112 protein-coding genes and 2 pseudogenes (2 of these 114 running past the window's edge) are annotated in these 111,867 nt (G+C 62.5%); 60 read left to right on the top strand and 54 right to left on the bottom strand.

Annotated features, from left to right (window positions below; translation table 11 throughout):
* Positions 1-228: the 5' portion of a LysR substrate-binding domain-containing protein gene (locus tag AC6I6U_RS16380; protein ID WP_497882942.1), read on the bottom strand. Its footprint begins 723 nt before the window's first position; the window shows 228 of its 951 coding nt (coding positions 1-228); it begins with the start codon at positions 226-228; its stop codon lies off the left edge, out of view.
* A gap of 190 nt (positions 229-418) precedes the next feature.
* Here AC6I6U_RS16380 and AC6I6U_RS16375 point away from each other — a divergent pair, with 190 nt between their 5' ends.
* The 7 genes from AC6I6U_RS16375 (at position 419) to AC6I6U_RS16345 (ending at position 8,708) form a co-directional block, all read left to right on the top strand.
* Positions 419-1,303, top strand: a complete 885-nt coding sequence (locus tag AC6I6U_RS16375; RefSeq protein ID WP_497882941.1) for a TauD/TfdA family dioxygenase — start codon at positions 419-421, stop codon at positions 1,301-1,303.
* A 167-nt stretch (positions 1,304-1,470) separates the two neighbouring features.
* Entirely contained in the window at positions 1,471-2,286 is an 816-nt protein-coding gene (locus tag AC6I6U_RS16370) for a helix-turn-helix transcriptional regulator (RefSeq protein ID WP_497882940.1), read from the top strand.
* Between the two features lie 577 nt (positions 2,287-2,863).
* The gene (locus AC6I6U_RS16365; protein WP_497882939.1) at positions 2,864-4,204 is read left to right on the top strand and encodes a diaminobutyrate--2-oxoglutarate transaminase family protein; all 1,341 of its coding nucleotides are present in this window, start codon (positions 2,864-2,866) and stop codon (positions 4,202-4,204) included.
* 603 nt (positions 4,205-4,807) lie between these two features.
* Positions 4,808-5,638, top strand: a complete 831-nt coding sequence (locus tag AC6I6U_RS16360; protein ID WP_497882938.1) for a helix-turn-helix transcriptional regulator — start codon at positions 4,808-4,810, stop codon at positions 5,636-5,638.
* Positions 5,639-5,729: 91 nt separating this feature from the next.
* Entirely contained in the window at positions 5,730-5,957 is a 228-nt protein-coding gene (locus tag AC6I6U_RS16355) for a YodC family protein (protein ID WP_497882937.1), read from the top strand.
* A gap of 379 nt (positions 5,958-6,336) precedes the next feature.
* A complete protein-coding gene (gene nspC, locus AC6I6U_RS16350; protein ID WP_497882936.1) occupies positions 6,337-7,434 on the top strand; it encodes a carboxynorspermidine decarboxylase in 1,098 nt (365 codons plus the stop codon).
* Positions 7,435-7,463: 29 nt separating this feature from the next.
* A complete protein-coding gene (locus tag AC6I6U_RS16345) occupies positions 7,464-8,708 on the top strand; it encodes a saccharopine dehydrogenase family protein (RefSeq protein ID WP_010453123.1) in 1,245 nt (414 codons plus the stop codon).
* Positions 8,709-8,819: 111 nt separating this feature from the next.
* On the opposite strand, the gene AC6I6U_RS16340 is transcribed toward AC6I6U_RS16345, so the two are convergent.
* From AC6I6U_RS16340 to pdxR, 4 genes are all read right to left on the bottom strand, one after another.
* Positions 8,820-10,358 carry an ATP-binding protein gene (locus tag AC6I6U_RS16340; RefSeq protein WP_497882935.1) on the bottom strand — a complete coding sequence of 513 codons (1,539 nt, stop codon included), beginning with the start codon at positions 10,356-10,358 and terminating at the stop codon, positions 8,820-8,822.
* A gap of 111 nt (positions 10,359-10,469) precedes the next feature.
* Positions 10,470-11,108: a glycoside hydrolase family 25 protein gene (locus tag AC6I6U_RS16335; RefSeq protein WP_497882934.1), complete on the bottom strand. Its 639-nt coding sequence runs from the start codon at positions 11,106-11,108 to the stop codon at positions 10,470-10,472.
* Between the two features lie 194 nt (positions 11,109-11,302).
* Positions 11,303-12,229 carry a 2-hydroxyacid dehydrogenase gene (locus tag AC6I6U_RS16330; RefSeq protein ID WP_497882933.1) on the bottom strand — a complete coding sequence of 309 codons (927 nt, stop codon included), beginning with the start codon at positions 12,227-12,229 and terminating at the stop codon, positions 11,303-11,305.
* A 66-nt stretch (positions 12,230-12,295) separates the two neighbouring features.
* Positions 12,296-13,729 (bottom strand): MocR-like pyridoxine biosynthesis transcription factor PdxR, encoded by a 1,434-nt coding sequence (pdxR, locus tag AC6I6U_RS16325; RefSeq protein ID WP_497882932.1) that lies wholly within the window; start codon positions 13,727-13,729, stop codon positions 12,296-12,298.
* A gap of 192 nt (positions 13,730-13,921) precedes the next feature.
* On the opposite strand from pdxR, the gene AC6I6U_RS16320 reads away from it, so the two are divergent.
* From AC6I6U_RS16320 to AC6I6U_RS16295, 6 genes and pseudogenes are all read left to right on the top strand, one after another.
* A complete protein-coding gene (locus tag AC6I6U_RS16320) occupies positions 13,922-14,986 on the top strand; it encodes a phosphotransferase (protein ID WP_497882931.1) in 1,065 nt (354 codons plus the stop codon).
* The gene (locus tag AC6I6U_RS16315) at positions 14,987-16,303 is read left to right on the top strand and encodes an aspartate aminotransferase family protein (protein WP_497882930.1); all 1,317 of its coding nucleotides are present in this window, start codon (positions 14,987-14,989) and stop codon (positions 16,301-16,303) included.
* Between the two features lie 274 nt (positions 16,304-16,577).
* Positions 16,578-16,970 (top strand): annotated as a pseudogene (locus AC6I6U_RS16310) (DUF72 domain-containing protein); the annotation flags it as partial.
* 84 nt (positions 16,971-17,054) lie between these two features.
* Positions 17,055-18,392 carry a cation:proton antiporter gene (locus tag AC6I6U_RS16305; protein ID WP_497882929.1) on the top strand — a complete coding sequence of 446 codons (1,338 nt, stop codon included), beginning with the start codon at positions 17,055-17,057 and terminating at the stop codon, positions 18,390-18,392.
* Between the two features lie 75 nt (positions 18,393-18,467).
* Positions 18,468-18,899: a low affinity iron permease family protein gene (locus AC6I6U_RS16300; RefSeq protein ID WP_497882928.1), complete on the top strand. Its 432-nt coding sequence runs from the start codon at positions 18,468-18,470 to the stop codon at positions 18,897-18,899.
* A 218-nt stretch (positions 18,900-19,117) separates the two neighbouring features.
* Positions 19,118-19,594 (top strand): PA2171 family ribosome-binding persister protein, encoded by a 477-nt coding sequence (locus AC6I6U_RS16295; RefSeq protein ID WP_497882927.1) that lies wholly within the window; start codon positions 19,118-19,120, stop codon positions 19,592-19,594.
* Positions 19,595-19,671: 77 nt separating this feature from the next.
* On the opposite strand, the gene AC6I6U_RS16290 is transcribed toward AC6I6U_RS16295, so the two are convergent.
* Genes AC6I6U_RS16290 through AC6I6U_RS16280 form a run of 3 tightly spaced genes read right to left on the bottom strand, consistent with a single transcriptional unit; the run spans position 19,672 to position 21,853 of the window.
* Entirely contained in the window at positions 19,672-20,367 is a 696-nt protein-coding gene (locus AC6I6U_RS16290; RefSeq protein WP_497882926.1) for a type 1 glutamine amidotransferase domain-containing protein, read from the bottom strand.
* Positions 20,364-21,356: an alcohol dehydrogenase catalytic domain-containing protein gene (locus AC6I6U_RS16285; protein WP_497882925.1), complete on the bottom strand. Its 993-nt coding sequence runs from the start codon at positions 21,354-21,356 to the stop codon at positions 20,364-20,366. The genes AC6I6U_RS16290 and AC6I6U_RS16285 overlap by 4 nt, the downstream gene beginning before the upstream one ends.
* Positions 21,353-21,853 (bottom strand): lactoylglutathione lyase family protein, encoded by a 501-nt coding sequence (locus AC6I6U_RS16280; RefSeq protein ID WP_497882924.1) that lies wholly within the window; start codon positions 21,851-21,853, stop codon positions 21,353-21,355. The genes AC6I6U_RS16285 and AC6I6U_RS16280 overlap by 4 nt, the downstream gene beginning before the upstream one ends.
* A 91-nt stretch (positions 21,854-21,944) precedes the next feature.
* On the opposite strand from AC6I6U_RS16280, the gene AC6I6U_RS16275 reads away from it, so the two are divergent.
* Positions 21,945-22,823: a LysR family transcriptional regulator gene (locus AC6I6U_RS16275; protein WP_497882923.1), complete on the top strand. Its 879-nt coding sequence runs from the start codon at positions 21,945-21,947 to the stop codon at positions 22,821-22,823.
* A gap of 6 nt (positions 22,824-22,829) precedes the next feature.
* Here the strand turns inward: AC6I6U_RS16275 and AC6I6U_RS16270 are convergent, their stop codons facing one another.
* Positions 22,830-23,339 carry an SRPBCC family protein gene (locus AC6I6U_RS16270; RefSeq protein WP_497882922.1) on the bottom strand — a complete coding sequence of 170 codons (510 nt, stop codon included), beginning with the start codon at positions 23,337-23,339 and terminating at the stop codon, positions 22,830-22,832.
* Between the two features lie 87 nt (positions 23,340-23,426).
* Between AC6I6U_RS16270 and AC6I6U_RS16265 the strand changes: the two genes are divergently transcribed.
* On the top strand, positions 23,427-24,335 hold the full coding sequence (locus AC6I6U_RS16265) for a LysR family transcriptional regulator (RefSeq protein ID WP_497882921.1): 909 nt from the start codon (positions 23,427-23,429) through the stop codon (positions 24,333-24,335).
* Here AC6I6U_RS16265 and AC6I6U_RS16260 read toward each other — a convergent pair.
* Both AC6I6U_RS16260 and AC6I6U_RS16255 read right to left on the bottom strand, forming a co-directional pair.
* Positions 24,324-25,553, bottom strand: coding sequence for a multidrug effflux MFS transporter (locus AC6I6U_RS16260; RefSeq protein WP_497882920.1), 1,230 nt, complete (start codon positions 25,551-25,553; stop codon positions 24,324-24,326). The genes AC6I6U_RS16265 and AC6I6U_RS16260 overlap by 12 nt on opposite strands.
* Before the next feature lie 68 nt (positions 25,554-25,621).
* Positions 25,622-26,605, bottom strand: a complete 984-nt coding sequence (locus tag AC6I6U_RS16255; protein WP_497882919.1) for an aldo/keto reductase — start codon at positions 26,603-26,605, stop codon at positions 25,622-25,624.
* Positions 26,606-26,701: 96 nt separating this feature from the next.
* Here AC6I6U_RS16255 and AC6I6U_RS16250 point away from each other — a divergent pair, with 96 nt between their 5' ends.
* Both AC6I6U_RS16250 and AC6I6U_RS16245 read left to right on the top strand, forming a co-directional pair.
* On the top strand, positions 26,702-27,607 hold the full coding sequence (locus AC6I6U_RS16250) for a LysR family transcriptional regulator (protein WP_497882918.1): 906 nt from the start codon (positions 26,702-26,704) through the stop codon (positions 27,605-27,607).
* 33 nt (positions 27,608-27,640) lie between these two features.
* Complete coding sequence (locus AC6I6U_RS16245) at positions 27,641-28,570, top strand: LysR family transcriptional regulator (RefSeq protein WP_497882917.1); 930 nt, start codon at positions 27,641-27,643, stop codon at positions 28,568-28,570.
* Positions 28,571-28,585: 15 nt separating this feature from the next.
* Here the strand turns inward: AC6I6U_RS16245 and AC6I6U_RS16240 are convergent, their stop codons facing one another.
* The gene (locus AC6I6U_RS16240; RefSeq protein ID WP_497882916.1) at positions 28,586-29,776 is read right to left on the bottom strand and encodes an MFS transporter; all 1,191 of its coding nucleotides are present in this window, start codon (positions 29,774-29,776) and stop codon (positions 28,586-28,588) included.
* A 70-nt stretch (positions 29,777-29,846) separates the two neighbouring features.
* Positions 29,847-30,836, bottom strand: a complete 990-nt coding sequence (locus tag AC6I6U_RS16235; RefSeq protein WP_497882915.1) for a LysR family transcriptional regulator — start codon at positions 30,834-30,836, stop codon at positions 29,847-29,849.
* Positions 30,837-30,982: 146 nt separating this feature from the next.
* On the opposite strand from AC6I6U_RS16235, the gene AC6I6U_RS16230 reads away from it, so the two are divergent.
* The 3 genes from AC6I6U_RS16230 to AC6I6U_RS16220 are packed head-to-tail and all read left to right on the top strand — an operon-like array spanning position 30,983 to position 34,121.
* Positions 30,983-32,185 carry an MFS transporter gene (locus AC6I6U_RS16230; RefSeq protein ID WP_497882914.1) on the top strand — a complete coding sequence of 401 codons (1,203 nt, stop codon included), beginning with the start codon at positions 30,983-30,985 and terminating at the stop codon, positions 32,183-32,185.
* Positions 32,186-32,244: 59 nt separating this feature from the next.
* A complete protein-coding gene (locus tag AC6I6U_RS16225; protein WP_497882913.1) occupies positions 32,245-33,225 on the top strand; it encodes an MBL fold metallo-hydrolase in 981 nt (326 codons plus the stop codon).
* A 38-nt stretch (positions 33,226-33,263) separates the two neighbouring features.
* Positions 33,264-34,121, top strand: coding sequence for an alpha/beta fold hydrolase (locus AC6I6U_RS16220; protein WP_497882912.1), 858 nt, complete (start codon positions 33,264-33,266; stop codon positions 34,119-34,121).
* Between the two features lie 21 nt (positions 34,122-34,142).
* On the opposite strand, the gene AC6I6U_RS16215 is transcribed toward AC6I6U_RS16220, so the two are convergent.
* A complete protein-coding gene (locus AC6I6U_RS16215) occupies positions 34,143-34,679 on the bottom strand; it encodes a helix-turn-helix domain-containing protein (RefSeq protein WP_497882911.1) in 537 nt (178 codons plus the stop codon).
* 147 nt (positions 34,680-34,826) lie between these two features.
* On the opposite strand from AC6I6U_RS16215, the gene AC6I6U_RS16210 reads away from it, so the two are divergent.
* The 3 genes from AC6I6U_RS16210 (at position 34,827) to AC6I6U_RS16200 (ending at position 37,336) form a co-directional block, all read left to right on the top strand.
* A complete protein-coding gene (locus AC6I6U_RS16210) occupies positions 34,827-35,597 on the top strand; it encodes an aldolase (RefSeq protein WP_497883043.1) in 771 nt (256 codons plus the stop codon).
* A gap of 44 nt (positions 35,598-35,641) precedes the next feature.
* Positions 35,642-36,535 carry a dihydrodipicolinate synthase family protein gene (locus AC6I6U_RS16205; protein ID WP_497882910.1) on the top strand — a complete coding sequence of 298 codons (894 nt, stop codon included), beginning with the start codon at positions 35,642-35,644 and terminating at the stop codon, positions 36,533-36,535.
* A 72-nt stretch (positions 36,536-36,607) separates the two neighbouring features.
* Complete coding sequence (locus AC6I6U_RS16200) at positions 36,608-37,336, top strand: type 1 glutamine amidotransferase (protein ID WP_497882909.1); 729 nt, start codon at positions 36,608-36,610, stop codon at positions 37,334-37,336.
* 33 nt (positions 37,337-37,369) lie between these two features.
* Here the strand turns inward: AC6I6U_RS16200 and AC6I6U_RS16195 are convergent, their stop codons facing one another.
* A complete protein-coding gene (locus AC6I6U_RS16195) occupies positions 37,370-37,828 on the bottom strand; it encodes a metallophosphoesterase family protein (protein WP_497882908.1) in 459 nt (152 codons plus the stop codon).
* 179 nt (positions 37,829-38,007) lie between these two features.
* On the opposite strand from AC6I6U_RS16195, the gene AC6I6U_RS16190 reads away from it, so the two are divergent.
* Positions 38,008-38,445, top strand: coding sequence for a hypothetical protein (locus AC6I6U_RS16190; protein ID WP_497882907.1), 438 nt, complete (start codon positions 38,008-38,010; stop codon positions 38,443-38,445).
* 61 nt (positions 38,446-38,506) lie between these two features.
* Here AC6I6U_RS16190 and ligD read toward each other — a convergent pair whose 3' ends face one another.
* Both ligD and ku read right to left on the bottom strand, forming a co-directional pair.
* A complete protein-coding gene (ligD, locus tag AC6I6U_RS16185; protein ID WP_497882906.1) occupies positions 38,507-40,999 on the bottom strand; it encodes a DNA ligase D in 2,493 nt (830 codons plus the stop codon).
* A 63-nt stretch (positions 41,000-41,062) separates the two neighbouring features.
* The gene (gene ku, locus AC6I6U_RS16180) at positions 41,063-41,920 is read right to left on the bottom strand and encodes a non-homologous end joining protein Ku (protein ID WP_497882905.1); all 858 of its coding nucleotides are present in this window, start codon (positions 41,918-41,920) and stop codon (positions 41,063-41,065) included.
* 277 nt (positions 41,921-42,197) lie between these two features.
* Here ku and AC6I6U_RS16175 point away from each other — a divergent pair, with 277 nt between their 5' ends.
* The 6 genes from AC6I6U_RS16175 (at position 42,198) to AC6I6U_RS16150 (ending at position 47,073) form a co-directional block, all read left to right on the top strand.
* On the top strand, positions 42,198-43,496 hold the full coding sequence (locus tag AC6I6U_RS16175) for an NAD(P)/FAD-dependent oxidoreductase (RefSeq protein WP_497882904.1): 1,299 nt from the start codon (positions 42,198-42,200) through the stop codon (positions 43,494-43,496).
* 49 nt (positions 43,497-43,545) lie between these two features.
* Positions 43,546-43,911 (top strand): cupin domain-containing protein, encoded by a 366-nt coding sequence (locus AC6I6U_RS16170; RefSeq protein ID WP_054060869.1) that lies wholly within the window; start codon positions 43,546-43,548, stop codon positions 43,909-43,911.
* A 51-nt stretch (positions 43,912-43,962) separates the two neighbouring features.
* Positions 43,963-44,622, top strand: coding sequence for a helix-turn-helix transcriptional regulator (locus AC6I6U_RS16165; RefSeq protein WP_497882903.1), 660 nt, complete (start codon positions 43,963-43,965; stop codon positions 44,620-44,622).
* A gap of 85 nt (positions 44,623-44,707) precedes the next feature.
* On the top strand, positions 44,708-45,532 hold the full coding sequence (locus AC6I6U_RS16160; RefSeq protein WP_497882902.1) for a molybdenum cofactor biosynthesis F family protein: 825 nt from the start codon (positions 44,708-44,710) through the stop codon (positions 45,530-45,532).
* The gene (locus tag AC6I6U_RS16155; protein ID WP_497882901.1) at positions 45,525-46,325 is read left to right on the top strand and encodes an SDR family NAD(P)-dependent oxidoreductase; all 801 of its coding nucleotides are present in this window, start codon (positions 45,525-45,527) and stop codon (positions 46,323-46,325) included. The genes AC6I6U_RS16160 and AC6I6U_RS16155 overlap by 8 nt, the downstream gene beginning before the upstream one ends.
* On the top strand, positions 46,318-47,073 hold the full coding sequence (locus AC6I6U_RS16150; RefSeq protein WP_497882900.1) for an SDR family oxidoreductase: 756 nt from the start codon (positions 46,318-46,320) through the stop codon (positions 47,071-47,073). Before AC6I6U_RS16155 ends, AC6I6U_RS16150 begins: the two co-directional genes overlap by 8 nt.
* 57 nt (positions 47,074-47,130) lie before the next feature.
* Here AC6I6U_RS16150 and feaR read toward each other — a convergent pair whose 3' ends face one another.
* The 3 genes from feaR to AC6I6U_RS16135 form a co-directional block, all read right to left on the bottom strand.
* Entirely contained in the window at positions 47,131-48,093 is a 963-nt protein-coding gene (gene feaR, locus AC6I6U_RS16145) for a transcriptional regulator FeaR (protein WP_497882899.1), read from the bottom strand.
* A gap of 123 nt (positions 48,094-48,216) precedes the next feature.
* Positions 48,217-48,798 carry a DUF3156 family protein gene (locus AC6I6U_RS16140; RefSeq protein WP_497883042.1) on the bottom strand — a complete coding sequence of 194 codons (582 nt, stop codon included), beginning with the start codon at positions 48,796-48,798 and terminating at the stop codon, positions 48,217-48,219.
* Positions 48,779-50,278 (bottom strand): APC family permease, encoded by a 1,500-nt coding sequence (locus tag AC6I6U_RS16135; RefSeq protein ID WP_497882898.1) that lies wholly within the window; start codon positions 50,276-50,278, stop codon positions 48,779-48,781. Before AC6I6U_RS16135 ends, AC6I6U_RS16140 begins: the two co-directional genes overlap by 20 nt.
* A 300-nt stretch (positions 50,279-50,578) precedes the next feature.
* Here AC6I6U_RS16135 and AC6I6U_RS16130 point away from each other — a divergent pair, with 300 nt between their 5' ends.
* Both AC6I6U_RS16130 and AC6I6U_RS16125 read left to right on the top strand, forming a co-directional pair.
* Positions 50,579-51,907 carry an alginate export family protein gene (locus tag AC6I6U_RS16130; RefSeq protein WP_497882897.1) on the top strand — a complete coding sequence of 443 codons (1,329 nt, stop codon included), beginning with the start codon at positions 50,579-50,581 and terminating at the stop codon, positions 51,905-51,907.
* Between the two features lie 137 nt (positions 51,908-52,044).
* Complete coding sequence (locus tag AC6I6U_RS16125; RefSeq protein WP_497882896.1) at positions 52,045-53,532, top strand: aldehyde dehydrogenase family protein; 1,488 nt, start codon at positions 52,045-52,047, stop codon at positions 53,530-53,532.
* A 9-nt stretch (positions 53,533-53,541) separates the two neighbouring features.
* On the opposite strand, the gene AC6I6U_RS16120 is transcribed toward AC6I6U_RS16125, so the two are convergent.
* Complete coding sequence (locus AC6I6U_RS16120) at positions 53,542-54,450, bottom strand: LysR family transcriptional regulator (protein WP_497882895.1); 909 nt, start codon at positions 54,448-54,450, stop codon at positions 53,542-53,544.
* A 181-nt stretch (positions 54,451-54,631) separates the two neighbouring features.
* Between AC6I6U_RS16120 and AC6I6U_RS16115 the strand changes: the two genes are divergently transcribed.
* From AC6I6U_RS16115 to AC6I6U_RS16105, 3 genes are all read left to right on the top strand, one after another.
* Positions 54,632-55,306, top strand: a complete 675-nt coding sequence (locus tag AC6I6U_RS16115; protein WP_497882894.1) for a nitroreductase — start codon at positions 54,632-54,634, stop codon at positions 55,304-55,306.
* Between the two features lie 31 nt (positions 55,307-55,337).
* Entirely contained in the window at positions 55,338-56,216 is an 879-nt protein-coding gene (locus AC6I6U_RS16110; RefSeq protein WP_497883041.1) for an arginase family protein, read from the top strand.
* Between the two features lie 132 nt (positions 56,217-56,348).
* Positions 56,349-57,536, top strand: coding sequence for an MFS transporter (locus tag AC6I6U_RS16105; RefSeq protein ID WP_497882893.1), 1,188 nt, complete (start codon positions 56,349-56,351; stop codon positions 57,534-57,536).
* Positions 57,537-57,588: 52 nt separating this feature from the next.
* Here the strand turns inward: AC6I6U_RS16105 and AC6I6U_RS16100 are convergent, their stop codons facing one another.
* Together AC6I6U_RS16100 and AC6I6U_RS16095 are read right to left on the bottom strand one after the other, a co-directional pair.
* Positions 57,589-59,007, bottom strand: coding sequence for an amino acid permease (locus tag AC6I6U_RS16100; protein ID WP_497882892.1), 1,419 nt, complete (start codon positions 59,005-59,007; stop codon positions 57,589-57,591).
* A 348-nt stretch (positions 59,008-59,355) separates the two neighbouring features.
* Positions 59,356-59,778: an Lrp/AsnC family transcriptional regulator gene (locus tag AC6I6U_RS16095; RefSeq protein WP_497882891.1), complete on the bottom strand. Its 423-nt coding sequence runs from the start codon at positions 59,776-59,778 to the stop codon at positions 59,356-59,358.
* 191 nt (positions 59,779-59,969) lie between these two features.
* Here AC6I6U_RS16095 and ocd point away from each other — a divergent pair, with 191 nt between their 5' ends.
* Positions 59,970-61,022, top strand: coding sequence for an ornithine cyclodeaminase (ocd, locus tag AC6I6U_RS16090; protein WP_497882890.1), 1,053 nt, complete (start codon positions 59,970-59,972; stop codon positions 61,020-61,022).
* A gap of 11 nt (positions 61,023-61,033) precedes the next feature.
* Positions 61,034-61,969 carry a citrulline utilization hydrolase CtlX gene (gene ctlX / locus AC6I6U_RS16085; RefSeq protein ID WP_497882889.1) on the top strand — a complete coding sequence of 312 codons (936 nt, stop codon included), beginning with the start codon at positions 61,034-61,036 and terminating at the stop codon, positions 61,967-61,969.
* Positions 61,970-62,077: 108 nt separating this feature from the next.
* Here ctlX and AC6I6U_RS16080 read toward each other — a convergent pair whose 3' ends face one another.
* Both AC6I6U_RS16080 and AC6I6U_RS16075 read right to left on the bottom strand, forming a co-directional pair.
* Positions 62,078-62,857: a carboxymuconolactone decarboxylase family protein gene (locus tag AC6I6U_RS16080; protein ID WP_497882888.1), complete on the bottom strand. Its 780-nt coding sequence runs from the start codon at positions 62,855-62,857 to the stop codon at positions 62,078-62,080.
* Between the two features lie 29 nt (positions 62,858-62,886).
* Entirely contained in the window at positions 62,887-63,300 is a 414-nt protein-coding gene (locus AC6I6U_RS16075) for a (R)-mandelonitrile lyase (RefSeq protein WP_497883040.1), read from the bottom strand.
* Positions 63,301-63,431: 131 nt separating this feature from the next.
* Between AC6I6U_RS16075 and AC6I6U_RS16070 the strand changes: the two genes are divergently transcribed.
* From AC6I6U_RS16070 to AC6I6U_RS16060, 3 genes are all read left to right on the top strand, one after another.
* Positions 63,432-64,319, top strand: coding sequence for a LysR family transcriptional regulator (locus AC6I6U_RS16070; RefSeq protein WP_497882887.1), 888 nt, complete (start codon positions 63,432-63,434; stop codon positions 64,317-64,319).
* Between the two features lie 386 nt (positions 64,320-64,705).
* A complete protein-coding gene (locus AC6I6U_RS16065; protein WP_497882886.1) occupies positions 64,706-64,999 on the top strand; it encodes a DUF3077 domain-containing protein in 294 nt (97 codons plus the stop codon).
* Positions 65,000-65,214: 215 nt separating this feature from the next.
* Complete coding sequence (locus AC6I6U_RS16060) at positions 65,215-66,066, top strand: fumarylacetoacetate hydrolase family protein (protein ID WP_497882885.1); 852 nt, start codon at positions 65,215-65,217, stop codon at positions 66,064-66,066.
* 47 nt (positions 66,067-66,113) lie between these two features.
* Here AC6I6U_RS16060 and AC6I6U_RS16055 read toward each other — a convergent pair whose 3' ends face one another.
* The 5 genes from AC6I6U_RS16055 to AC6I6U_RS16035 all read right to left on the bottom strand — a co-directional run bounded on the left by AC6I6U_RS16055 (position 66,114) and on the right by AC6I6U_RS16035 (position 72,239).
* On the bottom strand, positions 66,114-67,127 hold the full coding sequence (locus tag AC6I6U_RS16055; protein ID WP_497882884.1) for an XdhC family protein: 1,014 nt from the start codon (positions 67,125-67,127) through the stop codon (positions 66,114-66,116).
* 10 nt (positions 67,128-67,137) lie between these two features.
* On the bottom strand, positions 67,138-68,490 hold the full coding sequence (locus AC6I6U_RS16050; RefSeq protein WP_497882883.1) for a c-type cytochrome: 1,353 nt from the start codon (positions 68,488-68,490) through the stop codon (positions 67,138-67,140).
* 17 nt (positions 68,491-68,507) lie between these two features.
* A complete protein-coding gene (locus AC6I6U_RS16045; protein WP_497882882.1) occupies positions 68,508-70,751 on the bottom strand; it encodes a xanthine dehydrogenase family protein molybdopterin-binding subunit in 2,244 nt (747 codons plus the stop codon).
* The gene (locus tag AC6I6U_RS16040; protein WP_497882881.1) at positions 70,751-71,209 is read right to left on the bottom strand and encodes a (2Fe-2S)-binding protein; all 459 of its coding nucleotides are present in this window, start codon (positions 71,207-71,209) and stop codon (positions 70,751-70,753) included. The genes AC6I6U_RS16045 and AC6I6U_RS16040 overlap by 1 nt, the downstream gene beginning before the upstream one ends.
* 91 nt (positions 71,210-71,300) lie before the next feature.
* On the bottom strand, positions 71,301-72,239 hold the full coding sequence (locus AC6I6U_RS16035; protein ID WP_497882880.1) for an AraC family transcriptional regulator: 939 nt from the start codon (positions 72,237-72,239) through the stop codon (positions 71,301-71,303).
* Positions 72,240-72,498: 259 nt separating this feature from the next.
* Between AC6I6U_RS16035 and AC6I6U_RS16030 the strand changes: the two genes are divergently transcribed.
* The 5 genes from AC6I6U_RS16030 to AC6I6U_RS16010 all read left to right on the top strand — a co-directional run bounded on the left by AC6I6U_RS16030 (position 72,499) and on the right by AC6I6U_RS16010 (position 78,345).
* A complete protein-coding gene (locus AC6I6U_RS16030) occupies positions 72,499-73,689 on the top strand; it encodes an MFS transporter (RefSeq protein ID WP_497882879.1) in 1,191 nt (396 codons plus the stop codon).
* A gap of 126 nt (positions 73,690-73,815) precedes the next feature.
* Entirely contained in the window at positions 73,816-74,868 is a 1,053-nt protein-coding gene (locus AC6I6U_RS16025) for a LacI family DNA-binding transcriptional regulator (RefSeq protein WP_497882878.1), read from the top strand.
* Positions 74,869-75,099: 231 nt separating this feature from the next.
* Positions 75,100-76,404, top strand: coding sequence for an MFS transporter (locus AC6I6U_RS16020; RefSeq protein ID WP_497883039.1), 1,305 nt, complete (start codon positions 75,100-75,102; stop codon positions 76,402-76,404).
* Positions 76,405-76,436: 32 nt separating this feature from the next.
* Positions 76,437-77,597, top strand: a complete 1,161-nt coding sequence (locus tag AC6I6U_RS16015; RefSeq protein ID WP_497882877.1) for an L-talarate/galactarate dehydratase — start codon at positions 76,437-76,439, stop codon at positions 77,595-77,597.
* A gap of 160 nt (positions 77,598-77,757) precedes the next feature.
* The gene (locus AC6I6U_RS16010) at positions 77,758-78,345 is read left to right on the top strand and encodes a hypothetical protein (RefSeq protein WP_497882876.1); all 588 of its coding nucleotides are present in this window, start codon (positions 77,758-77,760) and stop codon (positions 78,343-78,345) included.
* A 27-nt stretch (positions 78,346-78,372) separates the two neighbouring features.
* On the opposite strand, the gene AC6I6U_RS16005 is transcribed toward AC6I6U_RS16010, so the two are convergent.
* From AC6I6U_RS16005 to AC6I6U_RS15995, 3 genes are all read right to left on the bottom strand, one after another.
* On the bottom strand, positions 78,373-78,990 hold the full coding sequence (locus tag AC6I6U_RS16005; RefSeq protein ID WP_497882875.1) for a LysE family transporter: 618 nt from the start codon (positions 78,988-78,990) through the stop codon (positions 78,373-78,375).
* 129 nt (positions 78,991-79,119) lie between these two features.
* Positions 79,120-79,620 (bottom strand): type 2 periplasmic-binding domain-containing protein, encoded by a 501-nt coding sequence (locus tag AC6I6U_RS16000; protein WP_497882874.1) that lies wholly within the window; start codon positions 79,618-79,620, stop codon positions 79,120-79,122.
* Positions 79,621-79,762: 142 nt separating this feature from the next.
* Positions 79,763-80,296, bottom strand: coding sequence for a LysE family transporter (locus AC6I6U_RS15995; RefSeq protein WP_497882873.1), 534 nt, complete (start codon positions 80,294-80,296; stop codon positions 79,763-79,765).
* Between AC6I6U_RS15995 and AC6I6U_RS15990 the strand changes: the two genes are divergently transcribed.
* Complete coding sequence (locus AC6I6U_RS15990; RefSeq protein WP_497882872.1) at positions 80,286-80,600, top strand: Lrp/AsnC family transcriptional regulator; 315 nt, start codon at positions 80,286-80,288, stop codon at positions 80,598-80,600. The two genes, AC6I6U_RS15995 and AC6I6U_RS15990, sit on opposite strands and share 11 nt — an antisense overlap.
* A gap of 96 nt (positions 80,601-80,696) precedes the next feature.
* On the opposite strand, the gene AC6I6U_RS15985 is transcribed toward AC6I6U_RS15990, so the two are convergent.
* The 7 genes from AC6I6U_RS15985 to AC6I6U_RS15955 form a co-directional block, all read right to left on the bottom strand.
* Entirely contained in the window at positions 80,697-81,089 is a 393-nt protein-coding gene (locus tag AC6I6U_RS15985) for a DUF8462 domain-containing protein (protein WP_497882871.1), read from the bottom strand.
* Positions 81,073-81,558: a hypothetical protein gene (locus AC6I6U_RS15980; RefSeq protein ID WP_497882870.1), complete on the bottom strand. Its 486-nt coding sequence runs from the start codon at positions 81,556-81,558 to the stop codon at positions 81,073-81,075. Before AC6I6U_RS15980 ends, AC6I6U_RS15985 begins: the two co-directional genes overlap by 17 nt.
* Positions 81,559-81,828: 270 nt before the next feature.
* The gene (locus AC6I6U_RS15975; protein WP_497882869.1) at positions 81,829-82,458 is read right to left on the bottom strand and encodes a glutathione S-transferase family protein; all 630 of its coding nucleotides are present in this window, start codon (positions 82,456-82,458) and stop codon (positions 81,829-81,831) included.
* A 63-nt stretch (positions 82,459-82,521) separates the two neighbouring features.
* The gene (locus AC6I6U_RS15970; protein ID WP_497882868.1) at positions 82,522-82,959 is read right to left on the bottom strand and encodes an Lrp/AsnC family transcriptional regulator; all 438 of its coding nucleotides are present in this window, start codon (positions 82,957-82,959) and stop codon (positions 82,522-82,524) included.
* Positions 82,960-82,968: 9 nt separating this feature from the next.
* On the bottom strand, positions 82,969-84,339 hold the full coding sequence (gene thrC / locus AC6I6U_RS15965; protein WP_497882867.1) for a threonine synthase: 1,371 nt from the start codon (positions 84,337-84,339) through the stop codon (positions 82,969-82,971).
* Between the two features lie 270 nt (positions 84,340-84,609).
* Entirely contained in the window at positions 84,610-84,930 is a 321-nt protein-coding gene (locus tag AC6I6U_RS15960; RefSeq protein WP_497883038.1) for a DMT family transporter, read from the bottom strand.
* A 107-nt stretch (positions 84,931-85,037) separates the two neighbouring features.
* Positions 85,038-85,724, bottom strand: a complete 687-nt coding sequence (locus tag AC6I6U_RS15955; protein ID WP_497882866.1) for a B3/B4 domain-containing protein — start codon at positions 85,722-85,724, stop codon at positions 85,038-85,040.
* Between the two features lie 43 nt (positions 85,725-85,767).
* Here AC6I6U_RS15955 and AC6I6U_RS15950 point away from each other — a divergent pair, with 43 nt between their 5' ends.
* The gene (locus AC6I6U_RS15950) at positions 85,768-86,367 is read left to right on the top strand and encodes an XRE family transcriptional regulator (protein ID WP_497882865.1); all 600 of its coding nucleotides are present in this window, start codon (positions 85,768-85,770) and stop codon (positions 86,365-86,367) included.
* A 104-nt stretch (positions 86,368-86,471) separates the two neighbouring features.
* On the opposite strand, the gene AC6I6U_RS15945 is transcribed toward AC6I6U_RS15950, so the two are convergent.
* From AC6I6U_RS15945 to AC6I6U_RS15925, 5 genes are all read right to left on the bottom strand, one after another.
* The gene (locus AC6I6U_RS15945; RefSeq protein ID WP_497882864.1) at positions 86,472-87,677 is read right to left on the bottom strand and encodes a trans-sulfuration enzyme family protein; all 1,206 of its coding nucleotides are present in this window, start codon (positions 87,675-87,677) and stop codon (positions 86,472-86,474) included.
* Positions 87,678-87,693: 16 nt separating this feature from the next.
* Positions 87,694-89,247: an amino acid permease gene (locus tag AC6I6U_RS15940; protein ID WP_497882863.1), complete on the bottom strand. Its 1,554-nt coding sequence runs from the start codon at positions 89,245-89,247 to the stop codon at positions 87,694-87,696.
* Between the two features lie 95 nt (positions 89,248-89,342).
* Positions 89,343-90,758, bottom strand: coding sequence for an aldehyde dehydrogenase family protein (locus AC6I6U_RS15935; RefSeq protein ID WP_497882862.1), 1,416 nt, complete (start codon positions 90,756-90,758; stop codon positions 89,343-89,345).
* A 2-nt stretch (positions 90,759-90,760) separates the two neighbouring features.
* Positions 90,761-91,810: a homoserine dehydrogenase gene (locus AC6I6U_RS15930; RefSeq protein ID WP_497882861.1), complete on the bottom strand. Its 1,050-nt coding sequence runs from the start codon at positions 91,808-91,810 to the stop codon at positions 90,761-90,763.
* A gap of 128 nt (positions 91,811-91,938) precedes the next feature.
* Positions 91,939-92,376: an Lrp/AsnC family transcriptional regulator gene (locus tag AC6I6U_RS15925; RefSeq protein ID WP_497882860.1), complete on the bottom strand. Its 438-nt coding sequence runs from the start codon at positions 92,374-92,376 to the stop codon at positions 91,939-91,941.
* Positions 92,377-92,648: 272 nt separating this feature from the next.
* Here AC6I6U_RS15925 and AC6I6U_RS15920 point away from each other — a divergent pair, with 272 nt between their 5' ends.
* Complete coding sequence (locus AC6I6U_RS15920; protein WP_497882859.1) at positions 92,649-93,131, top strand: DinB family protein; 483 nt, start codon at positions 92,649-92,651, stop codon at positions 93,129-93,131.
* 47 nt (positions 93,132-93,178) lie between these two features.
* Here the strand turns inward: AC6I6U_RS15920 and AC6I6U_RS15915 are convergent, their stop codons facing one another.
* On the bottom strand, positions 93,179-94,072 hold the full coding sequence (locus tag AC6I6U_RS15915; protein ID WP_497882858.1) for a dihydrodipicolinate synthase family protein: 894 nt from the start codon (positions 94,070-94,072) through the stop codon (positions 93,179-93,181).
* Positions 94,073-94,224: 152 nt separating this feature from the next.
* On the opposite strand from AC6I6U_RS15915, the gene ptsJ reads away from it, so the two are divergent.
* Complete coding sequence (ptsJ, locus tag AC6I6U_RS15910) at positions 94,225-95,517, top strand: MocR-like B6 salvage transcription factor PtsJ (RefSeq protein ID WP_497882857.1); 1,293 nt, start codon at positions 94,225-94,227, stop codon at positions 95,515-95,517.
* A 61-nt stretch (positions 95,518-95,578) separates the two neighbouring features.
* Here ptsJ and AC6I6U_RS15905 read toward each other — a convergent pair whose 3' ends face one another.
* The 4 genes from AC6I6U_RS15905 to AC6I6U_RS15890 are packed head-to-tail and all read right to left on the bottom strand — an operon-like array spanning position 95,579 to position 98,701.
* Positions 95,579-96,406, bottom strand: coding sequence for an ABC transporter ATP-binding protein (locus tag AC6I6U_RS15905; protein ID WP_497882856.1), 828 nt, complete (start codon positions 96,404-96,406; stop codon positions 95,579-95,581).
* A gap of 24 nt (positions 96,407-96,430) precedes the next feature.
* Positions 96,431-97,141: an ABC transporter permease gene (locus tag AC6I6U_RS15900; protein WP_497882855.1), complete on the bottom strand. Its 711-nt coding sequence runs from the start codon at positions 97,139-97,141 to the stop codon at positions 96,431-96,433.
* Positions 97,138-97,866, bottom strand: a complete 729-nt coding sequence (locus tag AC6I6U_RS15895) for an ABC transporter permease (RefSeq protein WP_497882854.1) — start codon at positions 97,864-97,866, stop codon at positions 97,138-97,140. Before AC6I6U_RS15895 ends, AC6I6U_RS15900 begins: the two co-directional genes overlap by 4 nt.
* A gap of 52 nt (positions 97,867-97,918) precedes the next feature.
* Positions 97,919-98,701, bottom strand: a complete 783-nt coding sequence (locus tag AC6I6U_RS15890; RefSeq protein ID WP_497882853.1) for a transporter substrate-binding domain-containing protein — start codon at positions 98,699-98,701, stop codon at positions 97,919-97,921.
* Between the two features lie 380 nt (positions 98,702-99,081).
* Here AC6I6U_RS15890 and AC6I6U_RS15885 point away from each other — a divergent pair, with 380 nt between their 5' ends.
* Positions 99,082-99,717 (top strand): LysE family translocator, encoded by a 636-nt coding sequence (locus AC6I6U_RS15885; RefSeq protein WP_497882852.1) that lies wholly within the window; start codon positions 99,082-99,084, stop codon positions 99,715-99,717.
* 92 nt (positions 99,718-99,809) lie between these two features.
* On the opposite strand, the gene uvrA is transcribed toward AC6I6U_RS15885, so the two are convergent.
* Entirely contained in the window at positions 99,810-102,347 is a 2,538-nt protein-coding gene (gene uvrA / locus AC6I6U_RS15880; protein ID WP_497882851.1) for an excinuclease ABC subunit UvrA, read from the bottom strand.
* Between the two features lie 308 nt (positions 102,348-102,655).
* On the opposite strand from uvrA, the gene AC6I6U_RS15875 reads away from it, so the two are divergent.
* The 4 genes from AC6I6U_RS15875 (at position 102,656) to AC6I6U_RS15860 (ending at position 105,694) form a co-directional block, all read left to right on the top strand.
* Complete coding sequence (locus AC6I6U_RS15875) at positions 102,656-103,489, top strand: oxidoreductase (protein WP_497882850.1); 834 nt, start codon at positions 102,656-102,658, stop codon at positions 103,487-103,489.
* Between the two features lie 29 nt (positions 103,490-103,518).
* Positions 103,519-104,460, top strand: a complete 942-nt coding sequence (locus AC6I6U_RS15870) for an AraC family transcriptional regulator (RefSeq protein WP_497882849.1) — start codon at positions 103,519-103,521, stop codon at positions 104,458-104,460.
* A 126-nt stretch (positions 104,461-104,586) separates the two neighbouring features.
* Positions 104,587-105,156: a TetR/AcrR family transcriptional regulator gene (locus AC6I6U_RS15865; RefSeq protein WP_497882848.1), complete on the top strand. Its 570-nt coding sequence runs from the start codon at positions 104,587-104,589 to the stop codon at positions 105,154-105,156.
* A gap of 61 nt (positions 105,157-105,217) precedes the next feature.
* Positions 105,218-105,694 carry a nuclear transport factor 2 family protein gene (locus AC6I6U_RS15860; RefSeq protein ID WP_497882847.1) on the top strand — a complete coding sequence of 159 codons (477 nt, stop codon included), beginning with the start codon at positions 105,218-105,220 and terminating at the stop codon, positions 105,692-105,694.
* Positions 105,695-106,610: 916 nt separating this feature from the next.
* Here the strand turns inward: AC6I6U_RS15860 and AC6I6U_RS15855 are convergent.
* The 3 genes from AC6I6U_RS15855 to AC6I6U_RS15845 all read right to left on the bottom strand — a co-directional run bounded on the left by AC6I6U_RS15855 (position 106,611) and on the right by AC6I6U_RS15845 (position 108,144).
* A complete protein-coding gene (locus AC6I6U_RS15855) occupies positions 106,611-106,865 on the bottom strand; it encodes a DUF2790 domain-containing protein (RefSeq protein ID WP_497882846.1) in 255 nt (84 codons plus the stop codon).
* A gap of 120 nt (positions 106,866-106,985) precedes the next feature.
* Entirely contained in the window at positions 106,986-107,456 is a 471-nt protein-coding gene (gene cynS, locus AC6I6U_RS15850) for a cyanase (protein ID WP_497882845.1), read from the bottom strand.
* A 28-nt stretch (positions 107,457-107,484) separates the two neighbouring features.
* Positions 107,485-108,144, bottom strand: a complete 660-nt coding sequence (locus AC6I6U_RS15845; RefSeq protein ID WP_497882844.1) for a carbonic anhydrase — start codon at positions 108,142-108,144, stop codon at positions 107,485-107,487.
* Positions 108,145-108,435: 291 nt separating this feature from the next.
* Between AC6I6U_RS15845 and AC6I6U_RS15840 the strand changes: the two genes are divergently transcribed.
* The 6 genes and pseudogenes from AC6I6U_RS15840 to AC6I6U_RS15815 all read left to right on the top strand — a co-directional run.
* On the top strand, positions 108,436-108,831 hold the full coding sequence (locus tag AC6I6U_RS15840; RefSeq protein ID WP_497882843.1) for a VOC family protein: 396 nt from the start codon (positions 108,436-108,438) through the stop codon (positions 108,829-108,831).
* A 179-nt stretch (positions 108,832-109,010) separates the two neighbouring features.
* Complete coding sequence (locus tag AC6I6U_RS15835; protein WP_497882842.1) at positions 109,011-109,880, top strand: AraC family transcriptional regulator; 870 nt, start codon at positions 109,011-109,013, stop codon at positions 109,878-109,880.
* A 716-nt stretch (positions 109,881-110,596) separates the two neighbouring features.
* Positions 110,597-110,865 (top strand): annotated as a pseudogene (locus AC6I6U_RS15830) (helix-turn-helix domain-containing protein).
* A gap of 120 nt (positions 110,866-110,985) precedes the next feature.
* The gene (locus AC6I6U_RS15825) at positions 110,986-111,231 is read left to right on the top strand and encodes a hypothetical protein (RefSeq protein ID WP_497882841.1); all 246 of its coding nucleotides are present in this window, start codon (positions 110,986-110,988) and stop codon (positions 111,229-111,231) included.
* A gap of 12 nt (positions 111,232-111,243) precedes the next feature.
* On the top strand, positions 111,244-111,540 hold the full coding sequence (locus tag AC6I6U_RS15820) for a hypothetical protein (RefSeq protein ID WP_497882840.1): 297 nt from the start codon (positions 111,244-111,246) through the stop codon (positions 111,538-111,540).
* Positions 111,541-111,611: 71 nt separating this feature from the next.
* Positions 111,612-111,867, top strand: the beginning of a protein-coding gene (locus tag AC6I6U_RS15815) for an HlyD family secretion protein (RefSeq protein WP_497882839.1). Its footprint extends 1,028 nt past the window's final position; 256 of the gene's 1,284 nt are visible here — the first part of the coding sequence; it begins with the start codon at positions 111,612-111,614; its stop codon lies off the right edge, out of view.

The following is a 111,867-nucleotide window of genomic DNA, read 5'->3' as shown; positions in this document are numbered from 1 at the left end:
GCCAGCATCGGTCAGGAAAATCTTAGGTCCCTTACGCTCGAACAAAGAACAACCGAAATGTTCCTCCAAAGTTCGAACATGCCGGCTCACGGCACTCTGGGTAATACATAAATGATCCGCCGCAGCGGTAAAAGAACTGAAACGTGCGGCCAGCTCGAAAGCGCGCAACGCATAAAGCGGCGGCAGTCGCTTTAGAACTTCACCAGACGGATCATGATAAATACTCATCCTTACCCATCCCTATTTTCTGTTTTTTCAAGATAAAGAACTACTGGATAATTCCGAACGTACATAAGAGAACTACCTAACTATAAAAAGCGGTGCAGAAAAATCCACCTGCACGCAGTGAGTAGCCTCATGAATCTCCGTTATCGGCCTGCGACCTCCAAAATACTCAACGAACTGAAGAATACTCGCCATGCAAAATTGCACCGTTTTACTGCCCCCTACCGTCCCGGCTGAAAAGATGTCCCTGGAAAGCCGACACAGACTGGAGGATTTCCGTCTGAACGGCAACAAAAACGGTTATATAGTCCTCAAAAACCAACCTATCGGCAACATCCCCCCTACTCCATCGAATCGCGACGAACTAAATAAAAACTGCGATATAAGCGAGAACACGATTCTAACCGCAACTAGCATACTAGGGGAGCCAATAGGTTATGTTCAAGAGTCAAATGGCGCTCTCGTAAACAATTTCTTCCCCCAAAAAAATTTCTCCCACGATGTAACTTCCGACAGCTACGACACTGAACTCGACCTGCACACCGAAAACGCCTTCCACGATCAATCCCCAGACTACCTGATTCTCCTCTGCCTACGTCAGGACCCTGAGGCAAAGGCCCTCACCTATATCACTTCAGTCGGCAACATCCTGGATCGACTAAGTGCTGAAGACATCGAATTCTTTCAAACCGAAAAATATAACTTTCTTTCAGATTACGGAGTGAAAGAAAAGAACTGCCGAATCGACATAAACAGAAAGCAGACTGTGCTGTATGGCAACCCGCAATTCCCCTCCTTCCGCTTCGACCCACACTTCATGATCGCCGAGGACGACCTGGCACAAGCCAAGATGCAGCACCTGCGCAGCGTGGCCTGGGCAGCGGCACAACCGGTGGCACTTGAAGCCGGCGACCTGCTGGTGATCGATAATCGCAAAACCTCTCACGCCCGCAGCGCCTTTTCCGCGCAACTCGACGGACGCGATCGCTGGATTCAAAGAACTTTCGTCCTGGCCACCGAACAACCTGAGCCAGTGCGCAAGCAAAAGCCGCGACTGACGCTGGTGAGCCCGGCATGAATGCAACGGACCTTGACCATGCACGGCTGGAGAATCAGCTGACATCGCTTGCGGCTTGAACAGATTCGTCCATGCCGTTGCGAAAGTTACTCCCTGTTCATGGCTCCTTTACTGGCAATTGATCCTTGCGCCCCAAACAAACTAATGGCGACACACGGGTAAAATCGATGAATGCACAGAAGTTGTTCCCGCACATTGGAAAAGTTATCGCCAGCACCGGCAGCAGCCACTTTCCACGCTTGCTCCACGACCTGATCCTGACCCGTCTTCCAGTGGATGCAACCCATATTACCCAGTTCCCTGTCGAACACGACGACAACCCTCCAGGCAAACTTTACAACCTGCCGACCGGAACTCAAAAACGCGAAAACAAGTTAACCCTAGTTGAAACCTCCCCACCCATTTCATTGACCGACGACCTGCTTACCTGGCACGACTCGACACAGCATCCAGCAAGTTTCACTACAACCCTGCAAACTGCACCCCAGCAATCCAATTTCTCTGTGGACAATGCCGCGGAACTGCATTTGAGCAGCAATAAGGAAGATTATCGCTACGTCATCTCCCTTTATCGTAGCAACCCTTCACAACAGTTTTCAGCACAAGAACGCTCGACCCTGCAGAACTTCTCCCACCTGCTACTGCCCCTGGTGGAGAAACATATCAATACCATTCGCCAGCCAGTGCGCCGCCGCGAGGAAACGACTTTCCACCTGGACGGGCAATATAGCCGCGGGATCGAAAGCCTGCGCCAGCGCTTCGACCAACGCCTGTCTCAATCCGGCCTGAAGCTGTCGTCGAGGGAAACGGAAATCTGCGTCGGCCTGCTGGCCGGATTGACCGGGCCAGAGCTGGCTAAGCACCTGGGCCTGGGGGTCAATACAGTGGAAAGTTATCTCAAGCGGGCCGCGATCAAGATGGGGATCAGTGGTCGCCATTCGCTCATCCGCTGGATGCACGCCAGCGAACGCAGCGCCGGGTAACGCGTGCAGGCCAACCCGGCGGGACATCCCGCCGGGGCCCTGTCGGGTACCGGCGGAAGGCTCGAAATTGTCCTTTCGAGGCGGCACCGCATCAACTGACAGAATGATTGCGTTATAACTTCAACAATGAGCTTCGGCTGAGAAATTCTCTCTCTCTGGAATAAACTTTTCGGGCCACCTCCCGGCCGGAAAAATGTATCTCGCCGATGGTGATTCCAGCATATCCCCGGGCCGATCGGGCAGCACACTCGAGAGCCTGGCAACCCCCGCCCTCCGGCTCATGTAAAACAACTGAGCAAGTGCCATCCAATACCGGGACAAGTTGCCGTGCAAACATTTGCACGTCCTCCCATGCCATCGCAAGATCATCAATCGCCAGTTGTTGATCAAAACCCGCCAGGCTCCGGATCAGCCCCGGCGCAATTGATACCTGCAGCAATCAAGCGGTCGCCGGATAGTTGCCGTAGACACAACTTTATATCACTCGACTGGACCTTCCTTCGGGATCGGTTCATTCGCCAACAGCTCTGGCTGTTATCAACCTGTTTTTCGCCAAACGTCATGGGGTGATCAAGTAATGGAAGAACTCAGCTATCTCGGGAAAGTCGAGTCGAATGCACGCACGTATGCGGCGACGTTCCAGCAACTGTTCGTCGGCGGCCAGGGCATGCGAATCAGGGACGCCCATGGCAAGGAATACCTTGACTGCCTGTCCAACGCCGGCACCCTGGCGCTGGGTCACAACCCACCCGAAGTCAAGGCAGCGGTGATGGAGTTCCTCGCTGGCGATCACCTCCAGCAGGGCCTGGACCTGGCAACGCCCGCCAAGTACATGTTTGTCCGGGAGCTGTTTTCACTGCTGCCCGACGCCATGCGCAACTCCAGCAAAATCCTGTTCTGCGGCCCCAGCGGCTCGGATGCCGTCGAAGCGGCCATCAAGCTCGCCCGCCACTACACCCAGCGCTCGGCCCTGATGGCTTTCCAGGGCGGCTACCACGGCATGACCGCCGGCGCCTTGTCGGCCATGGGCAATCTGCGCCCCAAGAGCAGCCATGGCATCATCGCCCAGGACACTCACTTCCTGCCCTTCCCCTACCGTTTCCGTTGCCCTTTCGGCACCCGCGGCGAGCACACCGAACAGTTGTCCATCGACTACATCCGCAACGTCCTGTGCGACCCCGAGGGTGGCGTAACCAAGCCGGCGGCAGTGATCGTCGAAGTCGTCCAGGGCGAAGGTGGCTGCATTCCGGCGTCGGCCCAATGGTTGCGGGAACTGCGGGCAATCACCCAGGAGCAGGAAATCCTGCTGATCATCGACGAAGTCCAGACTGGCCTCGGCCGCACCGGCACCACCTTCGCCCTGGAGCATTCGGGCATTGTCCCGGACATCCTGGTGTTGTCCAAGGCCATCGGCGGTGGCTATCCGTTATCGGTCATCGTCTATGCCGAGCACCTCGACACCTGGGGTCCAGGTACCCACGCTGGAACCTTCCGAGGCAACCAGTTGGCAATGGTCGCCGGCACCGCGACCATGCGTCATATCCGGGAAAACCACCTGGAGGCCAACGCCTCGGCCATGGGCCAACTGCTTGAGGATGGGCTGAGGCAAATTGCCCAGCGTCATGACTTCATCGGCGACGTGCGCGGGCGCGGCCTGATGCTTGGCGTCGAGGTGATCCGCCCCGGCGTCGGCGAGCATGTCGGCCTGGGCGATGGCCAGCGTGCACGGCAGATCAAGCTCAACTGCTTCGAGAACGGCCTGGTGGTCGAAACCGGTGGCCGCCACGGTGCGGTATTGCGGTTCCTGCCGCCGCTGAACATCACCGAGGCCGACATCAGCCAGGTGCTCGAACGCTTCGAGCAGGCGGTACGCAAGACCTGCGAAAAGCGCCTGCCCGTACTCGACGAGATCGCCTGAGACCTGTTCCACGACAGAAACTCGAGATCCCGGTGAGCGGCACACGCTCACCCGCATCGATCGCCGGGTCGATACCTTTGTCGACCCTGGATGCGCCGCCGGCGTGACGAGGGTCACTTCGGTGCAACACCATCCAATAACGTACAACCTCGTACGATACCAGCCTGTATTACAGGTGATTGGGCAAATATATTTGCCGGAAAATTGTAGGTGTGCCCACACAACAGAAAGGGTAAATGACCACTTTCAATGTAAGCAATAGCCTACAAAATCAGCTGTGCAATCAAATTGTCATGATTCAACCGTGACCTTCCGGCAGAAAATAAACTTTTAAATCAATAGATTGAACTTTCACAGACATTTTTCTGCGGCCGTTTTCACGCTTTTGAATATGCCTGTCATATAAAGAGTCAATTTTTCGGCGCCTGTTTTGTATCTTTTTATGTCCCAGAATTCCACTACAGACACTCGCTTGCGGTATGGATTCAAATTCATCGCACTTGCTGAATCGCTTCTCGAAAACGTTTGAATCTAGGGCTAGCGCCGCGTGACCGCCGCCTCCGGAAGGTTGCCGTGCCGCTGCACCTGAAAAGGTAAACAGGAATGAACCGAACCAGCAGTATCATGGATGTGGAAAGTGCCCGCTTCTATCACGAACTGGGCGAACTGGTCCTCAATGTGGGTCAGCAGCACTTCGCCGAGGGCCTCTATCGATTGGTCGCTCAATTGGTGCCGGTCAACGCACTGGAACTGAGCGAATGGACCATTGACGACCGCCAGAGCCGCGTCGTCGATGTCCGACTGGTGGGTGGGGCCGGCGAGCCGGAGGATATTCCGCCGCCGAGCAACATCAGGCACGCCAGCGAGCATCCGCTAGGCAAGGACATCATCGAGATGGATCACCCGCTGCTGATCCAGATGAACGCCAAGCCCGCCGTACCCGGCAAGCCGCGCAGCCATGCCGAGTACCACCAGTGCTGTCTGGTGTCGCTGAAGAACAACCGCCGCAGCCTGATCTCACTGTACCGTCCGCAACACCAGAAAGCCTTTTCCCTGACGGAACTGTCGTTCCTCAAGAATCTCTCGGAAACCCTCTTGCCGCTGATCGAGTGCCATGCCCAGGTCACCCGCCAGTCGCTGCAAAAGCTGGGCACCTGGCTGCCCAACCCGGGCGCGGAAAACGAACTGACCTCCCTGCAGCGCGACTTCAAGGAGCGCCTGGCACTTTGTGACATCACCCTGTCGGTTCGTGAGCAGGAAGTCTGCCTGGGGTTGCTCAACGGCGGCACCGTGCCGGAAATGGCAGAAAAGCTGTGCGTCAAGAACAGCTCCATCGAAACCTATCTCAAGCGCGCTGCCGCCAAGCTGGGGGTCAGTGGCCGGCATGGGTTGGCCAAATGGATGGTCGGCACCCCGGTGCCCATGCAGGCCTGATGGAGGCCGGATAGCTACCCTCGTCCCTATACTGCAGCCGCCCTGCACCCTGGCGGGAAGTGACTACGGTGTCTCTACTGGAGCGACAACCATGAGCAAGTTCGAGCCGGGCCAACATGTAAGACTGCGTTCGGGGGGGATCCGGATGGTGGTCAAGCAAACGTCCCATGCCAGCCAGTTTCCGGATACCACCCTGGTGCACTGCGAGTACCAGGCCAAGCACCGTACCGTGCAGGGTTTCTTCGCCGCGGCCAACCTTGTGCGCGTCGGCAACCTGCCAGACGCCAGGAACGAGCAGCAGGAGCGCACCGAGTCCTGAAGCATCCTCCTCGCCGAGACTGCAATCATTTAGCCACCCTTCCATCATGATACCGTCACAATCCCCGGACAAAATGAACGCAGTCAAAGGGATTTGACCCATCTGCTGAAAGCCCGCTCCTTAATCAGGCGGGCTTTTCGCTTTTTACGCACCCGATAAACGGATGCCTCGGGCCAGTGCCCGGCCCCACGTCCTGAACATGCTGTTCGCACTGACGAAAATCAGGGTGTAACAGGCTTTCGCCACGATACGCCCAGGCCGCCCGGTAAGCAGCGCGGCTCATTCAATGGGCGAAATACGCCCGCTAACCTTTCGATATGAACCAACTAAAGGCACAATGCGCGTCCTTTTTTTGGCTAGCCCTGCCGGAGGCCTCGAAATGATCAAGACGCCGTACTACCTCATCGACAAGCAGAAGCTGCTGGTCAACCTGCAGAAGATCGCCTACGTGCGCGAACAATCGGGGGCCAAGGCGCTCCTGGCACTCAAGTGCTTCGCCACCTGGTCGGTGTTCGACCTGATGCAGCAATACATGGACGGCACGACGTCGTCATCGCTCTACGAGCTCAAGCTCGGCCGCCAGAAATTCGCCGGCGAAACCCACGCCTACAGCGTGGCCTGGGCCGACGATGAAATCGGCGAAATGCTGGAAAACTGCGACAAGATCATCTTCAACTCCATCGGCCAGTTGCAGCGCTTTGCCGAGGCCTCGGCGGGCAAGACCCGTGGCCTGCGCGTCAACCCGCAGGTGAGCAGCTCCGACTATCTGCTGGCCGACCCGGCGCGCCCCTTCAGCCGCCTGGGCGAATGGGACCCGGCTAAGATCGAGCAGGTCATCGGGCAGATCTCCGGCTTCATGTTCCACAACAACTGCGAGAACGGCGACTTCAGCCTGTTCGACAAGATGCTCGGCACCATCGAGGAACGCTTCGGCCACCTGTTGCACAAGGTCGAGTGGGTCAGCCTCGGCGGCGGCATCCACTTCACCGGTGAAGGCTACGCGCTGGATCAGTTCTGTGCCCGCCTCAAGGACTTCTCGCAGAAGTACGGCGTCCAGGTCTACCTGGAACCGGGCGAAGCGGCGATCACCCAGAGCGCCTCGCTGGAAGTCACCGTGCTCGACACCCTGTACAACGGCAAGAACCTGGCGGTAGTGGACAGCTCCATCGAGGCGCACATGCTCGACCTGCTGATCTATCGCCTCAATGCCAAGATGGAACCGAACGACGGCAGCCACACCTATATGGTATGCGGCAAGTCCTGCCTGGCCGGTGACATCTTCGGCGAGTACACCTTCGATCAGCCGCTGGCCATCGGCGACCGACTGTCGTTCATCGACGCGGCAGGTTACACAATGGTCAAGAAAAACTGGTTCAACGGTCTGAAAATGCCGTCCATCGTAGTGAAACAACTCGACGGTAGCGTCGAGACGGTTCGTGAGTTCAGCTACGACGACTATCTGTCCAGCCTCTCGTAAGCTGGCTGTCCAAAGGAGAAATGAGCAAATTGAAGAAGAACGTACTTATCATTGGTGCAGGAGGTGTCGCCAAGGTGGTGGCCCACAAGTGCGCGCAGCACAACGATGAACTCGGTCGTATTGCTATCGCGTCGCGCAACATCTCCAAATGCCAGGCCATCATCGACAGCGTCAAAGCCAAGGGCAGCCTCAAGCAGCCCGCCGACATCAAGGCTTTTGCACTGAACGCCCTGGACGTCGAAGCGACCAAGGCGCTGATCCGCGAGACCGAATCGCAGATCGTCATCAACGTCGGCTCCGCGTTCCTCAACATGTCGGTCCTGCGTGCCTGCATCGACACCGGCGTGGCCTACCTCGACACCGCCATCCACGAAGAGCCGGGCAAGGTCTGCGAGACCCCGCCATGGTACGGCAACTACGAGTGGAAGCACCTCGAGGAATGCCAGCAGAAGAACATCACCGCCATTCTTGGCGTAGGTTTCGACCCAGGCGTGGTCAATGCCTATGCGGCCCTGGCACAGCAACAGTATTTCGACCGCATTGACTCGATCGATATTCTCGACGTCAACGCCGGTTCCCACGGCAAGTATTTCGCCACCAATTTCGATCCCGAGATCAACTTCCGGGAGTTCACCGGGCAGGTGTGGAGCTGGCAGGACAGCCAGTGGACCAGCAACACCATGTTCGAAGTCAAGCGCACCGACGACCTGCCGGTCGTGGGCTCGCAGAACCTGTACCTCACCGGTCACGATGAAGTGCACTCGCTGTCGAAGAACCTCGACGTGCCCAACGTGCGCTTCTGGATGAGTTTCGGCGAGCACTACATCAACGTCTTCACCGTGCTGAAGAACCTTGGCCTGCTCTCCGAGAAGCCGGTCAAGACCGCTGAAGGCCTGGAAGTGGTGCCACTGAAAGTGGTCAAGGCCGTACTGCCCGACCCTGCCTCGCTGGCACCGGGCTACACCGGCAAGACCTGCATCGGTGACCTGGTCAAGGGCAGCAAGGATGGCCAGCCGCGCGAGCTGTTCATCTACAACGTGGCCGACCATGAGGACGCCTACGCCGAGACCGACAGCCAGGGTATCTCCTATACCGCCGGTGTACCGCCAGTGGCTGCGGCCCTGCTGGTCGCCCGTGGCGAGTGGGACGTGCAACGCATGGCCAACGTCGAGGAACTCCCAGCCGAGCCGTTCCTCAAGGCGCTGGACGTGATGGGCCTGCCGACCCGCATCAAGGACGAGCGCGGTGACCGCGCCTGGGACGCTATCGCCTGATAGCTCCCCTCCCGGACCTTCGATAAGGTCTGCGTGAACAGAAGCGCCCCGGCCATTGCGGTTCGGGGCGTTTTTCGTTCACGACGAAGCTGGGCACGCAACGGCATCCGGTCACGTGTCCCTGAGCAGAGCCAGTGCAAGGGTTTCCGCCAGTTGCGACTGGCTATAGGGCTTGAGAATCCGCGGCAACTGCACCGCCGGGCCTTCCAGATGGCCGGAATAGCCAGTGGCGAGGATGATCGGCAACTCGGGATGCAGCTTGCGCACCACCTCGGCCAATTGCGCGCCGTCCATCTGCGGCATGATCATGTCGGTGATCATCAGGTCGACCGCAGGATTCTGCTCCAGGCAGCGCAACGCCTGGGCGCCGGAAGTCGCGCAGATCACCCGATGCCCGAGGTCCTCGAGCAGCAACACGGTGCTGTCGAGCACCAGGTTGTCGTCGTCGACCAGCAGTACCGTCAGCGGTTTGAACAACGGTTGTGGCTCACCGTCGACGAAGAGATGTGGTCCCGGATCGACCTCGTTGTCCACCGGCAGCCAGAGTTCGGCGGTGGTACCCTGGCCCTTGCTGCTTTTCAGCACCAGGCGCCCGCCCATCTGCTCGGCCAAGCCGTGAACCATCGACAGGCCCAGGCCGGTCCCCTTGCCCACGCCCTTGGTAGTGAAGAACGGGTCGGTCGCGTAGGCCAGGGTATGCTCGTCCATGCCTTCACCATCGTCAGTGATCGCCAGACACACGTACTCATCATGGGGCAGCGCATCGACCTTGGCGTGCACGCCGGCACTGATCCGGATACTGCCACCGGCCGGCATTGCATCGCGGGCATTGCTCACCAGATTCAGCAAGGCCAGCTCCAACTGGTTGATATCGACATGCACCGCCGGCAGGGCCGTGCTCAGTTGCGACAGGACCGCCACCTGTGGCCCGGCCGAACTGCGCAGCAGGCCGAGCAGATTGTCCACCAGGTCCGATAGGCGCACGGCTTCGGTCCGCAGTTCCTGGCGCCGGGCGAAGGCCAACATGCGCTGGGTCAGCGATACGCCGCGCTCGGTACCCTGCAAGGCGTTCCCCACCAGCCGGGAAAGCCTTGCGTCGCCGTTGACACGCTTGCTCAGCAATTCGAGGTTGCCGCGAATCACCGTCAGCAGGTTGTTGAAGTCGTGGGCGATACCACCGCTGAGCTGACCGATGGCCTGCAGTTTCTGCGACTGGAACAGTGCTTCACGTGCCTGGTCCAGCTCCTTTTGCGCCAGTACCGACTCGGTGATATCACGGGTGATCTTGGCAAAGCCGAGAATCTCGCCGTTCTCGGCACGGATCGGGTCCAGTATCACGTGGGCCATGAACCGCGTGCCATCCTTGCGCAAGCGCCAGGCCTGCTTCTCGAAGCGCCCTTCGGTGGCAGCGATCGACAGCGCCCGGGCAGGCTCGCCGCTGGCACGGTCCTCGTCGGTGTAGAACATCGAGAAGTTCTTGCCGATGACCTCCTGCGCCGTGTAGCCCTTGATGTGTCGCGCGCCCTGGTTCCAACTGCTGACCCTCCCCTGTGGGTCGAGCATGTAGATAGCATGATCGGTCAGGGCATCGACCAGCAGGCGGAAACGATCACCGTCGGTTACGCTTCCGGACGCAGGTTGATCGGACATGAGGGGCCTCGCAGGTAATTTTCCCCCTACCTTACACCGGCTCCGCCAGCGTGCCCAAGAAAACCTCCCGGGCCTCGACAGATTGCATGACCGGGGGTAAGCAGGCCCGTCTCAGGCCTTGACCCAATCCAGGTCCACTTCGCCCTCGATACCGTCGACCAGGCCCTTGCTGCTGTGCTGCCACCAACTCCAGCTCTTGCCCCGGCTGCTCCAGGTTTGCGGCAGCGAGGGCTGTTCGACCTGCCAATGGGCGACCCAAAGCGGGCATTCGCTGAAATCGTGCCTGTCCCACGCCACGTCGCGGTCCCACATCGTGGGAGAGGTGTAGATCAACGGGTAGGCCCCGCCCAACAGTTGCCTCACCGAAGTGACCAGGCTGAACAGGTTGTCGGCCATCTGCTGCGCGGATGCCTGTTCGTTATGCTGGGTTTCCACATCGATCGCCAGCAGGTCGCGTCCCGGCTCGAACTGCACCTCGGCAAGCTGCCGGCGGATATTGGCCAACTGCTCGCAGGGGGTGCTGCTCAGCGCCCTGAAGTAGTGATAGACCCCGGCCCGCAGGCCATGGCTGCGCAAGCCACGAAAATTCTCGACGAACCGGGGATCGACGTAGGTACCACCCTCGGTCATTTTCACCATCGCCTGGGTGATCCCGGTCGCCGCGACTCTGGCCCAGTCGATACTGCCCTGCCAGCGTGATACATCCATGCCTCGCGCATAAGCATTGCGGCCTGTTTCCTTGCAGCTCATTGGTCTCTCCGTGGGGTTTGCTGTTGTCGGTTATTGCGTCGCGTCCATGTTTCCACGCGACATCGACCAGCAGGTCCTAACCGGATACCGCCCACGGCAGGATTCCCAGCGAAGCAAAGAAACTCAGCGACGTCGTCAACCACTCGCCATCGCGGGAAACCCGCTTCGAGTTCAGCGCCTGAAACCGCAGGGGCTCAGTAGCCCCTGGAACGATCGACCACGTTGAGCAGCGCCTCGCCCCGGCGTTCACGCCGCAGGTTTTCGAGGATGACCGAGACGGCACCGTCGACCTGTACGGTGCTGGCGACATGGGGTGTCATGAGTACCTTGGGATGGCCCCAGAACGGATGCTCGGGCGGGGGCGGCTCCTGTTCGAACACGTCGAGGATCGCCCCGCCCAGGCGGCCCTCGTCCAGTGCCCGAACAACATCGTCATCGACCAGATGGGCGCCGCGACCGACGTTGACCAAGCCGGCACCCATCGGCAGGCAATCGAGCCGTGCGCGATTGAGAATGCCATGGGTCTCTGGCGTCAGCGGCAGCAGGTTGATCAGGATGTCGCACTGCTCCAGGAACGCCGACAGTTGCTCCATGCCGACAAAACAGCGCCCGCCCGGCACGGCCTTCTCGCTGCGATTCCAGCCGCTGAGCTGAAAGCCCAATGGTTGCAGACGGTCAAGCACCGCAAGCCCCAGGTTGCCAATGCCCATGACGCCGACACGTCGGCCAGCGGCGGGGATGATCGGCAACTCTGCCCAAACCCTGGCCGCCTGTTGCGCGCGATAGCTGAGGATGTCCCGGTGCAAGGCGAGGACGGCGAACTGCACGTACTCGGTCATGATGGTCGCCATCGACGGATCGACCAGCCGAACCAGTGGCACATGCTCCGGCAGCACCGACAGGTCGAACTGATCGACACCGGCTCCGGCCGAATAGAGCACCTGCAGGTTGGGGAAGCGTTCGATCAGGTCGGCGCAGGACTCCCAGGCGATCAGGTAGCGCACATCGGCCGGGTCGCCCACCTCGGGCGCCTGGCGAAACTCGAGTTCCGGGGCCTGCCTGGCAAAGGCCGCCCGCCATTTCTCGGCGTCGCTGGGCCACGCCATGTAGAGAATACACATGCCAACTCCTTGGGGTATCGGGCCTCACATAGTGCTGGAGCCCTCGGTGATTGACCATCGCATGTCTCACCGACGGCACTTTTCATAAAGCGCCTTGAGCCGCACGACCGCGGCCTCCACCTCGCCATCCTTGACGCCACCGTAACCGAGCACCAGCAGATTGCCGTCGTCGGCCTGCGGGTCGAGGGTGTAGGCGCCGCGCAGGGCCAGGTCGAATGCGGCGGCGTGTTCGAGCATTTTCCTCGCCGTGCCGGGGGCACCGATGCGCACGGCCAGATGCAGGCCCGCCTGCCCGCGACTGTAGTGGATGGCGTCGCCGAAGTGCGTGTCCAGAGCCGCCTTCAACAGGCGCCGACGCTCGGCATAGACAGCGCGCATCCGGCGAATGTGGCTGGAAAAATGGCCCTCGCGGATGAAATCGGCCATCGCCGCCTGCGTCGCCAGGAAACCCGGACGATAGAGCTGGGTCAGGCCCTTGGCGAAGGCATCCGCCAGCCCTTCGGGAACCACCAGGTAGCTGAGTCGCAAACCGGGGAACGTCACCTTGCTGAAGGTGCCGAGATAGATCACCCGGCTCCCGCTGTCCAGTCCCTGCATGGCCGGCAGTGGATCGATGTCGTAGCGAAACTCGCTGTCGTAGTCATCCTCCACCAGCCAGAGCCGCTCGGCCCTGGCCAGGGACAGCCAGTCCCGTCGCCGTTGCAGGCTCATGACATGGCCGGTGGGGTATTGGTGCGACGGTGTCACGAAGGCCAGGCGCGCCCGGCTCTCCAACTCGGGGAGACGCGCGCCCTCTTCGTCCAGTTGCAGCGGTACGCAGTGCAGACCGGCGGCGGAAAACACCACCGGAGCCCCCCAGTGGCAGGGGCTCTCCACCAGTGCCGTATCACCTGGATCCGCCAGCAGCTTGGCCAGCAGGTCGAGTGACTGATGAGTGCCCTGGGTGATGATGATCTGTCGGGGGCTGCATCGGACCGCCCGCGAGGCATACAGATAGGTGCACAAAACCTCGCGCAAGGGCCGGTAGCCACCCAGCTCGACATAGCCGGCCAGCTCGGCATGACTGCGCTTCAGATAGCGGTTCTGCAACCGCCGCCAGAGGTGAAAGGGAAAGTACTGTGCATCCGCGACCCCGGGGACAAACGCACCGGCGCCACGGGCCAACGCGGTGACACGCGCGGTGATGCCAAGTCCCCGCGACGACAACAGGCTCTCGACCGCCTCGACCTGGTCGACCGGACCGTCGTGCCGGTCGCCGCGTGGCAAGGTATCGGCGACGAACGTGCCGCTGCCCGAGCGGGTGAACAGGTAGCCCTCGTTGACCAGTCGCTCGTACACCAGCGACGTGGTGACCCGCGACACGTTCAATTGCGCGGCCAGGGATCGGGTCGAGGGCATGCGCGCGTCGACCGGCAAGTGGCCCTGCAGGATCGCCGCCTGGAGGGCCTCGTAGATCTGCCGCTGCAGGCCGGACGGACCACCGCGCCGAAGCGAATCCATCAGCAGTTCCTGAAGCTGTAGCGCCATGGGTGGCCTCGAACAGGTCGATTCATCAAGAGCAGGCCGCTGGAAAGTGGCCTTATCGATAAATCCTATCCGGATCTAACAGATAGCTCCACTACTGACCTATCTTCAGTCCAACGCTGGTTCGGCCCCACCCAGTCCCCATGCCCTTTACCCGAGGCAAGTCTCATGACGTCCCGCACCACGCTCGCCGCCGACGACATTCTTGCCGCCGCCCCGGCCACGGTTTCCACCGACCAGGCCGCCGCGCTGGCGGCACAACTCTATGGTCTTGACGGCAGCGCCCGACTGCTGGCCGGTGAACGCGACCTGAACTTTCACCTCGGCTGTGGCGAGCGTGGCCAGTTCCTGCTGAAGGTTTCCAACCCGGCTGAGGACCCGAGCGTCGCCGATTTCCAGAACCAGGCACTGCGGCACATCCAGCAGTGTGACCCGCAGTTGCCGGTGCAGCGCATCTTCGCCGCCCATGACGGCAGCCTGCAAACGCGGGTATCGATCGACGACCAGCAGGTGCTGGTGCGCCTGTTCTCCTTCGTCGGCGGTGTCTCGCTGAGTCAGGTTGCCGAACCCGGCGAAGCCTTTCGCAGGAGCCTGGGGGAAAACCTCGCACGCCTGGGCCTGGCACTGCGCGGCTTTTTTCATCCGGCCGCAGGGCACGAACTGCTGTGGGATCTCAAGCATGCCCTGCGCCTGGAGGCCATGACCGAGCTGATCGAAGACCGCGCGGCCCGCGAGCGGGTCCGTCAGTTCCTCGGTCGCTTCGAGTGCCATGCCCTGCCCCGGTTGCCACGCCTGCGGGCCCAGGTAATCCACAACGACCTGAACCTGCACAATGTCATCGTCGATGCGCAGGCGCCCCATGCACTGCGCAACATCCTCGACTTCGGCGACATGGTGCATGCGCCGCTGATCAACGACCTGGCGGTCGGCGCCGCCTACCAGTTGGGCGCCTCGGGCAACCCCCTCGAACGAGCCCTGCCCTTCATCGCCGCGTACCATCGGGTTTGCCCCCTGGAACCCGTGGAACAGGAGATTCTGTTCGACCTGATTGCCTCCCGCCTGGTGCTGACCGTGGTCATCACCAACTGGCGCGCCTCGCTCTACCCGCAGAACCGCGACTACATCCTGCGCAACGCCCCCTCGGCATCGAGTGCATTGCAACGCCTCGCCCAACTGTCGCGCCAGGATGCCCAGGACCAGATCCACCGAGCCTGCCAGCAGGAGACCGAGTAAATGACCATGATCAACGGCTTCACCGCCGCCGACGCGCAACAACTCTCCAGCGCCGAACGCGCGCTGATCGAGCGCCGAGAAAGGACCCTGGGCCCGGCCTACCGGCTGTTCTATGAACGGCCCCTGCACATCGTCAGGGGAGATGGCGTCTGGCTGTACGATGCCGATGGCAGGCGCTACCTCGACGCCTACAATAACGTCGCCTCGATCGGCCATTGCCACCCACGGGTGGTCGATGCGATCTGCGCCCAGGCCAGGCAGCTCAACACCCACACGCGCTACCTGCACGAAGGCATCCTCGACTACGCGCAAAAGCTGCTGGCGACCTTCCCGCCGCAGCTCAGCCAGGTGATGTTCACCTGCACCGGCAGCGAGGCCAACGACCTGGCCTTGCGGATCGCCCGCCAGTGCACTGCCGGCACCGGGATCATCGTCACGCAGTTGGCCTATCACGGCGTGACCGGGCAGTTGGCCTGTGCCTCGCCATCGCTGGGTACCGGCGTCCCTGCCAGCCCGCACGTACGCCAGGTCCGAGCCCCCGATGCCTACCGACTGGGCGCGGAAAACGTCTCGCGGGTATTCGCCGAAGATGTCCGCGCAGCCATCGCGGATCTGCGCAGCCACGGCATCAAGCCTGCTGCGCTGCTGTTCGACGGGATCTTCGCCAGCGACGGCGTACTGGCCGACCCGGCCGGTTTCGCCCGCGAAGCCGTGGCCGTTGCCCAGGCGGAGGGCCTGTTGTACATCGCCGACGAAGTGCAATCGGGCTTCGCCCGTACCGGCTCGCAGATGTGGGGGTTCCAGCGCCACGGCGTGCTGCCCGACATCGTCACCCTGGGCAAGCCGATGGGCAACGGTCAGCCGATTGCCGCTGCGGTCATGCGCCCGGAAGTGGTCCGGGAGTTCGGCAACACCACCCGCTACTTCAACACCTTTGGCGGTAACCCGGTGTCCTGCGCCGCTGCCAACGCCGTGCTCGAGGTGATCCAGGAAGAACACCTGCAGGACAACTGCGCAGAGGTCGGCGCCTACTTCAAGGCCGGGCTCGAGTCACTGGCCCAGCATCACGCGGTCATCGGCGACGTGCGCGGTGCGGGCCTGTTCCTCGGGGTCGAGCTGGTGACGGACCGGGCGAGCAAGAACCCCGACGCCACTGCCGCACGCCGACTGGTCAACGGTTTGCGCGAACGAGGCGTGCTGATCAGTTCCGCTGGCGCCGGGGAGAACATCCTGAAAATCCGCCCGCAACTGATTTTCCAGCGCGAGCATGCGGACCTGTTTCTCGAAACGCTCGACAGCGTCCTGGGCGAGCTTTGACCCAGGCCGAAAACTCCCTGGGTACAGCACGCAAGGCAGTCTGAACCAACCTTCGATGCGGCTGATCTGTTGAAGAAGGACACACCCTGTTCGGGTTGAACACCCTCAGCGCCCGCTGCACCGTGCAGTTGGCCTCATCTTCCCTGGACAGTCCGGCCATCCTTGCACCCTGTGTCCGAGCAGCCGATAAAACTTGGAACCCGTGGGTCAGCGCCGGCCTCCACATGACAAGGTGCCGGTGTTGCCGGTCTCGGCAGCGAACAGGACGACGATCATGAGCAGTGATGTGCGCATCGGTATTTCAGGGTGGCGGGGGGACTTCTACCCTCGCAAACGGGTGCAGAAACACGAGTTGGCGTTCACCTCCAGGGCGGTCAACAGCATCGAGATCAACGGCTCGTTCTACGCCTTGCAGACACCCCAGCGTTATGCCGGCTGGGCTGCGGCGGTGCCAGACGACTTTATCTTCAGCGTCAAGGCGCCGCGCTACATCACTCACATCAAGCGCCTGCGCGAGATCGAGGAACCGCTGGCCAACTTCATGGCGTCGGTGCCGTTCCAGCGCGGTCACAAGCTCGGCCCGATCCTCTGGCAATTCCCGCCCAGCTTCAGCTTCGACGAAGCGTTGTTCGAGGCATTCCTGCAGCAACTGCCGCAACACTGGCGTGAACGCATCGAGCGGTGGACCTAGGATGCCGTTCGACGATCCGTCGCTTGCCCGGCTGTCGGTCGCCACTGCGGGAGTATCGCCATGAGTTTCATCCTCTGGATGACCGTGCTGGGTGGCATCCTGCTGATCCTGGCATTGACCTCTTCCTACCTGCGCTGGATGCCGATCACCACGTCGGCGGTGTGCCTGCTGATGGGCGTCGCCATTGGTCCGGCGGGCCTCGGCTGGCTGCAACTGGACCTGGATCGGCATGCGCTGTGGATGGAGCACTTGTGCGAAGTCGCCGTGCTGTTTTCGTTGTTCGTCTGTGGCCTCAAGTTGCGCCTGCCGCTGCGCGATGCCAGTTGGCGTGTCGCCTTCGGCCTGGCGGGCCCGGTGATGCTGCTGAGCATCGGCGGCGCCTGCCTGGCGCTGCATTACCTGCTCGGGTTGTCGTGGGGCACTTCGTTACTGATCGGCGCCATGCTCGCACCGACTGACCCGGTGCTGGCCTCGATGGTCCAGGTCAGCGATGCGCGCGATGGCGATCGCCTGCGCGTCGGGCTGTCCGGTGAGGCCGGACTGAATGACGGCATCGCCTTTCCCTTCGTGCTGCTTGGCCTGCTGCTGTTGCGCCAGGAGCACGGCCAGGCGCTGGAATGGCTCGGCTGGCTCTCGCGGGACCTGTTGTGGGCGGTACCGACCGGTTTGCTGATCGGCTATGCCATGGGCCGGGGGCTGGGGCGCCTGACCTTGCTGATGCAGACCCACCATCGGGACAGCACCCTGTCGCCCAATGACTACCTGACCCTGGCGCTGATTGCCCTGGCCTACGTGGTAGCGGAACGACTTCACGGCTACGGTTTCCTCTCGGTGTTCGCCGCCGCCCTGGGCTTGCGCCAGGCAGAGGTGAGATCGACCGCCGATCCCCGGACACCCGCCGAGCACCTGGTGCAGCCCCTGGTCGGGCACCAGAACATCGAGCCCCGGCAGGCCCTGCACGGTGACGTGGACAACCTCGACGATACCCAGGTGGCCGCCGGGATCATGATGGGCGACATGCTGGCGTTCGGTAACCTGGTGGAACGGGCAATGGAGGTATTCCTGGTGACCCTGCTGGGGCTGGTCCTCGTGCCCCATTGGGATTGGCGCGCCCTGGTAATCGCGGCCCTGCTGTTCCTGCTGATCAGACCCTTGAGCGTGCAATTGCTGCCTTGGGGAGCCTTGCTGAGCCCCACCCAGCGATGGCTGACCGGCTGGTTCGGCATACGCGGGATCGGCAGTCTCTACTATCTGTTCTACGGGCTGAACCACGGCTTGTCCGCAGAGGCCGCCTCGACCTGTGTCAACCTGACCTTGTCGGTGGTCGCCCTCAGCATCCTGGTGCATGGCTTGAGTACGCAGCCGATGCTCGCCCGCTACGAGCGCTCGAAAAAATAGAAAACCGGCAGATGTAACAAAGAATTTCATGAAAACTCATTGTCCAACGAAGTACCTACAACAAGGAGTTCCGTCATGCGATTCGCACGCTTCTGCCAGTCATTGTCAAAATGGGCCGGTGCTTCGAGGACCTTCATGATCGCCATCGTGCTGATCATCATCTGGGCGGCGACCGGTCCCTACTTTCACTACAACGATACGTGGCAGCTGATCATCAACACGTCGACCACGATCATTACCTTCCTGATGGTGTTCCTGATCCAGAACACCCAGAACCGCGACAATGACATCCTGCACATCAAGATCGACGAGCTGCTGCGAGCCACCAAGGAAGCCCACAACGCCATGCTGTGTCTGGACAAGCTGGAAAATCGCCAACTGCGTGAACTGCGCAAGGAGTACAGCAAGATGGGCGCCAGTGAGACCGTCGATCCGACATGCCTGCCCGACCAGTCCACGGCCATCCCAGCGCAGGACGACGAAGAGAAACAACCGTCAAAACCATGAGACGCTGCCAAGCGCAGGCGATAGGGCTATCTGCATCCCCATCCTGCGCTGTTCGTGCAGGCTGCATGAGTTCCATTCGCCATCATGGATGACAAGCCGTTGAAAACAGGGAAGTTTCCAGCGCCGCGCGATTGGCACGACAAATGCCCCTACTCCCTCGATACACGGCGCCGACAAAGATCGGCAGATCTTCCCTACGTGATAGCGAGGCATCCCAGATGAACGCCATTGAACTGCTCAAAGCGGACCATGAAAAGGTCAAGGCCATCCTGACCCAACTGAGCGAATCGACCGACCGGGCACTGAAGAAGCGCACCGAACTGCTGCAGAAGCTGGAACTGGAAGTCACCATCCATACGCAGCTTGAAGAGCAGATTCTCTACCCCGCCTTCAAGGAAGCCGGCAGCAAGAAGGATGAGGAAATGTACTACGAGGCCAAGGAGGAACATCGCACGGTGGACTCGCTGGTACTGCCCGACCTGAAGAACACCTCGCCAACCACGCCCGAATTCGCCGGCCGCGTGAAAGTGGTCAAGGAACTGCTGGAGCACCACATCGAGGAAGAGGAAAGCGAAATGTTCCCGGAAGCCGAGAAGGTACTGGGCAAGGAAAAACTCGAGATGCTCGGTGAAGAGATGCAGGTGTTGAAAGCATCGCTGAAGAAAAGTCTGACCGCATCGAAACTGGCCGCCTGAGGCGGCCCGATGGGCACGGGGAACGGGAGCGCCGGGAGGCGATCGATCGTTCCCTGTCCGCCCGCATCGGCCGGGTCTCAGACGGCTGCGGAGATCGCCTCGATCGTCAGCTTTGCGACCCACTCGCTAGACATCGGGTTCTGCCCTGTCACCAGCCGACCGTCCCGGACAGCATGCGGCTCGAAGACCGGCGCGCCCTCGTAGAGCCCGCCCAATTCGCGCACGCGACTTTCTAGCAGGAACGGCATCGCTTGCGTCAGCCCGGCGGCGTCCTCTTCCGCATCGCTGAAGGCACTGACCTTGCGACCGGCCACCAGCGGCTTGCCGGATTCATCGACGGCGCCGAGCAGGCCGGCCGGACCATGGCACACCGCCGCGATGACCTTGCCCTGGCGCCAGGCGGCGCTCAGCAGAGACGCGAGGTGCGGATCAGCCGGCAGGTCGAACATTGTCCCGTGACCACCCGGCAGGAACACGGCGGCGAATGAATCACTGGCAACCGTCTCCAGACGCTCGGAGTTCTCCAGCAACGACAAAGCCTGCTCGTCGGCCAGGAAGCGCGCCATGCTCCAGACTTCCTCGGTTTTTGAATGGGGGTCGACAGGAATCGCACCGCCCTTGGGCGAAGCGAGCACTACCTCATAGCCGGCATCGACAAAAACATAGTAGGGCGTGGTCAGTTCTTCGAGCCACACGCCGGTAGGCCGTTCGGATGTTCCGAGGGTCGACTGGGAAGTGAGTACCATCAAAATGCGTTTGTTCTGCTTGATCATTCGTCTCGATCCAGGGATGGGACAAGGCGCACGATGGCCTTGCCGGAGTAGGTCCGGTGCTGCAGCCCGTGCAGGTGCTGCGCCAGGTTTTCAAAAAGGGCCGCGTTGATCGCGTCGGGCTGCCATTGCCCCGCGCCGAGCGCCGCAAGCATCGACTCACCCGCCGCCACCAGTTCGCGCCAGGTGCGCTCATCACCGAACGTGTGGGCCGCGCCCAAGGCGACTTCATGGACCGAAAGAGTTCGACTGAACGGCGGGCACACTGGCGTATCCAGTCGGTCCTGCACACACACCAGATGGCCGTTGGCACGCAACGCGGGCGCCAGCAGTCGGGCATGCCGGGCGTTGACCGTATCGATCACCGCATCGAAACGGGTGCCCTGCTCCCACGGGCCCTCGAGCGGACCGTCGAGACAATCGCTCACCCCCAGCGCCAGCAAACGCCCGGCATGGCGTGGGTGACACATGGCCGTGACCTTCAATCCGCGCTGGCGGGCCAGCTGGATCAGGTGATGCGCCACCGATCCGCCCGCGCCACTGATGAGCAACTGCCTGCAAGCTGCCGGCAGCTTCTCCAGGGCCAACCAGGCGGTCAGCGCCGGGCATGGCAAACTGGCCGCATCGGCCCAGCCCACACCGGGCGCCACACGCATCAGCACCCGGGCCTGCACCGCGGTGTACTCGGCAAAGCTGCCATCACGCGCCAGGCTCTGGTGATAGGCCACCCGCTGGCCGACCCAGGCCGGCGACACACTATCGCCCACGGCGACCACCACCCCGGCGCCATCGACACCCGGTACATGGCCCGCTTGCCAGGCGACCAGCTCGCCGCCGAGGACTTTCCAGTCCACCGGGTTCAGGCCCGCCACGACGTTGCGTACCAGTACGTCACCGGCCTGCAGTGACGGCAGGGGCCGTTCGACCAGCCGCAGTTCGGCGGGATCGGCACTGCCTTCCCAGGCCCACGCGCGATGAGAGGTCGACATCATGCCTGGTAGGCCCCCGCCGAATAGGTGAGCTCGTAGCTATGGCTGTAGATCTCGAGGATGTTGCCGAACGGATCCTCCATGTAGACCATGCGGTATGGTTTTTCGCCGGGAAAGTACTCGCGCACGGGCATGCGCTGCTTGCCGCCGGCAGCGACGATTTTCGCCGCCAGGCCCTCCACGTCCGGATCCTGAACGCAGAAATGGAAGACCCCGGTTTTCCAGTATTCGAAATTGTTTTCCGGCCGCTGTGCATTGCGAAACTGGAAGATCTCCACCCCGATCCGATCGCCCGTCGACAGGTGGGCAATGCGGAACTCGCCCCAGCCGGCGCCGAACACATCGGTGCACATCACGCCAATGGCACTGTCGTCTTCAGTGATGGTGGTCGGTGGCATGATCAGGTACCAGCCAAGGACTTCGGTGTAGAACTTCACCGCACCGTCCAGGTCGGTGACGGACAGGCCGATATGGGAAAAATTGCGAGGATAGACGGGCATGACGACACTCCAGGAAATCGGAAATCCACCTTAGCGACAGCCAGCCATAAGAAGTACTATCGCCGGATTATGGCCTTGATAAGAGTTTGTGATGATCAATCCGCAATGGCTGCGCTCCTTCCTGGGCGTTGCCGAACTCGGCAACTTCACCCGGACCGCCGAACGGCTCGGGCTGACCCAGGCGGCCGTCAGCCAGCACGTGAAGTACCTCGAAGACCAGCTCGGCCCATTGCTGATACGCCGCCCCCGGCACGTTGAACTGACCCCGGCCGGCGCAGCCCTGCTCGATTACGGTCGCGAGCTGGACGCCGCCAACCGGGCACTGCAGGCACGACTCTGCAACGCTGACGAACAGCACGGCGAGGTCGGCCTGATCACTCCCGGCAGCATCGGCCTGACGGTGTACCCGCTGCTGCTGGACTACCAGCAACAGAACCCCGGACTGGTCATTCGCCATCGCTTCGCCCCGGACCGCGAGGTACTGGAAGCGGTACTGGACAATCGCTACGACGTCGGACTGCTGACCTTCAAGCCCGATGAGCCGCGGCTGAACGCCGAGCCCTTCATGGAAGAACCGCTCGAACTGATTCTTCCGGCCGGGATCGCCTATCAAGGCTGGGAAACCTTGCAGGCACTGGGCTTCATCGATCACCCCGATGGGGTCGGCATGGCCACGCGGCTGCTGAGCCGGCGCTATCCGGGCCAGCCCGGCATACGGGAGTTCGCGATACGCGGCTTCAGCAACCAGGTCGGGCTGATCCTTGAGCCGGTGGCGCGGGGCCTGGGCTTCACCGTACTGCCCCGCTTCGCCCGCCAGGCGTTTGCCCGCCAGCAGGCGATCCAGGTCATCGAATGCGGCAGCCCGATCGTCGATACGCTCTGGCTTATCCACCGTGCCGAGTGGCCCCTGGCCCTACGGGCCCGGCGCGCGATCGAGCACCTGCGCCAACGCCTCTCGGCGCCGGCCTGAGGCTGCTCAGCGAGCCGCCTGGCGCGCAGCATCGACCAAACCGTCCAGCCAATCCTGGTGACCATTGATCATCGGGTTCGGCCTGGTCTTGGCCAGCTCTTCAGCCGGCCTGCCCTTCTGGGTTTCCTGGGTCAGGATGCGCACCCGTCCTCCGGACAGATCCTCGATCAGCCAGGCGTGGTGAACATCGAGTCGCGTTTCGCCCTCACCGGCCCAACCGTGCCAGGCAATGCGCCCCGGCGTTCCGGCAGCGGGCGGCAGGTATTCGTTGCATTGCGCCTCGACGGGAAAACCGAAGGTCTCGAAATAAAACCGGACACCCTCCTGCAACTCCGGCCCCACATGGTCATGCAGGCGTACGTTCGCCGAGTTGGCGTAATAGGTCGGCCACAACGCCGCCTGGCTCAGCAGCGGCCAGATGTCCGCCGCCGTGAGGCCGGCGACGATGACTTCATTGGAGACGAAGTTTTCGGTAAAACCGGGCAGATAGCCTTGCGGCCAGATGATCTCGTTCATGGGCATGTGCACCTGGAGTAATGGACTGGGGCCATCATGGGTGCTAGCGTGACATAAGACCAATCGCGATATTTTATCCAGCGCATCATGAATTCTGATATCAGAAACCTGGACTTCAACCTGCTCAAGACCCTAGACGCCCTGCTCGACGAACGCAGCGTCACCCGCGCGGCGGATCGACTGTCGCTGACTCAGCCAGCAGTGAGCGGCATGCTCAACCGACTGCGCGAGAGCTTCGACGACCCGCTGTTCGTGCGTACGCAACGGGGCATCGTCCCGACCCTGCGGGCCGAGCAACTGGCCGGGCCAGTCAAGCAACTGCTGGCGAACGTCCAGGCCATGCTGCAACCCCAGGCCTTCAACCCCGCCACCGCCAGCATGACGATCAAGCTGGCCTCCACCGACTATGCCCTGCGGGCGGTGGTGGTGCCGTTGCTGAGCGCCTTGCGCGAACAGGCGCCGAACATTCATCTCGCGGTGAAACCCGTCGATTCGCAGAACCTGCACACGCAACTGGACCGCGGCGATATCGACCTCGCCCTGGTCACTCCCGACCAGATCGTGCCTGGCCTGCATGGCACGGCGTTGTTCAACGAGCGTTATGTCTGCGTGATGCGTGCGGATCACCCAGAGGCCGGCAACGACACACTGTCGCTGGAGCGCTTCTGTGCGCTGGACCACGCGCTGGTGTCATCCTCGGGCGGAGCCTTTCGCGGCGTCACCGACGAAGCCCTGGCGCGCATCGGACGAAGCCGACGGGTCACCCTGTCGGTCACCAGCTTCCTGATCCTGCCGGACATCCTGCTGACCAGCGACCTGATCGCTGTCGTCCCCCGCCGCCTCGCCGCCAACCTCAGCGGCCTGCGCATGATGGAGCCGCCGGTCGAGATCCCGGGTTTCAGCAAGACCCTGGCCTGGCACGAGCGCACCGATCGCGATCCGGGCCAGCAGTGGGTTCGAGAACTGTTAATCGCGACCTGCCAATCAATCGCCTGAGCCGGGCTGCGGCGAAGGCACCAGCCAGCGGGTACAGAGCAGGCTGGCGATACCGAAGACGAGCATGACAGCCGCCATGGGCCGAGGGGTGCCGTCGGCCAGGGTGCCGACCAGGCCGGAGCCGAGGATGCCGGTGCCGTACTGCAGCGAGCCGACCAGCGCCGAGGTGGCGCCGGCCACCTCGGGAAACGCGCCCATGGCGCCGACGATGGAGTTGGCGACAATGAAGCCGGTTGCCGCCACGAACAGGAACAGTGGCACCACCAGCCCCGCCAACCCGCCCCAATCGGTCCAGGCCGCGGCCATCAGCAGCATGGCCGACAACGCCGCGCCCAGGGTGCCCAGGCGCATCAGGCGGTCACTGCCATGGCGTGCCACCCAGCGCGAATTGAGCTGGTTGGTCAGCATGATGCCGACGATGCCCAGCGCGAACAGCACGCCGTACTGCTGCGGCGAGGCGTGATGATAGGTGATGTAGGCGAACGGCGTGCCGGCGATGTAGGCGTACATCGCCCCGTAGAGAAAGCCCCCGGCGCCTATATAGCCAAGAATGCGGCGATCACCGAGCAATTGCAGGTAGCGACTGAAGGCCTGCACCAACGGCGCCTGGTTACGGCGCTGCATCGACAGGGTTTCCGGCAACGTGCCAAGCAAGGCCAGGGTACCCAATCCCACCAGCACCAGCGCCCAGAAGATCGCACGCCACGACGCCAGGTGCAGGATCAGTCCACCGAGGCTGGGGCCGAGCAATGGTGCGATAGCCATCACCGTCATCAGGGTCGAGAGCATCTGCGCGGCCCGATGGCCGCTGTACAGGTCACGCACCATCGCCCGCGCCAGCACCACGCTGGCGCAGGCGCCGACGGCCTGCACCGCACGCCAGGCGATCATCACCCCGGCCCCGTTGGACAGCGCGCAACCGGCGGAGCCGATGATGAACAGCACCAATCCCAGGGCGATCGGCAAACGCCGACCATAACGATCCCCAATCGGCCCCCATGCCAGTTGGCCCAGACTGAAGCCGATCAGATAGCCGGAGATGGTCAACTCCACCTGGCCGGCATTGGCGTGCAAGGCATCGGCCATGGCGGGCAAGGCCGGCAGGTACAGGTCGGTGGAGATCGAGGCAAAGGCCATCAGCATGCTGAGGATGGCCAGGGTCCAGAGGCTTTGACGGTCGGAAGGCGAAGCAGCGGTGTAACTCTCGGTGGGAGGCATACGGTGCAGGGTCTCGAAAAGGGCTGCCCGCCGCGGCAAACCTGCGGCGGGCCATTGGGGCGAACGGATCAGCGATCGACGTTCTTCTGCAGATGAGCCGGGTAGCGCTCACCGACGATTTCGATCTGGCGCAACGCCGACTCGATGGCGCCGAGGTCGGCGGCATTCAGCTCGATCGTCGCGGCGCCGATGTTTTCCTCCAGCCGGCTCAGCTTGGTGGTCCCCGGGATCGGCGTGATCCAGGGTTTCTGCGCCAGCAGCCAGGCGATGGCGATCTGTGCGCGGGTGGCGCCCTTGTCGCCGGCCAGGCGGCCGAGCACTTCGACCAGTTGCGCATTGGCCTTGCGGTTTTCCTCGCTGAAGCGCGGCACCACGTTGCGGAAGTCGTTCTCGGCGAAGGTGGTGCCGGCGTCGATGGCACCGGTCAGGAAGCCCTTGCCCAGCGGACTGAATGGCACGAAGCCGATCCCCAGCTGTTCCAGCAGCGGCAACACCTCTTTCTCCGGCTCGCGCCACCACAGCGAATATTCACTCTGCAGCGCCGCCACCGGCTGTACCGCATGGGCGCGGCGAATCGACTCGACGCCGGCCTCGGACAGGCCGAAGTGCTTGACCTTGCCCTCAGCGATCAGTTGCTGGACGGTGCCGGCCACCTCCTCGATCGGCACGTTGGGGTCGACGCGGTGCTGGTAGAACAGGTCGATGCGATCGGTCTTCAGCCGCTTGAGCGAGGCTTCGGCCACCGCCCGAATGTTCTGCGGACGGCTGTCCAGGCCCTGGGCAACTTCACCGTTGCGAAAGCCGAACTTGGTGGCGATCACCACCTGGTCACGAAACGGCGCCAGCGCTTCGCCCAGCAGCTCCTCGTTGGTAAACGGGCCGTAGGCTTCGGCGCTGTCGAAGAAGGTCACGCCGCGCTCGAAGGCGCTGCGAAGCAGTTGGATACCTGCCGCCTTGTCCATCGCCGGCCCGTAGCCGAAGCTCATGCCCATGCAGCCCAGGCCGATGGCTGATACGTCCAGGCCGCTGTTGCCGAGTGTGCGCGTTTGCATTGCAGTCTCCTCGAATAGGGTCTGCATACGGTATATTCCTGTGCCGTTCTCAACAATGCGCTACACATTGCATGGCTACGTGAGGAAAATTCACAAATGATGCGTGCCGATCTGCCAGAGCTGACCGCCTTCATCGCCATCGCCGAACACCAGAGCTTCAGCGGCGCTGCCCGTGTGCTGGGGCTGTCGCCATCGGCCCTGAGCCATTCGATGCGCAACCTGGAAGCACGCCTGGAGATGCGCCTGTTCAACCGCACCACCCGCTCGGTGGCGCTCACCGAAGCCGGCGAGCAACTGCTGCAGGGCGTGCGCCCGCTGCTCAACGACCTGACCCGAGTGGTCAACGACGTCACCTCGACGCGCAACTCGCCTTCGGGTTCGATCCGCATCAGTGCGTCGGAATCAGCCTTTCGCCCACTGGTGCGGCATGTCGTACCGGATTTCCTCGAGAAGTATCCGCAGATCCACCTCGAGTTCGTCGCCGATGGCAAGCTGGTGGACATCGTTGGCGAAGGCTTCGATGCCGGGATCCGCATCTTCGACGACGTGCCCCGCGACATGATCGCCGTGCGCTTCGGCCCGGACATGCGCATCGGTGCGGTGGCCTCGCCGGAATACCTGCAACGCCAAGGCGCTCCGCAGACGCCCCACGACCTGCGGCAACATCGCTGCATCCGCTTTCGCTTCGCCAGCGGCGCGCTGTTTCGCTGGGACCTGCAGTACCTGGAGCAGCGCGCGAGTATCGATGTCGACGGGCCGATGACCCTGGACAACATCAACCTGATGATCGACGCCGCGCTGGCCGGCATCGGCATTGGCTGGGTACCGCTGGAACAGGTCGAGGAACACCTGCAGTCCGGACGGCTGGTGCAACTGCTGCCGCAATGGAGCCCGGTGTATCCGGGGCTGTGCCTGTACTACCCGGCCAACCGCCACCCGCCGATGGCGTTGCGGCTGTTTGCCGAGGCGGTACGTGACTGGGCGCGCCGCGAAGGAGTGTAGGATTGGCAGGCATTCATCAAGGGCGGAGGTTCAATGTTCTCGTCTGAACGGCTCAAGGGCATCGACGTATTCGTGGTGGTCGCGGACCTGGGTAGTTTCACTGCCGCCGCAGAGCGCCTGAACCTGACCAGCTCGGCCGTGAGCAAAAGCGTGGCACGCCTGGAAAGCCGACTGGGTACGCGCCTGTTCAGCCGAACCACCCGGCGCCTGTCACTGACCGAGGCCGGGGTGGTGTTCTACAAGACCTGCACCTGCGTGCTGGCCGACCTGGAGGAAGTCGAACACGCGCTATTGGCCGAGGGCAATGAGCCCCACGGGAAGATCCGGATCGACCTTCCCGCCTCGTATGGCCGGCTGCATGTGCTGCCGTTGATCCTGGAATTCCTGCGCGCCCATCCGTTGTTGCAGCCGCATATTTCCTTCTCCGACCGGTTCGTCGATCCCGTGCATGAAGGTATCGATATCCTGGTGCGCATCGGTGGGCCGGACGCCTGGTCACCGGCGCTGGGCCACCAATATTTCGGCTCGCAGCGGATGTTGTTCTGTGCCTCCCCGTCCTACATCAAGGCCCACGGCGCCCCGAAAACCGAACGCGAGCTGGATGACCACCACTGCGTCGGTTATGGCCTTGCCGACGGCCTGGTCAGCCCCTGGTACTTCAAGGGCCGGTTGCCTGGCGATGTGGAGCGCAGGGTTGTCCAGGCGCGGATCGCCGTGGGTGATGGCGAGGGTGAAGTCTCGGCCATCCTCGCAGGGCATGGCATCGGCCAGCTACCGACCTGGCTGATCCAGCAGCATCTCGATGCCGGCACGCTGGTGGAAGTGCTGCCCGACCTGGCCCTCGACAGCATGCCGATGAACCTGGTATGGCAGAAGAGTCGCGAGGGTCTGCCGAAGGTGAGAGCGTTGTTGGACTACCTGCTGCCACGCCTCGGCACCCATGGCACCCACGTCATTCCCTAGACCGGCACCGAAACGTCATGGGCGTGGGGCCAGCCGGCTCACCAGTGGTGTCAGGAGCAGCGCAATCACCGCGACGGCAGCCGCCACGTAGCCGAGCGATTCCACTCCCCCATGGGTAATGGTCATCCCGCCAATGATTGCACCCAACCCAATCCCCGCGTTGGCAGCAGAAACGTTGGTGGTCCCGGCCAGCGCCTGGGAATGGCTCACCGAACTCATGACCCGCACCTGGCTGATCGGGTAAAGCGCCGTATTCGCAATCCCCCACAGCCCTAGGGCCAGGCAGAACACGATACCGGCCTGCGCCAGGGGCACGATGGCGCCCATGCCGAGCGCCAGCAGGACCAGAAACAGCGCCGAAGCCTTGATCGGCGATTTATCGACGGTCTTGCCGCCAATCCAGTTGCCGACCAGGCCGATGGCCCCGAAGCCCATCAACCACCAGCCGACACGGGCCGGCTCAACGCCGGCCACCCGTTCGAGCAGGTCCGCCAGGTAGGTGTAGGCGACGAACATGGCGGTAAACACCACCACCGAGAGCGCTACGTTGGCGAGGAAGAACGGCTCCCTGAAGATCCGCGCCTGCTTCAGGAAATCGACCTTGGCCGTCCGTTCAACCGATGGCATGCAGGCGAGGATGGCTGCCGCCATGATCAGCGACAGGCCGGCCAGTACCCAGAAGGCCCCTCTCCAACCGATGGCATTGGCCGCCACCGTGCCCAGCGGAATGCCCAGCAGCATCGCCGCGGAAATCCCCAGGTAGACCCTGGAGATCGCCTGCCCGGCGGCCTGTGGCCCGGCGAGCTTGCCGGCGGTTTCACTGGCCGTGCCCCAGAACACCGGGAGCATGAGCGCGGGAATGACACGTGCAACGGCCAGCACCCAGAAATTCGTGGAGGCGGCCGCCAGTGCATTCGCGGCGGCGAAGAGCAGCAGGATGGCGATGAACAGCTTCTTTCTGTCGAAATGCGAAAGCGCGGCGGTCAACGGTGGACCAAAGATCATCACGGTGAACGCGAACAGGGTGACCAGTTGGCCCGCCAGGGAAATCGAGATACCCAGATCACGGGCCAGGGCCGGCAAAAGTCCGACGATCAGGAACTCGGTGGTGACGATCAGGAACGCCGAGAACGCCAGGATCGCAATGCTGAATCCGACGCCCCTGACGGCGGAAGTGGCGGGCATGGATGAATCGTATGCGGACATCAGAATGTGCCTCCAGTGGGAATGGAGGCACAGTCTATTTATTATTTTTTGTCCGATTTACGGTATGTTTTCACTTATCACAGGAACCAGATTCATCAATAGCCCTGAACGAACATCCCAAGGCCGGCACCGACGGGGAATGGTTCGATATCGGCTTGTGGGAGTGACCGCCATCGCGGCTCGGGGGTGCCTGGATGTAGCTTTCCAGCGCATCAATGAACATCCGCACCTTGAGCGGCACCAGACGTGACGTCGGGTACACCGCCCAGATGCCCAGGGGCTCCGGCTCGGCATCCGCCAGCACGAGCTGTTCAACGACACCGGCTGCAAGGGCGGGCTCGACGTACCAGCGAGACAGGTTGGCGATCCCCAGCCCACCCACGCACGCCTCATACAATGCTTCGATCGAACTGGCGGCGAAGCGCCCGGCCACCCGCTGCCTGACACTCTTCTCTTCGGCCACGAACGACCAGTGCGAAGTCCCCGAAATCACCAGGCAGTCGTGGGCGGCCAACTGCGCAAGCAAACAGGGCTGCCCGTGCGCCTTCAGGTAGGCCGGTGCCACGCAGAGCACACGTGGACTGTCGGCCAGGCGTCGCGCTACCAGCCGATTGTCCCGCAACGGCGCGATACGGATCGCTACGTCGATACCTTGCGCGACGATATCCACCTGCTCGTCCGTGGACAGCAGATCGACCCGCAGCGCAGGGTGCTGGGCCATGAACGAAGCCAGCATGGGCGCGACCACCTTGCGGGCGTAGGCGGCCGAGGCGGTGATGCGCAGGTGTCCGGACAGCGCATTGCCGTGGGGCCGCAGGTCCGCCAGGGCATTGGCCCTGCCTTCGAGCAACGCCTGCGCATGGGGAAGAAAGGTCTCGCCATCACTGGTCGGTGACAGCGACCGTGTGGTGCGGTGCACCAGCCTCACACCGAGCTCGGCCTCAAGATTGCCCAGGCTCCTGGAGGCGGCCATCGACGTCAGGGAAAGCCGGCGGGCGGCCCCGGCGAGGCTGCCCACCTGTACCGCTTCGACGAAGACCTCGACATCCTCAAGCTTCATTACATCGCTTTCCGTTAGATTGCCGTAACGATTTTAATATCTACACTAATTTTGGTTATAGCGCCATAGTTTGCCCACGCATTACGACGCCCTCACCACCTCAATGTCTGAGGCCAGTGGAACGGGTGCTCACGCAAGGGCAAATCATGAACAGCACAACCGTACTCGAAGCAGCGGTCAACGCCCCGCCAAAAATCAACACGGGGCTCACCTTCGCCATGGCCGCCTCCGCCGGCCTGGCAGTGGCGAACATCTACTACAACCAGCCGATGCTGGGCATCCTGGAGAACGAACTGCCGGGCAGCCTCACGGCGCTGGTGCCGACCGCCACGCAACTGGGCTACGCCATCGGCCTGTTCGCCCTGGTACCCCTGGGCGACCTGATCGAGCGGCGTCGCCTGATCATGACCCAGTTCGCGCTGCTGGCCGCCACCCTGATCGCCGCCGCGCTGGCGCCCACCGCAGTAGTCCTGCTGATCGCCTCGTTCTTGCTCGGCATGACCTCCACCGTCGCCCAGCAGATCGTCCCCTTCGCCGCGCAACTGGCGCAGCCGGAAAAACGCGGCGCGGTGGTCGGCACGGTGATGTCGGGGGTGCTGTGCGGCATCCTGCTCAGCCGGACGCTGTCCGGTTTCGTCGCAGCGCACTATGGCTGGCGCGCGATGTTCTGGCTCGGCGTACCGCTGGCGCTGTTCGCCGGCACGCTGATGGCCGTGGCCCTGCCGCGCAGCCTGCCGACCGCGAAAACCTCCTATACCCGCCTGATCGGTTCGATGGTGCACCTGTGGCGCGCCCACGGTGAGCTGCGTGTCGCGGCGATTACCCAAGCGCTGTTGTTCGCCGCCTTCACCACCTTCTGGACCGTGCTTGCCCTGCGCCTGGAGGAGCCCGGTTTCGACCTGGATGCCCAAGCCGCCGGCCTGTTCGGCGTCATCGGTGCCATCGGCATCCTCGCCGCCCCGATGGCCGGCCGCATTGCCGACCGTCGCGGTCCGCACAAGGTGATCATCGTCGGTACGCTGCTGACCTTCGCCTCGTGGATCCTGTTCGGCCTGTGGACCTCCATCACCGGCATCGTGATCGGCTGCATCCTGCTCGACTTCGCGGTGCAGAGCGTTCTCGTCTCCAACCAGCACATCGTCTACACGCTTCAGCCGGAAGCCCGTGCCCGCCTGAACACGATCTTCATGGGCTCGATGTTCCTCGGCGGTGCCTTCGGTGCAGCGGCCGCCACACAAGTCTGGAAAACCAGCGGCTGGTTCGGCATCTCGGTCCTCGGCGCGGCATTGGCCGTCGTCGCCACCCTGGTACAACTCGGCGCCATCCTGCGCCGTCGCAGCCCGCTCTGAAGCCGCCAAATGACAAGACCCGAATCCGCCCCATACAAACGACCTTGAAGAGCTTAAAAATGAAAAACCTGACACGCATCATCGGGCTGGCAAGCCTCACCCTCATCAACCAGGCCATGGCCGATGCTCCCGAGCAGGTTCGCCAGCAGGTCCCCGGCTACTTCCGCCAGGCCGTCGGCAACTACGAAGTCACCGCGATCTTCGACGGCTACAACGATCTGTCCCCCGGCCTGCTCAAGGGCCTGTCGCCGGAGAAGGTCCGTGGCCTGCTCAAACGCCAGGCGATCGGACCGGACCGGATGCCGACCACCTTCAATGCCTACCTGATCAATACCGGCAGGCACCTGGTGATGGTCGATAGCGGCGCTGGCCATTGCGTACCGCAAACCGCCGGGCAACTGGTGCCGAACATCCGGGCTTCAGGCTACCAGCCGGAACAGGTCGACACGATCTTCCTGACCCACCTGCACCTGGACCACGTCTGCGGGCTGGTCGACGCCGATGGCAAGGCGCTGTTCCCCAACGCGACCGTCTACGTGGCCCAGGCCGAGGCCGACTTCTGGCTGGACCCGCAACGCAAAGCCAGCGCCCCGGAAAATGCCCGGGAGTATTTCGATATCGCCCAGCACTCGTTGGCGCCCTACAAGGACAGCGGTCGACTGAAAATCTTCACCCCACCCGCCTCGCCGATTCCGGAGGTGCAGGCGGCCTATGCCAGCGGCCACACCCCTGGCAGCACGGTCTATCGCTTCGCCTCGAACGGTTCGGCGATCAGCTTCATCGGTGACCTGATCCACAACGCGGCGGTGCAGTTCGACCATCCCGAGGTCGCCATCCGCTTCGACGTCGATCCGAAAAAGGCGGTCAAGGCGCGGCAGGACGAGTTATTCAAACTGGCAGCCGACGGTGAATGGCTGGCGGCGGCCCACCTGCCGTTCCCGGGCATCGGCCATGTTACCCAGGCCGGCAGGCACTTCACCTGGGTACCGGCCCTGTACGGCCCCTACACCCGTGCAGCCGAAGTCCCGCTGCTGAAATAACCCCCTCATCCCTTCAGTCACAGAAAGACAGGTGCAACATGAAAAGCTATACCGTGAATGCCAACGGCATCCGCCAGTTCGTGGTCGAGGAAGGTCAAGGCGCGCCGGTCATCCTCCTGCACGGGTTTCCGGAAACCAACTTCGCCTGGCGCTACCAGATCCCGGTGCTGTCCAAGCACTTTCGCGTGATCGCGCCGGACCTGCGCGGCTACGGCGAAACCGACAAGCCGGCTGGCGGCTACGACAAGCGCAACATGGCCCGCGACATCCGCGAGCTGATGCGCGAACTGGGCATCGAGAAAGTCGCGCTGGTCGGCCACGACCGTGGTGCACGCGTGGCCACCCGCTTCGCCAAGGACTACCCGGAACTGGTGGACCGCCTGGCGGTGATGGATAACGTGCCGACCCGGATCGTCGCACGCGACCTCAATGCCTCGATCGCCAAGGCCTACTGGTTCTTCCTGTTCCACCTGGTACCGGACCTGCCGGAAGCGCTGATCGCCGGCCGCGAGCATATCTGGCTGCGGCATTTCTTCTCGGACTGGACCTACGACCCGTCCACCATCAGCGGCGAAGCCTTCGACACCTATGTGCGCGCCTACCAGGCGCCGGGCGCGGTGAGAGGCGCCATGGCGGATTATCGGGCCAACGCCGAGGACATCGCCCAGGACCTCGAAGATGCCGAGGTGAAGATCGCCTGCCCGGTGATGTCGCTGTGGGGCAACGACTTCCACGCGGTCGGCAAGCTGTTCGACATGGCCAGCGTCTGGGCGGAGATGGCCGACAACCTGCAGGCCTATCCCATCGAACAGTGCGGGCACCTGCCACAGGAGGAACAACCGGAGAAGGTCAACGAACTGCTGCTGAACTTCCTCGAGGGCTGGCGTGGGAAGTGACCCTTCGAGCGGGTCATAACCTCACTCGGAGCTGTGCACCACCACCAGCAGCTCCGCCTGCTCGGGCGAAACCGTGCGGATACGATGGGACCGCTGCGCATTGAAGTGCAAGGCATCGCCCTCCTCCAGGGTCAGGCGTTCGGTACCGAAATCGACCTCGACGCTGCCACGGTGCACGTAGACGAACTCCTCCCCCAGGTGTTCCTTGAACGCCGAATGCCCGAACGAACGCGGCGGATAGACCAGGAACGGCAGCAGCGCCCGTTGGCCGATGTGTCGTGCAAGGGGCACGTGGGTCGGCGCCGGCTGGTCCCCAGACGCCTCACGCTGTTGCCGGCGAACCAGGCTGTAGCCTTCCTCAGGCACCGCTTCGGAACTGAACAGCTCCTCGGCCTGGACCTTGAGCGCCTTGGCCAGCTTGAGCGCCACCGAAATGGAGGGCGAACTCATGCCCCTTTCCACCTTCGACAGGTAGCTCTTGGTCAGCCCGGTATGCCCGGCCAGCTGCTCCAGGGTCATGCCCATCTTCTTCCGCAAAATTCTCAGCTGCACCGACATCCAACGTCGTTCCTTCAAATTAATGACACAAGTATTGTATATGACACAAAGTGTCATTAAGATCATTCGTGTGTCCTGGCGCCGTTGCAGCGGCCGCCAGGTAGAGATCACCTATTTCTCGCTCAGGTACCAACCGTGACCACGACCATGCAGACCCCGAAGGACCAGCTCGTCAAGCTCGCCGAGAAGCAGATGCTGACTGCGCTGATCGATAATACCTACACTGCGCGGCAGAAACTTGCCCTGACCTGCCGCATCCTGTTCGACGGCGGGCATGACTCGGGCCTGGCCGGGCAGATCACCGCACGGGCAGAAGAGCCGGGCACCTATTATACGCAACAGCTGGGCCTGGGCTTCGACGAGATCTCGGCGTCCAACCTGCTGGTGGTGGACGAGGACCTGAATGTGCTCAACGGCCGCGGCATGGCCAACCCCGCCAACCGTTTTCACAGCTGGCTGTACCGCGCCCGTCCGGATGTGAACTGCATCATCCACACCCACCCGCTGCACAGCGCCTCGCTGTCGATGCTCGAAATACCGCTGCAAGTGTCCCACATGGACCTCTGCCCCCTGTTCGACGACTGTGCGTTCCTCAAGGACTGGCCGGGTATCCCGGTTGGCAACGAGGAAGGCGAGATCATCTCGAAGGCCATCGGCGACAAGCGCGCCATCCTGCTGTCGCACCACGGGCTGCTGATCGCCGGCGGTTCGATCGAGGAAGCCTGCGTCCTCGCCCTGCTCTTCGAACGCGCCGCGAAGATGCAGTTGCTGGCCATGAGCGCCGGCGAAATCCGCCCCATCCCCGAAGCGCTCGGCAAGGAAGCCCACGACTGGATCTCCACGCCCAAGCGTCATGGCGCCGCGTTCAGCTACTACGCGCGCCGTGCCCTGCGTGCCCATGGCGAGTGCCTGGGCTGATCGAAGCGATGCTCATTCCTAGAAAACAGTAAAAGGTGCCTTGCATGTCCACCCCCCAGATTCGCGGCGTTATCGGCTACACCATCACCCCTTTCGCAGCAGACGGTTCGATCGACCTGGCTGCCCTGGGCCAATCCATCGAGCGCCTGATCCAGTCCGGCGTGCACGCCATCGCGCCGCTGGGCAGTACCGGCGAAGGCGCCTACCTCGCCGATAGCGAGTGGGAATCCGTGGTGCGCTACAGCCAGGAGAAAATCGCCGGGCGCGTGCCCACCGTGGTCAGCGTCTCCGACCTGACCACCGCACGCACCGTGCAACGGGCGCAGCTGGCACAGGCCTGCGGCGCGACGGCGGTGATGGTGCTGCCGGTCTCGTACTGGAAGCTGACCGAGACGGAAATCGTCGATCACTACAAGGCGGTCGGTGCGGCAATCGATATCCCGATCATGCTCTACAACAATCCGGGGACCAGCGGCACCGACCTGTCGGTGGAGCTGATCCTGCGCATCCTGAAGGAAGTGAAGAATGTCACCATGGTCAAGGAGAGCACCGGCGACATCCAGCGCATGCACCGCCTGTACAAGGCCACTGGCGGCCAGGTGGCGTTCTACAACGGCTGCAACCCGCTGACGCTCGAAGCCCTGGTGGCCGGTGCCGCCGGCTGGTGCACCGCGGCACCGAACCTGATTCCACAACTGAACCTGGCCCTGTGGGACGCGGTGCAGAATCGCGACCTGGAACAGGCCCGCAGCCTCTTCTACCGCCAGTACGAGTTGCTGGAATACATCACTCGCCGTGGCCTGCCGACCACCATCAAGGCCGGCCTGAAAATGCTCGGCCTGGACGTCGGTGCCCCGCGACTGCCGCTGCAACCCCTGGACCCACAAGGCAGCGCCTATCTGAAAGGCCTGCTGGACGAGTTGGCGGTCGCCCGCTGAGTCCAGCTGGAAGACGTCCGGCGCCAGTCAATCGCCGGGCGTCCTGCATGCCAGTCACTGAAGAGAATCCCCATGAAAGTCCACTTCATCGTTCACGAAGCCTTCGAAGCACCGGGGGCCTATGAAACCTGGGTCAGGCAACGCGGCTACGCAGCCAGCTATTCCCGTGTCTACGCAAACCAGCCGCTGCCGGCCCATGCAGACGATATCGACCTGCTGGTGATCCTTGGCGGCCCGCAGAGCCCGGCGACCACCCTCGACCAATGCGCGCACTTCGATGCAGCCGCCGAATGCCGGCTGATCACCCAGGCGATCGACGCCGGCAAAGCGGTCGTCGGCATCTGCCTGGGCTCGCAGCTCATCGGCGAGGCACTGGGTGCCAGGTTCGAGCACAGCCCGGAAAAGGAGATCGGCAAGTTTGCAATCAACCTCACGGCGCAGGGTCGAGCGAACGCCAAGTTCGCCCATTTCGGCGACGCCCTGCAGGTGGGCCATTGGCACAACGACATGCCCGGCCTGACCGCAGGGGCAAAGATCATCGCCACCAGCGAGGGCTGCCCTCGCCAGATCATCGAGTACGGCAAGCTGGTGTATGGCTTCCAGTGCCACATGGAATTCACCCGCGACCTCATCGAGCTGCTGATCGCCGCCTCGGAACGCGAACTGGCCACCCTGCTCGACCGCCGCTTCGTCCAGCAACCGGCGGCCTTGCGCGCGAATGACTGGGAGGAGATGAACCAGAAGCTGTTTGTCTTTCTGGACAAGTTGGTGGAGGAGTACAGAACCACCCAAACCCGTTGACCGAGAACGTCACTGCTCAGAAGGTGTATGACCTCATTCCAGCAGCGACACCAACCGCGGCTCGACGGACTTGCCCTGCACCTCCAGCAGCGCCAGCGTCACTGGCAGCTTGAAGCGTCGAGGGCCGGCACTGCCTGGATTCAGGTACAGGCATTCGCCACGCCATTCGATCAGCGGTTTGTGCGAGTGGCCGGTGATCACGATCCTGGTCGTCTCGTCCAGCAGCGCCGGCACATCGGCGATGTCGTGAACCAGCAGGACCGGCCAGCCATCCAGGTCCAGGCGCAATACGTCGACCAGATGTCCGGCCCAGGGCAGGTGCTGGTCGTTGTTGCCGCGCACCACGGACAGCGGCGCAATGGCGGACAGTTGCTCAAGCACCTCGGGCTTGCCGATGTCGCCCGCATGGATGATCCGCTCACAGCCCTGCAGCGCGGCCAGGGCCTCGGGACGCAGCAGGCCATGGGTATCGGAAATCACGCCAATCTTCATATCAGCTCCACGCCATTCGTCGTTGTTTTTCCAGATTATTCAAACTTTGCCTTCCTCGCCTTCTTCCAACCATCAGGGACGACACGTTTGCCCCAACCCCGTCGGCCAGGCCGCCTGCGTGAGAGGAACAACGGCACGGGACGCCGGACACACTATCCATTTTGCACGAGGAACATCCGATGAAATCATCCATCGCAAAACTCCTGACAGCAGCCGGCCTGGTATGTGCCTTCAGCACGTCAGTGCTCGCCGCGGGCACCACCGGGACCGGAACGAACGGCACCATGGGCAATACCGGCAACGGTGCGTCCTCGACGTCGGGCTCGACCGGCTCGGGTTCGGCGCTCCCGCCCGGCACCTCGCCCGGCAGCACCCAGAGCGGTAGCAGCGGCAATGCCAACGGCAGCAGTACCAATCCGGGTACCGGCGGTACCAGCGGTGGCGAAGGCGACGGTGGTGCTGGCAACGGCGGCAGCGGCGGGACCGGTTCAGGCTCGGGCTCGGGTGGTGCATCGGGCGGAGCCTCCGGCGGGGCGGCTGGCGGAGGTGCAGGAGGTGGCGCCGGGGGCGGTGCAGGCGGCGCGGGTGGTGGTGCTGGTGGTGGCGCAGGCGGTTGAGAAAGTCTCCTCCTGAGCCCGGTGACCGGCCTGAAATGCCGGTCACCGGAACCGGCCAGCACTATTTGCCGGCCAACCCGAGTTGCTTGCGCATCGCCGCAGTGATGGATTGGCGAGTGCCGCAATAGTCGGCCCACGGGTCGTCGACTTCAGCCAGGCGCTGGAACAGGTTGAACAACGTCCACTGCCCTGCCCCCTTGATCTCCTGCAATTCCTCGCGATGAATCGGCACCGAGACCGGCATGCCTTCACGGGCCCGCAGGGAATAGGCGCAAGCCGTCGTAGCGCCTCGGGCGTTGCGCAGATAGTCGATGAAGATCTTGCCTACCCGGTTCTTCAGCCCCGACACCGCCGAAATCCGCTGTGGGAACAGTCCCGCCAGGTACTGGGCGATCGCCTGGCTGAATGCCTTGACCTCTTCCCACCCCGTCCGGCGCACCAGCGGCACGACAATGTGAATGCCCTTGCCACCGCTGGTCTTGAGAAATGCCTGCAAGCCCAGCTCGTCCAGTAACGTCAGGGTCAGTTGGCAGGCCTCGACCATCGCTTTCCAGGGCAACGCCGGGTCCGGGTCGAGATCGAGCACCAGCCGATCCGGCTTGTCGAAGTCCCGGGTAGTGGCATTCCAGGTGTGCAGTTCCAGGGTGTTCATCTGCACGGCGGCGAGCAGGGTCGGCAGTTGGTTGATGACCATGGCGGCCTGCCCTGCCTCGTCCTTGCTATAGAACTTCAATCCCGGAATAGACAACTGCGCCGCGTGCTTCTGGAAAAACAGCTCGCCCGCCAATCCTTCCGGCGCCCGTACCAGCGCCACCGGACGTTGTTGCAGGTGCGGCAGCAGCCACTGCACCACCTCGGCGTAGTATTCAGCTACCTGGAGCTTGGTGACGCCAACACTCGCATCGATGACCCGGTCCGGGTGGGTGATGCGCAGTGTGTCCTTGTCAGGCACATCAGCGGCGGCAGCCGCTGCCGGACGTTCGTGATCAATGGCCTGGGCGGGCTTGTCCTCGCGCAGACCATGAAACACCGAATGCCGCACCACGCCATCGCGGGTCATCTGGCCATAGGCAACTTCGGCCAGCAGTTGCGGCCGGACCCAATGAACGTCGTGCTCCGGTATGCCGCCGGCGGGGATCTTCAGCGTCGGACGCTTCACCGCCAACGGTTCCAGCCGCTCGTGAATGTGCTGCAAGGTGGTACCGCTGAAACCGGTACCGACCTTGCCGGCATACCGCAATGCGCCACTGTCCTGGTCGTGCAACGCCAGCAACAGGGCGCCGAACGCCTTGCGAGTCCCCTTGGGCTCGGTGTAGCCAACAATGACGAACTCCTGGCGCTGCTTGCACTTGAGCTTGACCCAATCATTACTGCGGCGCCCCACGTAATGGCTGTCGGCACGTTTACCGATCAAGCCTTCGAGCTCCAGGCTGCAGGCGCTCTCCAAGAGGGATTCGGCCGGGGCGTCGAAGGTTTCCGAGTAACGCAAGTGGGGCTCCCGGTTGCGCTCCAGCAGCACCTGCAACGCGGCCCGGCGCTCCTTCAGGGGCCGCTCGCGCAAGTCGACGCCATTGAGAAATGGCAGGTCGAACAGGTAATAGGTGATGTCCTGGTCGCTGTCGGTATCGAAGGCGTTTTGCAGGGCCTGGAAGTCCGCGGCGCCGTTCTCGTCCATCACCACCATCTCGCCGTCCAGCCAGGCCGACTCGAGCCCGAGCGCCGCCAGGGCCTTGGCCTGGCGGGGCATCCTGGCGGTCCAGTCCAGGCCACTGCGGGTGAACAACTGCACCCGCTCGCCCTCGATCCGCGCGAGCATGCGGTAGCCGTCGAACTTGATTTCATAGCTCCAGTCACCTTGGGGCGGCGAATCGACCAGCGTTGCCAGTTGCGGCTTGAGCGAGGCCGGCAGAGCGGTCGGCTGCATGACCGGGCTGCTGGTCGCGCGCGTCCTGGGCTTGCTGGTGGCCCTGGCCTTGCCGGCAGCCTTGGGTTTCAGGGCCAGTGTGCGCTCGCTGAGCACGCTGTGGGGCTGGGCCTCCAGAATGTCGTACTCGGCTTCGGCGCGGGCCTGGTCATCCTCGGATTTGACCAGCAACCACTGCTCCTTCTTGCCGGCCAGGCGGGTACGAAACAGGTTCCAGGCGCCGCCGAGCTTTTCCCCCTGGAGGCGAAAGCGCAACTTGCCCCGGGCATAGCCTTCATGGGGATCGCCCTCGGGCAGCCAGACCCCACGGTCCCAGACGATCACATCACCCGCGCCATAGTGGCCTTCGGGGATATTCCCCTCGAAAATTGCGTAGTCCAGCGGGTGATCCTCGACCTGCACTGCCAGCCGACGGACCGTAGGGTCCAGCGACGGCCCCTTGGGGATGGCCCAGCTCTTGAGGGTGCCGTCCAGCTCCAGGCGAAAGTCGTAGTGCAGGTGGCTGGCGTCGTGCTTCTGGATGCAGTACTGCAGCGCCCTGGCCGGGCCTCGACGCGACGCATGACCGGACGGCTCGGGCGTCGCGTCGAAATCACGCTTCTTGTGGTACTCGGATAGGGCCTTGGCCATGTCGGGGCTCCTTGTGAAGTGCTACCTGTGAAGTGCTCCCTGCGAGGGGCTACCTGCGAGAGGCTACGAGGCCTTGCGACGGGTGCGCTTGGCGGGCGTCTTCCCCGAGGCCTTGGCCGCAGGCTTGCCCTTGCCGCCACCGAGGCTGCGCTTGAGCAGTTCGGTGAGGTCGAGAATATCCGCGCCCTTCTGCTCGGCGTCGTGGGTGGCCGAGGGCACCACGGCGATCTTGCCCTTGCGGGCCTTCTCGTCCACCAGCGCCAGGATGGTGTCCCTGAAATCGTCCTTGTACTCCTCCGGCTGCCACTCGCCGCTCATGTCCTCCACCAGCCGCCGGGCCATCTGCAACTCGCGCTTGTCGAGCTTGGCGTCGGTCACGCTGGCATCGAGTTCGAGCCCCTCGAGGCTGCGGACCTCATCGGGCCAGCGCAGGGTGATCAGCACCAGCGCATCCTGCAGCGGACGCAACAGCGCCAGGTGCTGCTGGGTATGCAACACCACCCGGGCCAGGGCCACCTTGCCGGTGCTTTCCAGGGTTTCACGCAGCAGTGCATAGACCTTGCCGCCACGCCGGTCGGGGCTCAGGTAATAGGGCGTGTCGAAGTGCTGCAAGGGAATCTGGTCGGCGTCGACGAACGAGAAGATATCGATCGTCTGGGTTGCTTCGGGGCGCGCCTTGCGGATCTCGTCATCGCTGATCACCACGTACTGGCCCTTCTCGTACTCGATGCCCTTGACGATGTTTTCCTTGTCGATTTCCTTGCCGCTGACCTTGTTGATGCGCCGGTAGCCCACCGGCTCCATGCTGCGCTTGTCCAGCCAGTCGAAATCCAGCCGCTGGCTGGCGACGGCGGAATTCAACGACACCGGGATATGCACCAGCCCGAAGCTGATCGCGCCCTTCCAGATAGCACGCGCCATGCCAATCTCCTGTCAGTATCCTCGCGATACGAGGCCTTCCTGAGTTGGGAGCCTGTGGGCTCGGCGGGAGTTCCAAAGGATTCGCGCACCTTGTCCGGTCCCCTGTCGGCACCGGGCAGGTGGCTGGCGGCCTTGTACAGCCTGGCGCGCTGAATCAAAAAAACCGGCACGGAAAATCAAGACATCCGCCGCGCCAGGGCCCTTAATGGGAGCCATCGACGACAGAGTCTCCCGGACTCCCTGCCTTGAGCTTTCCTTCACTTTTTCAGGCTGCGCCATGATCAATATCGAAACGCCCACCTACTACACGGCCACCAAGAAATACAATCTCAGTTTCCCGACCCTGGAACAGGATGTGGAAGCCGACGTTGTCGTCATCGGCGGTGGATTCTCCGGCATCAACACCGCCCTGGAGCTTGCCGAGAAAGGCATCACCAACATCGTCGTGCTGGAAGCGCGCTACCTGGGCTTTGGCGGTACCGGGCGCAACGGTGGGCAGATCATGGCCGGCATCGGCCACGACCTGGAGAAGATCAAGAATGACGTGGGGGAAGATGGCCTGCGGCAGATCTTCGAGATCAGCGACCTGGGCGCCGACATCATCAAGAACCGCATCGCCAAGTACGACATCGATGCCGACTTCTGCCACGGCTACGGCTACATGGGCTTCAATGCCCGCCAGGAAAAGACCCTGCGGGCCTGGGAGAAGGACTTCAAGTCGATCAACAGCCAGCACGAGATTCGTTTTCTCGGCGGTTCCGAGGTCAGGCAGATCATCGGCTCCGACGCCTACAGCAGCGCCCTGCTGCACATGGGCGGCGGCCATGTGCACTCGTTGAACCTGTTGCTCGGCGAGGCCAAGGCGCTGGTCGGCCATGGCGCGCGCATCTTCGAGAACAGCCCGGCCCTGGAAGTGCGCTACGGCGAACAGATCACCGTGCGCACCGGACGCGGTTCGGTCAAGGCCAGCAAGCTGCTCTGGGCCTGCGACAGCTTTCTCAACAAGCTGGAGCCGGAACTGCACCGCTCGACCATCAACACCTACGCCTTCCAGATGATGACCGAGCCGCTATCGGACGAGCTGATCAACCGCATCAGCCCGATCCGCGGTGCCTACAGCGACATTCGCCCGGTGATCGACTACTACCGCGTCACCAACGAAAACCGCCTGTTGTTCGGCGCGGCCACGCCGCTGGTCGAGCATATCCCGCGCGACCTCAAGGCCTGGAACCGCAACCTGATGCTGAAGATCTTCCCCTACCTCAAGGACGTGAAGATCGACCTGGCCTGGGGCGGCCCGATGGCCTGCAGCCCGAACCTGTTCCCGCAGATCGGCACCCTGCCCGGCCGGCGCAACGCATTCTACGTCCAGGGCTACTCGGGCTTCGGCGTGACCCCGAGCCACATCATCTGCAAGGTCCTGGCCGAGGGCATGAGCGAAGGCTCGGCACGCTATGACCTGGTCAGCTCGATCCCGCGCCCGACCATCATCGGCAAGGATGTGATTCGTCCACTGCTGCTGACCGGCGGCAAATCCTGGCACCAACTCTCGGGCTACTGGAACGGGCGCCGCTGATGGCCAAGGCGCCCTTCCCGTTCATTTCCACTCATCAGGAGCAACTGCCATGACCCTTACCACCGTCAAGAAAGACGTCCAGCTGTCCGAACTCGATGCCTGGGGCACCGTCGCCGACCTCGGCTCGCAGATCCTCGAAGGCGAAGTCCGCGCGTTCGGCAAGATGACCTTCGGCGCACCGACCGACCCGGTCAGCAGCGCCTACTTCGGCACCACCCAGGGCAAGTTCCGCATGGTCTATCCTTTCGCCGAACAGGCCACCGTGGTCACCGGCGAAGTGATCCTGACCGACGAGAACAGCGGCCAGAGCACCCGCTACAAGGCCGGTGACAGCTGGTTCGTGACCAAGGGCACCCCGGTGCTCTGGGAAGTCGTCAGCGAGAGCTTCGTCAAGCACTACTTCGCTGTCGCCTGATCACCCCGGCTGCCGGTTTGCCCGGCAGCCCATCAGCGAGGCTGGGCACGCATGAACAGTATTCCCCTCCCGGAAGTTGCCCAGCATTGCCTGCACGCCTTCACGCAACTGGTCCCGGCCAGCCGGGCAGCCTTCTACCGTGTCGACCGGCACCTGCAAGCACGTGATTTCCGCCTGCTGGGCATGGCCGGCGAGATGCACCGCGACTACCTCGACCACTACCGCCAGTTCGATCCCCTGCAACCGCGCAACTGCTTGTCCAGCGGGTTGGCCGTGGTCCCTATCGGGCTGGCCATGGCGTGTCAGCCCAGGCGTGACAACCAGCGCTACCAGGACTTTCTGCAACGCCATGGCATCGTCGACGTGGTGGAAATCCTCGCCCATCGTGGCGGCCAGCCCCAGGCCGCGATCTCACTGCTACGCACCGCCGAACAGGGCCCCTTCGACACTGAGCAACTGGCCCGGCTGGAGGCCTTGCAGTCATTGCTGCAACTGGCGGTCGCCAACCTGCCACCCTGCGACGACCCACTGCTCGACCTGACGCCCAAGGAGCGCCAGATCGCCCAATTGCTGCGCCAGGGCGCGAGCAACAAGCAATTGGCCCAGGAGCTGGAGGTGAGCCTGGCGACGGTCAAGACCCACCTGATCAACCTGTTCCGCAAGACCGGCGTCAGCAACCGTACCGAACTGGTGGTCAGCCTGTTTCTGTAGTTCATCTCAACCATCCGGTTGATAGGCGGGCAACTGCACCAGCGGCATGATCAGGCTGGTCTACCCACCCAACCGGAGTCTCAGCATGACCGCAAACAATAACGACTGGATCACCGTGGGCGCCCTGGCCGACGGCTTCGCCCCGCAAGCCTTCATCCTGCCCAACCTGGCCGACCTGCAAGGCAAGACCTTCACCCTGCACTTCGCCAACGGCTGGCGGATCGAGCATCGTTTCGACCGTGAAAGCCTGTCCTGGACCGCCGCCGACGGCCACTCCAGCGGCACCGCCCACTATCGCGCGACCTCCGTTCGCCCCGGTCTGTACCTGGTGGACTTCATCAAGCACGAAGGCGGTCAGGCCTGGTCGATCAGCCTGGTGCTCGACACTCGCAACGCCGCCTTCACCGCCGTGATCGGCCGCATGCCGAGCGCCGAGCAGACCGGCGAAGGCCTCTACGGTCGCGCCCTGGCCGGCAAGAGCCTGACCTCGGTGGAAGTCGAGTTCCTCCATGGCAGTCTCGACCGCCCGTGGCAGGAAGGCTTTTGTCCCCATGCCCCGACCAGCGAGCTGAGCGGCCTGCGCAACCACTACCGCTACAGCCCGAGCGAGGTCTACGAGCACATCTACCTCAACGACCAGTTCTACACCTGGCAGTGCCTCGAAGGCGTGGAAAAGGGCCTGTGCGACACCGATCGTTGCCACTACTACAAGATCGCCGACGAACTCTACCTGTTCGTCTGGCGCGAAAAGATCGTCCCGACCCTCGGCCTGGTGCTGATCGACCTGCAGCAACACCGCAGCGACGGCAAGATCTTCGGCTATGCCGGCGCCTCCTTCGATGAACTGTCGAACTTCCCAGTCAGTTCCTACTGCCAGGTCCTCAACCGCACGGAGTACCCCGATGCCTGAGCCACGGACCCTCGTCATCACCGGCGCCGGGACCGGCATCGGTGCCGCCTGCGCGCGGCTGTACGCCGCCCAGGGCGACAACCTGGTGCTGATCGGCCGGCGGCGCGAGCCATTGGAGCAGGTCGCCGCAGAAACCGGCGGCCTGGTCCTGGTCGGCGATGCCGCCTGCGCGGACACCTGGGAGGACTTCATCGACCGCATCCGCCAGCGTTACGCCCGCATCGATGTGCTGCTGGCCTGCGCCGGTGGCCACGGCCTGGGCAGCGCCACCGAGACCAGTGCGCAGGCCTGGCAGGCGGCACTGCGCAGCAATCTCGACAGCGCCTTCTACAGTGCCCGGGCCTGCCTGCCACTGCTACAGGAAACCGCCGGCAATATCGTCCTGATCGGTTCGATCGCCTCGTTGGCGGCGGGCCCGGAAGTCTGCGGCTACACCACGGCCAAGCATGCCCTGCTCGGCCTCAACCGCTCGCTGGCCAGGGACTACGGGCCACGGGGCGTGCGGGTCAACGCCGTGTGTCCGGGCTGGGTGCGCACGCCGATGGCCGACCAGGAGATGCAGCCGCTGATGGACCTGCATGGCGAAACCCTGCAGCAGGCCTATGACCGGGTCTGCGCCGACGTGCCGCTGCGCCGCCCGGCCAGCGCCGAGAAGATCGCCAGGGTGTGCCGCTTCCTGGCATCCGAGGAAGCCTCGATCATCACCGGGGCGACGCTGGTCGCCGACGGCGGGTCGAGCATCGTCGACGTGCCGACACTGGCCTTTGTCCGCAAGGAGCCCGCCCATGCCTGAAGACCTGGATTTCAGCGGTCGCCAGGTATTGGTCACCGGTGGCGCCCAGGGCATCGGCCGGGCCATTGTCGAGGCCTTCGCCCTGCGTGGCGCCCACGTGCTGATCGCCGACCTGCGCCTGCAACAGGCCCAGGCGCTGGCCAGTGAGTTGCAGGCCAGGGCCTGCCAGGTTGAAGCCGTGGGCGTCGACCTGGCGGACGCCACGGCGGTGTTCGAGCTGGTCGGGAAACTGGACCGGCTGGACATCCTGGTGCACAACGCCGGGTATTTCCCGCTGACCCCGTTTGCCGAGATCACCCCGGCGATTCTCGAGCGAACCCTGGCGGTCAACCTGTCGGCGCTGTTCTGGCTGACCCAGGCGGCGCTACCGCTGTTCCGCCGCCAGGGCCGGGGCTGCGTGCTGGTGACTTCCTCGGTCACCGGGCCACGGGTGGCCTATCCGGGGCTGAGCCACTATGCGGCGTCCAAGGCCGGGGTCAACGGTTTCATTCGTAATGCCGCCCTGGAACTGGCCGCCGACAACGTACGGGTCAATGGAGTCGAACCGGGCATGATCGCCACGCCGGCCATGGACAACCTGGGCGATGCGCAACAGAGCGAGGCGATTGCCAGCCGGGTGCCGCTGGGGCGCCTGGGCCAGCCGGCCGACATTGCCGCAGCCATGTTGTTCCTGGCCTCGGACCTGGCTGGCTACATCACCGGGCAGACCCTGGTGGTCGATGGAGGGGCGACCTTGCCGGAGGTGTGATCACACGTTTGCCGGAACAGGAAAGGGGCTGAAAGCCCCTTTTTCATGCCTGCGGAATCATGCGGCGCCCAACGCCTGCTGCAAGCGGCTGGAACGGAAATCCTTGGGCGACAGCTCGAACTGCTTCTTGAACGAGCGGCTGAAGTGCGCAGAATCGGTGAAGCCCCACTTGTAGGCGATCGAGGTGATCGATTCGCTGCGCAGCAACGGGTTGGTCAGGTCATCGGCGCTGCGCTTGAGCCGGGCCCGCTGGATGTAGCGGCAGACACTGTCGTCCTGCTCCTCGAACAGCCGGTACAGGTGCCGCACCGAAATGTTCAGGCGGTTGGCCAGGCCCGACGGGCTCAGGCCCGGCTGGGTGAGGGATTCGTCGATGACCTTCTGCACATAGCTGCGCAGGCTGCTGCCCTGCAACGGCGGCGCCTCATCCCCCGGTTCCTGGTCCTCCTCGAACGCCGAGCCGAGCAACGAAACGAAGGCCGACTGCAACGCCTCGCCTTCGGCGGCCACGCCTGCACCCACGCCGGTGTCCTTGCACAACTGGTCCACCAGTACGTGCAGCATCCGCCCGCAGGCCTTGCTCGAGGAGATCTTGCCGAAGGTCCTCGACTGGCCGCGGAGCTGCCGGCACACCTCGTTGCGCGACAACGACACGGAAACATGTTCGATCAGGCCGAACGGACTGATCTCGATGGCCGCCGCCGAATCCATCAGCAGCAGGTCGCCGGGCGCCAGGCGAATGCTCTGGCCGTGCTGGGTGATCTGGCAGTAACCGCCACGCTGGCTGACCAGGAAGCAATCCTGCTCGTTGTCGTGGTCGGCGTTGGGCCGGTCACGCCGGATCATCCCGGCATTGGTACGCAAGGTCGCCAGCGGCAAGCCACCCCGGGAAAACTCCGACACCTCGCCGATGAACAGCGCACGGTGGCAGGCCAACTCCGTTTCGAAATGACCACAGGCGGCACGCAGGTCCCGGTTCCAGGTTTCCAGACCGTCTGGCACAGATTGATGGATGCTCATGGGGCTCTCCATAGTGGCTTTTTGTTTTTGTTGCGCAATAGTTAACATGTTATCTATATAGGCGCAACAAGTACGTGAGTGCCACTGTGCACAAGCATTAACAGTGCCAGATCGGTATCGGGATCAGAGCCTGCGCAACAGCCGTTGCAGCCCGGCCAGCGCCTGGAACAGGTGGTCGCGCTGCTCGCGGCCCAGGCTGATGTAGCGGCGAAAAGCCGGCATCCGGTTGACCACCTCGCTGCCGCCCATGTGTTCCAGGCGCACACACCACTGCCGCTGGTGCAGATCAATGCGCAGGCGCTTGAAGTCCAGCGGCATCAGCGCCTGGTGCAAGGCTCCGTCACCCTGCAACGCGGTTTCCAGTCCGGCCAGCAGCGAGCGGTCGCCAGAACGCTGCCGGCAGCGAATGCCGGTGCGTCGAACGGCCCCGCCATGGTGCAACTCGAAGCTCGCCGTGCCCTCCTGCAAGGCAGGCACGTGCAACACGAACTCGGTCATCACCAGGTGCATCAACAACTGCGACTCGGTGCGCTCGACCACCTCCAGCTGCAAGTCATCCTCCAGCGTCACCCGTGCCGTCGCCGGCCCGCTCAGCTCGAAGCCGGCCATGCCGAGGTTGCGTCGCAGATGCTCCAGGGTCACGCCGGGACGGTAGCCGGTCGGCGCACGACCCGCGCCGAACAGTTCAGACAGCTTTTGCAGCATGGTCGACATAACCGCCGTGGGTGTGTCCGGGCTCATTGGCGAACTCCTTGGCCAGCACGTCTTCCACCGACGCCGGCTTGAATGGATTGACCTTCTGTACCACCAGTGTCCAGAACAGCGCATAGGCCGCCGTGCAACCGAGCATCACGCCGAACGGAATGTAGATATCCGCGGGGTTCATGCCCGGAGGGGTAATGAACCACATGCCCAGCAGGATGCCGGCGCTGGAGACGATCTGCGGCAGCGGGAACAGCGGCGAGCGATAGGCCCGTGGCAGGTCGGGACGACGAATGCGCAGGATCACCACCGACAGGGTCACCAGCAGGTAGGCGAAGCTCCAGGCACACACCGCGGCCAGCACCAGGTGCATGATGTTGTCGGTGTTGCCGCCCAGGTACAGCGCGTGCAGGCAGGGAATCAGCATCGCCACCAGGATGCACAGCAGCGGCGTCTTGAAGCGCGGGTGCAGGTAGGTGAAGACCTTGGGCAAGGCGCCGTCGACCGCCATCCCGTAGAGAATCCGCGGCACCCCGGCCATCAGCGTGTTGATGGTCGCAGCGCCGGCGAACAGGAAGCCCAGGCCCAACCACATCGGCCCGACATGCCCCATCACCTGCTCGGCGAAACGCGGAATCGCCATCGGCGTATCCAGCAGGTGCACGCCGGCGGTGGCATCGAGCAGCACGTTCTCCACCTGGCGCTTCATCGCCGCGCCATAGATGAACATGCAGGTGGCCACGCCGAGCAGGCCGAGGATCATCGCCCGTGGCATGACCTTGGCCGAGTTGCGCAGGTCCGGCGCCAGCGGCGTGACGAATTCGCAGCCGACGAACATGAACATCGCCATGCCTACCAGCGACAGCACCGTAGCCGGGTCGGTGCCCACCAGCGACGTACCGAACCAGCCATCGAGCTGGACCGCCGGGGCGGCGAGCAGGCCCAGCACGCCAAACACCATCAGGGTGGTCCACATGCCGAAGGTCAGGATGATCTCGGCCTTGCCGAACACGCTGACGCCAAAGGCATTGAGGACACCGAAGACAATGACGAACCCCACACCCAGCAGCCAGGAGCCGCCAGCCGACTCGGCCAGGGTATTGAGGTGTTCGAAGTTCACCAGTGCCATGACGCCGGACAGGATGGTTTCCGCGGTACCGGCGAACACATGGACGATCAGGTAGGCCGACAGTGTGCCGGTGATCGCGAAGAAGCGGCCCATGCCGCAGTTGATGTAGTCGTAGACCGAACCGGTGGTCGGCAATACCGACGCGGCCTCGGCGAAGGTGGTCGCCTGGGCCAGCATCATCACCACGGCGATCAGGATGGCCACCGCAAAGGTACTGCCGCCAATGCCGAAGCCCATGGTCGCGGTGAGAATGACCGGGCTGGCCATGATCAGGCCAATGGTGCTGGCCAGTGCAGTGGGGAAACCGACCGTGCCACGTTTCAAGTGCTCGGTGAGTCTGTCGTTGATCGACATGGTGCAGATCCTCGAAAGCGAATTGTTATTGTGTATTTCGCGAACCGTTCGAGGAGTCGGCGATCACTCCTCCCTGCCTATCCCTGAGCAAACGGCGCCTTGTACCCAGGCACTGTGCGCCGCTCCCACCCTGACCGTCTTGCCCCTGTCTGCCGCTGGTCTTGTTGCTGCCTGCCACGACGCGACGCCTGGCCGACAGGATCAATTACCTGGCACGCAGGAGAAAGACTTTGCCCTTTCCGGTCGCCCTAATGCGCACTCGATCCATTGAGCTGTCCAACAAGACCGGGGAAAACAATAATGAAGCAAACACCGAAAACACGGTCGCTGTCCAAGGCCGTCGGCCTGGGAATGGCGCTGCTGCTCGTCGACTCGTCGGCGGGGGCCTATGAACTGTATGCCGATGGCGACACCAAGGTCACCGGCAACTTCCTGGCAGTCTACGGGATGTTCAACAGCCGCAAGAACTACGACGGTACCACCGGCGGTTCGAGCTGGCGTGAAGGGTTCATCAAGTACGGCTTGAGCATCGACCAGACCCTGGGCAGCCTGGGCAGCGTGTATGGCACCGCCAACCTGGTCAGCTCCGGCACCTGGGGCGATGGCGACCCGGCCGGCCTGAGCACCGGCAGCGAACGCACCACCAAGTTCGACGAAGTCTTCGCCGGCTGGCGCTCGGGCGAGCTGTTCCCGCTGCTCGGCAAGGACGGCGTGGATGTGTCGTTCGGGCGCCAGATCATCACCCTCGGCGACGGCTTCATCATCAACGATGATGGCCTGAACTTCGGCAAGGGCCCGGCCGACGGCGAACTCAACCGCGGCGGCGCCTACTACCTGGCGGCGCGCCATGCCTTCGACCAGACGGCGGTCCTGCGCCTGGGCGGCAAGGAGGGCGTGCATGGCAGCGTGATGTGGATCAAGTCCGACAATCGCGCCCAGGCCAAGACCGAAATGGCCGCCGGCACCCTGGAATACACCGCCGCACCCGGCACCCTTGGGCTGACCTACATCCATGGCATCAGCGTCGACGATCGTTATGCCAGCGCCTTCCAGAAGGAACGCGAAGGCATGAACATCTACAGCCTGCGCGGTGCCGGTAACGCCGGCATCGAACACGCGCACTTCGGCTTCGAATACGCCTGGCAGGACAAGGATGTTCGCACGGAGAAAGCCTGGTACATCGAAGCCGGCTACACCTTTGCCGACCTGCCCTGGTCGCCGGACCTGACCTATCGCTACAGCCGCTACTCCAAAAACTGGGATTCGATGTTCAACGGTTTCAGCCGTGGCTACGGCACCTGGTTCCAGGGCGAAGTCACCGCCAACTATGCGGGGCCGTTCAACAGCAACACGGCGATCCAGCACGTGGCGCTCAAGGTCAAGCCCGTCGAGCCGCTGACCCTCGGCGTGCTGTTCTTCGACTACAAGACCCTGCACAAGCAGGACATGCTGGACCTGGACGGTCGCGAACTGGACCTGTATGCCGAATGGGCGGTGAGCGAGCACCTGATCGTCACCCCGCTGCTGGGCCTGTACAAGCCGGACAAGGACGCCAGCAACGGCGGCAACCAGGTCGCAGGCAACGGCACCAACGTCTACAGCCAGCTCACCGTGGCCGTCCCGTTCTGATGGTCACCCCGGCGCTGCCCAGGCAGCGCCGCAGTCGCCCGGCAGCCACAGACAAGCCGCCGGGCAGGCACAGTCAAGCCAAGCCGACCTTCCTTGAATACCCTCGGGTTTTTCCGCTGTTCCCACAGGAAAACCCCATGAGCGATATCGCACTGCTGCCCCAAGTCGAAGCCTTCCTGCGCCGAGGCCCTGCCCTGTTCATCGACGGCCAGGCCGTCCCGAGCCACTCCAGCCGTACGCTGGAAGTGATCAACCCGGCCACCAACCAGGCCATTGCCCAGGTGGCCGATGCCGACCAGGCCGATATCGACGCCGCGGTGGACTCGGCCCGGCGCGGTTTCCGCCAGTGGTCGCAGGCCGCTCCGGCAGTGCGCGGCAACGTGCTGCTCAAGCTGGCCGACCTGCTGGAACGCAACCGCGAGGAACTGGCGCAGATCGAAACCCTGCAATCGGGCAAGATCATCCAGGTGGCGCGGGCCTTCGAGGTCGACCAGGCGGCACACTTCCTGCGCTACTACGCCGGCTGGGCGACCAAGATCAGCGGCCAGACCATCACCCCGTCGCTGCCCTCCTTCGCCGGCGAACGCTACAGCGCGTTCACCCTGCGCGAGCCGGTCGGCGTGGTGGTGGGCATCGTGCCGTGGAACTTCTCGACCATGATCGCCATCTGGAAACTCGCCTCGGCGCTGGTGACCGGTTGCAGCATCATAATCAAGCCCAGCGAGTTCACTCCGCTGACCATCTTGCGCATCGCGGAACTGGCGATCGAGGCCGGCTTGCCGGCGGGCGCGCTGAACGTGCTGACCGGAGGTGGCCTGGTCGGCAAGGGCCTGATCGAACACCCCGGCACCGACAAGGTGTCGTTCACCGGCTCGGTGCCGACCGGCATCGCCGTCGGCCAGGCGGCCATGGGCGCCCACCTGACCCGCGCCACCCTGGAACTGGGCGGCAAGAACTCGGCCGGCTTCCTGCGCGATGTCGACCTGGACAAGGCGGTCGACGGCATCATCGAGGCCGGCTTCCTCCACTCCGGGCAGATCTGCGCTGCGGCCGAGCGCTTCTTCGCCCACCGCTCGCAGATCGAACCGATCATGGAGAAACTGTCCCGGCGCCTGGGCCAGTTGAACATCGGCTCGCCGCTGGATGAGCGCACCGAGTTCGGTCCGGTGACCAACCGCCAGCACCAGCTCAAGCTCGAAGGTTTCTTCGCCAAGGCTCGCGCCGAAAACAACAGCATCATCCACGGCGGCAAGCTGATCGATCGGCCCGGCTGCTACGTCGAGCCCACGGTGATCCTCGCCAACAGCGTCAACGACACCCTGCTCAACGAGGAAACCTTTGGCCCGATCGCCACCTTCCTCCCCTACGACACCGAGGAAGAACTGCTGGAGCTGATGAACAACAGCCCCTACGGCCTCAGTGCCAGCCTCTGGACCAACGACCTGGGCAAGGCCCTGCGCATGGTGCCGGCCATCCAGGCAGGGACCGTGTGGGTGAACATGCACACCCTGCTCGACCCGGCGGTGCCGTTTGGCGGCAGCAAGGCTTCCGGCGTCGGCCGCGAGTTCGGCGAGGCCTTCATCGAGGACTACACCGAGCTCAAGTCGGTGATGATCCGTTACTGAAAATACCGGCTAGCCCTGCTGCTGCGCGTATTCGGCAAAGACCGACAGCGTCCAGTTCACGAAGGCCGTGACCTTGGGCGGCAGGTGCTTGCGTGCCGGGTACAGGATCGACAGCGGCATGTGCCCGGCGTCCAGGTCCGTGAGCACTGGCACCAGCGTTCCCGCCGCCAGTTGCGCCTCGATACCGATACGGCCGATCTGTGCCAGGCCCAGGCCATTCACGGCGCACGACACGTAGGCGTCGTGGTCGTTGGTCATCATCGCCGGCTTCATGCGAATCGACTGTGGCTTGCCATCGACCATGAACTGCCAGGCCTTGACCTTGCGATCACGCCCATGGAAGTACACCACGCCCAGGTGGTCCTTGAGGTCTTCCAGCGTCTGCGGCGTGCCGTGCTCGCGCAGGTAGTCGGGCGAGGCACAGATCAGCAGGGGAATGCGATGGACCAGGCGGCTGACCAGGCTGGTGGACGGCAATTCGCCGATTCGCAGGACGCAGTCCACGCCATCGGCGACGAGGTCGACCTGTTGGTCGCTGCCCCCCAGCACCAGCTCTACCTGGGGATAGAGCGCCTGGAACTGCCGGATCCGCGGGATGATCACCGTGGTCGCGATCGAATTGCTCATGTCCACGCGCAGCTTGCCCTTGGGCTCGGCCAGTGAGCCGCCAAAGTAGCTGCGCGCCTCGCCGACCACATTCAGGGTCAGCATGGCCTGCTCGTAGTAGGCGGCACCCTCGGCGGTCAGCGTGGTGCGCCGCGTCGTGCGCTGCAACAGCCTGGCGCCGAGTTCCTTTTCCAGCTCGTTAAGGGCAACGGTCACGCTGGGCCGGGTCAGCCGGAGCGATTCCGCCGCTCGGGCAAAGCTCTGGTGTTCGGCAACGGCCACGAAGACCTGCAGCTTTTGAATGAAATCCATGGGGTTCCTGGAACGACGGAGCCCAGCCAGGTGGCGGCCCCTGTAGATTGTTATCAATTTATATAACGATTAAGTACGTTACCACGGCCTTCCGACAACAAAATCGCACTCCTATGATGGTGTTCTTTGCGTCATGTCTGCTGCTTTCACAGGTAGCAGACCCACACGACAGGCCCCCCGGATGACTTTGACCTTCGACCAGGTCGTGACGCAGCGACGCTCCGTACGCGACTTTCTCCCTACGCCCCTGACGCAACGGCAGATCGAGCAGGTGCTAGCCGATGCCCAACGGGCGCCCTCCAATTGCAACACCCAACCCTGGATGGTGCACATCGTCTCGGGCCCCGCGCGTGACCGGCTGAGCGCCGCCCTGCTGCGCAGTGCAGACGAAGGCAGCGACCGGCATGACTTCGGCTACGACATCAGCCACTACTCGGGTGCCCACGCGCAACGCCGCGACGCCCAGGGCGCCCGCTACTACCAGGCCCTCGGCATCGCCCGCGAGGACAGCGCGAGCCGTCTACGCGAATCACGGCGCAACCTGGCGTTCTTCAACGCGCCGCATGTCGCCCTGCTGTTCGTGCCAACCGTTCCGGAGGGCGACGTGGTCGTGGCCGGCGACATCGGCATGTATGCCCAGACCTTCCTGCTCTCGCTCGTCTCGCGGGGCTTTGCCGGCATCGCCCAAGGCTCACTGTCGAACTACCCGGCGACCATCCGCAGGGAACTCGGGATCGGTGCGCAATACCGGCTGCTGATGGGTATCGCCTTCGGCTACGAGAACACCGAGGCCCTGTCTGCGCAGGTACGATTCGGCAGGGCCGACCTGCAGGAATCCGTGACCTTCCATGATTGATCCTTCCCCACGAGCAGAGGCCCATGACCCGATGACCCGCTCCCACTCAAAGACCTTGCGACTGATCTTTCCCCAATGGCAAGGCGGCAACAACCCGCCCTACCACTTCGGCGCCCAGCTCCTGGCCTGGCTTGCGCCCGCCACCAACGGCCCGGTCGAGGAGGTTCCGGTGGCGCCACCGACCGACGCCCCGCTTGCCGTCGAGGACGGCGTGGTCGCCCGTAGCGTCCTGGTCGAGCAGCAACGCAGCGCCCGTGCGCTGATTGAAAAACACCAGCCCGACCGACTGGTCGTGCTGGGCGGCGATTGCCTGGTCGACCTGGCGCCCTTCGCCTATCTGAATGAGCGCTACGACGGCGAACTGGCCGTGCTGTGGATCGACAGCCACCCGGATATCTCGACCGCGGCACAACTGCCCCACGCCCACGCCATGGTCCTGGCCAACCTCATGGGCGAAAGCGACCCCGTGCTGGCCGCCGAGGTGAACGTCCCGATCAAGGCCAAAAACGTGCTCTATGTCGGCGTGCACGCTCCCTCTGAATGGGAAGCCCGGGAAATGCAGCGCCTCGGCCTGGCCGTGGTCAGCCCCGACGAGCTGGCCCGCGAAGGCAGCGCGCCGTTGCTGGACTGGTTCCGTTCGACCGGCGCCCGGCACCTGGCAATCCACTTCGACCTCGACGTGCTGGACCCGGCCGGATTCCGCTCGCTGCTTTTCGCCAATCCCGAAAACCCCGCGCAGTACCTGGAAGGTGTCGCACGGGGTGAATTGACCATGGAACAGGTGATCACCTTCACCAACGACCTCGCGCAAGTCGCCGATATCGTCGGGCTGGGCATCGCCGAACACCTGCCCTGGGACGCCATCAATCTCAAGAACATGTTGGCCCGGCTGCCGCTTCTGGGGAGCTGAGTTGAGCGCTTGGGGCCCGGTGTGATCGCGCTGCAATGTGGGTCCGGGCCGGACATCAACCCTCGACGTTACGGTCGCCAATTGTCTAAGATCGGACCTTTATCGTTTCAGCGTATTTCAATAAGGATCCGGATGTCTGTTCATCAAGCGCCACCGCCGACCCACTCAAAGAGCACGGTCGCCAAAATGGAAGCCGCCATGGCCCTGGGCAGTTTTGCCATTGGCACCGGCGAATTCGCCATCATGGGGTTGATGCCTGACATTGCCCACAACCTGCAACTAAGCGAACCCCAGGTCGGCCACGCGATCAGCGCCTATGCCCTGGGCGTGATGGTCGGCGCACCGACCCTGGCGATTCTCGGCGCCAAGCTGCTGCGCAAGCACATGCTGCTCCTGCTGATGGCGCTCTACGCGATGGGCAACCTGGCCACCGCCTTCGCCCCGTCGTTCGGCGGCCTGGTCGCATTCCGTTTCATTAGCGGCCTGCCCCATGGCGCCTACTTCGGCATTGCGGCGGTGGTGGCGTCGAGCATGGTGGCGAGTAACCAGCGGGCCGGGGCCGTGGCGCGGGTGATGATGGGCCTGACCCTGGCGATGCTGCTGGGCAACCCGGTGGCCACCTACCTCGGGCAGTTCTTCGGCTGGCGCTCGGCGTTCGTCCTGGTCGGCGCGATCGCGCTGTGCACCATCGCGCTGGTCTGGCGCTTCGTGCCGCAACCACACGACGAGCCCCGGAGCGACCCGCGCAAGGAACTCCAGGCCTTCCGCCTGCCACAGGTGTGGATGGCCCTGGCCATCGCCTCAATCGGCTTCGCCGGGATGTTCTGCGTGTTCAGCTACCTGGCACCGACCATGCTCGAAGTGACCAAGGTCTCGCCGCAGTGGATTCCGTTCGGCCTGGCGGCCTTCGGCGTCGGTGGCATCATCGGCAACATTGTCGGCGGCAAGCTGTTCGATCGCCTGCAGTTCCGCGCGGTGGGGCTGGTGCTGGTGTGGTCGATCGTCGTGCTGTTGTTCTTCACCTTCGCCGCCAGCTCGCTGTGGTCGATCCTGCTGGGTATCGGCCTGGTCGGCACCATGATCGCCCTGGCCGCGCCGCTGCAGATCCGCCTGATGGACATCGCCCATGAAGCGCCGAGCCTGGCCGCCGCCTCGAACCACGCCGCCTTCAACCTGGCCAACGCCCTGGGCCCGTGGCTGGGTGGCATGGCGATCACCGCCGGCATGGGCTGGACCAGCACCGGCTACATTGGCGCCGCCACGGCGCTGGTCGGTTTGGGGATCTACCTGGTGGCCCGGCGGATGAAGGGCGGGCACTGAGGCCCTTGCAGCAACATGGGCGCCCTCTCAATCGGAAGGCGCCCTTCCCCTCTCAGGAAGCGCTGGCAACCAGTGGCCGGGCCGCCGACTTTGCCCGGCGCTGGTAAGCCAGCAGCAACCCCGCATACCAGACCGGCATCACGTACAGCGCAGTGCGGGTGTCCGGCTCCAGTGCCAGCAGGCACAGGACAAAGATCAGGAACGCCTGGGACAGCCCCGCAGTGAACCTGCCGCCGGGCAGCTTGAACGTGGAGCGCTCGTGGGCCTGCGGGTTCTGCCGGCGATAGGCGAAGTAGGACAGCAGGATCAGCGACCAGGTGACGATGATCATCACCGCTGAAATCGTCGACACCAGGGTGAACACCGTCATCACCTCCGGAACCACGAACAGCAACGTCAGCGCAATGGCCATGCACACGCCGGAGAACATCAGCGCCCGCACTGGCGTGCCCGCCCCGGACAACCGTCCGAACGCCGTCGGCGCCTGCCGCTGGTGGGACAGGCCGTAGAGCATCCGCGAACCGGAATACACGCCGCTGTTGGCCGACGAGGCCGCCGACGTCAGCACCACGAAGTTGATGATCCCCGCCGCTGCCGGCAGGCCACCGAGCAGGAACAGCTCGACGAATGGGCTGCGGTTGGCCGGCACGTTGGCCCAGGACACCACGCTGATGATGCAGACCAGCGCCGAGATGTAGAACAGCAGGATCCGGATCGGGATGGTGTTGATCGCCTTGGGCAGGGTCTTCTCCGGGTTCTTCGCCTCGGCCGCCGCCGTGCCCAGCAGCTCGGTTCCGACGAAGGAGAAAATCGCGATCTGGAAGCCGGCCAGGAAGCCGAGGATGCCATGGGGCATGACCACGCCCGGCGCCACGAGGTGACTGAACGAAGCGGTCACGCCCGCCGGTGAGGTATAGGACGTGGCAACCATCACCAGGCCGGTGACCACCAGTAGCACGATCGCGACGATCTTGATCAGCCCGAACCAGAACTCGACCTCACCGAACGCCTTGACCGCGAGCATGTTCAGCCCCAGCAGCAGGAACATCGTGGCGAACGCCGGCAGCCAGGTGGGCACGTCCGGGTACCAATACTGGAAAAAGCCCGCCACCACGACCACATCGCCGACCGCGGCGACCACCCAACTGAGCCAGTACGACCAACTGAGAATGAAGCCGGCCCGTGGCCCGAGGTAGTTGTGGACGAGGTCGGCGAACGACTCCATCTCCAGGTTGGCCAGCAGCATCTCGCCCATCGCCCGCATGATGCAGAACACGAAGAAGCCGATGATCGCGTAGACCAGGATGATCGAGGTGCCCGACAGCGCGATGATCTTGCCCGAGCCCATGAACAGCCCCGTGCCGATCGCACCGCTGATGGAAATGAGCTGGATGTGCCGGTTTTCCAGCCGCCGCTTGAGCGTGCGGCCAGCGTTGGAAGTCGCCTCTTGCGAGTTGCACGTTGGATGCATAGTTTGACCTCTTATTGTTTTTTTGCAGCATCTCTCTTACACCCAAACCAAACTAGTACGGGTGTGCAAGTTTCTCTTGAGCAAACAGGAAAGTAGAGATACAGATAAATACGCGAACAGCAGAATCCATCCCGACGAACTATCTCATCCGGCTGTTTGACTCCATTTAAGTTCTCACCTTCATCTTGCGGCCATTGCATCTAGATGCACTGGAGCGGATTCATTCTGCCAGCCACTCCGGTCAAGCGGAACGCTACAAACTGCACATTCGAAAGCGCAGTTCTGGCAATGTGCCAAATCGTGGTGACAATCTGCGCAACCAAGCTGACCAGACAGCTGGCCCACTGATCACATCTTGAAGGTAGAGAGCAGAATGCTCGTCTCGGTGTTCTCGATGTGCGGGATCGTGCGGATGCTGTTCAGCGCCCGGTCGAAAGCCTCCAGAGTGTCGGCGCGCAGCTCGGCCATCAGGTCCCAGCGGCCGTTGGTGCTGTGGATGGCGACGACGTTCGGGTGGCCGCGCAGCGCGTGCTTGACCTCGGCGGCGTGATGGCCGCTGATGCCGATGCTGGTGATGGCTCGCACGCCCTGCTCCAGCGCGTCCGACCTGAGCCGCACGGTATAGCCGATGATGATGCCCTGCTCTTCGAGCTTGGTGAGGCGGTTCTGCACCGTCGCCCGGGCGACCTTCAATTTCTTCGCCAGGGTCAGGATGGGCGTACGCGCGTTATCCCGCAGCAGAGCGATAAGTTCCCGATCGATATTGTCCATAAGACCTGCCCACTATTCAGATTGCTATTTGCACCTGACATATTGTCCAGAAAGACCACAAAACTGGCAACCTGCTCTCTTCATTTTGACTCGACTCTTGCCCACTATTTTCCTGCTGGCAATAACTCAAACAATCTCAAGCGCACTTTCTGCATCCGCAGGATAAAAGCGCACTAGGCAGGTACAACAACATGACTTACTTCATTGATGTTCCGACCATGTCGGACTTGGTGCATGATATCGGCGTCGGCGAATTCATCGGCGAACTGGCCGTGACCATGGCTGAAGACTTCAAGCGTTGGCAGGAGTTCGACAAGTCCGCACGGGTCGCCAGTCACTCGCAAGTGGGTGTCATCGAATTGATGCCGGTCGCGGACACCAGCCGCTATGCCTTCAAGTACGTCAATGGACACCCTTCCAACACCGCACGTGATTTGCACACGGTCATGGCCTTCGGCGTGCTGGCCGATGTCGACACCGGCTACCCGGTGCTGCTGTCCGAACTGACCATCGCCACCGCCCTGCGCACCGCCGCCACCTCGCTGATGGCCGCCAAGGCCCTGGCCCGCCCGAACTCGCGCCGGATGGCACTGATCGGCAACGGCGCCCAGAGCGAATTCCAGGCCCTGGCCTTCCACCAGCACCTGGGTATCGAGGAAATCGTCGCCTACGACACCGACCCACTGGCCACTGCCAAGCTGATCGCCAACCTCAAGGAATACACCGGCCTGAGCATCACCAAGGCCAACTCCGTTGCCGAAGCGGTCAAGGGCGTCGACATCATCACCACCGTCACCGCCGACAAGGCCTACGCAACCATCATCACCCCGGACATGCTCGAACCCGGCATGCACCTGAACGCCGTCGGTGGTGACTGCCCAGGCAAAACCGAGCTGCACGCCGAGGTGTTGCGTCAGGCCCGGGTGTTCGTCGAGTACGAGCCACAAACCCGTATCGAGGGTGATATCCAGCAGTTGCCGGCGGATTTCCCGGTGGTCGACCTGTGGCGCGTGCTGCGCGGTGAAACCGAAGGCCGCCAGAGCGAAAGCCAGGTGACCGTGTTCGATTCGGTGGGCTTTGCCCTCGAGGACTACACCGTATTGCGCTACGTCCTGGAGCAGGCGGAAAAACGCGGCATGGGCAGCAAGATCGACCTGGTACCGTGGGTCGAGGACGACCCGAAAGACCTGTTCAGCCACACCCGTGGCCGCGCCGCCAAGCGTCGCATCCGACGCGTTGCGTAAGGTACTCACACATGGCATTCCCGACACGTTCGATTCAAGCGCCCGCCGCGGTGGTGATGGTCAGGCCCCACGCCTTCACGCCCAACCCGGAAACGGCGGCGGACAACTCGTTCCAAAGCGCCAACCCCGACCTCACGGCGCAGGCCCTGGCCAAGGTCGCCTATGACGAAGTCACCCTGGCGGCCGGACGGCTGGAGGCCGAAGGCATCCGCGTGCACCTGTTCGAGGACCAGGGCGAGCACGACACCCCCGACTCGGTGTTCCCCAACAACTGGTTCTCCACCCACCCCGGCGGCCATGTCGCGATCTACTCGATGTACTCGAAGAACCGTCGGCGTGAGCGGCGCGCCGACGTGATCGAGATGCTCAAGCACCAGTACCGGGTCCAGGACGTGATCGACTACTCGGGCCTGGAACAGGACAAACTGTTCCTCGAAGGCACTGGCGCGATGGTGTTCGACCACCTGTCCCGGGTCGCCTACACCGCCCGCTCCAACCGAGCCGATCCGATCGCCCTGGAGCGGTTCAGCACGCACTTCAACTTCGAGCCGATGGTGTTCGACACCGCCGACGAGAAAGGCACGCCCATCTATCACACTAACGTGCTGATGTGCGTGGCGACGGAGTTCGCGCTGGTAGGTTTCGGCACCTTCACCAACCCGGTCCGGGCCGAGGAAGTGCGCATGCGGCTGATGGAGTCGGGACGTGACGTGATCGACCTGAGCAACCGGCAGATCAACGAGTTCGCCGGCAATGCCATCGAACTCTCCGGACGCGATGGGCGCATCCTCGCCCTCTCACGCCGGGCCTGCAACAGCCTCACCGAGGAGCAGCGCAGCCGCATCGAGCGCTCGGCCCGACTGGTGCCGCTCGACGTGCCGACGATCGAGATGGCCGGTGGTTCGGTGCGCTGCATGATCGCGGGGATTCATCTTTCGCCGAGGTAGTAGCGTCTCAGGCACCGCCAGGCTTCGATCTGCGACAACATCTCGGCCTGCGACAGGCGGGGATGTTGTCGCAGCTGCACATCAAGTGTCAGCGAAGACCTCAACCGCTCAGGACTTATCCGAACCAGGACTCACCTTAGCCAACGCCTCGCGGGCACGCTCGGCGGCAGCGGGGCTGACCCGCTCGGCCAGTACCCGAGTCAGGTGCCGCAACTGCGCCACGCTCAGTCCGGTGTTCAGGCTGATGCGCAGGTGCGCCTGCAGCTGCGGGGCCACACCATCCAACGCCGAGAGCATGCCCACCGTGGCCAGCTCACGGCTTTGCCAGTCGAGGTTGTCGCGCTCGAAGATGTCGCCGAACAAATGGGTGCGCAGGTACTCGTTGGCGACGGGCGCGAAGTCGAACAGCGGGCCCTGCACCGGAGCACCGGACAGCCGGGTCTGGTTGGCCGTTCCTGCCGCCAGCAAGGCATTGCCCTGGGGTATCGGTCGCTGGGGCTCGCTGCCGGGCAGGTCGCGAATCCCCTGCTGCCGACGCGCCTCCTGCACCTTCATCAACTCGCCCAGGGCATTCAGGCTGCGGGGGAATCCCGCGTAGGCGTAGAGTTGCACGAGGACTTCCCGGACATCACTGATGCTCAGGCCGGCATCCAGGCCCTGGTGCAGCGCCGGCCCCAGATGCGCCAGGTCGCCCACGGCGGCAAACGCGGCGATCGGAATGATCGCCTGCTGCCTGGCGTCGAGCGCCTGGCGGGTTTCGGACGGTGTTTCAGATTGGTTCATGGCGGGTTGCTCTTGTGCTGTCGCGGTGTGACAGGCCAGCACCAGAGCGATAGCGCCCAGGGTCAAGCCTGCCTTGGTGTGTCTGCGCTCCCTTGCAGGGTTCATCGCTTATTGCTCCTTGCTCGCCAGAGGCTTCAGTCCCGTGCAAGCGATCCGCCCAGGTACACCTCGTCAGTGACCGGCTCAAACCACTCGACGGCCTTGCCATCCAGCAACTCGTTGACCGCCACATGCTGCATCGCCGTGGTCGGGGCCGCGCCGTGCCAGTGACGGCGACCGCAGTTGCACCAGATCAAATCGCCGGGACGGATCTCGATCCTGGGCCCGCCTTCACACTGCGTCCAGCCCACGCCGTCGGTGACCAGCAGCGCCTGGCCCAGCGGATGGGTGTGCCAGTGGGTTCGGGCCCCCGGCTCGAAATTGACCACCGCCATGCCGATGCGCGCCGGGGCTGGGGCGGTGAAGATCCGGTCGATGCGTACCTGCCCGGTGAACCAGTCGGACGGGCCTTCGATGGCCGGGCTCGAACCGGCCCGGTGAACTTGCATGTCGGCATCAGCCAAGTGGCTTCCAGTCACGGTGGTGTTCCTCGATCGATAAGAGATAAGGCACTGTAGAGCTGGCTGATTGATTGCTGTAGAGGCAAAATACTGAAATCGGTATGAAGCAGGGCTTAACAATGTCGATCAACGGCCTGGATGACCTGGGCGTATTCGTTGCGGTAGCACGGGAAGGCAACTTCACCCGCGCGGCCGCCCGGCTTGGCGTGTCGCCCTCGGCGGTGAGCCAGACCATCCGCGGTCTGGAGACTCGCCTGGGCGTGCGCCTGCTGACCCGCTCTACCCGCAGCGTGACCCGCACTGAAGCTGGGGAGCAGTTGCTCCGGGATATCGCGCCATTGCTCGACCAGATCGAAACCCATCTGACCGCCGTCGCCGACCTGCGCCTGCGCCCCTCCGGCACGGTGCGCATCACCGCCGATGAAATCGCCGTCCACCAGGTGCTGTGGCCCAGGCTGCTGCCGCTGCTGGAGGAGTATCCGGACCTGACGCTCGAACTGGTCACCGACTACGGGCTGACCGATATCGTCGCCGAACGCTTCGATGCCGGCGTGCGGCTGGGCGGCATCATCGACGCCGACATGGTCGCGGTGCCCATCGGCCCGCCGATGCGCATGGTCACGGTCGCCGCGCCCGATTACCTCGCCAGGCACGGCGCGCCGCAGCGCCCCGAGGCACTGACCGGGCACCGCTGCATCAACCTGCGCCTGCCGACCCATGGCGGCCTCTACCCGTGGGAGTTCTCCAGCGCCGGCAACGAATTTCGGGTGCGGGTCAAGGGGCCGTTGATCCTCAACAGCGCCCTGCAGATCCTCGACGCCTGCCTGGCCGGGGTCGGCCTGGCGCAGATGACGGATGTGCAGGCACAGCCGTACCTGGACAACGGCACGCTGGTCGAGGTGCTGGCGGACTGGTCGGAGCCGTTTCCCGGTTATCACCTGTACTACCCGAGCCGCCAGCAGACAGCGGCGTTCCGGGTGGTGCTGGAGCAGTTGCGCTTGAGATAAATGGCCTGGAAGCAGGACGGCAATGCCTTCGCCACAACAGGTAACAGTCCTGGCCTTGTCGCCCAGTCGCTTGAGCAATAGGCTCCAGAAGTCACCGCCAATTCGGTGACCGGGCTTGGAAACCCGAACAGAACATATGGGCAGCACCATCGATTACAATTGCGGCGTTTTCATCTGCAATGTTGTCTATGGCAGCTGTGCGCGGGAGGACTTCGGTTCTGCCGGGTTTTCCTATGTTTCCCCGGTTTCCAACCTGCGTACAGCTGCCACCCTTCGCTCGGAGCGAGCCCGGCAGCTCTCACCCGCGTAGGAGCTATGCAGATGAACGCAATTGCTTTGCTCGACCTTCAGCTCTCGGAAAGCCGCCTGACTACAGGAGCAACCCGATGAGCGACCATCCCCCCATCAAGACCCTCGGCAGTATTACCTTCGCATCCTGCGGCGCGGGTGATCAGCAGTTGTTCCGGGTCAATCCGGATATCCCGATCAAGGATGCCATGGAGCACGCCTCCAACCTGTTCCATTGCGCCAAGCACCTGGCCCTCGATGCCGCCATGGAGAAAGACGGAGAACGCTACGCCTGGGCCTCCCATTACCTGTGCGAAATGGGCAAGGCGGTGATTGATGACCTGACCCAGCGCATGTTGTCGGGCCAAGCGGTCCAGGCCGCAGAGCGCTAGGGCTACCGCCAAGAGAGAACAAGGGGACGGCCCCGTCCCCTCTTCGTCCCCTGCCCTGACGATACAAAACCCACGGTTGTGGAATTGATCGAAGTCATTCAACCTCATGGTCCGTAACATCCCTTTTTCCTGGGCCCGAATCGGGTTCAGCGATCCCGGAAAATTGCCGATTTCAAGCGTTGCTGGCATTCCCTGAACCCATGGAGGCGTCATAGATGAAGCTTTGCCGTTTCGGCCCAGCAGGCCAAGAGCGTCCCGGCCTGGTTGATACTGACGGAACACTGCGCGACCTGTCCGCGCACCTGGGCGACATCACCCCGGACAACCTGTCGCCGGAGAACCTGGCCAAGCTCGCCGCCATCGATACATCGACCTTGCCCAAGGTCGAGGCAGGTGTGCGCTACGGCACGCCGGTGGCCGGTGTGCGCAAGTTCATCGCCATTGGCCTGAACTACCGCGACCATGCCGAAGAAGCAGGCATGCCGATTCCGGATGAGCCGGTGATTTTCACCAAGGCCATCAGCTGTATCAGTGGCCCGAGCGACGACATCATCCAGCCGACCGGCTCCACCAAGCTCGACTGGGAAGTGGAACTGGGCATCATCATCGGCACCGAGGCACGGTCCGTTTCGCAAGAGGATGCCCTGGACCATATTGCCGGTTACGCCGTCGTCAACGACGTCTCCGAACGCGCCTTCCAGTTGCAGTCCTCCCAGTGGGACAAGGGCAAGGGTTGCGACACCTTCGGCCCTATCGGCCCCTGGCTGGTGACACGCGACGAAGTGCCCGACCCGCAGAACCTGGACATGTGGCTGGACGTCAACGGTGAGCGCCGCCAGACAGGCAACACCCGGACCATGATCTTCACGGTGGCCGAAATCGTCGCCTACGTGAGCCGGTATATCACCCTGCAGCCTGGTGACGTGATCTGCACCGGCACCCCACCCGGCGTGGGAATGGGCATCAAGCCGCAAGCGGTGTACCTCAACCCTGGCGACACCCTGCGCCTGTGGATCGAGGGCCTCGGTGAGCAACGGCAACGGGTCGTGCCCGCTCGCCCTCATTGATCGACAGTGCCTGGCTCCGCCCTGACGGCTGAGCCTGCCTGCCGGCGTCAGCCCAGGCTTTCCTGCGCCTGCTTGGCCCCGGCCACGCAGAGGTTGCCGGGCAACGCAATGCTATTCTTGACCGCAAGTATCTGTGCCATGACACTCACCGCGATTTCCGCCGGTGTCTTGCTGCCGATGTACAGGCCAATCGGTCCGTGCAGGCGCTCCAGGGAAGCCTCGGTCTCGCCAAAATGCTCGATCAACCGGTCGCGCCGTGCCTGGCTGTTTCGCCGTGAGCCGATGGCACCGATGTAGAAGGCCGGGCTGTGCAAGGCTTCGAGCAACGCCAGGTCGTCGAGCTTGGGATCGTGGCTGAGGGCGACGATGCAGGTGCGCAGGTCGACGGCAAAGTCCCGCACGACATCGTCCGGCATGCCGACGATGCGCTCCACCCCGGCCACGGCCCAGGTCTCGATGTACTCGGGACGCGGATCGCACACCGAGACCCTGAACCCGTTGAACAGCGCCATGGTCGCCAGGTACTCGGCCAGCGCGCCGCCACCGATCATCAGCAGCCGATAACCGGGCCCGAGGGTATTGAGCATCTGTTCGCCGTCGAAGCTGAACTGCTCCGGCGTCGCGGTGGGCACCAGGCTCACCGCGTTGGCAGCCAGGTCCAGGCGGCGGCGCACCAGCCGCCCGGCATCGAGCTGTGCCAGCAACTCGTCCAGCGACCGCCAGTCCGGGCTGAACTCGAGGATCAGTTCCAGCGTGCCGCCACAGGGCAAGCCGAAGCGGTGGGCTTCATCCGCACTGACGCCGTAGCGCACCACCTGGGGCGCGCTGTCGGCCAGGCCACTGCCACCATGGGCGGTGGTGTAGCGGTGGATCAGGTCGTCCTCGATGCAGCCACCGGAGACGCTGCCCACCACACGACCATCGTTACGCAAGGCCATCATCGAGCCTACAGGCCGTGGCGACGAACCCCAGGTCCGCGCCACGGTAGCGAGCAGCACGCGCTCACCCGCGGCAAGCCAGTCGCGGGCCGTGCGCAGGACCAGCAAGTCGATGCTTTCCATCAAGCCTCCTTCAGCGCATCTGCAGGATGATCGGGTTGCTGCTGGCCGGGTCGGTATGCCCGCGCAGCTTGCCGACCGCCTGGGGCTGCACCGCAGCCGCCTGGTTGCCCCAGGTGCTGCGCACGAAGGTCAGCACCTCGGCAATCTGCTGGTCCGACAGTTGCTCGCGGAACGCCGGCATGCGGTAGGCGTCCGGCACGCCGGCAGCCACCACCCGTTGCGAACCGTTGAGGGTGATGTTGATCGCCGAGGCGCTCTCACCGGCCAACGCCGAGGTTGCCCCGGCCAACGGCGGCATCGAGTCGGGCTGGCCCTTGCCGTCCAGGCCATGGCAGGACGCACAGCGGGTCACATAGGTGTGGGCACCGGGGCGCTCCAATTGCGCTGCGGCGGAAACCGCCTGGTACTGCCTGGGTGCACCGTCGCGCTGGCGGTCGCCGGGCAATGACTTGAGGTAATGGGCGATCGCCGCCAGGTCGTCGTCGCTCATGAACTGCGTGGAGTTGTTGAACGCCTCGGTCATCGAGCCGAAGACCACCGCGTGCCGGTTGCGACCGGTCTTAAGGAACTGCACGATCTCCGGTTCGCTCCAGCGCCCCAGGCCGGTGTTGTGATCGGCGCGCAGGCTTGGCGCATACCAGCCATCGAGCAAGGCACCGGCAAGGAACGGTGTGCCGGACTCGTCCAGGGCCTTCTCGTTGAAGGCCAGGCCCCGTGGCGTGTGGCAACTGCCGCAGTGCCCGGCGCCCTGGACGATGTAGGCACCGCGATTCCACTGCGGGTCCTGGGCCGGCTTGTCGGCATAGGGTGCACTGTCGGTGAACACCGCGTTCCACAGGGCGATCGGCCAACGCAGGTTCAGCGGCCAGGGAATACTGCTCTCGGCATTTGCCTGTTTCACCGGCGCCACGCCCTTCATGAAGAACGCGTACAGCGCCCGCACGTCATCGTCGCTGAGCTTGGCATAGGACGGATACGGCATCGCCGGGTACAGGCGCCGGCCGCCCGGTGCCACGCCGTGGCGCACGGCGCGGTCGAAGTCCGCCAGGCTGTAGTTTCCGATACCGGTGTCGCGGTCCGGGGTGACGTTGGTGGCATGAATCGCCCCCAGCGGCGTGGCCATTTCCAGGCCACCGGCGAAGGGCTTGCCACCCGGCACGCTGTGGCAGGCCACGCAGTCGCTGAGGCGCGCGACGTATTCGCCACGGCTGACCAGCGCCGGGTCGATGTCGGCCACGGCGATCGGTTGGTTTTCCAGGCGCGAGGCAGGCTCGCGGGTGACATACCAGGCCAGCAGGCCTGCCGCGACCAGGCACGGCAACGCCAGCCAGCCAGCGGTTCTTGCGAATCGGCTGTTGTTCATGGGCACTCCGGCTCAGGTCAGGTGAAGGTGTAGTGGCTCAGCGGCAGGCTGCGAATACGCTGCCCGGTCAGCCTCGACACCGCGTTGGCCACGGCCGGCGCGACCGCCGGCAGCGGCGGTTCGCCAATGCCCCCCATCTTCTCCCCGCTCTCGACCACCCGCACATGCACCCTGGCCATCCGTGCCGGCGGCAGGATCGGGTACAGGTCGTAGTTGCGCGCCCGTGGCTTGCCATCGATCCACACCGCTTCTTCGACCAGCGTCTGCGACAACCCCAGCGCCACGGCACCATTGACCTGGGCCTCGACAATCGCCGGGTTGACGATGCTGCCCGGATCGATCGCCTGCCAGATGTCGTGCACCTTGACCTGCCCCTGCTCGATCGAGACCTCGGCGATCACCGCGGTCTGCGTGCCAAAGGGCGAGGCCATGGCCACGCCACGGGCGCGCCGACTGCCGTCCTCGGCAGTGAACGGGCCACGCTTCCAGCCACCCGCCAGCTCGCCCACCGCGTTGAGCAGCGTGGTCAGTCGCGGGTTGTCGCGCAGCAGGTGCAGGCGCAGTTCGAAGGGGTCCTTGCCGCCCTTGTCCGCCAGCTCGTCGAGGAACGCTTCGTAGAAAAAGTCGTTGAGCGAGTTGCCCACCGAGCGCCAGTAGCCGAGCATCGCCGGGCCCTTGACGTAGATCTGGGCGATCCGTTTGTTTGGGATCGCATACGACTTGCCCGCCAGCCCTTCGAGGGCGGTGGGGTCGATTTTGTCGCCCTGCTTGCCCGCCAGGGCTTCGGTCGGTCCCTCGGTCGCGCTGACCGCCTCGATGGCGACCGGCAGGCCGTTGTCGTCCAGGGCACCACGGAACTTCACGGACGCGATCGGCCGCAGCACATCGCGCAGGAACTCTTCCTCGCGGCTCCAGATCAGCTTGACCGGCCGCCCGACCGCCTTGGCCAAGGCAATGGCCTGCGGATAGGGGCTGGCCGAGCCATACAGGAAATGCCGACCGAAGAAACCGCCGAGCAGCGGCGAATGCAGGGTGATCCGTGCGGCATCGAGCCCCGTGAGCTTGGCGATATCGGCACGGAACATGTCCGGTGCCTGGTTGGGCAGCCAGACCTCCAGCGAGCCGTCGGCGTTGAACCGCGCCAGGGCCGACGGCGGCTCCAGCTGTGCATGGTTGAGGTACTGGTTGTGGTAGCTGGCCTCGACGGTGTTCTTGGCGCCGGCGAGTGCCTTGGCGACATCACCCTCGTTTTCCGCGTCACGGGCCGCGCCTTGCTCGCTGGCCAGGCGCTGCACGTAGGCTTCACTGGAGAAGTCCGCCGGCATCACCCGCAGGGGCGAGTCGGCAGCCGGCTCCTGCCAGTCGACCTGGATCGCTTCCACCGCGCGCTTGGCATGCCACCAGCGCTCGGCGACCACCGCCACCGCGCCCGGCAGTTGATGCACCGAGTGCACGCCCTTCATCGCCTTGACCTGCGCCTCGTTGCGCAGGCTGCCGACCGTCATGCCCAGGCGCGGTGCGTGTTGCACGGCGGCGTGGAGCATGCCGTCGACCTTCAGGTCGATGCTGTAGGTGGCCCGGCCAGTGGACTTGTCATAGGCGTCGACGCGCTTGACCGGCTTGCCGATCCAGCGGAACTGGCTGGGGTCACGCAGCTTGACGCTGGCGGGGTCCGGCACCGACAGGTCCATGGCCCGCGCCGCCAATTCGCCGTAGGCCAGTGAGCGACCGGAGGCCGCATGAATCGCCCGACCCGGCTCGGTCGACAGCTCAGCCACCGAGACGCCGAGTTTTTCCGCCGCGGCCTGCAACAGCATGGCCCGGGCCAGGGCACCGAGGCGGCGCATGGTCGGGTAGCTCATGCGCACCGACATGCTGCCGCCGGTGATGCGCATGCCATTGTCCATCACCACGTAGGCTTCGCCCGGCGGTGCGCTGTCGACCAGGAAGGTCGCCGGGTCGGCGTCCAGCTCTTCGCCGACGATCTGCGCCATGGCGGTGTAGGTGCCCTGCCCGCCTTCCATGAAGGGGCACAGCAGGCGCACGGTGTTGTCCGGGCGAATCTCCAGGAACGCCGGCACCTGGGTGCCACGCGCTGCCGGGGTCGCCGCCGCAGCAGCCTGCACCCGTGCCGAGCCCAGGGGCAGGCCGAAGCCCAGCACCAGGGCACCCACTGCGGTGCCGGTCAGGAACCGGCGGCGGGAAAGGTTGACCGGGTCCGGGCCAAAGGTTTCTTCAACACCCTCGATACGACTGTTCATCAGGCTTCCCCCTTCTGCGCGGCCAGGTCATGCACGGCGGCATGAATGGCGTTGTAGGTGCCGCAGCGGCACAGGTTGACCATCGCCGCCTCGATCTGCGCATCGCTGGGTTTGGGCGAGTGCTTGAGCAGCGCGGTGGCCGCCATCACCTGCCCCGACTGACAGTAGCCGCATTGGGCGACCTGATGCTCGACCCAGGCCGCGACCACGCGCTTGCCCACCTCATCGGCCTCGATCGCCTCGATGGTGGTGACCTCGCGGCCCACCACCCCAGCCACCGGGGTCACGCAGGCGCGCACCACGTTGCCGTCCACCAGCACCGAACAGGCACCGCACTGGGCCAGGCCGCAGCCGTACTTGGTACCGGTCATGCCCAGGTCATCGCGGATCACCCACAGCAGGGGCGTGTCGGCGTCGGCATCGACCTGATAGCTCTTCTGGTTGATTCGTAGTTCCATGGCTCACCCGCTCATCATCGGTTGATATGTCGTTGTTATAGGGGGTGAGGCGCCGACGGACGCCTCACCGATGCGGCCAAGGCCGCATGGTTCAAAAGCCGGGTACTGCCTCCGCGGCAAGCGCTGCTTGTGGACCCTGGCCACGCAAGGTCGCAATGTCCTGCCGGGGCGCCGTGCCAAATAGCCGGCCGTATTCGCGACTGAATTGCGAAGGGCTCTCGTAGCCCACGGCAAACGCCGCCCGCGACACGTCCAGGCGCTCGCTGAGCATCAGCCGCCGCGCCTCGTTGAGGCGCAACCACTTCTGGTACTGCAGCGGGCTCATGGCGGTGAGCTGGCGAAAATGGTGGTGAAAGGTCGGTGCGCTCATCTGCACCCGGGCCGCCAGGTCTTCGATACGCAGCGCCGTGGTGTAGTTCAGTTTGAGCCAGTCGATGGCCTTGGCGATCCGGTAGCCCTGGCCGTCGACGGCGGTGATCTGCCGCAGGCGCACCGACTGCTCGCCGTGCAGCAGCCGGTAGTGGATTTCACGCAGGACCAGCGGCGCCAGCACCGGGATCGCCTCCGGCTCATCGAGCAGCGCCAGCAGGCGGCCCAGGGCCGCTTCCAAGGTCGGGGTCATGTGGGCGATGCCGACCCCCGTGCCCATGGCGCGATCACGGGTCGCCGGCAGGCCGCCCTTGGCGATCAGCTCGGCAAGAATCGACACGTCCAGTTTCAGCACCAGCCCGACGCAGGGCTGTTCCGGGCTGGCCAGGACCACCTCGGAGTTGGCCGGCAGGTCCAGTGACGTGACCAGGAAACGCGAAGGGTCATAGGCATAGCCCTCGCCGCCGACCCACAGGCTTTTCTCCCCGCGTGCGACGAGGATCAGGCTCGGTTCGACCATGCACACCGAAGGCGGCAACGACTGATCGCGCCGAAACAGCACGAGGCCGGGGATCGCGGTGGGGCAATCACCAGGTTGGCGGATGTGCCGATCGATAGTCGGTGCCAGGGGCGATAGCTGGCGGCTTTGGGGCTGGTTCATGGCGGTGTACTCCTCCCTCCAGACTCTAGCTCGCAGGCGCAGGCTTTCCTATCCATCACCCTGCAAGTCCAGAGGATCAGGCAAGTATTCGATTGGATTGAGCTACGACGACAGGTGTTCCCCCGCAAGAATGGGCCGCCCTGAAACCGGAGAGCCCTATGCAAGCCTTTGCCCATGGAGCCCACGCGGGCGACGAACCACTTGAATCCATGCCCATTGCCCCTCGCGAATTCGCGACTCAAACCCTGCAGGCCGCCCAATGACCGCCCAACCAAGAGCACGGAGTCACTGGGGCGCGGTGCTGGCCATGTCCCTGGCCGCCTTTGCGCTGGTGGCCTCCGAGTTCATGCCGGTCAGCCTGCTGACGCCCATAGCCGCCGACCTGCACATCACCGAAGGCCAGGCCGGCCAGGGAATTTCCGTGTCTGGCGCATTTGCGCTGATCACCAGCCTGGTCATCGCCGCCATTGCCGCACGGGTCGAGCGCAAGCGCCTGCTGCTGGGCCTGACCGTCTTGATGATCGTCTCCGGCAGCGTGGTCGCCCTCGCCCCTGGCTACCCCTCATTCATGCTCGGTCGCGCGCTGATCGGCATCGCCATCGGCGGGTTCTGGTCGCTATCGGCGGCCACCGCAATGCGCCTCGTCACGCCCGACCAGGTGCCGCGGGCGCTGGCCATCGTCAACGGCGGCAATGCCCTGGCCACCGTGATCGCCGCGCCACTGGGCAGCTTCCTCGGCGCGCTGATCGGCTGGCGCGGGGCGTTTTTCTGCGTCGTGCCGGTGGCGGCCCTCGCCGCGTTGTGGCTGATGCTGAGCCTGCCCAGGTTGCAGGCCGAACAGCGCCGCAAGGGCGGCAGCGCGCTGAGCCTGATGAAACAGGGGCCGGTCGCCCTGGGCATGGTCGCGGTGAGCGTGTTCTTCATGGGCCAGTTCATGTTGTTCACCTACCTGCGGCCGTTTCTGGAGGCGGTGCCCCAGGTCGACGCAACCCTGCTCTCGCTGATGCTGCTGGCCCTGGGCAGCGCCGGGCTGATCGGCACCGTCCTGATTGAACGCCTGCTCGGCCGGAACCTGTATCGCACGCTGACGGTGATTCCGCTGCTGATGGCCGGCGTTGCCCTGGCCCTGCTGCAATACGGCCGCTCGCCCACCCTGACCGCGTTGCTGCTGGCGCTCTGGGGCCTGGTGGCGACGGCTGCGCCGGTGGGCTGGTGGACCTGGCTGGCGCGCACGCTGCCCAATGACGCCGAAGCCGGTGGTGGGCTGCTGGTGGCGATCGTGCAGTTGGCCATCAGCGGTGGCGCGATCATCGGTGGCCTGGCCTTTGACCTGAGCGGCTATCGCGCGACCTTCGAACTCAGCGCGCTGGTACTGCTGCTTGCCGCCGTGCTGGCCTGGCTTGCCGGTCGGGCACCGCGCCCGGCGCTGGAGTCGGACGCCACGGCCTGATGCCCTACCGGTCACCGAGTCAAGGATGGCGCGGCCCACCAATACCGTGCGCTGGGCACGGTGCTTTGGTAGATTCGCGCTACGGGCGGCAGCGAGCCGCCGATCAATCCTGCACGCGGAACCGGCATGGCAAAGAAATCTGGCGACTCTTCCTCAACCCCACACTCCGGCACTGCGCAAAGACCTCTCAACCCGACCCTCATCGACGTGGCCAAGGTCGCCGGTGTCTCGCCGATCACCGTCTCGCGCGCCCTGCATCGCCCCGAGGTGGTGAGCAAGGCGGCGCGCGAGAAGGTGCTGGCGGCGGTTCGCGAGGTCGGCTATGTGTCGAACATGCTCGCCGGCAGCCTGGCGAGCAACAAGAGCCGGCTGGTGGCGATCCTGCTGCCGACCATCGCCAACTCGATCTTCGCCGACACTGTCCAGGCCCTGATGGACCGCCTCACCGCCGCCGGCTACCAGACCCTGCTGGGCCTGACCGGCTACTCGGCCGAACAGGAAGAAAAACTGATCGAAGCCCTGCTCGGGCGTCGCCCCGACGGCATCGTCCTGACCGGTACCCTGCACACCGAAGCCAGCCGCCAGCGCCTGGCGCAATCGGGCATCCCGGTGGTCGAGTCGTGGGACCTGGGCGACGACCCGCTGGACATGCTGGTGGGGTTTTCCCACGAAGCGGTGGGCGAAGCGATCGCCCGTCACCTGCTGGGCAAGGGCTACCAGCGCTTTGCCGTGGTCGGCATCGGCGATCCCCGGGGTGTGCGCCGCTGCAACAGCCTGCTCGCTGAACTGGCCCGGCACGGCCACCAGGACATTCCGACCCGCCTTCTCACCCCGCCGGCCACCCTGGAAGTCGGCCGCAGCGGACTGTGCCAACTGCTCGACGAGGGGCACCAGCCGGATGTGGTGGTCTGCAGCTCCGACACCATCGCCCAGGGTGTACTGGCCGAAGCCGCCAGCCGCGGCTTGCGCGTGCCGGCCGACCTTGCGGTCATGGGCTTCGGCGACCTGAGCAGCGCAGCCCAGGTCCATCCGCCCCTGTCGACGGTGCGCGTCGACGGCACCCGCATCGGCGAGCAGATCGCCAAGGCCCTGCTCGAGCGCTTCAGCCACCCGGCCGGCAGCGCCGATCCGGTGCGCATCGACACCGGTTTCAGCCTGATCGATCGTCAGAGCACCTGAGGATTTTCCCATCGGGCGACGAATGAACGCTTGAATGATTGCGCAATCATTGTAAGATCGAACCCACAGCCATCGGCTCAGGCTTGCCCGTGGCTGTTTTTTCGAGCCGAAATGATTGCGCAATCATCGGGCAATCGACACACGACGCCGAACATCACAACAAGGAAAACAACAGTGATCACTTCAACCTCCGAGGCAGGCAGGACCCACGTCCGCTACCTGATCCTGGCGATGATTTTCATCGTCACCGTGTTCAACTACGTCGACCGCGCCACCCTGTCGATCGCCGCCCCGAGCATGCGCACCGACCTGGGGTTCGATGCCGTGACCCTGGGCATCGCCTTCTCCGCGTTCGGTTGGGCCTACACCGCCATGCAATTGCCTGGCGGGGTGATCCTCGACCGTTTCGGCTCGCGCCTGGTGCTGGGCCTGAGCCTGGTCATCTGGTCGACCTTCACCTTCCTGCAGGGCTTCGTCGACCTGTTCAGCTCGGCGTTTCTTGCCCTGTTCGTGCTGCGTTTTCTGATGGGTGTAGCCGAATCGCCGGCGTTTCCGGCCAACAACCGCCTGACCGTGATGTGGTTCCCGCGCCATGAGCGCGGCCTGGCCACGGCGATCTTCCAGTCGGCGCAGTACTTCGCGCTGGCGGCGTTCACTCCGCTGATGGTGCTGCTGTTGAACAGCTTCGGCTGGCAGCACGTGTTCTTCTGGACCGGCGCCGCAGGCATCCTGATCGGCCTGCTGTGGTTCAAGTGCGTGCAGGAGCCGCGCCGGGACAAGCGCGTCAACCAAGCCGAGCTGGACTACATCGAAGCCGGCGGCGGCCTGCCCGACATGGGCGAGATCAAGACTCCGTTCAGTTGGGCCAACGTGCGCAGCATCGCCGGCAACCGCATGATGACCGGCATCTACCTGGGCCAGTTCTGCCTGACCTCGATCACCTGGTTCTTCCTCACCTGGTTCCCCACCTACCTGATCGAGGCCAAGGGCATGACCCTGCTCAAGGTCGGCCTGGTCGCGGCAATCCCGCCGGTGGCCGGCTGCCTGGGCGGAATGCTCGGCGGCGTCTGGTCGGACTGGATGCTGAAGAAGGGCTTCAGCCTCACTGCCGCGCGCAAGACCCCGATCATCTGCGGCCTGCTGGCGTCGAGCAGCATCGTGGTCGCCAACTACACCCAGTCGACCGTGCTGGTGATCCTGGTGATGTCCATTGCCTTCTTCGCCAAGGGCGTCGGCAACCTCGGCTGGTGCATCGTCGGTGATGTGTCGCCCAAGCGCGCCATGGGCATCAGCGGCGCGATGTTCAACTTCTGCGGCAACATCGCCAGCATCGTCACCCCGATCGCCATCGGCCTGCTGGTCACGCAGGGCTCGTTCGACGCCGCGCTGGTCTACGTCGCCGCCATGGGCCTGCTCGGCGCCTTTGCCTACCTGGTCATCGTCGGGCCACTCAAGCGCCTGGAAGTCGATGGCCTGCAGGACCCACCCGCCTCACTCGAACCGACCCAGCCGGCGACCTCCCACCTGGCTCGCTGAACCGTATTCCATCCCATCCAAAGGAAAACCCCATGCACGCGCCAGAACAACAACGCTCCAGTGCCGACAACGACCGCATCGCCTACGTCAAGGTGTCCTCGGTGTTCCTGCCGCTGGCCAACCCGATCAGTGACGCCAAGGTCCTCACCGGCCGCCAGAAGCCGATGACCGAGATCGCCATCCTGTTCGCCGAGATCGAAACCGAGGACGGCCACAAGGGCCTTGGCTTCAGCTACTCCAAGCGTGCCGGTGGCCCCGGCCAGTTCGCCCACGCCAAGGAGATCGCCCCGGCACTGCTCGGGGAAAACCCCAGCGACATCGCCAAGCTCTGGACCAAGCTGTGCTGGGCCGGGGCCTCGGTGGGCCGCAGCGGCCTGTCGACCCAGGCGATCGGCGCCTTCGACGTCGCCCTGTGGGACCTCAAGGCCAAGCGCGCCAACCTGTCCCTGGCCCGCCTGCTCGGTGCCCAGCGTGACTCGGTACGTTGCTACAACACCTCCGGCGGTTTCCTGCACACGCCACTCGACCAGTTGCTGAAGAACACCGACCTGTCGCGGGAAAAAGGCATTGGCGGGATCAAGCTCAAGGTCGGCCAGCCGGACTGCGCGATCGACCTGCAGCGGGTCAGCACCGTGCGCCAGCACCTGGGCGACAGCTTCCCGCTGATGGTCGACGCCAACCAGCAGTGGGACCGTCCCACCGCCCAGCGCATGTGCCGGCGCTTCGAGGAGTTCAACCTGGTATGGATCGAGGAGCCGTTGGACTGCTACGACGCCGAGGGCCACGCGGACCTGGCCCGGCAGTTCGATACGCCGATCGCCACCGGCGAGATGCTCACCAGCGTCGCCGAGCACGCCGAATTCATCCGGCTGCGCGGTGCCGACTACCTGATGCCGGATGCACCGCGAGTCGGGGGTATCACTCCGTACCTGAAGGTCGCGGCCATGGCCGAACAGGCCGGCGTGATGATCGCCCCGCACTTCGCCATGGAACTGCACGTGCACCTGGCGGCCACCTACCCGACCGAGCCGTGGGTCGAGCATTTCGAGTGGCTGGAGCCGCTGTTCAACGAACGCCTGGAAACCCGCGACGGGCGCATGCTGGTGCCAACGCGACCCGGCCTGGGGCTGTCGCTGAGCGAACAGGTGCAGGGCTGGACCGCGCAGGTGGCCGATTTCGGCAAGCGTCCTTGAGCAAGCATCGACACCCCACATGAAACGCAGCGGGATTCACAGGCCATTCGGGGCCTGTGTATCCCATCTGCCAGCGATCGCGGCCTTCGCCCCAGTCACTCGGGAATATCCGGCGGTTTTTGCGGTCTGTTCTGGCACCCCTGTCAAGGACGACCCAACCATGCGTATATCTCCCACCGTCTGGCTGCCCGCCTTTGCGCTGCTCGGCGGCTGCCAGTTCCTGCCCCACCATGAATTCTTCAAGGCACCGGAGAACGAGCCGAACCCGGCCTGGGTGCGGATCGTCAACTACACCCAGCACTCGGAAATCTTCCAGTACGAGAACGGTGTGCGCTCGGGCGGGCTGATCCGCCGCAACGAGTTCGTGCTGGTCCATACCCAGGACAAGGGCATGCCCAAGGCCGGCCAGGACCTGACGTTCAACTACTACGAGACGCAGGTACGACCAGGCCTGGAGACCGATGTCGACATGACCTACATCGGCGATCGCACCGACTCCTGCACCGTGTCGGCGAGGTTCACGCCCAAGGCCGGGCATTACTACCAGTTCCTGATGACCTCGGGCGACGGCGTCGGCAAATGCACGATGTACCCCAGGCTGATCGAGCGCGACGCGAACGGCCCGGGCTGGCACCTGAGCCCCAACCCCGATGTCACCTATGCCAAGGGCAGCAACGAGAGCAAGACCTCGTACTTCATGGAGCTCTACCGGGACCCCAACTACAAGGGGTTCACCCCTGGCCCCTGATGTCGCGCCCCTGGCTGCTTTGCCAGCCTAGCGCATCGCCGCCAGCTTGATGCCGAAACCCAGCAGCGCCACGCCCGCCAGACGCTCCAGCAGGTTGCTGACCCGCGGGTTGGCACGCATGCGTTCGGCCAGCAGGTGCGTCAGCACCACGGCGATCAGGCCATAGAGGAAGGTCACCACCGCCACCGTGGCGGCCAGGAAGCCGAAGGTCAGCAGCCCCTGGTGCCTGACCGGGTCGACGAACAGCGGGAAGAACGCCATGTAGAACATGATCGCCTTGGGGTTGAACAAGGTGATCATCATGGTCTGGCGCAGGTAGTGGCCATTATCCATCCGGCTCTGGCGCGGCGCACCGCCCGGCTTGGTCATTATCATTCTCAACCCCAGGTAGGCCAGGTAGGCCGCACCGACCCACTGCACCAGGTGAAAGGCCGCCGGGTAGGCGGTGAGCAGGGTCGCCACACCGGCCACCGCCAGCCACAACAGCACCTGGTCACCGAGGATCACCCCGCACGTGGCCGCAAGCCCCGCCCGGATCCCGCCCTTGCCGGTGGCGGTGATCAGGGCGAAGTTGCCGGGCCCGGGAATGGCCAGGACGATGATGAAGGCAATCACGAATGCGCCATAGTCGGTTACGCCGAGCATCGGTAAGGCTCCTGTATGGAATGAAACAGGGACGGCCGCTGCCTGCGCCGCCAGGAATCCGAAGCATTATGCTCCCGGATCCGCCCGGTTTCATTCCCGTTTCTCGTCGCCAGGTCCCGATGCAGGGTTTCAGCGGACCAGCGCCATCCCCTGCTCCCGAAGGTTCGGCTGCTCCTGGCCATTGACCATGGCTTCGGCCAGCCGCCGGAAGGTCACGGCGCCCAGGGGCTTGCCCGTTGCCGAGACGACCGTGACGTCCCCGTCCGGCAAGCCGGCGCCGCAGCCGGAAAAGGTGCCAGGAACGAAATCGGCGGGCTTGCCCAGGCGTTGTGGATCAAGCGGCTCAAACAGGCCTTCCTCGCAGCCGCGCACGAGCTTGTCGGACTCGACCTGGACGACGTCCCAGTTCACGCTTCTGGTGTCGACCATGGCCTTGATCCGCGCCATTTCGCCGTTGTATTCGCCAGCGATGAGCTTGACGTGGTGAGCGGCTTCGAAGGGTTGGTAGAAGACTTCGGTCTGCACCGTCTTGCTGATCCCGCCGTACGAGATCACGGTCATTTCGTCGGCGGCGTTCGCCAGCGAGCAGAGCGACAAGGCGAGCGCCAGGGTGGTCAATTGCTTTTCCATACGCGAGCTTCCTTTTTATTGGTTGTGAGTGCGTTGGTTGGGTGTAAGCAATTGCCATGTTTGTTGGATTGCGCGGGCGCCGATAGAACGGACAGGACGGATGTTGGGATGTTGCCTTGCCCGTTCCATCAGCGGCGTTGGGTCACAAAAATGTGCGTAGTCCGCTAACCACCTGTATCAGTCCGAAGACGCCGATGGCGAGCGCCGACACGCAGGAGATAACCTGCATCAACGAAGTGGGCATCCGTTGCCGCAGGACGGAAGTCGTGCCACTCAAGCACAGCCACCAGGCTGCGGAGCCTGTGAAGACCCCTGCCAACATTGTCAGGGTCGCCAGCCACATCGTGCCGCCGCCCTGCCCTTGACTGCCTGCAAGTGGGTCAAGGGCTGCAAAGATGGCGATGAAGGATAGAACAGTCATCGGGTTGGAAAGCGTCAAACCGAATGCCGTCAGGAAGTCACGGGCCACCGCGGCGGATACCACTTCCTTCGACTCCGGCACAGGCTTGAGCATGTCCCTGGCAATATTCCAGGACAACCAGAGGAGAAACGCACCCCCGCCGATTTTCAGAACCGTCGCCAGCGAGGGTGAGGCCATGATCACCCCTGCTACACCGATCACGCCAAGCAACCCATAGAGCGAGCGGGTCAGGCGCCTTGAAGAGATGGGGGTCATAGAGGGCTACACGGCTCGCGTCAACCCGACGGCGGCTGGCTACCCGGTCAGTGCGCTGATCGCGATGACCGTGCCCCAGCCGGCCAAGGCTCGGTTTCTCAAGCTGCTGGAGACGATTCCTGAGGTGCTCGAATGCAACCACGTCACCGGCGCGGATTCCTACCTCATGCGATTGGTGGCCAAGAGCATGGGCGACCTGGAGCGGTTGATCGAGCGGATCAACCTGTACGGTGAGACCCGCACATCAATCGTGATGTCGACACCATTGCCTGGGCGTGCGCTCGAACGACCGGGGCGGTCGTGATTCGGCTTGTGGGTGACCAGCAAGGGCAGAACCTGCCCGATCGCCATCGATTCATGGTCTTGCTAATTCCCTGCCCTATTGGGATGGCCTGGCCCGCTAACCCTGACGGCGCATGAACTCTGCAAACAGTGGGACTGTAAAGTTCAGATAGCCGTGATCGGTGCTGTAGATCATGCCCTTGGATATGATATTGGCCCGCGTTGGCCCCAGCGACGATTGAGTTCGCCCCATCGCTTTCGCCACATCGGCCATGGCATAAGGGCCGTCCCCCAACTCCGACATGGTTTTTACGAACAGCACTTCCGAACGGGTCAGACGGTCAATTCGAACTCTGAAAAAACCCGCATCCAGAGATGCCAATGTCTCAGGATAAGAGTGTTCAACATCCTCCACAGTGATTTCCGGCCCCTCGGAGAGATTCCAAGCGGTGGATGCCCATTCCTGAAGAAAAAAGGGATAGCCGCGTGTTCGATCAACAATGCGCTCCAAGGCTAACGGCGAGATCGAGACCTCCTCCTCCAGAATGGGTTTTTGAATAGCCTGAAAGCGCGTTCACAGGTGGATAGAGAAACAACCGTTCGGCATAGGACTTTGCCTCACCTGCCAAACGAGCGACTTGCGGCAACCCGGCGCCGACGAGCAACACCGGCAATCCCTCTTGAGACATCCGGTGGACGGCAACAATCAATGCTGAGAGGTCCTGTTCCGTCAAGTACTGGACTTCATCAATGAGCAGGATCCATCCCTTCCCAGCTGCCTGCGCCGCCTGGCCGACTAGCGTAAAGATGTCGGGCAGATCGTATTGCAGGTCCCCACTATCAGCCAAACCAGGTTCCGGCTCTACACCGATCTCAACCCCACCAATATTGATCTTGAAGATGGATGCAAAACTGCGTAGACCCTTCATACCGCGGCTTGTAATGTGCTTAGCCGCCTCGACGGTGGAGAGCGAACGCATGACCTTGCGCATTTCGGGGTAAAGAAGTCGCGCCAGGCTTTCACGCTCGGGGGATTCCACCTTGGAGACGAGAAGCCCTTCCTCTCTGGCGATTTTGCCAATCTCATTCAGTAGCCTCTTCTATAGATCGTCTACGAGAAAACAAACGAGTCGTGATTTCCCACGTTAAACACAGGACTGGTTGAAAGCGTCAACCGATTAACTCCTACGCTGCCCCCAGAGTTCGAATCTGTTTTGACCACTCCAACAGCTACAACGTGGAGGAAAAAACTACAGGCCGGTTGGCCCTGGCATCAGGTCATAGGGGTGCTTCCAGCCCGGCATGGCTTGAATGCGCGACTTCCAGGCCTCGATGTTCGGGAACTCCGATCTGGAGATCCCGGTGTCCTCGGGCATGAAGACATAACCAGCCAGGGACAGGTCGGCGATCGTCAATCGCTCCCCTACGAGGAATGGCGTCTTGGCGAGGTGGGCGTCGACGATTTGATAGGCCGCTCGCGCACGTTCACGAAAGAACTGGGCGACCGGTGTTTCGCCGGATTTCTGCAGGCCATACATGAACCGCAAGGTGGCGTAGTAGCTGGTGAACTTGTGGTTGTCGAACAGCATCCAGCGCCAGATTTCCTGGCGTTCCTCTTCACTCTCGGGCCCGAACATTCCGGTGGCTTGCGCCAGGTACTCGAGAATCAGCGCCGACTGGGTCAGCGTCTTGCCCTGATGCTCGAGTACCGGGGCCTCGCCCTGCTCGTTCACCGTCTCGCGCCACTCTTTGGTTCGAGTCTCGCCATTCAGGTAGTCGACAAATACCGGCTCCCACTTCTGCCGTGCCAGTTCGAGGAACAGGGCAACCTTGTACGAGTTACCCGAAAGCGCGAAGCAATGTAGCTTGAACTCAGACATTCTCTAGATTTCCGTATTATCCAGCGGTAGGGGCTGATACCGTCGTCCCCTGTTTAAACACCATCAGATCAACTTGCTCAGGACGAAAGTCGTCACAGTGTTCTCTACACCCGGCATGGCGGCAATCATCTGCCACACCAGGTGAACACGCTCGGGGTGTGCCGCCTCGATCCGCACCATGAGATCGAACTCACCGCTCATGACCTCGCACATGGTCACTTCCGGCAGGGACCGGATCCCCTTGACCACCTCGCCACCGCGCATGCGGTCATGGCGGTAGACAAAGATGATCGCACTGATCGGCGGCGAAGGTTTTCGACCCCCGCCGATGCGAATGGTGTAACCCTGAATTGCCCCATCGCGCTCCATTCGCTCGATGCGCTGGCGCACTGCATTGCGGGACAGGTTCACTTTCAAACCCAACTCGGCATGAGAGATCCTGGCGTTGGCCGTCAGCTCAGCCAGGATGCGCTCATCTTGAGGGTCAAGCAGACGTTTCATGACAGATCCCTACAGACCATGTATGAACTGGGACAGGCCATCGACATCATCATTTCGCAGGATCAAATGGTCAACGAACGGGATCGGGCTAATAGCAACGTCACTGTTCCACATGCCCATGCCCGCCAGCAACAGCGCCGATTTAGCCGGCGCCAACTGCGCCAGCGTGACCATGGGGCTGGCAATACTGCGTCGATGCAACCGCGCAGCCAGCGCCCCGGTCGCTGTCTGGGGATCAACGGCCGTACCGGCCTCCTTGTAGAGCGTCAAAAGCTCCTCCTCCACCTGTTCGTCAGCAACAGCGTAGGAATCGAACAGCATGCGTGCGTGAAGCCATTGTCTGTTACCGATACTGAGCGTACCGGACTCCTCGAAGAGGGCCATGAGCTGTCGAACCATCGCACCATCATGCTCATACAACTCCCAGATGAAGCGCTCCAGGTTTGAAAAAAGCGAGAAATCCATGGAGGGTGACAGCGTGTGGCTGGCCTCTCGAGTGGAGTAGCTGTTCTGGTTGATGAAGCGATGCAGTGCGTCATTCGGGTTGGTCGAGACAATCACCTGGTTGATCGGCAAGCCCATTTTCTGGGCCACATAGCAGGCGTAGATTTCCGCAAAGCTGGCCCCTGGAATACTGAAACCCACGGGCCGGACGCCGCCGCCCAACTGCAGGGCACTATGGAAGAAAAACACGATCTGGGCCAGAACGCCCACCCAGTTGGTGGAGTTGAAACTGATCGGGATGGCCTGGTGCGCGGGCCAGGCGCGTAATACCCGGGAAACCAGGGTCTGACAGTCGTCGAAACTGCCATCAATCTCTACCGGGTGGATCTGCATGTTGCTTGCCCCCAGAAGCCCGCTGAGGCGGTCGAAGGGCACACCATTACGTGGGTACAACGCAATGACCTGGACATTGGGAGCGCCTCTGAACGCCTCAATGGCCGCAAGCCCTGTGTCTCCATTGGTCGCGCCAATGGCAATCGCCTGGCTATCAGGTGCCATGAAATGGGCGACCAGCCGGGATTGCAGTTGAGCCGCAAAATCCTTGGACGCCTGGGTGGGACCATGATGAAGCTGAAGCACCCACTCGTTCTGGCCAATCTGCTGCAGAGGGGCCACGGCCCGATGGCCAAAGCTCCGGTAGCAGTCCTTGAGCAGGGCCTTCAAAGTCGCCTCCCCAATCGCATCGCCAACGAAGGGCGAGATGACTCGCCAGGCCAGCTCATCAAACGGCAGCCAGGACCAACCTGCAATATCCTCTTGGCTAAAGCGCGGCAGTTGCTGCGGAACATACAGCCCGCCATCCTCTGCCAGACCAGACAAAACCACATCCCGAAAGGTGACAACACCAACAGAACCACGGGTGCTCACGTAGTCCATAAGTACTCCAAAGTCAGCATGAACAATAACGGCCACGTCCAACCGCCGAAGCATCGAGTTCTTCGGCCGCGCTGGAAACCAACAGCCCTACCCGCACTGTATGCAGGCCACCGCCACAACCAAATAGGGTGACTTGCACTATTTACTGGTCAAAACGCCCACCGAACGAGCATTTTGCTCGTGCCCTGCCTGAAGCACTTTCATCGCACTCCGATTGGCCACGAAAAAGGCCGCCCAAGGGCGACCTTTTCCTTGATCGACCGACCGCCTTCAGGCGGCTGACGACAGCTTCATCAGCAACAGGCCACCAATGATCATGATCGCCGCCAGGATGCGCATCATCCCGACAGGCTCACCCAGGAAGGCGATGCCGGCCAGGAACGCGCCCACGGCACCGATCCCGGTCCAGATCGTGTAGGCGGTTCCCAAAGGCAGGCTCTTCATGGAATAGGACAGCAAAACGAAACTGGCGATAACCGCAACAATTGTCACGACAGAAGCACCAAGCCTGGTAAAACCCTCGGACTGCTTCATGGAGAAGGCCCAGACGACCTCAAGAACTCCTGCAATGATCAAACTAACCCAAGCCATCAACGGCTCCTTGATAGAAGCCGGGTCGTCCCGGCAAAACAAGCCCGTTTTCATGGGGTCGTCCCCAGGGCAGATCCAGCCATCAAAGCTCAGGTCGGACGCGACCTTCAGGCTTCGAGCAATTCGGTGGTGATCACGGCACCCGGCATCATTTCATTGAGGCCGTTGACCAGATCATCGGCGGCGGCATTGAGCGCCTCCAGTGGCATCTGTGGGAGGCTTTCGAGGATGAACCACATCTGCTTTGACTCGGCATCCAGGCGGGTACGTACCCCCTGGCGCCAGTTCCAGCGACGGCAGGTGACACCGGCGTCATCGCGCCAGACCACCTCCCCCACATCGGGAGATTCGTGGGCTGGCTCGCCATTCTTCATGGTGTCGAACGCCTCGCTGCCATTGGCGAGGGTGAGCTTGGGCATGCCAACGTAGGCCGCGAAGTTCTCTCCACCGACCGGAATGGCGTATTGGATGCTGATCGCGTTGTAGAGGTCGACCACAGGGTCGATCGCCGGCAGCGCTCCATCCTTCTTCACCCGTTTGATCAGGGCCTCGGCCGAGCAAGGGGTACGTTGCGGCTTGGCGCCGAACTTGCGGAAGGCTTCCCCCCATGCCAGAAGATGATCATCAGCCCATTCGCAGGCGCCCGTTTCGACGACCTTGCAGGCTCGTTCCATGGCCTGCACGGCAACGCCAGGGTTCACGATAGGAGCAGGCTCGACCACCACACTGACGGCGCGAAAGCCTGGGGCCAACTCGGCAACCCTGGGGTCAATTGACGGATCGACAGAAAACATTGGAGAATCTCCTAATGACCATTTTAGTGCATTTTATCGACTAATGACCAAGAAAGTCAATATATCGACCGACCCTGGATCCGACGTTCAACGGGTGAATGACGCACTTTCCCGTCGCTTGCGGGAAGAGCGCAAACGGCAAAAGCTTTCCCTGGACGAGCTCTCTCGTCGCGCCGGCGTCAGCAAAGGCATGGTCGTGGAGATCGAAAACGGCAACGCCAACCCCAGCATTGCCATCCTCTGCAAAATCTCGGCAGCGCTGGGCCTCTCGGTCGCCGACATCGTGAATGTCGCCAGCACCCCGGCGGCTCGCCTCATCGAAACCCATGAGATTCCGACCCTGTGGACCGGACGACACGGCGGCACCGCCCGTTTGCTGGCCGGCACCAGTGGCCCCAACATGATCGAGTTGTGGCGCTGGGAACTCCATCCAGGGGAGACCTTCGAATCCAGTGGCCATCCCGCCGGGACCTTCGAACTTTTCCATGTCGAGCAAGGCACCCTCAAACTGCTGATAGATGACACAGAACTGATCATCACGGCCGGCTGCTCCGCCATCGCCAAAACCGATACGCCGCACCAGTACATCAACACGAGTGACGATCACCTGGTCTTCACCATGACGGTTGCCGAGCTGCACTAGCCAATCTTCGCGCATAAAAAAGGCCTCCTGGTAAGGGAGGCCAAAGAGGGTTGACTACGAAGAGCGGTAAACCTGGGGCAGAGACCGACCTGCCCCAGGCTGTGTTACTGGCGGAGCGTTTCGTCCAGGGCAGCAGCAATGTCCTTGATCAGGTCGTCGGCATCCTCAAGGCCGATCGACAGGCGAAGGTGGCCGTACTTGAGGAACTCGACGGGATAATGCTCGGAGCCTCCGCGAGCTTCTGGACCGACGTGAACAATCAGCGACTCATCGTGACCGATCGAGACAGCCGAGGTGATCACCTTCAGCTTCGCCACGAAACGGTTCTGCAGCTCTGAGTTGCCGTTAACGGCGAACGCCATCACTGCACCAAAGCCCTTGCCGTCGAACTGACGTCGGGCCAGCTCATGCTGCGGGTGCGATGCCAGACCTGGGTAGTAGACATAGGCGATGCGGTCATCCGAATCGAGGTACGCCGCCACTTTCTCGGCAGACGCCAGGTGCTGGCGAATACGCAGCGGCAGCGTGACCGAACCGCGCATGATCAGCCAGGCATTGAACGGAGAAATCACCGCCCCCAGGTCTACCAGGGCATCGTGCTTGATCTTGCCGATCAGCTCTTTGCTGCCGATGACCACCCCACCCATCGCATCACCATGACCGTTGATGTACTTGGTCAGCGAGTGCACCACCAGGTCCGCACCCTTGCTCAGCGCATGGAAAAACGGCGGTGGGGTGAAGGTCGCGTCCACCGACAGCAACGCCCCGTTGGCCTTGGCAATTTCAGCCAGGCCTTCGATGTCCGCAACCTTGGTGGTGGGGTTGCCGATGGATTCGGTGTGAATCAACCGGGTGTTGGGTTTCATGGCCTTGCGGACCGCGGCCAGGTCTCCCATGTTCACAAAGGTGGCCTGGATGCCATAGCGCTCGGGCAACAACTCGGCGAACAGCCGCCAGACCGCCTCGTAAGTCACGTCACCGACGACGATGTGATCACCGCTTTTGAGAAAGGTAAAAAACACCGAGTGCAGCGCAGCGACACCGGTAGCAAACGCAGCGGCGGCCTCCCCTCCCTCGATGGCCGCCAGCTTGCGCTCAAGGCAGACCTGGTTGTGTCCGGCGTTGCGGGTATAGACCAGCCCATCGGGACTCGACCAGTCCATGTCCTCGGGATCATCCGGCAGCCGATAAGAGTTCGCCATCACCAGAGGGGTGCGCACCGCACCGGTGGTGACATCCATGACGTTGCCGCCGTGGACCGCTTGACTGCCCACACCCAGGGTAGCCAGGTTTTCTTTGTCAGGACGCATCTATTGACCCTCTTGCTTATCGAACTTCTTCTAATGGGGGCTTGATGTTCAAGCCATGGGCAGAGCCAGTCGCCTGGGTGGAAACCAGCTCCTGGTTTTCATCGAACTTGAGGTCACCGTTGGCGATGGCGTGGACGCGTCCGCGGACCGTGTACCAGGCCACCACCAGGACGGCGGCGTAGAAAGGAATCGACGCGGCCGAGTAGGTCCCCACCGGGTAGTCACAGGCGATCAGCACGAAGACCAGGACGAAGAAGGCCAGCGTGGCGTAGCCGCTGTAGGGGGCGAACATCATCCTGAAGCGGGGCCGCTCGATACGCCCCTGCCCTGCCAACTTGTAGAGTTTGAGCTGGCAGAGAATGATCACGCCCCACGCCCCCAACATCAGGATGGCAGTGAGTGACATGGCGATCTCAAAGGCCTGGTCCGGCAGGAAGGCGTTCATGGCGACGCCGGCCAGGGAGGCAATGGTGGTGAACATGATTCCCGCGAACGGCACACCATTGCTATTCATCTTCACCAGCACGGGTGGCGCCGACCCGCTCACCGCCAGCGAACGAAGAATGCGTCCGGTGGTATAGATGCCGGCGTTCAGGGAGGAGATGGCGGCGGTGAAAAGCACCATGTTCATGATGGCATCCGCACCTTTCACGCCAATGGCGCCAAAGAACGTCACCAGCGGACTCACGCCTGGGAGGTAGGCCGTACTGGGCATCAGCAACGACAGCAGCAGAATCGTGCCTACGTAGAAAACGACAATGCGAAACACGACTGCCCGAATGGCCCTGGGCATCACCCTCTCGACATCCTTGGCTTCACCGGCTGCGGTCCCGACCAACTCGATGCTGCCGTACGCAAACACCACGCCCTGGATCAGGATCACCGCCGGCATGACACCATACGGAAACCACCCGCCGTGATCGGAAATCAGCTCAAAGCCCGGAGTGACTCCGTTGATCGGTGTGCCGAACACCACCATGTAGACGCCCACGCACAGAAAGATCACCAGTGCAGCGACCTTGAAGAAGGCAAACCAGAACTCCAGCTCGCCAAAGATCTTGACCGAGACCAGATTCACGGTGGTGATGATTGCCAGCACTCCGAGCGCCGAGACCCACTGCGGCACATCGCCCAGAAAGGGTACGTAGGCCTTGAAGAAGTTCAGGTAAAGCGCCGTGGCCGTGAGTTCGGCAATGGCGACGGTGACCCAGTTGGTCCAGTACATCCAGCCCGCCGCGAAGGCCAGCTTTTCTCCATAGAACTCCCGGGCATAGGACACGAATGACCCTGTAGAGGGACGGTGCAACACCAACTCTCCCAGGGCCCGGATAATGAACCAGGCAAATACGCCGCACACGGCAAAGGCAAATACGAGGGATGGGCCGGCTTCGGAAAGCCTTGCACCCGCGCCCAGGAACAAGCCACTTCCAACCGCACCACCAATTGCAATCATTTGAATCTGGCGGGCACGAAGTGTCTTTTTATAACCTGCATCTTCTGCGCCGATGTATTTTCCTACACCCGCACTTTCAGAAACGGCGGACGCAGGCACACGCTCTTTAACGCTCATACACTTACACCTTATTATTGTATTTCGGTAAGAACTCGTTTTTCACACGAGTCCTTACTTGAGCAGCAACTGGCTAGTGACCGACGATCACGTCATTACTCACTGGGGCCGTTCAAGCAAATGACCTTGGGCTGGGTCATGTCTTCATAGGCGAAGCGAACACCTTCGCGTCCCATGCTGCCGTACTTGAAACCACCAAATGGCATTGCATCGAAACGGTAGTCGGAAGAGTCGTTGATCATCACCCCGCCCGCCTCCAGCAACTTGGCAGCTTTCATGGCGGTGTTCAGATTGTTGGTGAAGATGCCGGCATGCAGGCTGTACTCGGGCTCGTTCGCCAGAATCAGGGCATCCTCGAGCGTACTGACCTCCTGCAGAACAACGATCGGGCTGAACACCTCCTCTTGCCAGACTTTGCACTCGAAACTGACGTCCTCCAGGATGGTGGGATAGAACAGCGTGCCCTTGCGTGCCTGGCCCAGCAGCAGCTTGGCACCCTTGCCGATCGCCTCCTCTACCGACGCCTCTGCCCGCCTGGCCGCAGCCTCGGAGATCATCGGACCGACATCCGTGGACTCATCCGACTGGTTGCCAACGATCAGGGCGCGGGACTGCTCGACGAACTTCGCCTTGAATGCCTGGTAAATCTTCGAATCGATCAGGATGCGCTGGGTACCGATGCAATTCTGGCCTGCGGCCCAGTAGGCACCTGAGACGCAGGACTCAACCGTGGCATCGAGGTCACAATCGCCCATCACGATCACCGGTGCGTTGCCCCCCAGGTCCATGGCCATTTTCTTCAGGCCCGCGGTACGAGTGATCTGCTCGCCGGTGGCAAAGCCTCCAGTGAACGAAATCATGCGCACGGCGCGGTGCGCCACCAGCGCCTTGCCCAGCTCGGCATCACCGGTGGCCACCGAGACCACTTCAGCCGGCAGGCCGGCCTGGTTCAGGTAGCTGACCAGTTTCACAGCGGACAGCGGCGCCAGCTCTGAAGGCTTGAGCACCACCGAGTTGCCCCCGGCAATGGCCGGACCGAGTTTATGGGCCACCAGGTTCAACGGATCGTTGTAGGGCGTGATCGCCAGAATCACTCCCAGTGGTTCGCGAGTGAACCAGCCCTGGCGCTGCTCGGAGCCTGCGTAGGAATCGAACGGGACAACTTCGCCGGCATTGCGCTTGGCCTCCTCAGCCGACAGCTTGAGGGTGTTCACGCAGCGCAGCACTTCCTTGCGAGCCTGGCGAATGGTCTTGCCAGACTCGGCACTGATCAACCGTGCAAAGTCATCCTTGTCCTTCTCAACCAGCACCGCAGTACGCTCAAGGATGCGCGAGCGCTCGGCGCGAGACAGGTTCCGGGCAATTACGGCACCATGCTTGGCAACATCGATAACCACATGAGCCGCCGTTGCCGGCACCTTGGTTACCTCACCGATCACGGAGCCGTCGAACGGGTTAAATACAGTGATTTCCTGGTAGTCGGTAGAAAGAGCCAGACTCAAGCTGTTCATGGTCAGACCGCCTGCTTGGTTTTTTTCTTGTGGATGCTGATGATGTCCGACAGCAGTGCATAGGCCGTTTCGATGCGGCCAGCCCCTGCGCCCACCACCGTAACGGGGCCCAGGACATTGGTTTCGAACGTGACCGCATTGGTGGCGCCGCTGACTCCGGCCAGGGCGTCGGTCATGGGCAACAGCTGAGGACTGACCGAGGCTGTCACAGCACCGCAGGCGCTGCGCTGGGCACTGCCGATCAGCTTCCAACGAGAGTCTTCACGGGCAGCCCCTTGAATGTCCTGGGCCGTGATGTTCGAAATCCCTTCGCAACGAACATCGTTCGGGGTGAGCTTCGCCCCCAACAGCTCGTTGGCCAGGATGACCACCTTCAAGCGCACGTCATGCCCCTCCACGTCCGCAGTAGGGTCAGCCTCGGCATAACCCAGCTCCTGGGCCTTGGCCAGCGCATCACCAAAATCCAGACCGGTTTGCATGCTGCTCAGGATGAAGTTGGAGGTGCCGTTCAGAATGCCCTTGAAGCCATTGATTTCCGAACCGGCCAAGGCTTCCTGAGCCAGTCGGATGACGGGGGTGCCGCTCATGACCGCGCCTTCAAACTCGAACGCTGCGCCTGTGGTTGCGGCGAGCTTTTTCAAGGAAGCGGCATGCAGTGCCACCGGCCCCTTGTTGGTGGTCACGACGCTGATGCCTTTTTCCAGGGCCCAGCGGCAGAAAGTCGTGGCAGGCTCGCCATCTACCGGGTTGGTGAAGGTTGCCTCGGCGACGATGTCCGCACCCGAGAAACGAATCACGGTCTCGTTGGCCGACTCGGCCGTCCCGTTGCTCAGGGCCGAGAAGGCCCCCTTGGCGGCAGGCACGGCAATGAGCTGGTTGGCGTCCAGGCCGTTCTTGTCGATCACCGATCCCAGAAAAATGTCACTGACACCGACGATTTTCAGGGTGAACCCAAGCTCCTGAGCCCAGGCTTCGTTCTTCTCAGCGACCAGTTGAGCCAGTGCCCGGTTTACCCCACCAAAACCCAGCAAAGCAATCTTGTATTCAGTCACAGTAACGGCCTCGTCTTGTTGTTTAAACTGGAGGAAATCGTAAGCTGCAACTGTGCTTATTCGAATATGCCAAACAGATCGCGGAGACTGTCAAAATGCTCGTAAATCATATCACCTTGCATATGCACCTACTTCGTCCTTGAAAGTACGAAAGACGTCACGGTATTGACCACACCCGGCAAACTGGAAATATCGCTCCAGACCTTGTTTATTCTGTCAGGCGAAGAGGCTTCGACCGTCGCCACAATATCCAGATCGCCACTCATGACATTGCAGGAGATAACTTCAGGGATCGACGCGACAGAGCGCACCACTTCAGCGCCACGCATCCGGTCTTGTCGATAAACGAATACCAGCGCCCGGATGGGGGGATGTTCCGCCGACGCCGAGCCTTTTACGATGGTGTAACCTTTTATATAGCCGTCACGTTCCAGCCGCTCGATTCTCAAGCGAACAGCATTCCTGGATAAATTGACTTTCACGGCAATATCGTTGTGAGCCAGACGCGAATTCCTGGTCAGCTCCTCGATGATCCGTTCATCGACCTTGTCCAAAGTGCGTTTCATCGCCCTCTCCGGATCGCGTAGAGCAATCACTCATAAAGCAAAATTATTATTCGGGCACCACCGGTTCCATCGCATAGGGCAATGCACAGGGTGCCATCTGGCGTGTACTCGCGAGGCAAACCAGAGTGACTCCAGCTTTACGCCATCGACCACAAAAGTCAATATAATGACCGCCAGGTAGTCGAGAGTGACCGCCATTGAGTCCGATCACCTGACCAGTCAACAGAGAGGCTCCACCGATGGAGTTCCCCGCTGAAACCGAGGATTAGGGTATGAACGCCAGCACCGTGTTCCACTCGATGTACCAGTACAAGGCCTGGTCTGAAGCCGAGCTGTTCAACGTCTTGATGCAATCGCCCAACATGACTACTCAGGCCAACCTGACGGAGGCCTTGTGGCACCTGGCCCATATCCACATCGTCGACACCCTGTTCATTGGCCGACTACAGGACGCCCCCATGCCCTGCACTTCGACCACCACCGAGGCACCACAGAACATCTGTGCGCTTCGGGTGAAATTCGAGCAAGCCAATGAGTGGTTCATCCACTACACCCGGACCGTGACTGACGCTGAACTTGAGCACCGAGTGGCGTTTGTTTTCGCTGACGGCGAACCGGGCAACATGAGCAAATCAGAGATACTGGGTCATGTTCTGTCCCACGGGCTGCTGCACCGAGGCATGGTCAGTGGCCTGCTGCCTCATGCCGCAGCAGCAGGCTGGAAGGATCACTACAGCACCTTTCTCAAGCACTGAAGCCCCAACGAAGACAAGGGCGCCCGTCAAGGACGCCCTCTTCTTCATCAGGCCAGCTCAAGCTCATCGATCAGCACAGCCACCCGCTGACGAATGTCGCCAGTGGCACTCTTGAGAGGCTGCGGCAGGCAATGCTCATTGACCAGTCCCTGCACTTCAGCCGCTGCGGCGACGACGCGCAGACTTCCACCGCACTGATTGAACAGATCCCACAACGGCTGCAACCGCTCAGAGAGCCGGACAGCCTCGGCGGCGTAGCCCTGCTGGGCCGCCCGGGTGATATCCAGGGCTGTCTTGGGGAACAGCCCGCCAATCACCGAATACCAGGCTTCACAGCCGGCATTGAGGCCGGTCGCGGCTGAAGCATCGCCACTGACGCCCACCGTGACATGCGCAGGGACCAGGGCGCGCAATCGATCAACGCGGGCCCTGGCCTCGGTAGTCGATGATGGCACGCCGGGAATCTTGATCGAGCGGACATTGGGCAGGTGAGCGATGCGGCCATGCAGCTCATCGGTGAACTCGAAATGCGTGGTGCCCGGATTGTCATAGACGCAGAGCGGCACCGAGAGGTTTTCCGATACCGCCTTGTAGAGGCTGTAGACCTCCTCATCATTGAGTTTCTGATACGACATGGGTGCCAGCAGCACCCCCTTCACTCCGGCCTGCTGAGCGTCCTGCACCAGATCGAGCACATCCCGGGTGCGCAACGCGCCAATGCTCACCATCACTGGCACATGACCTGCGTGCTGCACAGCAAGCTGGGCGATCCTGGCCCGCTCGGCCCGGGACAGATAGGCGTAGCTGCCGGTCGAGCCCAACGCGCCGATGGAGTCCACTTCCGCCTCCACCAGGCGAGCCAGCAGGCGCACGAAGCCCGCTTCATCCACCTTGTTTTCATCCATGGGTGTCAATGGAAAAGCACTGAGTCCAGTGAACATGGTTACAACCTCCTATTGATAGAAACTCACTTTTTCCGGCGCGAACGAGTCCGTCCCAGCGAGCAGCCCGTTTTTTGGGGCGGCACTTCAACCTGGGATGAAGGCGCGATAGAATTGTCTTAACCGAAAGCATACATTGGCATAGGACAATAGTGAAGATCACAGGTAGCACTGCGGCCGAAATTTACGAATGCATCCGCGAGGCCGTGCAAGTCGGCACGTTGAAGCCTGGCCAGACTCTTCCGCCCGTTCGTGAGCTGGGCGAGTCACTGGGCGTCAACCGCAATACCGTGGCGGCGGCCTATCAGCGCCTGGTGAAAGCCGGCATTGCCCTGACCCAGGGCCGACACGGCACCTCCATCTGCGAGCAGCCACAGGCAGGTGAACAGGAAGGCCTGAGCACAGACACGGCATTGATCGACCTGGCGGATGGCAATCCCGATCCGGCTGCACTGATTGACATCGGCGCCTACACCACAGGCGCGTGGCCTCGACCCTTCCTGTACGGAGACGAAACCGTCCTGCCGGAGTTGCAGCGCTGGGGGCAGCAATGGCTGGCCCCTGACTGCCCACCCGGATTCGAACTTGAGCTGGCCCATGGGGCCGTCGATGCCATCGAACGGTTGGCAGTGGCTCACCTGGTGACCGGTGACAGGGTCGCGGTTGAGCAACCTTGCTTTCTGGGAACGATCAATGCCCTGAGGCTCGGCGGCATGCAGGCCGTCGGTGTGGCCATCGACGAAGAGGGAATGCTCCCGCAGGCGCTCGAAACGGCTCTTGCAAACGGTGCGCGGGCGGTCCTGATCACACCTCGGGCCCACAATCCGACGGGGTGCAGTCTCTCCGAGTCCCGGGCCCGGGAAATCAAGGCGGTGCTTGCCCGGTACCCCAACGTGCTGGTCATTGTCGACGACCACTTTGCGCTGCTTGCGCAGTCGGCCTACCACTCGGTGATCCCTGAATCGTCCACCCGATGGGCATTGATCCGTTCCTTCTCAAAAGCCTTGGGGCCGGACTTGCGCATAGCCTTCCTGGCCTGCGATGCCAGCACCGCCGAACGCCTGCGCACACGCCTGGCGCCTGGGATGACCTGGGTGAGCCACATCCTTCAGATCATCGTCAGTCGTTGCCTGAACGACCCGGCTACCGCCGAACATCTGGCCCGGGTACGCCAGCAGTACCGCCAGCGCCGTGACGCGTTGCGACAGTCGTTGCAGGATCAGCATATCGAGCCCTTCCGCCCTTCGGACGGATTCAATGTCTGGATACCCCTGCGCAAGGACATGAAGGATGTGGCGTATGAGCTGGCCAAACGCGGTTGGCTCGTGCGCCTGGGCAGTGCTTTCACGGTCCAGGAGTGCCCGCAGGCCATCCGGGTCACCGCCTCGAAGCTCTCCGATGATTGGGTAGCAGCCTTCGCCAAGGACCTCAAGACAGCCCTGTAGCAAGCACCGGCCCCGGCAGGTCGATTGATCGATGGATTGATCTGCTGGGGCGCGGCGCCAGTCACTTGAGCCCATTGGACAAGAACTGCTGCAGCCGCTCGCTACGCGGATTGGCAAGAATGTCCGCACTGCCCTGTTCCTCCACCAGCCCCTGGTGGAGGAACAGGATCTGACTCGAAACCTGCCTGGCGAATGCCATCTCATGGGTGACCATCAGCATGGTTCGACCCTCTTCCGCCAGCGTCTGCAACACCTTGAGGACCTCCCCGACCAACTCCGGGTCCAAGGCTGAGGTCGGCTCATCGAACAGCAGAATCTCAGGCTCCATGGCCAGCGCCCGGGCGATGGCTACCCGCTGCTGCTGGCCGCCCGAGAGAAAGCCCGGATATTGATCCGCGACCCTCGAAGGCAGCCCGACCTTGTCCAGATACCGGCGGGCAATCTCTTCAGCCTGCGGTTTCTTGAGCCCCAGCACCCGCTGGGGAGCCAGTGTGATGTTGTCCAGCACACTCAGGTGGCTCCATAGGTTGAAATGCTGGAAGACCATGGCCAGCCGCGTGCGTAACCGTTGCAGCTCGGCAGGGTCGGCCACGCGCAAACCGTGCCGATCCTTCACCATGCGGATAATCTGGCCATCGAGGGTCATTTGCCCCTCGGTGGGTGTCTCCAGAAAGTTGATGCAACGCAGGAAGGTGCTTTTGCCTGAACCGCTGGAGCCAATGAGGCTGATGACATCCCCCTTATTCGCCTTGAGCGATACGCCTTTGAGTACCTGGTGATCGCCATAGCTCTTGTGGAGGTTCTCCACCGACAGTTTGTGTACGTCATCGCCCACCGGCACAGACTGCACTTCTTCGTTCAGGCTGCGGGAATCTACAAAACGGGTCATCGTTACCAAGTCCTTCATGATCGATTAATGGGCAGGCCCGAGGAACGACAACCAACGCCGCTCAGCCAGACGAAACAGGCCGACCAGAGCGAATGAAATCGCCAGGTAAATCAGTGCACTGATGCCAAAGGACTGGAACGTCAGAAAGGTTTCGGCGTTGACATCTCGTGCAATCTTCAACACATCGGGGATGGTGGCCGTGAACGCCACCGAGGTGGAATGCAGCATCAGAATCACTTCATTGCTGTAGTACGGCAGCGCCCTCCTCAACGCAGAAGGAATGACCACGAAGGCATACAAACGCCACCCATGAAGGCCATAGGCTTTGGCCGCCTCGACCTCGCCGTAGGGAATATTCCGGATCGCCCCCGCAAAGATCTCCGTGGTATAGGCGCAAGTGTTCAAGGCAAACGCCAGGATCGTGCAATTCATCGCATCCTTGAAGAACGCATCCAGGATCGGCTGGGCACGAATCGCGGCCAGGCTGTAGATCCCGGTGTAGCAGATCAGCAACTGGATATAGAGCGGGGTGCCCCTGAACAGGTAGGTGTAGAACTCTACGGGCCAGCGCACAGAGGCGTGCTGTGAAACTCGGGCAATCGCCAGCGGGATAGCGCCCACAAACCCCAATGCAATGGAGGCCGTCAGCAGCCACAGTGTCATGGCAAGCCCTGTGATGCCCGTCCCATCGCTGTAGATGAAGGCTCTCCAGTACTCTTGAATGAGTTCAATCATTGCAGTACCTCACGAGAGCCGGCGGCGTACTTGCGAGAGAGCCTGCGCAACACATAGTTCGACAGCGTGGTGATCATCAGGTAGGCCAACGCGGCCAGCACCAGGAAGTAGAAGAGTTGAAACGTGCTCTTGCCTGCATCCTGGGCAGCCTTGACCAGGTCCGCCAGCCCGATGATCGACACCAGGGCGGTGGCCTTGAGCAAGACCAGCCAGTTGTTGCCAATCCCTGGCAGCGCAAAGCGCATCATCTGCGGAAAGGTGATCAGTACGAAGCGCTGGGACCGGCCCAGACCATAGGCGACTGCCGCTTCGACCTGGCCTCGCGGTACCGCCAGCATCGCGCCCCGGAACGTCTCGGTAAAATATGCACCGTAGATGAATCCCAACGTGATGACCCCGGCCGCAAAGGGGTTGATCTCTATGTAGCTCCAGCCAAGGGCCTGGGTCAGGCCGGTCAACCAGGTCTGCAGGCTGTAGAAGATCAACAGCATCAGCACCAGGTCTGGCACGCCACGAATCAGCGTGGTGTACAACTGCGCGGGAAGCCTGACAAAACGGATGACCGACAGTTTCGCACTGGCGCCGAGAAGCCCCAGGACAACACTTAGACCGAGTGACAGCAGGGAGAGCTTGATCGTCATCCAGGTCCCTTGGAGCAACAGCGGCCCATAGCCCTGCAAGCTGAGCCCGGACAGCCCGGCAGCCTTGAGGAAATGCTCAATCATGGTCGAAAACCCTTGATGAAATGACGCGCCTATCGTCGATAGGCGCCGTGGCTCACTTGCCGCTGTAGAGGTTCAAATCACCGAAGTACTTCGTCTGGATCCGGGCGTAGGTTCCATTGTCGTGAATGGCCTTGACGGCCCTGTTCAGCAGCGCCTTGAGCTCGTCGTTGTCCTTGGCCACCGCGATCGCTGTTTTCGAGGGCAGCAGATCGCTTTCAATCTGCTCGCTCATCTCATAGTTGGCGCCCTGGGGCGAACTCAGAAAGCCCACCTTGGCTTGGAGTGAGTCCTGGATGGATGCGTCCAGTCGCCCCGAGACGAGGTCGTAGTAGACCTGGTTCTGGTTCTGATAGGACTGAATCTTCGCGCCGGCCTTCTTCAGAACGGCCTTGGCATAGCCCTCCTGGATGCTTCCCTGGAAGTAGCCGACACGCTTGCCCTGAAGCGACACAGGGTCCGTATTCAGACCCGAGCCCTTTTTGAACACGTACGAGCTGGGCCCCGAGAAAAGCTCGTGGGTGAAATCAACGGCCTTTTCCCTGGCCGGTGTCACGGTCATTGACGAAAGAATGCCGTCGAACTTGTTGGCTCGCAGTCCAGGGATAAGACCATCGAAGTCACTCTCCACCCAGAGACATTGGACTTTAAGTTCAGCACAAATGGCATTGCCCAGTTCAATGTCAAAGCCGACGATATTTCCATCCGGCGCCTTCGATTCGAATGGGGCATAGTTGGCATCTACGCCGAAACGAATTTCCTTGTAGTCCTTGGCATGAGCGAAAGTGGCGAACAGGGGAATAACAGCGAGGGCTGAAAGCTTACGGAGTGAAATCATGTGTGGTTCCCTAGGTATTGTAATTGAATTCAGGGCAGATAATGATTTACAGCCTCGTCCTTGAGCGGGGCGCAGCGAGGTGGCCGGTTTCGACCTTGATGCAGGGTTGGACTCAAACAAGCGGCACAGAATGGCTCCCTCCAACTTGTCCCTCTTGTTGGCGCCTGGTCACCGGCAACACGAAACATCGTGCTGCACAACTAAAATGCTACGCCAACGACCGAGCGGCACAAGCTGGCAGCCCGCTCGACATTGCGAGCAAAATGCTCGCGAACGAGAGCGAAATGCTCGTTTGAACAGGTCACGAGAAATAAGCTTGATATCGGGTTGGGTTTTGCCCTATCTATTCACCTTCGCAGCACTATTTGAAGGGGCCATGCATGTCATTCGATTATCACCACCTCCTGCTCGTGTTCACCGCCTACATCGTCGGCGCGGCAAGTCCTGGTCCCAGCAACATGCGAATCATGGGTGTGGCGATGCAACAGGGTCGGCAGCCGGCGCTGCTGCTGGCGGCGGGCGTCATCAGTGGTTCGATGTTCTGGGGCTCGATGGCGGCTACCGGGGTCTCGGCCATCCTGACGCAGTATGCGCAGGCCCTGACCGTACTGAAGGTGGTGGGCGGTGCCTACCTGTTGTTCCTGGCCTTCAAGGCCGGCAAGTCGGCCCTGACGTCCAACGAACGACTGGAGAAGGAGCTGGCAACCGCCCCTTCCATCACAGGCTTCAACCTCTACAAGCGCGGGCTGTTCATGCACCTGACGAATCCAAAGGCGCTGCTGGGCTGGGTCGCAACCATGACGCTGGGCCTTGGGCCACAGGCGTCACCGAAAACGGTGGCAATCATCCTGGCCGGCTGTGCCGTGCTGAGCGTCACCATCTTCTGCAGCTATGCGATCGTCTTCTCGACAGCGCCCATGGTCCGTGGCTACCGCCGGGCACGTCGCTGGATCGAAAGCACGTTGGCGCTGGTGTTTGGGGCCGCTGGAGTGAAACTGCTGGTTTCCAATGCCTGATGCAACGACTGCTCTATGCCCGTTCAGACCGTTGAACGGGCAACTGCAATCGAAGGTAATCCCCAGCAGGACACCCCGACCACATACCCCTCCTACTGCGCGCGCCTGAGCGCCTCGGCAAGAAACGGAGCCGTCCGGCTTTCCGAGGCCATCGCCACCTGCCCAGGCGTACCGGTCGCCACGATACGACCACCCGCATCCCCGGCTCCCGGTCCCACATCGATTACCCAGTCGGCCTGGGTCACTACGCGCATGTCGTGTTCGATCATCACCACCGTGTTGCCGGCATCGACCAGCCGCTGCAACTGCACCAGCAAGCGGTCGGCATCCGAAGCGTGCAAGCCGGTGGTTGGCTCGTCGAGTACGTACAGGCTGCGACCTCGCTGGCTTCGCTGCAGCTCCGTGGCGAGTTTGATGCGTTGCGCTTCGCCTCCCGACAATTCAGTGGCGGGCTGGCCCAGCCGCAGGTAGCCCAGCCCGATCTCGCGCAACAGTTGCAGCGGCCGGGCAATGGCGTCTTCGCTCGCGAAGAAGTCATGGGCCTCCTCCACCGTCATGTGCAGCACATCGGCGATGTTGCGCCCCTTCCAGCGCACGGCGAGCGTGGCCTCGTTGTAGCGCGCGCCATGACAGGTCGAGCACGGTGCGTAGACACTGGGCATGAACAGCAGCTCCACGCTGACGAAGCCCTCGCCTTCGCACGTCTCGCATCGCCCTTTCGCCACGTTGAAGGAAAACCGCCCGGCGTCATAGCGATGACGGCGCGCATCCGGCGTGGCGGCGAACAGCTTGCGCACATGATCGAACAAGCCGGTATAGGTCGCCAGGTTGGAACGTGGCGTGCGGCCAATCGGTTTCTGGTCGACCTGGACCAGGCGCTGGACCACGTCCAGGTCGCCGGCCAGATGACCTCCCGTGACCTCGATCACGCTGGGGCCTTCACCGTTGGCATTTTCGGCCGTATCGTCCTGGGGTTCGTGCCCGAGGTGCAGCAGCAACAACTCGGGCAGGGCCTGCGCGACCAGGCTGGACTTGCCCGAGCCAGAGATCCCCGTCACCGCCGTCAACACGCCCAACGGAATGCGTGCATCCACGCCCTGCAGGTTGTGCCGCCGAATGCCGCGTAGCTCCAGCCAGCCAGCGGGTTCGCGCTCACGGCTGGCAGGCGCGGGAATCGCGTCGAACAGATAACCGGCGGTCCGCGACTCGGCGATATCCCGCAGACCCTCTGGCACACCGCTGTAGAGCACGCGGCCGCCGCGCTCTCCGGCATCCGGTCCGACATCCACCAACCATTGCGCGCGACGCATCAGGTCCAGGTCGTGCTCCACGACAAACACCGAATTGCCGGCATCGCGCAGCGTGTCCAGGGAGTCGTAAAGCGACTGGCTGTCAGAGGGGTGCAGGCCCGCCGACGGCTCGTCCAGCACGTAGACCACGCCGAACAGCATGGAACTCAGCTGGGTGGCCAGGCGCAAACGCTGCAGCTCGCCAGCCGACAGCGTCGGCGTTGCCCGGTCCAGGGAGAGGTAGCCCAGGCCCAATCCGCGTAGCTGACGCAGGCGCGCCATCACGCCGCCGGCCAGGCGCTGCGCGGCGAGACGCTTTTCCTCGGTGTGGGCGTGGAAATCGCCCTGGGCGATAGGCTCGAGCAACGCCGCCAATCGATCCAGCGGCATGTGCATGAACTCGCCGATATCCAGACCGGCAACGGTCACCGACAGCGCCTCGCTCTTGAGTCGCTTGCCATGGCAGGTCGGGCACAGCTGCCCCTCCATGTAGCGCGATACGCGCTTTCTCATCAATGCGCTTTGCGTGTTGGCAAAGGTGTGCAGTACGTAGCGCCGGGCGCCGGTGAAGGTGCCCATGTAGCTGGGTTCGAGCTTGCGCTTGAGCGCCTGGCGGGTCTCGACAGGCGTGAGACCGGCGTACACCGGTGCCGTGGGCGTCTCTTCGGTGAAGAGAATCCAGTCCCGTTCCTTCTTCGGCAAATCCTTCCAGGGAACGTCGACGTCGTAGCCCAGGGTGACCAGGATGTCGCGCAGGTTCTGCCCGTGCCAGGCCGGCGGCCAGGCGGCAATGGCGCGCTCCCGGATGCTCAGCGAGGGATCGGGCACCATGGTTGCCTCGGTCACTTCGTACACATGCCCCAAACCATGGCAGGCCTGGCAGGCGCCTTGCGGGGTGTTCGGCGAAAAGTCCTCGGCATAGAGCATCGGCTGATGGGCCGGATAGGTGCCAGCGCGCGAGTACATCATGCGGATGAGGCTGGACAGAGTGGTCACGCTGCCCACCGAAGAACGCGCATTACTCGCACCCCGCTGTTGCTGCAGGGCGACCGCCGGCGGCAGGCCGTCTATTGCATCGACTTCAGGGACGCCCGCCTGGTCGATCAGTCGCCGCGCATACGGGGCAACCGACTCGAAGTAGCGCCGCTGCGCCTCGGCGTAGATCGTGCCAAACGCCAACGAGGACTTGCCGGAGCCGGAGACTCCGGAAAACACCACCAGCGCATTGCGTGGGATGCAGACATCGACATCCTTGAGGTTGTGTTCCCGCGCGCCGCGCACCTCCACCTGGCCACTGGCTGCGGCGGTGCATGAGGACTCACCGTATGAGGGGTTTGGCATGTGTTCCTGTCCTGTTGTTCGTGGAGGGCAACGCCTGCTGACCGGGCGGCCAGCATTGTTACATCGTCCGGCGTTGTGTTCACAAGTCAGAATCTGACACTGGCCACCCGAATGGGTTCTTGGCTGGAGCGTTGTGCGGTCAGACGTCCAGGTCAGACCATCGACAGCGAGTGCGGGACCTTGCAGACAGGCAACCCTTGAAACTCAACCTGATAGGAATAGGCAATACTCCAATTCGATCTGGCATAGGCTGCCGAGCCCCCTGACCTTAGCATGGCCTGGTCATCAATTTTCAGGAGTACCGCCACATGAATGCAGGGAAAACGATCTTCATCACCGGCGTCAGCAGCGGATTCGGCCTGGCATTGGCCAAGGAAGCGCTTGCCCAAGGGCATCGGGTGGTCGGCACCCTTCGCAGTGAATCCGCACTGGCGACCTTTGCCGCGCTCTCGCCAGAGCGTGCCCACGGCGTGGTGCTGGACGTGACCGAATTCGATGCCATCGACGCGGTGGTCGCCGAGGTCGAGCAGCGGTACGGTCCGGTGGATGTGCTGGTCAATAACGCCGGCTACGGCCACGAGGGGATATTCGAAGAGTCGCCGCTGGCGGAGATGCGCCGCCAGTTCGACGTGAATGTGTTTGGCGCCGTGGCGGTGACCAAGGCGTTCGTGCCGTATTTTCGCCAGCGCCGCAAGGGGCATATCCTCACGATCACCTCCATGGGCGGATACATCACCATGCCGGGGATTGCCTATTACTGCGGCAGCAAGTTTGCCCTGGAAGGCATTTGCGACACCCTGGGCAAGGAGCTTGCCCCCTTTGGCATCCATGTCACGGCCCTGGCGCCGGGGTCGTTTCGCACCGACTGGGCCGGCCGGTCGATGCGGCGAACCCCGCGCAGTATTGGCGACTACGATGCGCTCTTCGACCCGGTGCGCCAAGCGCGTGAAGAAAAAAGCGGCCGTCAGCTGGGCGATCCGCACAAGGCCGCACGTGCCATGTTGACCATCATCGACAGCCCTACCCCACCCGCTCACCTGCTGCTGGGCAGCGACGCCCTGGCCCTGGTGCGTGACAAGCTGCGCCAAACCCTGGAGAGTATTGAGCAATGGGAGGCGCTCAGCCGTTCGACCGATGGCTGAAACGCATAACGCTGGGAGACGTGCAGAAAATGGCCAGGTCCGGTGATCCGTGCACCCTGCGCATGGTGCAGTTGATGGGTCAGTTGGCTCCGCTGGAGGGCTATAACCTGAGCCCGTTGGATGATGTGCGTTTTCTACGCTCCAACCGACCGCTGACGCGCACACCGGTGCTGTACGAGCCGGGCATCGTCATCCTCTGCCAGGGCCGCAAGCGCGGCTACCTGGGTGAGGAGACCTTCGTCTATGACGCCCAGCATTACCTGGTGGTGTCGGTACCCGTGCCGTTCACGATGGAGACCGACGCCAGCGAGACAGAGCCGATGCTGGCGGTGTACCTGCGCCTGGACTTCGCCTTGGCCGGCGAGTTGATCCAGCAGGTGGATGAAGCAAGAGGGTTCGCGGCCGCCCAGCCAATGGGCATGTATGCCTCGCCCATGGACGAACCGTTGCGCCGCTCAACCTTGCGCTTTCTGGAAATCATGGCGGACGGTACCGATGCACGGATTCTCGGCCCGGCGATGCTGCGCGAACTCTACTACCGCATTCTCACCGGCGAACAGGGCGGCACCCTGCGCTCGGCCATCGCCCAACAGGGCCAGTTCGGCAAGGTGACGCGCGCCATTCACAAAATCCATCGCTGCTATCACGAGCACCTGGATGTAGAAGCCCTGGCACAGGAAGCGCAGATGAGCGTGCCCAACTTTCATCGGCATTTTCGCAAGGTCACCGACTCCTCGCCCATGCAGTACCTCAAGTCGACACGCTTGCACCAGGCGCGCTTGCTGATGCTGCGCAACGACCTGACGGCCGCCAGGACGGCTTTCCTGGTGGGCTATGAAAGCACCTCGCAATTCAGCCGCGACTTCAAGCGCCTGTTCGGCCGCACGCCGTTGGCGGAGGTGGCGTGGATGAAGCGGACCTATGCGTTGCCGGCACCGACGACCCCCTCCCCCTTTGTGTCATCACACTGATCATTGATCAGTCGGTCGTCGCCGTCCGCCATGGATTGGACCAGGTACTTCCCAGACGATCGAGGCAATCAAAAAATTCTCCAGAGGGCGCTTGACCAGGGAGAACGATCGTTCTACATTGAGCCCATGAACAAACCAATGACAGATACCCGAGACAAAATCCTCGCGACCGCCGAGCAACTCATCTACGAGCACGGTATTCATGCCACGGGCATGGACCTGCTGGTGAAGACCTCAGGCGTGGCCCGAAAGAGCATTTATCGCTATTTCGCGACAAAAGATGATGTGGCCGCTGCGGCGTTGAATGCGCGTGACGTTCGCTGGATGCAGTGGTTCAGGACTGAATGCGATAAAGCGGATACACCGCATGATCGCCTGCTTAATATGTTCACCGTGCTGAAAGGCTGGTTCGAGTCGGATGGTTTTCGTGGCTGTGCCTTCATCAATACCGCGGGAGAAGTTGGAGATCCCGAGGATCCCATCCGCCAGATCGCAAAACTGCATAAGCAAAAACTACTGGATTATACGCTTGAACTGACCGAGCAATTGAACGTCAAGCAGCCGTTGAACCTGGCCAGGCAGTTGATGACCTTGATAGAAGGCGCAATCACCATGGCACGCGTGATGGGTGACCATCACGCGGCCGACAATGCCAGGGAAGTTGCACAGTTGTTGCTGAAAGAGGCTTCGCCATAAAAGCCTGAGCTTCAAAGATACTGCCCATACTGTTTCATCCAATTAGACTGGAGGTATTACCATGTCCAATGCCCAAACTCGCCCGCCACTTCCACCTTTCACTCGCGAATCGGCGATTGAAAAAGTTCGACTCGCTGAAGATGGCTGGAACAGTCGCGATCCCGAAAAAGTTTCGCTGGCCTATACCCTGGACACGAAATGGCGTAACCGCGCTGAATTTGCCACCAACCGCGAAGAGGCCAAGGGTTTCCTCACGCGCAAGTGGAAAAAGGAGTTGGATTATCGCCTGATCAAGGAGCTGTGGGCCTTTACCGATAACCGTATCGCCGTCCGTTACGCCTACGAATGGCATGATGACTCCGGCAACTGGTTTCGCTCCTACGGTAACGAAAACTGGGAATTCGAGGCCGATGGCCTGATGCACCGTCGATTCGCCTGCGTCAACGACATGCCGATCAAGGAAAGCGAGCGCAAGTTCCATTGGCCGCTGGGTCGCCGTCCGGATGACCACCCAGGCTTGACCGAGTTGGGCCTGTAAGTATCCAACAGACCTGATCCTTTCTCTGCGAAGGGTCAGGTCTGATGCGTAAGTCCCCCCTGCCCCATCATTTCCAAGACAGCACGCCAAAGGCAAGACGAGCATCCAAACGGGATGATTCCAATCTTCGCCCATCAACGCAAAATATCCCCGCCATGAAAACCATCGGTATGAAGTAACTGATCATCGCCGCCGTGGTGGCCGACGTGCGCGCAGCCTTCCCAAAGCCGGCGACGCGCTGCTCCAACCTCCAGCTTCCACCGCCGACAGGTGCTCACTGCATCCTGCCCAAGGGTGCACAGCGTTGACCGCACAAAACCACAACAACCACCGTTGCCATCAAGGACGGCCATCGCATCGCTTTGGGCGACGACGCCACGGCCATGGCCCACACAGGCTCGCCCCCGGATCATTGAGGTCAAGCAGCGCACGGTGATTTCGGGCTTGGACGGTGGGTGCCTGCACCTGGGCCGTGACGATGCGAACAACGACCGGGAGCTGCGCAGGGAAGTTCGGAGTGGTTTTCACATCGGTGGTTCGCCAGCTTCGATCAGTCCCTGCCGTGTTCACCGCACGGTGTTCACACTGCGACAACCCAGCAGCCTGGCGAGAGGTGAACGCTGTGCGCAGGATACTTGCCAATCCGCCGAGTGCACGGCGCCGACAACCCGGACTGCACACCGGCATTCACGCAGAAGATCGGTCCCTTCAGGAACCCACCCGTGGTTTATTTTCGATTGCACAGAGTCGCGCCAGAAGAGAAAGGAGGCGAACCGCGAACAGGCGGTCTGGGATGAGCAGGGAGCGAGGGATGGCGTTGCGCCTGGGAATCGGGGGCCGCGATGGCGGCTACAGCGTCAAGCCTACCTGGCTGGCGCCCGGCGTCGGGGCGCCAGCCAGGCTGGCGGGAGCGGAATCAATTGATACAGCCATTGCCCATGACGGAGTACTCCAGGGTGTGTCGAATACCGTTGGAGTCGTCATAAGTCATCTGCACCGGCACGACACCGCAGACGTCGGGTACATCGGTACTCGAGATCACATGTGCAATATCCAGGTCCTGGGAATAGGTGTAGGGCTCGACGGTCACCGGTGTGGCCTGGGCAGTGAGTTCATCAGCCACGGCAACGGAACCAAGGCCAGCGAGGAATAAAGCGAGTAGTAGTTTCATGGCAGTTCACCTGTTTTGAGGGCACAAGAGGGCCAGGCATCACGCCAGGCGTGATGCGTCATCGATAGCGGTTGGGTGTAGCCCGGGCGCCATCAGGCGCCGGGCCGACTCACGGCGAAGTCAGAAAGGCTTGGTAGGCAGATACTTGCCATCCAGGGTGATCACGGCGCGGGAGCCGCCTTCCGGATCGTCGACCTTCTTGATGTCGAGCTTGAAGTTGATGGCGCTGATGATGCCGTCGCCAAACTTTTCGTGGACCAGAGCCTTCAGGGTGGTGCCGTAGACCAGCATCATTTCGTAGAAGCGGTAGATGGTCGGGTCGGTCGGTACGCTGTTCTCGAAGCAGCCACGAATCGGGACGGTCTGCAGCAAGGCAATGCCGTCAGCGTCAAGCTCGAGCTTTTCACCCACGACCTGCGCGGCATGGGCCGGCAGCGGATGCTGGCCCAGCAGGGCTGCGGTGACGAAGGCTTCCGACAGGCCGGTACCCTCGGTGAGTTCCTCATAGGACAGGCCTTTGCGAGCCTTGGCCATCACGATGATTTCGGTCAGGGCCTGGCGAACACTTTTGGTGACTTGGGTCTGGATCATGGGGTTATTTCCTCGCTGGATATCGGGTTCAGGCAACTTGCCTGGCTTGTTGGGAAACGGCGTTTACTTCGGGGTTGTCGGCGAGGGACACAAAGGTCCCGGTGCGGCCATCGAAAGCGTCGATACGCCCACTCTCGATGTCGTAGATCCAGCCGTGCAGGGTCACGCGCCCCTCTTCAAGGGCCAGGCGCACCGACGGATGAGTCTGGATATTGGCCAGTTGCGCGATCACGTTTTCGCGCACCATGGCCGCGACCTTAGTCGGCTGGTCCTTGTGCTGGCGTGCCTCATTCACCACTCGGGCGGAGTCGGCGTAACGCAACCAGCCGGCCACCGCAGGCATGTGGTCCAGGCACTTGCAGGTGGCGATGGCCGTCATCGCACCGCAGTCGGAGTGGCCGCAGATGACGATGTCGGCCACCTGCAGCGCGGCGACGGCATACTCGACCGAGGCCGACACACCGCCCGGCTCCGGGCCGTAGGAAGGCACGATGTTGCCGGCATTGCGGATGACGAACAGATCGCCTGGCTCACGCTGGGTGACCAGCTCGGGGACGAGCCGACTGTCAGAACAGGAGATGAACAAAGCCCTCGGGCTCTGCTGGGTGGCCAGGTCCTTGAACAGCTTGATCCGCTCAGGAAAGGCGTCCCTTTGGAATTTCAGAAAACCGTCAATGATGTCTTTCATGGCTTCAATCTCAATGTCGCGGGTTGTTGAAGCCAAGATTACGGAGGGCATCACATAAGGTAAAAGTCTCATTTATTATATTATTGATCAGATAATCTTATAGCTTGGGGCGTGCTTGTCCGGCGCATTGGGTAGGTGAGGTGTCACGGATTCAGGCGGGCGGTAGTGATCAACTCACGCGGACAGGACGTCGAGTTTGGCGGCCCTCTTCCCGTACAGGCACCAGACTGCTGACAGGTTCTGACACCGGTGTCGAATAACATCCGGGCTCCCACACACGAGGAAGCTCCCATGAATCACCCGAACCTGTTTCTGCTCTACGTGCAAGACCCACAGAAGAGCCGTGCCTTCTACGAGAACCTGCTGGGCGTGGAGCCCGAGGCCGCCTTCCCCAACTACGTGTCGTTTTCACTGAAAAGCGGTGTGGCCCTGGGCCTCTGGTCGACCAGCGCCCAGGACTACAAGAGCGGCGGCAGCGGCCATCGAAGCGAGGTGGCCTTCCTGGCCGAGTCAGAAGCTCAGGTCGAGACACTTCAACAGCAATGGATCGACCTGGGAGCCGTCATCGAGCAGCCGCTGCATAACGCCGCGTTCGGGCTGACATTCGTGGCACTCGATCCTGATGGGCACCGGTTGCGTGTGTGCCTGCCCGACCGGGTAGCGCCGACATCCGGTCAGCCGGCGTAGGGGAAGATCTGGGCAGTGTTGCACAGAAGGTGATAGGCGCGGATGTGGCCGGCAAGGTAAGCGAGTAAAACAACGGCCTCTGCCCACTCGGCAAATGTCCATTGAGCAATCACGGCTAGGCGTGTTCGCACCGCTATAGTCGATTCTATTGCCGACCGTACTTCCAGGAGCTTTGCCCAGTGTCTGACATGCCGACCCATTTCGCTTACACGAAGCGCTTCAACGCCGTCCTCGCCTACATCGATGCCAATCTCGAAGGTGACCTCTCGGTGAAGGCGTTGAGCGATGTGGCGAATTTTTCGGTGTTTCACTTCCATCGACAGTTCACCGCCTTCGTTGGAGTGCCAGTTTCACGCTACGTGCAACTGATGCGACTACGACGCGCGGCGCATCGCCTGGCATCCCTCGCTGATCACTCGGTGCTGGATGCAGCACTGGGTGCCGGCTTTGAAAGTCCCGAGGCATTTTCCAGGGCATTCAGGCGGGCGTTTGGTACGACGCCGAGTGCGTTCAGGAAGGAACCGAACTGGCAGATCTGGAATGCGGTATTTGCAATCCCTCACTTTTCCAGGACTATCATCATGCAAATACGAATCGTGGAATTCCCTGAAATCAGGGTCGCAGCGCTTGAACACTGCGGCCCAGCCGGGCTCGTCGACCAGAGCGTGCGCAAGTTCATCGAGTGGCGTAAACAGAGTGGACAGTCACCCGTGGCCTCGAGTCGCACCTTTGGCATTCCTTATGGCAACCCCGATACAACCCCTGCCCAGGCATTCCGCTTCGCAATCTGCGGCGAGATTCACGAGGCGGTGGAGCCCAATGAATTCGGTGTGCGCGAGATCGTCATTCCAGGCGGCCGCTGCGTCGTAGTGCGACACGTGGGATCACCGGACCACATCGGCGAAACGATCTATCCGATTTACCGCGACTGGCTTCCTTCCAGTGGAGAGGAACTTCGTGACCAGCCACTGTTCTTCCATTACCTGAGCGTCTATCCCGAGACACCGCAGGATCAATGGCAGACAGACGTGTATGTTCCGCTGCGATAGCGGAGCAAGCCGCTTTCGCCCCTGGGCTGACGTGGATGGGTGTCCGTTCGGGGGCTGTTGCGGATATTCATGAAGCAGGGAAGACCATGGCAACTGAACGCGTCTATAGCTACTTTGACTATGACGGAGAGGTCGAATGAGTGAACGGGGATCCTTTGGCGATCACCTCTGCCCGCTCTGCCGGGCAGTTTATCTGAGAGACGACACCGATCGGGAGAAACTACTCTATGTTAAAAATCGTAGTTCCACGCAGGAGCACTCACATAACTCCCGTTATTGAGCAATCTTGGAGTCTCATGTGCGAATAAATGGTTGCGCCAGCGTCATTCTTAAAATTTAACCGGGGCAAGAAAAGCCTTAACGGATGAACCGAATGGGTAACGGCAAAAAGACACCACTGGCAGACTCGACCAGCACGCGACGTCCAATACCATCTATTCGAGATCGCGTCTAGACCGTTTTTTGCAATAGAGCACACTGAAATGTAATGCAATAAGTTCGCATGCCAGCGTTACCAGAATTAGAATTGCGACGCATTTTCATCACAGGGACGTGATTCAGTAGATGTCGCAATCTTCAACAGCGCAGGACGCGCCAATCCTCAAGCAAGCACCGCTTGCCCCGCCGCCGAGCCCCATCGGCCGGGTATTCATCCAGCAGCCCTTGAGTGCACGATCCATGTCGTCGCGCTGCCGGCTGCTGAGTCAATTCCATCGATGAGTTTCTGTCACATGACAAAAAGAGAGCGGGATGTTCTCCAACTACTGGTACAGGGAGAAACGAACAAGGCAATCGCCTTGCAACTGGAAATCAGCGAGTACACAGTCAGAGACCATGTGTCGTCACTACTGCGCCAGTTGAACGTAAACACCAGATCACAACTCATCGCAAAGCTGGCCACAAAGATGCCACACCCCCTACATCTGTAGGATTATCGAAACGGAGTGATTCCGATAGCATGCCATCGCTTTGTCGCTTGCGTTAGCGTGCCCTGCAACGAGCCGCTCCGTCCATTCTTTCTGGGCGCGCTAAAAAACAACTATTGCAGACGCCATGCCTAGAACAACATGTGTCGGCTCTGAGACAACTCAGCAAGGAGCAAATCTTGCGATACTTCTTAGTTCCCAGTTTTTTCTCGGCCATCGCTCTCGGTTCGGTCATTTCAATAATGCATGCCAATGATGCTGACTGGCGCGAACATCTGCCCATCTGGGTAGGCTTTGGCCTGTCCGCTGTTCTGGCAGTGTTCACCTATGCCTACATCAATAAAAACTTGATCGAGCAGTACATGAAAAATCCTGCCGAAACTAAGTTTATTTCTGAAATTCTGTTTGGAAAGAAAAAAAAATAGGAGTCATACCGAATGCGTGAATTGTCGATTGCCGAGATGGGGTTGATTGCCGGAGCTGGAGATGTGGCTGATGCTGCAGCGGTCGGTGGAGCCCTGGGCGGCGCTGCAGGCGTGTCCTATGCCTTGAGTACCGGCGCCACCGGTTCAGCCGCCGCCGGCCTGGCCGGCATCGGTGCCGCAGCAGGTGCAGGGCTGGCCGCCGCCGGCGCATTGGGCTATGCCGCAGGCACCTGGCTGAACGAAAACACGAATATCCAACAGGCCATCGCCAATATGCTGCCAGACCCGGCCGGCACCAATTACCACTGATTCGCGTCACCCTCGCCCTGCTCATCCATGCAGGGCCAGTAGCTGATGACAAAAGGAATCGGGTTCATCTGATGTCGCAACCTTCAAAGGCGCAGGAAGCGCTTTTCCGCGAGCAGGCGGTGTCTGCTCGACAGACCCGCCATATGGGCCGGGTACTGGTTCACCAGCCACTCGGTTACACGCTCGCCAGTGCACTGGCGCTGTTCTTCATCGGGTTGATCGGGGCCTTTCTGTACTTCGCCAGCTATACCCTCAAGGCTCGGGTTGATGGCGTGCTGATGCCTGACGAAGGCGTACTGCGCGTCACGGCCACTGGAGCGGGTGTGA

The organism is Pseudomonas sp. UTLPPB19802, from assembly GCF_059730225.1.
The sequence above is the reverse complement of the archived record's forward strand: the minus strand, read 5'-3'. Positions and strand labels throughout refer to the sequence as shown.

Coding starts and splice junctions, on each gene's coding strand:
- AC6I6U_RS16375 (WP_497882941.1), top strand. CDS start 419: ATGCAAAATTGCACCGTTTTACTGCCCCCTACCGTCCCGGCTGAAAAG.
- AC6I6U_RS16370 (WP_497882940.1), top strand. CDS start 1,471: ATGAATGCACAGAAGTTGTTCCCGCACATTGGAAAAGTTATCGCCAGC.
- AC6I6U_RS16365 (WP_497882939.1), top strand. CDS start 2,864: ATGGAAGAACTCAGCTATCTCGGGAAAGTCGAGTCGAATGCACGCACG.
- AC6I6U_RS16360 (WP_497882938.1), top strand. CDS start 4,808: ATGAACCGAACCAGCAGTATCATGGATGTGGAAAGTGCCCGCTTCTAT.
- AC6I6U_RS16355 (WP_497882937.1), top strand. CDS start 5,730: ATGAGCAAGTTCGAGCCGGGCCAACATGTAAGACTGCGTTCGGGGGGG.
- nspC (WP_497882936.1), top strand. CDS start 6,337: ATGATCAAGACGCCGTACTACCTCATCGACAAGCAGAAGCTGCTGGTC.
- AC6I6U_RS16340 (WP_497882935.1), bottom strand. CDS start 10,358: ATGTCCGATCAACCTGCGTCCGGAAGCGTAACCGACGGTGATCGTTTC.
- AC6I6U_RS16335 (WP_497882934.1), bottom strand. CDS start 11,108: ATGAGCTGCAAGGAAACAGGCCGCAATGCTTATGCGCGAGGCATGGAT.
- AC6I6U_RS16330 (WP_497882933.1), bottom strand. CDS start 12,229: ATGTGTATTCTCTACATGGCGTGGCCCAGCGACGCCGAGAAATGGCGG.
- pdxR (WP_497882932.1), bottom strand. CDS start 13,729: ATGGATTCGCTTCGGCGCGGTGGTCCGTCCGGCCTGCAGCGGCAGATC.
- AC6I6U_RS16320 (WP_497882931.1), top strand. CDS start 13,922: ATGACGTCCCGCACCACGCTCGCCGCCGACGACATTCTTGCCGCCGCC.
- AC6I6U_RS16315 (WP_497882930.1), top strand. CDS start 14,987: ATGACCATGATCAACGGCTTCACCGCCGCCGACGCGCAACAACTCTCC.
- AC6I6U_RS16305 (WP_497882929.1), top strand. CDS start 17,055: ATGAGTTTCATCCTCTGGATGACCGTGCTGGGTGGCATCCTGCTGATC.
- AC6I6U_RS16300 (WP_497882928.1), top strand. CDS start 18,468: ATGCGATTCGCACGCTTCTGCCAGTCATTGTCAAAATGGGCCGGTGCT.
- AC6I6U_RS16295 (WP_497882927.1), top strand. CDS start 19,118: ATGAACGCCATTGAACTGCTCAAAGCGGACCATGAAAAGGTCAAGGCC.
- AC6I6U_RS16290 (WP_497882926.1), bottom strand. CDS start 20,367: ATGATCAAGCAGAACAAACGCATTTTGATGGTACTCACTTCCCAGTCG.
- AC6I6U_RS16285 (WP_497882925.1), bottom strand. CDS start 21,356: ATGATGTCGACCTCTCATCGCGCGTGGGCCTGGGAAGGCAGTGCCGAT.
- AC6I6U_RS16280 (WP_497882924.1), bottom strand. CDS start 21,853: ATGCCCGTCTATCCTCGCAATTTTTCCCATATCGGCCTGTCCGTCACC.
- AC6I6U_RS16275 (WP_497882923.1), top strand. CDS start 21,945: ATGATCAATCCGCAATGGCTGCGCTCCTTCCTGGGCGTTGCCGAACTC.
- AC6I6U_RS16270 (WP_497882922.1), bottom strand. CDS start 23,339: ATGAACGAGATCATCTGGCCGCAAGGCTATCTGCCCGGTTTTACCGAA.
- AC6I6U_RS16265 (WP_497882921.1), top strand. CDS start 23,427: ATGAATTCTGATATCAGAAACCTGGACTTCAACCTGCTCAAGACCCTA.
- AC6I6U_RS16260 (WP_497882920.1), bottom strand. CDS start 25,553: ATGCCTCCCACCGAGAGTTACACCGCTGCTTCGCCTTCCGACCGTCAA.
- AC6I6U_RS16255 (WP_497882919.1), bottom strand. CDS start 26,605: ATGCAAACGCGCACACTCGGCAACAGCGGCCTGGACGTATCAGCCATC.
- AC6I6U_RS16250 (WP_497882918.1), top strand. CDS start 26,702: ATGATGCGTGCCGATCTGCCAGAGCTGACCGCCTTCATCGCCATCGCC.
- AC6I6U_RS16245 (WP_497882917.1), top strand. CDS start 27,641: ATGTTCTCGTCTGAACGGCTCAAGGGCATCGACGTATTCGTGGTGGTC.
- AC6I6U_RS16240 (WP_497882916.1), bottom strand. CDS start 29,776: ATGTCCGCATACGATTCATCCATGCCCGCCACTTCCGCCGTCAGGGGC.
- AC6I6U_RS16235 (WP_497882915.1), bottom strand. CDS start 30,836: ATGAAGCTTGAGGATGTCGAGGTCTTCGTCGAAGCGGTACAGGTGGGC.
- AC6I6U_RS16230 (WP_497882914.1), top strand. CDS start 30,983: ATGAACAGCACAACCGTACTCGAAGCAGCGGTCAACGCCCCGCCAAAA.
- AC6I6U_RS16225 (WP_497882913.1), top strand. CDS start 32,245: ATGAAAAACCTGACACGCATCATCGGGCTGGCAAGCCTCACCCTCATC.
- AC6I6U_RS16220 (WP_497882912.1), top strand. CDS start 33,264: ATGAAAAGCTATACCGTGAATGCCAACGGCATCCGCCAGTTCGTGGTC.
- AC6I6U_RS16215 (WP_497882911.1), bottom strand. CDS start 34,679: ATGTCGGTGCAGCTGAGAATTTTGCGGAAGAAGATGGGCATGACCCTG.
- AC6I6U_RS16210 (WP_497883043.1), top strand. CDS start 34,827: ATGCAGACCCCGAAGGACCAGCTCGTCAAGCTCGCCGAGAAGCAGATG.
- AC6I6U_RS16205 (WP_497882910.1), top strand. CDS start 35,642: ATGTCCACCCCCCAGATTCGCGGCGTTATCGGCTACACCATCACCCCT.
- AC6I6U_RS16200 (WP_497882909.1), top strand. CDS start 36,608: ATGAAAGTCCACTTCATCGTTCACGAAGCCTTCGAAGCACCGGGGGCC.
- AC6I6U_RS16195 (WP_497882908.1), bottom strand. CDS start 37,828: ATGAAGATTGGCGTGATTTCCGATACCCATGGCCTGCTGCGTCCCGAG.
- AC6I6U_RS16190 (WP_497882907.1), top strand. CDS start 38,008: ATGAAATCATCCATCGCAAAACTCCTGACAGCAGCCGGCCTGGTATGT.
- ligD (WP_497882906.1), bottom strand. CDS start 40,999: ATGGCCAAGGCCCTATCCGAGTACCACAAGAAGCGTGATTTCGACGCG.
- ku (WP_497882905.1), bottom strand. CDS start 41,920: ATGGCGCGTGCTATCTGGAAGGGCGCGATCAGCTTCGGGCTGGTGCAT.
- AC6I6U_RS16175 (WP_497882904.1), top strand. CDS start 42,198: ATGATCAATATCGAAACGCCCACCTACTACACGGCCACCAAGAAATAC.
- AC6I6U_RS16170 (WP_054060869.1), top strand. CDS start 43,546: ATGACCCTTACCACCGTCAAGAAAGACGTCCAGCTGTCCGAACTCGAT.
- AC6I6U_RS16165 (WP_497882903.1), top strand. CDS start 43,963: ATGAACAGTATTCCCCTCCCGGAAGTTGCCCAGCATTGCCTGCACGCC.
- AC6I6U_RS16160 (WP_497882902.1), top strand. CDS start 44,708: ATGACCGCAAACAATAACGACTGGATCACCGTGGGCGCCCTGGCCGAC.
- AC6I6U_RS16155 (WP_497882901.1), top strand. CDS start 45,525: ATGCCTGAGCCACGGACCCTCGTCATCACCGGCGCCGGGACCGGCATC.
- AC6I6U_RS16150 (WP_497882900.1), top strand. CDS start 46,318: ATGCCTGAAGACCTGGATTTCAGCGGTCGCCAGGTATTGGTCACCGGT.
- feaR (WP_497882899.1), bottom strand. CDS start 48,093: ATGAGCATCCATCAATCTGTGCCAGACGGTCTGGAAACCTGGAACCGG.
- AC6I6U_RS16140 (WP_497883042.1), bottom strand. CDS start 48,798: ATGCTGCAAAAGCTGTCTGAACTGTTCGGCGCGGGTCGTGCGCCGACC.
- AC6I6U_RS16135 (WP_497882898.1), bottom strand. CDS start 50,278: ATGTCGATCAACGACAGACTCACCGAGCACTTGAAACGTGGCACGGTC.
- AC6I6U_RS16130 (WP_497882897.1), top strand. CDS start 50,579: ATGAAGCAAACACCGAAAACACGGTCGCTGTCCAAGGCCGTCGGCCTG.
- AC6I6U_RS16125 (WP_497882896.1), top strand. CDS start 52,045: ATGAGCGATATCGCACTGCTGCCCCAAGTCGAAGCCTTCCTGCGCCGA.
- AC6I6U_RS16120 (WP_497882895.1), bottom strand. CDS start 54,450: ATGGATTTCATTCAAAAGCTGCAGGTCTTCGTGGCCGTTGCCGAACAC.
- AC6I6U_RS16115 (WP_497882894.1), top strand. CDS start 54,632: ATGACTTTGACCTTCGACCAGGTCGTGACGCAGCGACGCTCCGTACGC.
- AC6I6U_RS16110 (WP_497883041.1), top strand. CDS start 55,338: ATGACCCGCTCCCACTCAAAGACCTTGCGACTGATCTTTCCCCAATGG.
- AC6I6U_RS16105 (WP_497882893.1), top strand. CDS start 56,349: ATGTCTGTTCATCAAGCGCCACCGCCGACCCACTCAAAGAGCACGGTC.
- AC6I6U_RS16100 (WP_497882892.1), bottom strand. CDS start 59,007: ATGCATCCAACGTGCAACTCGCAAGAGGCGACTTCCAACGCTGGCCGC.
- AC6I6U_RS16095 (WP_497882891.1), bottom strand. CDS start 59,778: ATGGACAATATCGATCGGGAACTTATCGCTCTGCTGCGGGATAACGCG.
- ocd (WP_497882890.1), top strand. CDS start 59,970: ATGACTTACTTCATTGATGTTCCGACCATGTCGGACTTGGTGCATGAT.
- ctlX (WP_497882889.1), top strand. CDS start 61,034: ATGGCATTCCCGACACGTTCGATTCAAGCGCCCGCCGCGGTGGTGATG.
- AC6I6U_RS16080 (WP_497882888.1), bottom strand. CDS start 62,857: ATGAACCCTGCAAGGGAGCGCAGACACACCAAGGCAGGCTTGACCCTG.
- AC6I6U_RS16075 (WP_497883040.1), bottom strand. CDS start 63,300: ATGCAAGTTCACCGGGCCGGTTCGAGCCCGGCCATCGAAGGCCCGTCC.
- AC6I6U_RS16070 (WP_497882887.1), top strand. CDS start 63,432: ATGTCGATCAACGGCCTGGATGACCTGGGCGTATTCGTTGCGGTAGCA.
- AC6I6U_RS16065 (WP_497882886.1), top strand. CDS start 64,706: ATGAGCGACCATCCCCCCATCAAGACCCTCGGCAGTATTACCTTCGCA.
- AC6I6U_RS16060 (WP_497882885.1), top strand. CDS start 65,215: ATGAAGCTTTGCCGTTTCGGCCCAGCAGGCCAAGAGCGTCCCGGCCTG.
- AC6I6U_RS16055 (WP_497882884.1), bottom strand. CDS start 67,127: ATGGAAAGCATCGACTTGCTGGTCCTGCGCACGGCCCGCGACTGGCTT.
- AC6I6U_RS16050 (WP_497882883.1), bottom strand. CDS start 68,490: ATGAACAACAGCCGATTCGCAAGAACCGCTGGCTGGCTGGCGTTGCCG.
- AC6I6U_RS16045 (WP_497882882.1), bottom strand. CDS start 70,751: ATGAACAGTCGTATCGAGGGTGTTGAAGAAACCTTTGGCCCGGACCCG.
- AC6I6U_RS16040 (WP_497882881.1), bottom strand. CDS start 71,209: ATGGAACTACGAATCAACCAGAAGAGCTATCAGGTCGATGCCGACGCC.
- AC6I6U_RS16035 (WP_497882880.1), bottom strand. CDS start 72,239: ATGAACCAGCCCCAAAGCCGCCAGCTATCGCCCCTGGCACCGACTATC.
- AC6I6U_RS16030 (WP_497882879.1), top strand. CDS start 72,499: ATGACCGCCCAACCAAGAGCACGGAGTCACTGGGGCGCGGTGCTGGCC.
- AC6I6U_RS16025 (WP_497882878.1), top strand. CDS start 73,816: ATGGCAAAGAAATCTGGCGACTCTTCCTCAACCCCACACTCCGGCACT.
- AC6I6U_RS16020 (WP_497883039.1), top strand. CDS start 75,100: ATGATTTTCATCGTCACCGTGTTCAACTACGTCGACCGCGCCACCCTG.
- AC6I6U_RS16015 (WP_497882877.1), top strand. CDS start 76,437: ATGCACGCGCCAGAACAACAACGCTCCAGTGCCGACAACGACCGCATC.
- AC6I6U_RS16010 (WP_497882876.1), top strand. CDS start 77,758: ATGCGTATATCTCCCACCGTCTGGCTGCCCGCCTTTGCGCTGCTCGGC.
- AC6I6U_RS16005 (WP_497882875.1), bottom strand. CDS start 78,990: ATGCTCGGCGTAACCGACTATGGCGCATTCGTGATTGCCTTCATCATC.
- AC6I6U_RS16000 (WP_497882874.1), bottom strand. CDS start 79,620: ATGGAAAAGCAATTGACCACCCTGGCGCTCGCCTTGTCGCTCTGCTCG.
- AC6I6U_RS15990 (WP_497882872.1), top strand. CDS start 80,286: ATGGGGGTCATAGAGGGCTACACGGCTCGCGTCAACCCGACGGCGGCT.
- AC6I6U_RS15995 (WP_497882873.1), bottom strand. CDS start 80,296: ATGACCCCCATCTCTTCAAGGCGCCTGACCCGCTCGCTCTATGGGTTG.
- AC6I6U_RS15980 (WP_497882870.1), bottom strand. CDS start 81,558: ATGCGTTCGCTCTCCACCGTCGAGGCGGCTAAGCACATTACAAGCCGC.
- AC6I6U_RS15975 (WP_497882869.1), bottom strand. CDS start 82,458: ATGTCTGAGTTCAAGCTACATTGCTTCGCGCTTTCGGGTAACTCGTAC.
- AC6I6U_RS15970 (WP_497882868.1), bottom strand. CDS start 82,959: ATGAAACGTCTGCTTGACCCTCAAGATGAGCGCATCCTGGCTGAGCTG.
- thrC (WP_497882867.1), bottom strand. CDS start 84,339: ATGGACTACGTGAGCACCCGTGGTTCTGTTGGTGTTGTCACCTTTCGG.
- AC6I6U_RS15960 (WP_497883038.1), bottom strand. CDS start 84,930: ATGGCTTGGGTTAGTTTGATCATTGCAGGAGTTCTTGAGGTCGTCTGG.
- AC6I6U_RS15955 (WP_497882866.1), bottom strand. CDS start 85,724: ATGTTTTCTGTCGATCCGTCAATTGACCCCAGGGTTGCCGAGTTGGCC.
- AC6I6U_RS15950 (WP_497882865.1), top strand. CDS start 85,768: ATGACCAAGAAAGTCAATATATCGACCGACCCTGGATCCGACGTTCAA.
- AC6I6U_RS15945 (WP_497882864.1), bottom strand. CDS start 87,677: ATGCGTCCTGACAAAGAAAACCTGGCTACCCTGGGTGTGGGCAGTCAA.
- AC6I6U_RS15940 (WP_497882863.1), bottom strand. CDS start 89,247: ATGAGCGTTAAAGAGCGTGTGCCTGCGTCCGCCGTTTCTGAAAGTGCG.
- AC6I6U_RS15935 (WP_497882862.1), bottom strand. CDS start 90,758: ATGAACAGCTTGAGTCTGGCTCTTTCTACCGACTACCAGGAAATCACT.
- AC6I6U_RS15925 (WP_497882860.1), bottom strand. CDS start 92,376: ATGAAACGCACTTTGGACAAGGTCGATGAACGGATCATCGAGGAGCTG.
- AC6I6U_RS15920 (WP_497882859.1), top strand. CDS start 92,649: ATGAACGCCAGCACCGTGTTCCACTCGATGTACCAGTACAAGGCCTGG.
- AC6I6U_RS15915 (WP_497882858.1), bottom strand. CDS start 94,072: ATGTTCACTGGACTCAGTGCTTTTCCATTGACACCCATGGATGAAAAC.
- AC6I6U_RS15905 (WP_497882856.1), bottom strand. CDS start 96,406: ATGACCCGTTTTGTAGATTCCCGCAGCCTGAACGAAGAAGTGCAGTCT.
- AC6I6U_RS15900 (WP_497882855.1), bottom strand. CDS start 97,141: ATGATTGAACTCATTCAAGAGTACTGGAGAGCCTTCATCTACAGCGAT.
- AC6I6U_RS15895 (WP_497882854.1), bottom strand. CDS start 97,866: ATGATTGAGCATTTCCTCAAGGCTGCCGGGCTGTCCGGGCTCAGCTTG.
- AC6I6U_RS15890 (WP_497882853.1), bottom strand. CDS start 98,701: ATGATTTCACTCCGTAAGCTTTCAGCCCTCGCTGTTATTCCCCTGTTC.
- AC6I6U_RS15885 (WP_497882852.1), top strand. CDS start 99,082: ATGTCATTCGATTATCACCACCTCCTGCTCGTGTTCACCGCCTACATC.
- uvrA (WP_497882851.1), bottom strand. CDS start 102,347: ATGCCAAACCCCTCATACGGTGAGTCCTCATGCACCGCCGCAGCCAGT.
- AC6I6U_RS15875 (WP_497882850.1), top strand. CDS start 102,656: ATGAATGCAGGGAAAACGATCTTCATCACCGGCGTCAGCAGCGGATTC.
- AC6I6U_RS15870 (WP_497882849.1), top strand. CDS start 103,519: ATGGCCAGGTCCGGTGATCCGTGCACCCTGCGCATGGTGCAGTTGATG.
- AC6I6U_RS15865 (WP_497882848.1), top strand. CDS start 104,587: ATGAACAAACCAATGACAGATACCCGAGACAAAATCCTCGCGACCGCC.
- AC6I6U_RS15860 (WP_497882847.1), top strand. CDS start 105,218: ATGTCCAATGCCCAAACTCGCCCGCCACTTCCACCTTTCACTCGCGAA.
- AC6I6U_RS15855 (WP_497882846.1), bottom strand. CDS start 106,865: ATGAAACTACTACTCGCTTTATTCCTCGCTGGCCTTGGTTCCGTTGCC.
- cynS (WP_497882845.1), bottom strand. CDS start 107,456: ATGATCCAGACCCAAGTCACCAAAAGTGTTCGCCAGGCCCTGACCGAA.
- AC6I6U_RS15845 (WP_497882844.1), bottom strand. CDS start 108,144: ATGAAAGACATCATTGACGGTTTTCTGAAATTCCAAAGGGACGCCTTT.
- AC6I6U_RS15840 (WP_497882843.1), top strand. CDS start 108,436: ATGAATCACCCGAACCTGTTTCTGCTCTACGTGCAAGACCCACAGAAG.
- AC6I6U_RS15820 (WP_497882840.1), top strand. CDS start 111,244: ATGCGTGAATTGTCGATTGCCGAGATGGGGTTGATTGCCGGAGCTGGA.